Source organism: Methylomonas rosea (genome assembly GCF_024505055.1).
Taxonomy (GTDB): Bacteria; Pseudomonadota; Gammaproteobacteria; order Methylococcales; family Methylomonadaceae; genus Methylomonas; species Methylomonas rosea.
Genome location: NZ_JANIBL010000007.1, coordinates 1 through 102,058, shown reverse-complemented (window position 1 = coordinate 102,058; position 102,058 = coordinate 1). Strand labels below are relative to the sequence as shown.

The following is a 102,058-nucleotide window of genomic DNA, read 5'->3' as shown; positions in this document are numbered from 1 at the left end:
TTAAATACAGAACCATACGTACATGACGGGCGGTAATGCGGCGGGATTTTCCGTGAAATAACTCATGCACAAAGTTATTTGCCGCAACTTATCCTGGATATAAAAAACCTGATTGGCAAGAATCTTCAGTTAGACGTCATGCCCGCTATTATGCCCTTTGGCTATCTCAATGGGGATTACGGACATTTTTGGTTTAGCTGAAGCAAGCGGAAGAGGTCGAGCGCAACGGCGGATGCCAAAGCGTTTGCTTGCGCTCGTGGTAGGTGAATTGAAGTGTTGATGAAGTATGCTTGTGCAGCGATTCCTTAAATCAGCAAGCTTCAGTGTTTCATCGTTTGCGGCGAACCACCCAGCCAAGCCCGCCTAGTGCGGAAAAGAACAAGTAAAACGCGCCCGGTAAGGGTACCGGGGCGGATTGCAGCGGACTCATATGCCAGGCCAATGCGTAATCCCAACTGAACGAACTGGCTTCGCCGGACTTGACCCGCAATTCGTAGTGGTGACCGGTGACCAAACTAAGCCACAGGTTCTCGCTGTTGTCGACACTGCTTGCCGAGAATGCGGCGATGTTTTGCGCCGTGGCATCGAACAACTCCAGATTCAGATCGTGTAAGGTGGTTGTCAGATTGAGGTCGTTCGATACCCCAAGATTCCATACCAAAGACGCCTGCAAATTCAAATCCGCTGCGGCGGCGAACTTATACGTCGCCAGACTATTGCTAGCCAAGCCGCCGAATTCAGTATCGACATCAAAGCCGGCCAAGCCGATGCCGTTCGGGTTGCCGCCATCTTCCAGGCTATCTTGTTCGCCGCCGGCGATGATTTGGTAACTATGCAAAATATTCAGTTGGCCGGCGCCGAATCTATCGTCCAGGCCATTCAGGGTTTGATGCCCGCTGCTGCGGTAATCGACGATATTGTCTGTAGTTGAAGTATTCTGCGTCGCTCTGTCGGCACCCGCCAGCAACGCGGCTTTAACGGTTTCGCCGCGCTCGGCGTTATAAACCGTTCCGACGCCTTCAATATCAATATATCCCTGCGATAGATTGGCCGCGCCCTTGTGGCCGGTCTCGACCAATAACGCGGCAGCAGCGGCTACTATGGGAGTGGCTCCACTGGTGGTGGTTTGCGGTGCCACTACATCAGGACGCGCCCGTCCCGCTGTATATAAGGAATCCACCGCATCGGACCCTCTATCTTGTCTGCCATCCGTACGGCCCACCGCAATCGTGTTGTAAGCGCTACCCAATAAGGGCGAATCGCTAAGGCCATTATTCATACCGACCACCTGGATGAATTCGTTGCGCTGCACTTGCCGGTCCACAAAGCGCAAAATCATCGCCGTTTCCGACACGCTGTCGCCTTTGCCTATCCAGCTATGGTTCGCAACCCGGCTGGCGTTGACGGGAGCCAACGCGGTTGGACTAATCAGACTTTCGATCCAGGCGTTGGCATCATAACTGGCGATATTGTCTATGCCGTTAGCAATAGAATCCTTACCGTAAAATCTGGCACCGACGCTGTCAGCATGTGCCGATGGCGAGGTACTGGCTTTTTTTCCCGGAAAACTGAACGTCTTACCGGCAAATTGAGCTTTAAGAATATCCGGCGCGTAGATGGGATAATCAGGGTGATCTCTCGATTCGACTACTGACGCTTCGGCGTGCACCACATTGACACCGTCACCGGTCGGTACGTTTGCACCCAATTGAATTAGCAAGGCTTGATAACCAATATCGGTTTTGTAATCGGCAGCGGCGGCGGATGCCCAAAACAGCATCGGAAACAGATAAAACCCAGGCTTTGTAATCATTTTTATCACCTTATTAATCTCTTGAAGTGCGCTTAACTCTATCTAGCCGTTCCGAAAATTACCGCGCGGCAACCGGGAAAGAACCGATAGTCCGGATCGTGGCTGGCCCAGGATGGGGCGTTACTCTGAGCGCGTCTAACGTCCCAGCACTGTATCTGCCGCTTAATCGCAACTATAGACCAGATACCGAGTCTTGCCGGATGCTCGTCCATGGTTGAGTTTGGCGATTATGGAAGTCTTGAAGGGTTAAGGCGCTGAGGCATTCCCGCCAGCGAATCCCATGTAGGAATGGACTCCCGCCTGTGCGGGAGCGACGATATTTGAGGGCCAAGTTAAAAATAGACCAGGCAAACCGAAAAGTTTTGCGAATATTTTTAGAAAGCAATCATGCGGAGAACCTGGTTGCATTCAAAAGGCTTTCTAACTATGCAAACCTGGAGGTCTTGCGGCCCCTTGCAGTTTATTAGCACAGGGGCCCAGATAGGAAAAAACCTCGGGTGAAAACCGAGATTTAAGCGATCAATGAATGCGAATCAAATAGCCGTCGGTTTTTTCACAACCGGGTTTGCTGTGTGCGGTAATGCTCAACCGCGCGAAACCACCTTCTATAGGTCTATCCACTTTGCCCTTTATCTCCAAGCGGCCGCTGGGTTGTTGAGTAATTTGCAGTTGTTTAGAGGTGAAATGATATTTGGTTTCGCCGGCACTGACATTAACCACAACCGAAGTCGGCGTGGTGTTGGCGGAAGCCATCAACGAAAACTCGCTAAACGATTGCAGGTATTTATTGGTTGCCGGTTGAAACTCCGAAAACACCGGTTTATCGCAGTGCTGCGAACTCTGACTGCTGCCATACGCATGCGCAGCAGTGCCGCTCAAACTTAACAAAGTGGCGGCAGCAATTTTTAGTAGCGTGGTCATTATTTTCTCCGAGGCGTGGTTATAAGAATAGTTATCCCCTTAGCTTACCAATAAATCACGGAATTGCTGGCGATCAATTCAATCCAGCACGTGCCTTCGTACCAATTCTCACCGTTACGATTATGCATATTCAATTAAAAAGTGTGATGAAAAACACACAAGTAGTTCTGATGAAAACAATTTAAGTTCTAATAAGAACCATAATCTGATAGACTTTACCCACACTAACAATTGAAACGAAGCTCTCGAAACAAAAGTTCGTTTTGATCCTGAAGTGCCGCAGCCCAACGCTCTATCGATTTATTTTTTCTTGTTTACTGAGGCTAACATCATGACGTCATTTAAAAAATCCATATCTTTCTTCGTAGCAATCACCTTTATCAGTGCGCTGTGTTTTCCTGTCTCCGCGGCCACTTTTAGCCACGAAGAAGTAAGAGCCGCCCTGGAAAGCACCATTTCCAAAGTCAAAGCGTCCATCTCCGCAGTGGAAAACGGCGCGGACAAGGAAACCGTAACCGAGCTGGTCAGCAATGCCAAACAACAGCAAAAAGACATCGAGAACAACGATCTCGAAGTCAAACGCCAACATGCCGGCAAACGTCTGAATACCGCATGGAAAGCAGCGCGCGGCGGCGATTTGCAGTTGGCCGGCGAATCGTTGAAAGAAGCTTTGAGCCGCTACGAGGAAATGCACAATCTTTATGTTTCCAGCCATTAAGCCGTAAACACAGACCGGTTGAGCTATGTATCAACGGACCGCATCGGCGCACAAAATAGGGGCGTTTTGTGTGCATATTGGACATAAGGCTTGAACATTACAGGGTCCAAGCCTTGTGTAAATACTCCCTTTTACGACCTGCATTGTCGATAACACCGGCACATTTGATGCGCGTGTGCCGGCCTTGGACCTATGTTCCAAGCGTTTTCTTACCTCCGAAAAGAAAAACGCGACAGTTAACTTGTTCGCCAACTGGCGAAGCGGTGATGCGGGTCTTTTTATATCGAATTAATGGCGCAAAAATTGCTGATTTTCTTATGTCGAACCAGTGCGCTCTTCTCGCCTGGCTTGATGTGGAAAACGTCCGTGCACAAACCCAAGTCTTGCCCAAGCGTATCACTTGAACCTTGCATCCTAAACAGGAGATCGCAATCATGAAAAAGCTCTTAATCGCCCTGTCCGTAACGATTGGAATCGCTATCGCAATATTCGCGGCATTCAATCCCAGGCTATCTGCTTACAACTCGCAAAACGACATTTCCTATTCCGATTTCATCAAGGATGTGCGCAGCAAGTCCGTGGCCGAAGTGGTGATAGACGGCAAATCTATCGATGGCCGCCGCCATAACGGCACGCGCTTTGCCACATACAATCCTGGCGATGCGCGGATCATAGACGATCTATTGGAGTATGACGTCAAGATCAAAGTCGAAAGACCCGAAACCCAGTCAACCCTAACGCAACTCTTATTCTCTTGGGCTCCCACCTTGCTGTTGATCGGGGTATTAATCTATTTCATGCGTAAGCAGCAACAGGGTGCCGGCGCGCAAAACGGCTTTGGTAAAAGCCGGGCCAAATTAATGACCGAAGATCAGGTCAAGGTGCGTTTCAACGATGTGGCCGGTGCCGAGGAAGCCAAACAGGACGTCGCTGAAATGGTCGACTTCCTGAAAGATCCGGGCAAATACGAAGCCTTGGGCGGTAAAATTCCGCGCGGCGTGTTGATGGTGGGGCCTCCCGGTACCGGTAAAACGTTATTGGCGCGGGCCATTGCCGGAGAGGCCGGAGTGCCGTTCTTCTCGATCTCGGGTTCCGACTTTGTGGAAATGTTTGTCGGCGTGGGCGCCTCCAGGGTGCGCGATATGTTTGAACAAGCTAAAAAACGCGCGCCCTGCATTATCTTCATCGACGAAATCGACGCGGTCGGCCGCCAGCGCAGCAGCGGCGGCAATATCGGTGGCGGCGAAGAACGCGAACAAACCCTTAACCAATTATTGGTGGAAATGGACGGCTTTAGCGGCAACGAAGGCATCATTGTCATTGCGGCAACCAACCGCGTCGATGTACTGGACAAAGCTTTACTAAGACCGGGCCGCTTCGATCGCCAGGTGCAGATCGGCTTGCCGGACATTAAAGGCCGCGAGCAAATTCTCAAAGTCCACGCCACCCGCGTGCCCTTGGCCGACGATGTCAACATCACCGATCTGGCGCGCGGCACACCGGGTTTCTCCGGCGCAGAACTCGCCAATCTGATTAACGAAGGCGCCCTATTCGCTGCCCGCAACAATCAGCGGGAAGTGACGATGCACGACCTGGACAGCGCCCGTGACAAAGCCATCATGGGCGCCGAGAAACGCACCATGATCATGAGTCGCGAGGATTTGTTAATGACTGCTTACCATGAAGCCGGCCACGCCATCGTTGGCCGTTTGGTGCCGGAGCACGACCCGGTTTATAAAGTCAGTATCATGCCGCGCGGCGGCGCGCTGGGCATCACCATGTTTCTGCCGGAACACGACCAATACAGTGCCTGCAAAGATAAACTGGAGGGCCAGATTTCCAGCCTGTTCGGCGGACGGATTGCCGAAGCCTTAATTTACGGCAAAAACAAAGTCACCACCGGCGCCTCCAACGATATACAACGCGCTACTCAATTGGCGCGCAATATGGTCACCAAATGGGGCTTATCCGATCGTCTGGGCCCGATGGATTGCGGCGACAACGACAGCGGCTTTATGGGTTCGACCAAACCGATGTCCGAGCAAATGGCGCGCCTGATTGATCATGAAATAAGACAAACCTTGGCGAATAACTACCGGCGCGCCGAGGCCATTCTCAAAGCTCATATGGAGATTCTGCACAACATGGCGCAAGCCTTACTGGATTGGGAGACCCTGGATAAATATCAGATCGACGAGTTGATGCAAGGCCGCATGATAGCGCCGCCCAAGGCTGTCGAGCCGGCAAAACGGCACTACGACAACGGCAAATTGCCCAGGCCGACGGCTGAAACTGTACCTCCCATCGGCAAGATACCGGCTTTGTCCTAATCTAAAGGCCAGATATATCTCCCACACTGCAAATTTCGGCACATCCGTTCCCACGCCCTCCGGGTGAGGGAATCAAAAAACCGAAATTTGCCGTGCGATGACTGGATAAAACAGTCACCGCATGAATCAACTGTTGCTCGCAGGCCCCGAATAAATGATAGAGTTCGGGGCCGAAGAATAGATTAATGACTAGGGGATTTTTTCCAAATTCGAGTGATTCGACTACCCAATAAAAGCTTGAATAAATTTGTTTTATTAACCCGGCCCTTAAATTCCCTGGATTCGTCATTCCCGAGAAGGAGGGAATCCAGTATAGCCCCTGGACTCCCGCCTTCGCGGGAGCGACGATATTTACGGGCCGGGTTAATAACTTCGGCAGCATTGCCCTATTTGGTGCCAGCCTATCGTAGCGGGACGATTGCAGCATTGATATTGTTGACCGCCTGCACCGTGCCGAAACCTCTACCGCTTGCAGAACATACCACGCCAACCCCTGCCCGGTCGGCTGTGTCCTGGCACGCTTATCAAGCCCAAAACCGCCCCCCAGCGCCGGATACATCCAGTTCTCCAACTGAAGGTGCCGGAATCGATACCAAGCAAACCTACGATTTGCCGGCCTTGGTGGATTTGGCCCTGCACACGCATCCGGAAACCCGGGTTAGCTGGGAAGAAGCAAAAGCGGCCGCCGCTCGCCTGGAAAGAAATCGCAGCAGCTGGTATCCAACCCTGACGGCAATGGCATTCGGCCAGCATTTTACCAGTAGCTTTCCCATCCCCGGCAGCGCGCTGGTCAGCAACGGTTACGCGGCTCTCGCCAGTCTGGATTTGGCATGGACCTTATTCGATTTCGGCCGCCGGGAAGCGCTGGTCGATGCCGGCACACAGAGGCTGAGCGCCGCTAATTTTGCCTTCGACCGTAAACACCAGGAAATTGCCTATCGGGTGGCCAGCAGTTTTTTTGTTTATCAGGCCGCCTTGGCCAAGGTGACGGCGGCGCAGCAAACTTTTGAGTCGGCGAAAACCAACGCCGACTCGGTTCAAGCCAAACTCAAACAAGGCTTGGCAACCAAACCCGACTTGTTGCTGGCACTGCAAGAGCAGGCAAAATCCAGTTATGACCTGCAAGATGCGCGCGGCTCGGTCACGCAGACCCGTGCCGATCTGACGACGAGCCTGGGGATTTCACCGGCTTACAGCCTGCAACTGGTTGACCTGAACAAGCTACCGTTGCCTGCGGAACTGGCGCAATCGGTGGAAAAAATTGTCGATCAGGCCTTGGAGCAGCGCCCCGATTTACTGGCGCGCCTTGCTGAATTGCGTGCCCGCGAAGCGGACGTTAAAAAAGCCAGAGCGGAATTCTGGCCGAAAGTGTCGCTACGTGGCATGGTGGGTAATCAATACTGGGGCAATGTGCATACCAAACCATCGGGCGGCGAAAATTATTCAGCCAACGCCATGGTCGATACAGCCATGTTAAACGTGGAATGGACCTTGTTCGACGGCTTTGAACGCAGCAATGCCGTACGGGAAGCGGAGGCCAAAAGGTCGGCGTCCCAAGCCCAGCTGGAGGCATTGCGTCTGGAAATCATGCGCGACATCTGGAAAGCCTACGCCGACACCAAAACCGCGCTGGAAAAACGCGAGTTTGCCTTGGCGCTTTTAAAAGCCGCCGAGGAATCCTATGCCGCCACCCAAGAGTCTTACACACACGGCTTTTCGACGGTAATCGAGCTGTTATCGGCGCAGAAAGATCTGGCGCGTGCCCGCTTTACCGAAATCGATAGTCGGGCGACTTTATTACGCTCCGCCGCAACGCTGGTTTATGTGTCAGGCGAGCAAAATCCGGAAGTGTCGGATGATCATTAAATGACCGCCTTTCATGCCGGCCAGTCAGCATTTCTATTACAACACAGCCAATACCAGCCAACCGATTCACCAGGTTTTTCTTGAGCGTGAATAGGCTTATAGCTATTATCGAATTCTAATTAGAACAATTATTTTTACATTATGTCCTCCGACTCTACATTTCCAACAGTTTTGCGCCAGTTGCTCCGCACCCACCAGGCCTTTTTGTCTTATGCGGCCAGGCACGTGCACCGGCTCGAATTAACCTTGCCGCAATACGATGTGATCATTACGCTGGGCAAAACCGCCGGCATGCAGCCCAAAAAACTTGGCGAGGAAACCCTGATTACCAAAGGCACGCTCACCGGCGTTGTCAGCCGCTTGGAGGATAAGGGGCTGGTGGAAAGGTCGGCCTCAAAAAAAGACGGCCGCAGCCAGATCATCCGCTTGACCGAGGCGGGCCGCGCCGTTTACGAACAAACTTTCCCCGAGCATCTGACCCATATCGGCCGCCTGTTCGACGACTATGCACCCGAGGAAATCTCTAAGCTGGAGGCGGATTTACAGAGGTTGCATGAAGCGGTCATCACCGCGCGCGGCGATCATATTGAACAAGTCGATGATGAATTCTAACGAGTACCGAAATGTTCATACGTTTGAGATGAAGCGCACAATGATCACTGGGCGATTACTTAGGTGGGCCTCTAAAACTCCTTCTCCCCCCGGGAGAAGGTTGGGATGAGGGAATTAAAATCAATTACTTACCCCCCTCAGCCTAGCCCTCTCCCGGAGGGCGAGGGAATGTTTAGAGGTTCCCTTAAAACGTTTTTACTGGCGAGCCTCTCGATTTTCCTGACCGCTTGCGATCCGATGTTGAGCCTGGAAGGTTCGTTCTGGCCGGCCTGGATTATCTGCATCCTCAGCGGGCTGGCGGCCAGCATGCTGTTGATGTGGCAATTGGTGCATTACCGCCTAGCACCCCATTTGGGGCCACCGCTGCTGATCGCGCCCAGCCTGTGGGCCTTATGCACCTTTATCATCTGGCTGGTGTTTTATGCAGCGTAACAGCGGCGGTGCCTGATGGAAAATAGTCAAAACGATAGCCGAGGCTTAAGCCTGAAAAACCGGATATTGCTTGGCCGAGCCATAGGCATAGCCATCGTGCTGGGTGCGTTGGCGACCGGCTCTGCGGTGTGGCATATCAACTATCAAAATCCACGCACCAACGACGCGATGGTGCGGGCCAACATCGTCGGCATCGCCCCGGAAGTCAGCGGCCGCATCGTGGAACTGCATGTCGAAGACAATCAGTATGTCAAACAAGGTGATTTGCTGTACGTGATCGACCCTCGTCCTTATCAGGCCAGGTTGGACAAAGCCAAGGCTGAATTGCTGCTCGCGGAAAAAGATGTCGATTCCCGGCGCGCTTCCAGCGGTTCCGCCGAAATTGCCATCGAACGCCTGGAACACCAGCGTGCCGCCGCCAACGCCGAAGTGAAAAAAATCGAGGCGGAAGACGAGTATTTGCATAACTATCTGGAGCGCCTGGAACCCTTGGCGGATAAGCAATATGTCACCACCGATCAGCTGAAACAGGCGCGCTCGCGCTATGCGGCGTCGCGCGCCGAGTTGGCGGATGCGAAAGCTAAGGAGCTGTCGGCTCGCAGTGCCATAGAGGAAGCCAAAAGCGATAGCCGCCGGGCGGTATCGTTAATCGCCCAGGTCGGCGACGTCAACGCCCGCATCGAAGCGGCCAGAGCCATGGTCACCGCCGCCGAACTCGATCTGGAATACTGTTATGTGCGCGCGCCGTTTAATGCTTACGTCACTAATTTGAATACCCGCGAAGGCGAATATGCCAAGGCCGGCGCGCAAATGTTTGCCTTGGTGGACGACCGCCACTGGTATGTGATCGCCGACTTTAAGGAAACCTATTTGCGCTCGATTAAACCCGGCCAGGAGGCCGAAGTGTTTCTACTCGCTTATCCGGGCAAACGCTATCGCGGCGTGGTCACCGGTATCGGCTGGGCCAATTCGCCGGACAATATCAAGCAGCAAGGCGTGTTGCCGGAAGTCGAGCGCACGCTGAACTGGGTGATTCTGGCTTCGCGTTTTCCGGTGCGGATCGAGATCGCGGAGCGCGACCCCGCCCATCCGCTACGCATGGGCATGACCGCGTTTGTCACGGTGCGGGAAGCAAGTGCCGAGGGAGCCGGCAAAGCCCTGCCGCCGTCATGACCAGCGGCGACAGCCGGCCTGGTTCAAACTCGCTGCCAAAACCCGGCCGGCTTTGGTTTGGCAACAGCCTGGGGCAATTTCTCAAAGCAGAACTCAAAGACTCGCCGGCGCGTCGTGTGGCCGCCCTGCGCTTGTTCATCGTCACACTAACTATTGCGCTCGTCAGCCAAACCCTGCATATCCCACCCTTGGGAGCAATTTCCATATTGATTTGCTTAAGCTACGACGCTTACGCCAATGCCGGCCAATCCCTGGCGTTTGGAATGCGCCAGCTCGGCTATTTGATCGTCACGACCTTGGTATCGGTATTGGCGCTGATGTTGGCTGGTAACGACCCTTGGTTACTGCTGCCGCTGTCGTTCGTTATATTGGCTTTGTCCCTGTTTCACGCCCGCCTGATCGCCTGGCCCACGGGCATTGCTTTATGGTATTCGGTGGCGGTGCTGTACAGCCCCAGCACGCCCGATGAAAATATTTATCACGCTTTATGGAACATCCCGATCATAGGCGTACTCGCGCTGGGAACATGGACGGTGGTGCATCTGACCATCAAACCCCAAGATCCGCTGAAACTGTTAAAAACGGAGATCGCCACACAATTGGCGGCGGTGGAATACATTTTCAGTGCGCGTCTGGCCGATGCCGGTGCGTATAGCCCCAGGCCGGAAGCAGCCCTGCACGCCGCTGCCGGCAGCCTCGGCAAGTTGCTGGGATTGCTGGCCAACGCCGAATTGATCCATCCGGCGTTGCACGAGCGCCACCAGACTTATCGGGCGCTGCTGCTGGAAATAGACGGTTTGCGGCAGTTGGCGGACTGGCTCAATCAGGTACTAGCCGCGGAATATAGAGCCCAGCCGCTGACGCCGGAAAAACTGCATGTCTATCGGGCTTTACAAAGCGCCTGCGCCCAACTGCGGTATGGTCTGGCGGAATCGCGCGATGTGTCCGGGGAAATTACAAGCTTGTTACGCGACGATGTATTGCAAAACTATGCGCGGGAAACCAATCCCTCGCTATTAACCGCCCTGTGGCGGGCTCTGCAACGGATTGCCGGCTTGACGCATGATTTGCATCAACCGATAGCCGCCGCAGATAGTAAAAATATCAACGCTGAATCCGATGACAACCCGGACCATAGCTGGCTGCCGGCCTGGTTTGCTTACGAATTTTGGGCAACGCATGCCGACAGCGTGCAATTTGGCATCAAATTCTCCCTGGGCGCGATCCTGTGCATGCTGATTGTGGAAAGCCTGGGCTGGCCGGACATCAACACCGCCATTCCCACCTGTCTGGTCGCGGCACAAACCAGTCTCGGCGCCGACTATCGGCTTTCGTTATTGCGGGTGTCGGGGGCTGCCGTCGGTGGGATCTGCGCTTACTTTTATGTAATGGTCTTTCAATCTCAGCTCGATACCATCGTCGGCTTTGCGTTTGCAACAGCGCCATTCTGGGCGTTGGCGGCCTGGATTACCGCCGGTAGCGAACGCATCGCCTATCTGGGCCGGCAGCTTGGTTTTTCGTTTGCGCTGTTTGTACTGCATGATTTTGGCCAAGTCACCGACCTATATCTGCCGCGCGACCGGGTCATCGGTATTTTGCTCGGACTCATCGTGATGGGCGTTATCGATTACGCGCTGTGGCCGCGGCGCTCGATTGCACTGGCCCGCCACCACGGCGTAGCGGCGTTAAGCACCCTCGCGAATTTCACCAGCCGCTTACCCGATGTCAGCCACTTGCTGACTTACACCTTACCGCTGCGTTTGTCGGCGGAAAAAGAGCTGGCCGCCGCGCAAGACTTGTTGGCTCACGCGGTATTGGAACCCGATGCGCGCTTGGCCGAGAAAGTGCATGAACGGGCCGCGCTGAGGGCAGTTGTCAAGAATGCCAGCCATTTATCCGGCTTGCTGCAAGTCCGGAAGCGTTACCGCTTACTCAGCGGCCAACGCTTCAGTCATTTTCCCGATGAACTGCAACAACTCAGCCGGGCGTTCGATGCCGAGCTGGCAAACGCCCTGGAATATGCGGCAAGCCTTCTGCAAGGCGAACAAGCCGGCAACCGGAGCGAGCTTGCCAAGCACCAAGCGGATCTACAGCAAAGCTATAGCGATCATCATCGTATCGACAATCTGGCCGACGATCTGGCGGTGGAATGGGAACTACGCTTTATGCTGGACCAGCAAATCGTCGAGCTGATAGCTCACATCGAAAAAACAGCGCTGGCTGCCGTGTCATATCCTCAAAAATCCGCTCCGAATATTGAATAAAACAACTTTAACTCGGTTGAAGCAAGACCGGGTAATTCAAAAGATGTTCATCTGAAAATCCAGACTCCGTTCCGCTAACCAGACCAATGCCACGGTAACGATAGAAACGGAACCTGTTTTCATCACTAGTAGCGGATAATACCGGTAGCGGCTAAAGCCGACTATCAAAGGCAAAACCACGCCGACAATCGCCAACTGCCCAGCTTCCACACCCAAATTAAAGCCCAATAGCGGTAACATCCGCTGCGTGTCCGGCAAGCCCATGTCCAGCAACACGCTGGCGATGCCCATGCCGTGGATCAAGCCGAAAGCAAAGGCAAACCAGGTGCGGCGTTTTACCAAGACCGGATAAATATTATTCAGCGCCGCCAACACCACGGAAGCGGCGATAGCCGACTCCACCCAGCGAGACGGCAGTGAGATGTAGTGCAACACGGTCAGACTCAGGGTCAGCGAATGCGCCAGCGTAAAGGCTGTGACTACGCCCAGCACGTCGAAAAATACCGGCTTAAAGCCGGATTTTGGCTGCCACTCAGCGTTATTCCAGATTAAAGCCGCCGGCAACAACAGGCTTAGCAAAAATAGCATATGGTCAAAGCCTATCCAGATGTGCCAAATGCCTTCATAGGCAAAATCAGCCAGTGTCCGCCAAGACGATTGATCCTTGTTTAATGGAAAATAGTTTTGTTGGCGGTCTGGGCTAAAGATGAATGTTTCGGTAAGGCCTTGGTGGATAAGGCTTAACAGCCCGCGATGCTGCGGGTCGAGATCGAAAAATAAGCGGTAAGACATCGACAACGACGCGGAGCCAGGTGGGCAGCTGGCCTGAAAATTTAATACCGCGTAATGGCCGTCGCTGTGTTCGTCCACCAGTAAGTCCGCCGCTTGCAGCACGCAGACTTGTTTGCCCCTGGTCATTTCCAAACGACTCAGCGCATAGGCATAAACGACTTCCCGACTATTTCGCAATTCCGCCCAGGTGATATTGCCGTCGTCGTTTGCATCCAGGCCCAAAGCATAATCTAGGTCGCGCAAGGCAATATCCCATTGCCCGGTGATTTGCTGGTCGTCGGCACTTAAAGTCAAGTAGCTATCGCTGGGTTTATGAGCCAAGGTGTTAAAACTCGCCACCAGCAGCCAGATCGTTACTATCAGCCTTTTCATACCCTGCCCCTAATCTGTTCGAGTAAGATTTGCAACCGCGCATCCTGCAGTTTGGAGTGTGCTAAAAATGTCAGTAACGGCTGAAGTGCTTGTTGAGTTCTGCCGCTGGCCACCGCCGCTTCGAGCAATATGCGCGCGTCGCGCGGCTCGCGCTGCACGGCCCAATTGGTTTGCGCCAGCGCCAACGCCGGTTCCGGCTGGTTTAACAGATGCAGTAAAAAGCGCGCCTCGTCGCCTTGATGACTGGTATCGCCGCGCATGCGGCTGGCGGCAAACCGGGCTGACAGTGCGTCGATGTGCGCAGTGGCAGTTGGCAGCTGTAATGCTTTTTCGGCTAAAGTCAGACGCAGTAACAAGCCGTCGGCGCGTGTATCGTTAGCTAACAATTCCACCACGTCTTGGAAACGATTCCGGTCCAATAAATAATCGGTATAGGTAGCCAACAGATAACCGTTGCGGCGCTGCACTTGCAGCGCTTGCTGGTAATAGTGTTCGGCCGCATCAGTATTACCCATGCGCTCAGCCATTTCCGCCAGTGTCGTCAACGCCCATTGTTTGTCCGGCGGTGCAGCGCTTTGCGCGGCTGTTGTTGCTTGTGCCAACTGACGATAGGCCGCATCGAGCTGGCCGGAAACGCTCAGCGTCGAATTAACGCAAACTTGGCCGATCAGTGGCTCGGCTAATTTCAGCAGCGGTAAACAACTGTTAAGCGCGTCGGCGTATTGACCCTGCACTTCCAAAATCGCGGCTCGGGTCAACCAAGCTTGCGCCACGCGCGGCTGAAGAGCCAAGGCCCGGTTCAAATACGCCAAGGCCGAGGAAAATTCATGGCGATTTTGAAACAAGGTGGCTCGCAAAGTTAGCACCTCGGCACTCGGTTGCGCGAGCGCCAGCCAAGGTGTCAAAGCGGCTTCCGCGTAGCCGAAATAACGCGGGTCAGATTCGGCGCGGCCCAATTCGATATAACGCCTGACTAAAGCTAAAGCCGGTTCCACGTCATTGGGCTGAGCCGCGACTTGCTTGCGCAAGTAACGAACTTCCAGCCAACTCTCACCCCTGGCCGGCAGGACTTCCAAGACTTCATCATCGGTCTTAGGCAAATAAGGTTGCGCACCCACGTCACTAAATACTGCTACAGACATCAATAAACCTAAACTAAGCCAGCGCTTCATTGGCTCCTCCTTTGGATGTTTATCAGACAGGGGGCGAGCACAGCCGCCCCCTTCCCTCTTCTAATTATTCGGACAACTACCCACAGCCAAGGAAACAGCATCGAAGCAACCTGATTCGCCTGGATCGACATGGCGACTTTGCCGACCGCTATTGGCAAAAGCCACATACGGAAACACTTCCTGATAGGTTCTATCGTTAGCGTTGACGCCGTCGGCAACCCGGTTATTCGGGAAGCTGTTAAAGGCCGGATTCAAAACCCCAACCACCGCTTGCGCGGCTATATCGGTGACGTCGTCAGACACCCGCCGCCCATTAGGAAAACCGGCAGTATCGCCAGCCAGAAAAGCCATGCGTTTCCGCGCGCTTAAAGGCGTCGGGCCGATGCCGGTGTTTAAGCGCAGCAAATCCGCCACCGGCCCGCGCTGGGCGGGAGAACAGCCGGGACAAATCGGCGCTGCATAAAACACCAAGGGGCCTAGATCTAAACTGGGGTTAGCCGGATTCACGCGCGGCGGTGTCGGAATGGGTACCGCACCGCCGTAAGCGGCATTGATGACTCTAGCTAACAATGGATCCAGCACATAGCCGGCAAAATTGGCGTCGTCCTTGGGCTCGCTCATGCTGAACTTGTCTTTATCGCCGGTACCGATCAATACTTCATTGATCAACGGGTTACCCATGCGCTGAATCTGCACATAGGCGTTGGCGAGTTTAGGCTTGCCGCCGGGTCTGTCGGCATAGGCTTTGGTGCGTGGCCGCGAGGTGGTGGCGTAGGTACCGATTACCGCCAAAGCTTCGCCGGCGCTATGTTGCTTGCCGTCTTGGGTGAGCAGCGCAATCGGTAATTCGATGGCAATGGCATTGACGTTAAAGCCGGCCACATCGTCAGGCGCGAAGTTTTTGGTTTCCGCGACATGTTGATCCTCGGAAAATACCCCCGGCACACCAGCGCCGGACGCAGCAGCGCGAAAATTAAACGTATCGAAAGTGGCGCCTAAATCGATATAAAACGGATCGTCAACGGTACCGGCAAACACGCTAACCCCGCCGCCTAAGTCGTAAATGCCTTGACTGGCTAGACTCTGATAGTTGGGCATGGTGCGCGGCCCGACGTTAGAGGGCACCGCATAGAGCTTTTGCTGATTGGTCAGATCGATGACTTGCCGATTGGCGCCCTTACCTTTAATGAGCGTGACGGTATAACTCTGCCGCAATCCCAAGCCCTCCGAGCCGGGGCCATCCAGTGCGGTAATGGCCGGCGGCACGATCAAACTGCCTGGAGCTACTGGGCTAGGCGAATTGGCCGGTGCGACGATGCCAGTACCGGCGCCGACAAAGCCGGTAAACACGCCGGGCAAACGGTTTTCGGTTTTAAATCGAAACTGCAGGGTAATGTCTTCGTCGGCGTCGAAATTATTATCCACTTTCATTTCATACAAAATTTCCGGATCGAACGGAAAATAATTCGGGCCGTTGCTGGGTTCCAGAAGAGGATCGACATTCAGGATCATCGTCACTTTGCTGGGATCGTTGTAACTGACAAAGGCGTACCAATCGGTGATGTCGGCTTTGGTATCGAGTGCGGTTAAGGGCGCTTCGCGGTGGTTGGCGGCCTGAGCTGGTTGCATGGCTGTCAGCGCGATGCATAGCGCCAGCGGCCAGCGTGTGTGGTTAACTGGAGTTTTCATAGCTTTGCTTCCTATAAAAGATAAACGCGCAGTTCGGGTGACTGCATGGTTAATACGGGCTGAATAATTAAACGGATGTCAGACCGATACTTCTCGGGATACCGGTTTAGCTGTACTGGCGCGCGAGCAATGACCAATCAGCAAAAACAGGCCGGAAAGGCTCAGCAGCATCCAGGTTGGCGGTTCCGGTACGCTATTCACGCTGGCGCTATCGACGTTTAGAATATGTACGTCCCAGGCCGCGGTGCGATTCGGTTCGACGGGGTTATTGTTGCTATCAAATAGCGAGCCTTCGCAAAAACGGCCGTTGGAGCAAGCGAAGGCAGCCGTGAACACCGGGTCGGTGTCGCGCAAAAAGCCATCAGCCAAGAGTGTGCTGACCGAAAAGTTATCGTATTGCGTCAAGGTGGCGATGTAATTTCCCGCCGCCAGATTCATATTGATATAGCTGTCGAATTCGCCATAGTTGTAAGTCACACCATTCGACACCAACGCACCGCCCAAACTGCCATCATCCTGCTCCAGGATTTGATTTCCGCCGCCATCCCACAGCGTTAAGATGGGATCGAAACCGCCGCCCAGCCAAGACGAGGTGAACAAGGTCACCGCGCCGGGCAAGCCGAGGTTAAAGTCAAAACGCACGACATCGTTGTCTTGCGCAAAGCTGCCGTTAAAATCGAACGCTGCCGGCAGCGCCGGCCCGGGCAGCGCCGCAGCGCCCGCCAGTGCTGCTATTACTAGTATTTTTTTCATGTTGCATTCCTCCGATTGAGTTGAAACATCGGCAAGTGCCCTACCCTTTCATGCTCGGAATTGCTGAAACTTAGGCGCCTGCCATCACAGATACGCGGCAAACCGGCAATTGGATGAGTCGTTTGTAAAAAATATTGGCAACGAATACGGTTCGGCAGGATTCCGCACGGGTCAGTCAGTTGGACGTAGCTAATAACGTATTGAATAATCTGATATAAGCAAAAATTGCTGGTACTTGTTGCATCCAAACCTGTTAGTTTTTGCGTATAGCTAGCAAAGGGGTGGGCAACACCCTGAAAAAACCACAAGGATTAACACGAGAGCGCTGACTTGAATAAAGACTGGAACACCCTAGACGGTTTTCGCGCGGACGATGCCTCTTTGCAGGGTTGGATCGCTGCCGTAGTGGATCGCGATCAGGCCGCGCTGAGCTGTTTGTACGACGCACTGATTGCGCAGGTTTACGGCCTGGCGTTGCGGATTACCCGGCAAACCCAGTTAGCCGAAGAAGTGGCGCAGGATACTTTTTGGCAGGTTTGGCGGCAGGCGCCGAGATTTGATGCCAGCAGAGGCAACGCCAAAGCCTGGGTGATGACCATTGCCCGCAGCCGGGCGCTGGATGCGCTGCGCGCTTTGAATCCCGAGGAATGCGAGCTGGAGCCGGAGACTTTGGCTTTGATCCGGGCCGAAGACAGCGATATGCCGCCCAACCTGTTGATGGCGGTCGAGCAAGGTCATGAATTACACGCCGCACTGGCAACGCTGGATGCCACGCCGCGGCAATTATTGTCGTTGGCGTTCTTTCGCGGTTTGAGCCACGACGAAATTGCCGAATGTAGCGGTATGCCCTTGGGCACCGTTAAATCGCATATCCGCCGGGCGCTCTTAAGCTTGCAAGATATTTTGGCGGCAAACGTCGCCGAACCGCATTAATCCGATGAAGAACTGAATATGAATAAGGCCAACGACCCCGAACAAGACCAACTCAATCAGCTGCTGCTGGACAGCTTATCACCTATCGAGCTAAGCACCGGCCGACACGACATATTAAAGCAGGGTCTACTGGCGCGCGCAGCACAAAGCGTTGCCAAACAAACCGGTTTGTTGACTATACGAGCGAAGGACGGCGTATGGCAAACGCTTAAAACCGGCGTGCGCGTCAAACCACTCTGGAACGGCGGCCGGCAAGGTAACTCGGTACTGGTAGAATTCGCGCCCGGCGCGAGTCTGGTGCCGCATCGGCATAACTGTCTGGAGGAAGGCATTGTGTTGCGCGGTGATTTGCAAATGGGCGATTTGCGGCTCGGGCCACTGGATTACCATGCCTCGCCAGCCGGCAGCCGTCATGGCGGCATTAGTTCGAAGCATGGCGCACTGGCTTATCTGCGCGGTACCTCATTGGGCGACACCCGCGAGGTGTTTCGGGAGGTATTGGGCGGTTTGCTGCCGTTTGGCCAAGACCGGTCTTTGACGGTGTATGCCGACAATAAAAATGCTTGGCAGGAAATCATGCCGGGCGTCTGGAAAAAACCGCTCTGGCAAGATGAAACTAGGCAGTCGTATTTCTATAGGCTGGAAGCGGACGCCGGGTTTCCGGAACGCGTACACCCGGAGGAACAGGAATACATGATGCTGGACGGCGACTTATTTATCGACGATGTGTTGCTGCGCGCCGGCGATTACCAACTCGCGTCAGCCGACAGTAAGCACCTCGAGGTTTACACCGATGTCGGGGCTACGCTGTTCGTGCGCGGCGCGCGGGAGTATTAAACTGCCGTAACCAAACCCGGCAAATCGCTAAAAAGCCAGCCCCCTCTCCAGACGAAGAGGGCTGTTGCGCTTTTGAGTTGGATAGTTGCGAATTTCTTTAATCGGTCCAAGCTGGCCCAACAGCTTGCCTATCTTTAGCTAATATCCTGACTGTTCAAATAGTCTTCATAGTTACCGCTGAAATCGACGATACCGTTCGGCGTCAGTTCGATAATCCGGGTCGCCAGCGACGAGACGAACTCGCGGTCGTGGCTTACGAAAATCAACGTACCGGGGTAGTTTTCCAACGCTGCGTTCAACGACTCGATCGATTCCATATCCAAATGGTTGGTCGGCTCGTCCAACACCATTACATTGTTTTTTTGCAGAATCAATTTGCCGAACAACATCCGGCCTTGCTCCCCCCCGGAAATCACTTTCACGGATTTGTTGATCTCGTCATTGGAAAACAATAGGCGACCCAGCGTGCCGCGTATGGTTTGATCGTCGTCCGATTCCTTGCGCCATTGGCCCATCCATTCGATCAGCGGCATGTCTTCGGCAAAATCCTCGGCGTGATCCTGGGCAAAATAACCGACGTCTGCGTTTTCCGCCCACTTCACTTCGCCGCTGTCCGGCGTCAAATCGCCGACCAGGGTTTTTAACAAGGTGGATTTACCGATACCGTTGGGACCGATCACCGCCACCCGCTCACCGACCGCGATCATCATGTTCAAATTCTTGAATAATGGCTCCGCACCGTAGCCTTTAGCCAAATCTTTGGCTTCCACGGCTAAGCGATATAGCTTTTTAGCTTGATCGAAACGAATAAACGGATTGACCCGGCTGGACGGTTTGACCTCGTCGAGCTTGATTTTCTCCAACTGCCGAGCGCGTGACGTGGCTTGCTTGGCCTTGGAAGCGTTCGCAGAAAAGCGCGCCACGAAAGTTTGCAACTCAGCGATTTGGGCTTTTTTCTTGGCGTTGCCGGCCAGTAATTGTTCGCGCACCTGGGTCACGGCGGTCATGTAATCGTCGTAATTGCCCGGATAGACCCGCAATTCGCCGTAATCCAGGTCGGCCATATGGGTGCAGACACTGTTCAAGAAATGCCGGTCATGCGAAATGATCACCATCGTCGAGTTGCGCTCGTTCAGCACGTTTTCCAGCCAGCGGATGGTGTTGATGTCCAGGTTGTTGGTCGGTTCGTCGAGCAACATGATGTCGGGATTGGAGAACAGGGCTTGCGCCAGCAATACCCGCAATTTCCAGCCCGGCGCCACCGCGCTCATCGGGCCGTTGTGTTGTTCCAGCGGGATGTCCAGGCCAAGTAATAATTCGCCGGCCCGGGCTTCAGCGGTATAGCCGCCGAATTCGGCGAATACCGTTTCCAGATCGGCGGCGCGCATATAATCGTCTTCACTGGCTTCCATATTGGCATAGATGGCGTCGCGTTCCGACATGGCCGCCCACATCTCGGCATGGCCCATCATCACTACATCCAATACTCTTTGCTCTTCATACGCAAATTGGTTCTGGCGCAAGATACCCAAACGCTCGTTGGCATCAACGCTGACGTTGCCCGATGTCGGCTCCAGATCGCCGCTGAGGATTTTCATGAAGGTCGACTTGCCGCAGCCGTTGGCGCCGATCAGGCCGTAACGATTGCCGTTGCCGAACTTGACGGAAACGTTTTCAAACAGGGGCTTGGCCCCGAATTGCATGGTGATATTAGCGGTAGAAATCAAGAGAGTGTCCGAAGATTAGGAGTAAAAAGAGCGTTGGCGCCGCTTGGGGCGTGTGACGAAATAAATAGGTTGACGCAAAAATCAGTTATTTTACCAGACTTTAATCGACGATCATTTACAGTAATGTGTCACCGGCAATCCGGACGATATAGAACTGACATTCAATAAAAACCCCATATGCTTACGCCGCCCCCCACCACAGAACAGATTTACCCCATCTTGTACAGTTTCCGCCGCTGTCCGTATGCAATGCGGGCACGCTTGGCCATTGCCGTATCGGGGCTAAGCGTCGCGCTCAGAGAAATCGAGCTAAGCAATAAACCGGAAGCGATGCTGGCTATTTCGCCGAAAGGCACGGTGCCGGTGCTGCTGTTACCTATTGGCCAAGTCATCGAACAAAGCCTGGATATTATGCTGTGGGCCTTGGCACAACACGATCCGCAAGATTGGCTAGACCAATCACCGGAAGATGCGAAGCGATTAATTGAGTGGAACGACGGCGACTTCAAATACTTTTTGGATCGTTACAAATACGCAGATCGCTATCCGGAACAAACAGCACCTGATTACCGTCAACAAGGTGAGGTGTTTTTAGCCGCTCTGGAAACCCGTTTGCAGCGGACCCGCTTCTTATGCGGCGCCAACTTTGGCTTGGCCGATGCCGCCATTGCGCCGTTTATCCGCCAGTTTGCCGCAGTGGATAACGCTTGGTTTGCAAACTCGCCTTACCCGGCTTTGCAACAATGGCTGGACAATTTTTTAACATCCAATCTGTTTGCAGCGGTTATGCGAAAATACTTGCCCTGGAAAACTGACGACCCGTTAGTCCTTTTCGGGAGCGAGGCCGGCCTCGTACCAATTAAATAGGTGCCCGACATGTTAAAAGTTTACAAAAAAACCATCCGCATCGACAGCTCCGCTGCGCATCCCCGCCTTGAGTCACCGCCGCAAAGCAAGCTGTCCAATCTGCTGAGCATTCCGGCAATGATAGCCGGCGCGATATTGGGCACAGTGGTATTTTCGGCGTTTTTTGCCTTACTGCTGATTCCGCTGACAATAATCGGCATCAGAGGCTGGTGGTTGCTGCGAAAACTTAAAAATGCGCAGGCCGATGAGCAAAGTCTGGAAGCCGAATATACCGTGGTTTCGGATACTTCAAAAAAACCCGATTCCCACTGAGGGATAACGCCCCGTTAACGACAAAAAAAGCCTCCACCTTGAGCAGGATGGAGGCTGTGGAATGTGTAGCATTTACAACGAGGAGGTACTACGAAAACATTTAGATCCGAACCGGTTTCGCCACTTGGATATTACTGAACAGAGAAGCAGCGCCGAAAAACAGTGTGGAAAGAACGAACTGACCGGACAGGAAGCTAAAAATACCGGTTGCAAAAAACAATCCGGTGGCGATGTCTTTATACAGATTGCTTGACTTGTTCATTTTTCCGCCTTGACTGGGTTTCAGTCGATTCATTGGAGACGGTTTAACTATAAACCTTTGCAATTTATTTACAATAAGGCATTTATAAGATGATTTGTTTCATATTTTGAAACAAATATCATTAAACACCGCCGCTGCCAGCCAAGTTGGACCTCAAACCGGTTCAGACTTAAGCTAGCGAATTCATTCAGGAGGATGCAGCCATGAGCCACCATTTAAATCTGCTACGCGCGATATTCCAGGATCCGATTAGCGGCAACATCCATTGGCGGGAAATAGAATCGCTGTTGCATCATTTGGGTGCCGACCTGCAACCCAGCCATGGCGCCCGCTTTCACGTGACTTTGAACAACATCGAAGGCGTGTTGCATCATCCGCATCACAGCGGCATATGCAATAAACAAGAAATCAAACATCTGCGCGAATATCTGGCAAGCGCCGGCATCAGTCCGTCCGCATATGAAGAACAGCGAAATAAACCGCATTAGCTAAACGCCAGTGCTAAGGTGTTAAACCCTTAGCGCAGCCATTGCCAAGAGTAAGGATTGCACAGAACGCCCCATGAAATGGATTGCAAAAAGCTTGCTGCTTACAGTATTGCTATTACCTGTATTGTTTGGACTGACGCTATGGCTGGCAATTGACGATACTCCAAAATTACAAACCCGAGCCGACCTGACTCCGGAACAAATTGCCAGAGGCAAACTGATTTTTCGGCAAAACGATCCGCGCCGGCTGAAGTCCGGCGCAATCGCCAGAGTTGCACTGGATCAACAGGAACTGGATCTGGCGATCAATTATCTGGCCAATCAATACGCCAACGGCGTGGCGGGCTTACGGATCGACAAAGGCCGGGCTCACATCGACGCCACCCTGCGTTTGCCGCGTAATCCCGTGGGTCAATACCTGAATTTGACGCTGGAGCTCAAGCAATCCTCCACCCTACCGGACGTAAACCAACTGGCTGTGGGTAAACTACGACTGCCCGGCGTGCTGGCTAAACCCTTGCTGAGTTTGGCGCTCAATACCTTACAACCGGCGGCGGATCGGCAAGCCTTCGCCAACATTGTCAAACATGTGCTGTTTCAACCGCAGCGCCTGACGGTCACGTATCGTTGGCAAGCGGACTTACCCGGCAAATTGCGCGGTGCATTGCTAACGCCTAATGACCTGCAACGACTGGAAGCTTATCAGCAGCGTTTAGCAGAACTAAGCCAGACAGATAACAAAAGCGTCAGTCTCACTGATCTCAGCAAACCGCTATTTAAACTGGCATTACAAAGAAGCGCCAGCGGCGAGCCGATTGCGGAAAACCGGGCATTAATCTTGACACTGACGCTATACGTCAACCAACAGCGTCTAATCAAAATCGTCCCGGAATCACGGTTATGGCCACGCCCGATTTGGCGCCAGGTAACGCTGAACGGCCGCGACGATCTGACCAAGCATTATCTGGTTTCTGCGATGCTGGCCGCCTATTCCGGCACGCCTTTAGCCGATGCGGTAGGTTTGTTTAAGGAAATAGAAGATTCGCGCGGCGGCAGCGGCTTTTCGTTTAACGACATCGCCGCCGATCGGGCCGGCACGCGCATGGGCGAACAAGCCGTCGCCAGCCCGGCACTGGCGCGGAAAATCCAATCAATATTAGCCAGCGCCGATGAAAATCAAATGATGCCGGCCACCGCCGACTTACCGGAATCGCTAAGCGAAGCCGAGTTTATCCGCCGCTTCGGCGGCACCGAAGGCAAGGTATACCAGCAAATGATGCAAGACATTGAAAGCCGAATCACCACGTTGCCGGTTTACCGGAACTGATCGGCCTGATCGCGCACGACCAAGAATTGTTTAGCTATGCCTATAACTATGGAATATGCAGATACTCACTTTCGGCTGTTATCCAAAGCTATATTTGCGTCGACGATTGGCTAAGCAGACCACCCAGCCCATGAACCATGCAAGTGATCCCCTCACTCGGCTCTCCGATTAACGCCCTCCTCATCGGGATTTAAGCTCCCTGCTAACCGTTGATAGACTGCGTCAATAAAGCCGAAAACTGTTCGGCGGCCATCGGCTTACCGAACAAATAACCCTGCGCTTCGTCGCAGTCGTTTTGCAACAAATATTGCGCCTGTAATTCCGTCTCCACTCCTTCCGCTATGACCTTGAATTTCAGGATCTTGGCGATGGAGATAATCACCAGTACAATCGCGGCGGCATCGGCTTCGTGCGGGATGTTGGCGACGAAGGAGCGATCGATTTTCAGCTTGTCAAACGCGAACTGCTTGAGTTGATTGAGGCTGGAATAGCCGGTGCCGAAATCGTCGATCGAAATTTGCAAACCGGCCTCCCTGAGCTGGGCCAGGATATCGCGCTTGCGTTCCGGATTGCGGATGAACAAACTTTCCGTCAGTTCCAACTCCAGATATTCGGCGGGTAAGCCGGTTTCGTCGACGATGTCTATCACTTGCTCCACAAAGTCTTCCTGGTCCAACTGGCGCGCCGAAACATTGACCGCCATCGTGAACGGCGGATAGCCGCTTTGCCGCCAGACCTGATTCTGTCGGCAAGCCTCGCGCAGCACCCAGGCGCCTATCGCCTCGATCAGGCCGATTTCCTCGGCGACCGGAATGAATTGATCCGGCGGGATCAAGCCCAACTCGGGATGCTGCCAGCGTATCAACGCCTCGGCGCCGACGATCCGCCCGGAATCCAGGTCGATTTGCGGCTGATAGTGAAGAAAGAACTCGTCGCGTTGCAGCGCGCGGCGCAAATCGCTTTCCAAGCGCAGCTTGGTCGACACGGCAGATTCCATGCTGTCTTCGTAAAAGCAGTAACAATTACCCTGCTCCTTGGCACGGTACATAGCAGTATCGGCGTGTTTGATCAGCAAACCGCTGTCGGCGCCGTCGGCAGGATATAAGGAAATACCGATACTGGAGCTGATATAAAACTCCTGCCCCATCAGCCCGAACGGCTGGGCGATTGCAAGACGGATTTTATCAGCCACGGTAGCAGCGACTTGCGGGCTGGCGATGTTTTCCAACAATAAGGTAAATTCGTCGCCGCCAAACCGGGAGACCATATCTTCTCGCCGCACACAGCCTTGAATCCGTTCCGCCGCAGCTTTCAACAACTGGTCGCCGACATCGTGCCCCAAGGTGTCGTTAGTGAGTTTGAACCGATCCAAGTCCAGGAATAACACCGCATGCAGCGGGTTTTGCGCCGTGCCGCTCTCGATCAGCGAGTTCAGTCTTTGCATGAATTGCGTACGATTGGCCAGATTGGTCAAGGAATCGTAGAACGCCAACCGGTTCAGGGTGCGTTGCGTCTGGCTGGCTTCCAGCAAATGTGCGATACGCTTGCGCAACACCGCGAAATGAATCGGTTTGGGAATGTAGTCGTTGGCACCAATCGAGAATGCCAATTCCACCGATTGTTCGTTTTCCAAGGCCGTGATCATCAATATCGGCACGTCGGCGCCATGCGGCAAGGCCCTGATTTTGCGGCAAGCCTCGAAACCGTCCATTTCCGGCATCATCGCATCCATCAAAATCAAATCGGCCATCTGCCGCTCGCACAGCGTCACCGCCTGCCAACCGGTACCCGCCAAATCGACCCGATAGCCGTCTTTCTCCAGAACGTCTTGCAAGGCAAAACGCATGGCTCTATCGTCGTCAGCCACCAGTATCCTGGGACTAGCTTGCGGAACCGAGTCGGCAGCGATCTCCGCGCATATTTCCAAGTTCAGCAGTTGTGCGATGAACCGGTATTCGTCGCGCAACTGCTGCAGCAAGGCGTCTCCGTTTTCGATTTGGCCTTGAGCCGCTTGTTCTTCCAGTTGCCGGGCAATAGCCGCCAGCTTTTCCGCGCCCAGATTGCGGCTGGCGCCTTTCAGGCCATGAGCCAATTCGCGCAATTGCATGCGATTGTCCGCGGCCAGCGCCGAGCCGATTTGCTCGATTTGCGCCGGCGTATCTTCCAAATAATAACCGACCATCTTCACAAAACCCTGGCCGATTTCATCGCGTAATTGTCGCAAAACCGCATTGTCCAGCGTCTCGATCACCTGCTCTGGAGCTAGCGGCACGTCGGCAACATGCGGCCGCCCTTCGAACCAACTCAATAGTTTGTCCCGCAAGGGTTTCAGCTTGATAGGCTTGGCCAGATAATCGTCCATCCCGGCCGCCAAACATAAATCGCTGTCGCCCTGCTGGGCATTGGCGGTCATCGCCACAATGGGCACCCGGCCCAGCGGCTCCGGCAATAAACGGATACGCCGGGTGGCTTCGAAACCGTCCATATTTGGCATATGGCAATCCATCAGGATCAAATCGAAAGCCTGATGCGCCAGCCAAGTCAAGGCCTCTATGCCGGAGCCGGCGATTTCGTAACGGCAACCCAGCCGCTCCAGCATGCCCGCGGTCACCATTTGGCTGGCTCGGTTGTCTTCGACGATCAATACCCGCCGCCCGAGAGCGGCGGTTTGCTCCGCCTCGGTCGCCGAGCCGGATGCGGGCTCTTGATAATCTTGGCCGGCGGTCAATATGAAATCGTAGAGTTTGGACACTTGTACCGGCTTCGCCAACTGCGCGGCGACGTTCGGCAAGCGCGATAGACTGCCGGGATTGGCGGGGTCGGATAACAAGACGACTTTGACTGCGGCCAGCGCCGGGTCGCGAACGATCATATCTACCCAAGCGGTATCGCCGCTCTCTTTCAGATCGATGATGACGAATTGATAAGCCTGGTCCTGATCGCAGGCGGAACGCAACATATCCACGGCTTTGATGCCGTAGCCGCTATGCCGGTAATGGATTTGCCAGCGATCCAGACTTTGCGCCAAAAATTGCCGCATTTTGTCGTTTTCGGTGACGACCAATATCCGCAGATTGGCGAAATAGGCTTGTCTGGCCTCCGACAAACTCTGAGTACCGCGCGGCGGGCCGAAAGGCACGGTAAACCAGAACGAGCTACCTTGCCCTTCTCGACTATGGACGCCGATTTGCCCGCCCATCAGCTGCACCAATTGCCGGCAAATCGCCAAGCCCAAGCCGGCACCTTCGTAATGCCGGGTCCTGGAGCCGTCGGCCTGGACAAAGGCTTCGAAAATACTGGTTTGCGCCGCCTCGGGTATGCCCGTCCCGGTATCTGTCACGCAAAACCGCAGCTGAATAGCATCGCATTCCGCCAACTCGGCGCTCACTTCGATAGTAATGCTGCCTTGTTCGGTAAACTTCAGCGCGTTGCCGACCAGATTGATCAATACCTGCCGCACCCTGGAGGCTTCGCCGTTCAACACCAGCGGAATATCGTCGGCTATCGCATAAGCGAGTTGCAGATTTTTCCGGTGCGCTTGGCCGGACATCAACTCCACCACTTCGTCCAACGTTTCGTACAACACAAAATCGACCGGTTGCCGCTTCATCATCCCGGATTCGATGCGCGAGAAATCCAGAATATCTTCGATCAACTTCAACAAGGATTCGCCGGCGTTGCGGGCCACCATCGAATATTCCAACTGTTTCGGCGTCAAGCCCATGTCCTGCAACAGTTCCAGCATGCCCAGCACCGCATTCAACGGCGTGCGCAATTCGTGGCTGACGTTGGCGGCAAATTCGCCCTTCAGGCGCGCCGATTCCAGCGCAGTGTCGCGGGCGCGCTCCAGCTGCTTTTCCCGGGTTTCCAGCACCGCCATCATAGTGTTAAACGCTTCGCCCATTTCGGTAATATCGCGCGGCCCGCTCAACTTGGCCCGGACATTTTTCTCGCCGGCCGAGGCTTGACCCATCCTCAATGCCAACTGCTTTATCGGCAGCGTCAACCGCCGCGACATGGCCAATAAAAACAGCAAGAACAAGATAGCGGAGCCACTGGAAACTATCAAAGTAGAAAGGCGAATTTTGTCTTTCATGACGTTGAGCGATTGTTTACCCATCACTAAACGCACATAACCAACCAACTCAGGCGCCGGTATATCCGCTTCGAACGGCGAAGCCTCTTGCTCGCCGGCGTTGCGAGCGAATACCGGTGCGGCAAAATACCAAGCCAAATCGTTCTCTTGAACCAATTCCAAAGACCTTGGCCAGCGCGCCTCGCCTTCGGCGGCGGGAATGGTCGGTTCGCCGCGTGCGTACAATGGAATGTGGTCGCTGTTAAAAATAGCTACGCCATGCACATCGGGAAACGCCAGGAAACGCCGAGCGGGTTCCTCGGCGTTTTCCCGACTCGCATACAGTAAAGCCAGCGTACTCTGGACAGCGAAGGCTTCGGTTGTTTGCAGACCTTGAGCTATCCATTTATCACGAACGATATGATAAGACAGCGTGGAAATGCCAAATGCCGAGAGAACAGCGAGAACGACCAGACCAAAACAAAAGGTGATGGTTAACTGCTGTAAAAAGCTCGCCTTCTTAAACCGAGGCCATAACCAACGCTTCATTTCGACTTATGGCGCGGGGAAAACCATGGCGAACTCTCGCCGAGTCTGGCTGGAAAAGCGCAAACCCAAATGTTCAGCCGTGCGTAAATTGACGGCCACCAGCAAATCCTGCAACAGTTTGACCGATTCGAATTTGCCGCCTGCTTGTAGTTGTTGTACCGCCAGACCGGCCAAGCTGCGGCCCATGCCGAAATTATCCGGGTACAGCGAAAATAACGCGCCTTTCCGGACGTGGTCGAGGTTGCTGGAGAACACCACAAAGTTTTTCTCCCAGGCTTCGCGCAGCACTTCCGGCAACAAGGATTGCTCGTCCATCGCGGCGTTTTCGCGCGGCAGCCACAAGGCGATGGAATTATCTTTAATTTCCACCAAAATCTGCCGAAACAGGTCGGAAGAGTCGTGTAAATTGGCGGTCGGTTGCGCCACCAGCGTCAAACTGCGTTCGCGAGCGGCGCGCTCGGCATGCTCGATCTCCCAGGCTGTTTGCCGTGGATCGTAGATCACGGTCACTTTTTTCACCTCCGGCACCAGTTTTTTCAAATGGTCGAACATGGCTTCCGGGGCCGGCGTCAGGCTGATGCCGGCCAAGCCTTGCACCTCGTCCGGGCGGATCATCGTCGCCCCGATCACTACCGGAAACTCGGCGGACACCGATTTGGCGACCGCCAACCCGGCCCGGCCCAGCGTCACCACCACGTCGATCCTGTCGTTTTTCAGGTCGTTAATCAATTTTTCGGCCGAGTTATCGCGCCCGCTCAACAGGTAATGACCGACCGGCTTGCCCAGTTCCTGTTCCATGCCCCGCGCAATCTCCATGAAAACCGAACGGTAGGGTTCGCGCACATCGGGGTAAACGATGGCGACGGCGGGTGTTTGCGCCCAAACGCCGCCGCCAATCGGCCACAGCAAGCACAAAACCAACCCTAGTTGAAAAAATAATCGAGGGAACAAAATGACTCCTGAATGATTTGTATAAGCGAGATACGACTAGGCGTCCCGGTTAAAACTTAATACTAACTTCGCCGTAAAAACTGCGCGGCGCCAGCGGCAGATCGTTGGGGATGGCCGCCGGATTGCCCGCCAGGCTGGGTTCCCGCGCGCTGACATCGAACAGATTGCGTACCGAAAAGGCCACTTCCACATGCTTAGCCACGTTTTGCCGGCGTAGCGTCACATCCACCCAAGTATAATCCGCGACCGGCTTACGCGTATCTCCGACGCTACGGTCGCGGCCCACAATCCATTTCGCTTGCGGACTGAGGTGCCAGTCGGGCAGAAACTCCCAATTCAGCCGCAGGTAGACTTGATGATGGGGGGCGTAGCCGCTATCGCGATCCTGCGCTTGGTCCCGGCTACGTTGATAGGCGTAGTTGCCGACAATTTTCAAGGTGTCGGCGGCCTGCCATTCCGCTTCCAGTTCGGTGCCGTAGCCTTGCTGAGTCCCGGCATTTTGCGCCGTCGAGGTGGTGGTATTGGCATCCGGTACGAAACGGATAATGTCCTTCCACCAGAAATTAAAGAAATTCAAACCCAGGCGCAGACTATCCGTCGGCCGGTAGTCGAAACCCAGTTCGACATTTTCCATGGTTTCCGGGCGCAAAGCGGCGTTACCGAGTTGCGCCGGGTTGTTGATGATGTACATTTCCTGAAACGACGGCGCCCGAAACGCCGAGCCGTACATCAATTTGGCGGTCAAATCGTAGCGGGCTTCCCAAATCAATGCCGCGCGCGGATTGAAGGTATTGCCGAAATCAGAATAGCGGTCGTAGCGGGCGCCGGCCGTCAAACTCCAGTCGTTGGCGAAGTTCCACTGATCCTGCAAAAACAGATAGGCCACTTTCCGATCAACCTCGGGGATAAACGTCGAGGCGGTACCGGAAACGTCGGTCAACGGGATGCCCGGCAACGACGGTATCGGCGTGCCGGTGGCGGGATCGATGCCGAAATTCTGGCTGACCCGCGCCTTGAACAAGCTGTCGTAGTTAAAACCGATGCCACTACGTAAATGGTGTTGTTGAAAACCGTTGTAGGCGAAGGCCTGGCTGATGCGCACGTGCCGCTCCCACACCTCCGGATTGCCGATGTAACCGTTCGGAAACGTCACCGGCGCCCCAGGGCCGATCTGGCCATTGGCGCCAATCGGCAAGGTCGTGCCAGCCGGAAATAAGGTCAGATTGCGCTCGATTTCCTGGGACGTTTCGAAGTAACTGGCTTGCGAAGTCAGCTCCCAGTTTTCTATGTCGTTGTTGAAATAAGTGATATCCGCATTCCAGCGGTCGCTAGCGTAGCGGTTAACCGGATCCAAAGCTTGGGCGATGCCGGAACCGTTGCCAAAATCACTACGGTGCTGCAACCCACCGCGAAACCGCCAATGGCCTTTGGACAGATCGATACGAGCATCGAGATTATCCCGCGACATATTCAGCGGCCCCGGCGCCAGCGAGGCGCTGGTCCCCAGCAAGCGGTCGAACTGGCTTTGCAGGTCGGCATCGACGATGGAATCCTGACCGGCGGTCTTGTGATATTCAAAAGCCAACGCCACGTCGAAGCCGGCCCACTCGCCGCCATGCAAGCCCCAGCCGTCGTAAGTGTCGAAACTGCCGACCCGGCCGCCAAGCTCGGTACCTTCGATATCCTGTTTGGTTTTGGTGATGACATTGATCACGCCGGCGAAGGCGTCGGCGCCGTAGACCGCCGATCCCGGTCCGCGCACGACTTCGATGCGGGCGATGTCGCGGATCGGCATACCGCCCCAAACCTCGCTGCGGCTGCCGGTATAAGAATTGGTGATCGGAATGCCGTTGACCATCATCAGCACTTGCTGATTGAACTGCGAAAAAATGCCGCGAAAGGTATAGATAGGGTTGTAGCCGATGGTGTTGCGTTCGACATGCAAACCCGGCACGGTTTCCAGCACTTCGTCGATGTCGGTGGCGCCGATCTGCTTGATATCGGCGGCGGTAATCACCGTGGCGATGGACGGTGCCTTGGAAATCGGTTGTTTGTAACCGCTGGCGATACTGACCATTTCCTCGGTGCCGTAGATTTGCGAAAGGGCTCTTTCTTCTTCCTCCTGAGAGACCGGTTGCGCTTGAGCCGCGGCGCCTATCAGACAGCCGCAACAAGTAAGAAGCAACGGGCGGAACATCATGGCTAACTCCTGTTTCGAATTGTTGTTATAGGAGGATACGCATTAACCCTGCGGGCTAATCTTGCTAGAGAATAGCAAGCTGCGCGCAGTGTTTGTTAAATTTCAGCCCTTCATTTAACTCAGATCAAATCTTGCGGGTTTTCCGGGACAGTGCATAGGATAGCAGAGGCCAAAAAATCCGGGCTATCGTTACCGGTAAGGCGGGGCACTATCGCTTAAGCAACAAAATTGCGATAACGCCGGCCAATATGAAGGACACGCCTTTCCAGAACGCCGCCGGGTTGCGTTCCAGCAAAGCCGTCCCGGTCTTGGTTAAGAACGCCGGATTGGGATGGCGTAAATCGAAGATAAACTCGGACAAGTCTTCGTAGCGTTTTTGTGGATTGGGATGCGCAGCCTTGCGGATGGTGTCGTCGATCCAGCCCGGAATATCCCGGTTTCGGTACAAGGTGGCGTCGTAGCTGAGTTTGTTTTGCGCGGCCCTTGATTTGCATTTGGCCACTTCCGCGCCGTAAGGCAGTTTGCCGGTCAGCATTTGATAAGCAATCACCGCCAGGGAAAACTGCTCGGAACGCACCGAGCCCGGCTCGCCCAGAAAATACTCCGGCGCGGTATACTGCGCGGTGCCGAGAATTTGATCGTGACCGAGGGGAATACCCATTTCCATCACCCCCGCCACCCGAGTAGAACCGAAATCGATGATTTTCACCGTGCCGGTGCCGTCTATCATGATGTTGTCCGGCCGCAGATCTTGATGCAGCATTTCCAGACGATGGAAGCCCCGCAAGCCCTTGGCGATTTGCTCGACGATGCCGCGCACGGTTTCCAGATCCGGCTGCGGATGATCGATCATCCATTGTTTCAGAGTCTGGCCGTCGATGAATTCCGTGGCAACATACAGAAAATTGCGTTTGCGGGTCTGCGCGCACGGCTTTAACACATGGGGGTTGTTGATGCGCCGGGCAATCCAGTCTTCCATCAGAAAGCGTTCCAGGTATGCCGGATCGCCGCGCAAGTCGATGGACGGGGTTTTAATCACCACCTGCGCCTGGGTCTCGCTGTCCACCGCCAGATAAATATGGCTGCGGCTGCTGGCGTGTAACTGCCGGACAATCGTGTAACCGTCGAACGCCATCCTGGCTTCCAAAGCTGGCGGGAACGGCAAGTCGGTTAAGGACTGATACAGTTCGTTGGCGCTGGGGAGCGGCAGTTGGTCGACGCGCACAATTTGTATCGTCAGATTATCACCGCTGCCATTTGCGTACGCAGCGTCAACGATGACTTTGGCCGCACCCTCCAAGTCCTCACCGGCCTGACGGATGGTTTCGGTCACAAAGCGCGAGCTGACATACTCGTAAACCCCATCGGTTGCCAACACGAACATATCGCCTTGGCTGACGGTCAGCGCCTGATAGTCGATTTCCAGACGCGAATCCATGCCCATGGCGCGGCTAAGATAGCTGTTTTCCTGAGAAATCCATAAGCGATGGTCGTGGGTCAGTTGTTCCAGCTCGTCGCCGAGCACCCGGTAAATCCGCGTGTCGCCGACATGGAATAGATGCGCGGTGGTGGATTTAAGCACCAGCGCGCTCAAGGTGCACACATAGCCGCGATCCATGTCATAACAATCGCGGCTTTGCCGAGTTTGCGCGTACAACCAGGAATTGGTGGCGGTCAACACCCGTTGCACCGATTTCTTTACCGACCAGGCTTCCGAAGTGCAAAAATAATCCGCCAGAAAGCCGGTCACCGCCGCCTGGCTGGCAATGTGGCTGACCTCGCTGCTGCTGATGCCGTCGGCCAAGGCTATCGCGATACCTTTGGCGCTTAATTGCGGCTCCTTGGCAATATAAACGCCATGAAAATCCTGATTCAGCGCCTTGCGGCCCCTATCGGAGTATTGACCGACGGCAACACTTAATTGACCGGACATGGTCTACGGTAAATCCGCTTCAGTAACTCTTATAGGGCAGAAACTTCCCGCTCATCACAATTTTGACCCTATCACCTTTCGGATCGGCTTCGCGCTGCAAATCCATACTAAAGTCGATGGCGCTCATGATGCCGTCGCCGAATTCTTCATGTATCAAGGCCTTAAAAGTCGTGCCGTAGACATTTACCAGCTCGTAAAAACGGTAAATCAACGGATCGGTCGGTACAGCGCTAGGCAGCGAACCTTTGTAGGGCACCACTTGCAATTGGGCGATAGCCTCTGGCGGCAAATCCAGCAGCGCGCCGATGCTGGCCGCTTGTTCGGCGTTCAAGGTCATCTGCCCCAGCAGCGCGGCGGTGGTCCATTCCTTACTTAAGCCAATCGCCTCGGCTAGTTGCGTCCAGCTCAGCTGCTTAGCCAGTTTTTGCGTAACGACCAATTCGGTCACTTCGTTGCGTGTCATCTTTAACTCCTTTGCCCATTGAACAGCGAGAAAAAGGCCTCTGGCTTATAACAGCGGCGAGGCCGGATCGAATAAGGATTAGTTGAAAGAGCGTTTCGGTGCGGTTTTGACATGCGTGGAATACAGCGTCAAGCCGGTAAAAGCCAAGCCGCCGACCAAATTCCCCAACACGGTTGGAATCTCGTTCCAGACAAAATAATCCATAATCGAGAAGTTGCCGCCCATGATCAAGCCGGAGGGAAACAAAAACATGTTCACCACTGAGTGCTCGAATGTCATGCCAAAGAACAGCATGATCGGCATCCACATCGCGATTACCTTACCGCTGACCGAGGTGGAAATCATCGCCCCAACCACGCCGGTGGATACCATCCAGTTACACAGCATGCCGCGAATAAATATCGTAAACCAGCCGGCGATGCCGTATTTGGCGTAACCCAAGGTCCGGGCTTCGCCGATGCCGGCCAGTTTTTTGCCGACCGCGTCAGCTTCGACTGAAAAGCCATAGGTAAACACCACCGACATCATAAACGCCACCGTCAAGGCGCCGAGAAAATTGCCTAAAAACACCAAGCCCCAATTTCTGAGGATGCCTGACAAGGTCACCCCGGCGCGCTTGTCCAGCCAGGCCAACGGCGTTAATACGAACACGCCGGTCAGCAAATCAAACCCCAGTAAATACAGCATGCAAAAACCGACCGGAAACAAAATAGCGCCAAAAATCGGCGAGTTGGTTTGCACGGTAATCGATACCGCAAATACTGCCGCCAATGCCAAAATCGCCCCGGCCATATAGGCGCGGATTAAGGTATCGCGGGTTGACATGAAGATTTTGGATTCACCGGCATCGACCATCTTTGTGACGAATTCCGACGGGATCAGATAGGACATAACTCACCTTTTAAATGTAGGAACAAAATAAATATTGGTGTTTTACAAGCACCGCCATTCGCTTGATTAAGCCTGTGTGCGCAAGCTAAAGCTCCCCTGGAAACGGGCGTGTTACTCGTAAGCGAAGGTCCTGAAGGAATTAAAGGCAGGCACAACGGACGAATAAACCATGCTGCGGGTAAAAAACCAGCAACGTTTCAACGCCGTTGTTGAAGGGAACCGAGGGTGCGCCATTGCACCGCGTAAATTGCAGCACGGATTGTGCCAGCTATCCGAATGCAGCGCCGGCAAGCCCTGCGCCGCAGACCTAACGAACCAAGACCGTGATCACGCACCATAACGGATTGACTGCGCACCAAAACGGGCAAAGACGAACGGTTTAGCAGGATGCTTTTGCTGAATCTCTCACGCATTCTCAAAATCGTCATTTCGACAGGGAATGCCGAAATCCAGACTGCATGGATAGCCTGAAGCTTGCCATCCATGGCACTGGATGCCCTTTTCCCAACGGGCATGACGGGCATTTTGGCATAACTGAAACAGCTTATTGGGCACAAAGGCGAATCTAAAATACGCCTCTCAACAGCGATCCAGCCAACTTCGACTCCCGACTGCCGACAACAGCTCCGCACCCGCTATTTTCAGCAAAAACATCGAGTAGCGGCTATGCTTCGCCGACGTTTACCCAGCAACCGATTCTAACGTCATCGCCCTATGTAGCCGAGCCTATGCCATCGTCGTCGCTTAATAAAAAACTGGTCATTACTTACAGCTCTTGGAAAAAACTATTAGCTCTATTGGGATTAGCGCTAGCCTTGCTAATGGCCTGGGCCGGATTTCTGAGCAATTTTTTCATCCTCGAAGTTAGTTTTATTTTGTTAGGCGCTTATTGGGCTTGGGTGATTCTTGACACCGTATCGACTATATCGATTAGCTTTTATCCAAACAAAATCGTCAAACGCAGTTGGCTAGGCGAAACCACCATTCCAACCCATGCCTTGCTGGTAGCCGATAGTCTGGATCAGGATAGCGTGAAATCCTGGCGCTTTTTTCATGGCTCCAACAAAAACAGGCGCGAGTCTATTCGGGTGGCGGGCAATTTTTTGTCGTCAGAGTTGAGATTATGGCTGGATTCCTATCGCCGCAACATCTATCGGCTAGGCAATTTTTCCAGCCGTCCGTTGAGCAGCAACAGCGCCGTCTGCGTGGAGTTCGACAAAGCGGTGTCGTCTTTCCGTTTCATGGCCGTGCTGACCGGCGTATATCTGTTGATGTATGTGATTTATGCAACGATGCTGTACTGGCAATATCCGGTATTTGCCGGTTACGCGCCGCAGTTGCCAACGTGGTCGGTGCGCTTATTGTTTGTTGCCATTGCGTTGGCGGCGTATCCGCTATTGCGAGTGCTGACCAAGCCGCCCGCCAATGTGCCCAACTATTCCTTACGCGTTGCACAAGCCCAGAAGCAGGCTTTCCGTTCCGCGCTGATCGCCAACGGCGTGGCCTGGTTGGGCCTACCGCTGTTTCTGCTGTGCGGTAACAGACTGGATTTTTATCTGCTGTTGTCTATAGGCGCGATTTATCACTACGACTTTTATCCCCGACTATCCACCTGGGAAAGCTTGTTGCAAGCCGCCCCGGAAGCCCAGTCGGTCCAAACTGCGGTTCCCCGGCGTTCCATGCAGGTGTCCTTGGCTTTATTGGGCGGTTTATCGCTTGCCAGCTATGCCGGCAACCCGAACGATTTTCGGATACGTCAACAAGATTGCGTCGACGACAAAGGCAACCCGGTCGAATGCCAAAGCAGCGGCAGCCACGGCGGCGGTTCCGGTTCCAGTTATCGCGGCAATAGCGGCTCAGACAGCCATAGCTCGACAAGACGCGGCGGCTTCGGTTTCTTCGGCGGCTCCCACAGCTCCTTCGGCGGCTAAGCATGCAACGTATAGCGCTAACTCCCCGCACCGACTGGCAGCAGCGAGTGGAGGCCGTGGGGATGAATTATCACACCCTGGATAACGAAGCCTACTGGGACGAATCGGCCTGCTATCGCTTCACGACCCACCAGATCGATATTCTCGACGACGCCACTGCCGAACTACACGCGCTGTGTCTAAAAGCCGTCCAAGTCATCATCGACCGCAATCTGTTCAAGCAACTGCTGATTCCGGATTGGGCCGTGCCCTATATCGTCGACTCGTGGGAACGCCGCGAACCCAGCGTTTACGGCCGTTTCGATCTGGTCTGGGACGGCAGCGGCCAGCCCAAATTACTGGAATACAACGCCGATACGCCCACCGCCCTGCTGGAAGCTGCGGTGGTGCAATGGTTTTGGTTGCGAGATTGCTATCCGGACGCCGATCAATTTAATTCGATACACGAAAAACTGCTCGGCTTTTGGCAGCATTACCGGCAACACCAGCCCAGCCTGCATTTTGCCGGCGTGGACAGCAACGACGAGGACAGCGGTAACCTGGAATATCTGCGCGATACCGCCGTGCAAGCCGGCCTGCAAACCCAACGCCTGGCTATTGATCAAATCGGCTGGGACTCCAGCGGGCAACGCTTTGTTGATCTGCGCAATGACCCCATCCGCGCACTGTTCAAGCTTTATCCCTGGGAGTGGCTGTTGCACGAGGAGTTTGGCCCTTACCTGCCGCAAGCCCAGCCCGCGATGTTGGAACCACCCTGGAAACTGCTCCTCAGCAATAAAGGCATCCTGCCGATTTTGTGGGAATTGTTTCCCGACCATCCCAATCTGCTGCCGGCCAGTTTCGCCGACCAACCGTTGCTGGGCGACTATGTGCGCAAGCCGCTATATTCCCGCGAAGGCGCCAACATCCAGATTCGCCGGGGCGCCGGCGTCATTGAAACTGACGGCAGTTACGGCGGCGCAGCTTACATTTTTCAAAGGTACACGCCGCTGCCAAATTTTGCCGGCAATTTTCCGGTGATCGGCTCCTGGATCATCGCCGATCAACCCGCCGGCATCGGCATCCGCGAAGACAAAACCGAAATCACCGGCAACAATAGCCGCTTCATCCCGCATTATTTCGTCGAGAATTGACTATGGAATCGCTAGACCTCACTCACATCCTGGCCGGCGCCAACGGCTTTTTTCTGCACTTCGTCGCCGCTGCGGCACTGACCGGCTTGTTTGCTTTCTGTTATCTGTGGATTACGCCCTACGCCGAATTCAAGCTGATCCGCGAGGGCAAAACCGCGCCGGCAGTGGCGTTTAGCGCCGCACTGCTGGGCTTTGTGTTGGCGCTGTCCGGGGCCGTCGCCAACAGCGTGTCGTTCATCGACATGTTGATCTGGGCCGGCATCGCCTTATTTTTACAGGTGTTGGTGTTCGTTGGCCTGAGACTAGCCTTTGCGGACCTGTGCAAACGCATCGCCGACGACGAACTGGGACCAGCCATCGTGCTGGCCGGTTTTGCGCTGGCGGCGGGCTTATTAAGCGCGGCCTGCATGACCTATTAAAGCCGTGACTGCCGCGAAACGCATCTTAATCGTCGAAGACGAACCGGCGATTGCCGACACTTTGATTTACGTGCTGAACAGCAGTGGTTACCAAACCGAGCACGTCGGCCTGCTGCAAACCGCCCTGACCAAACTGCAAACTGACTCCTTCTCTCTGGCTATACTCGATGTAGGCCTGCCGGACGGTAACGGCTTTGACTTGTGCCGGCAGTTGCGGCGCTTCTCCGACATTCCGGTGATTTTTCTGACCGCGCACGGCGACGAAATCGACCGCATCGTCGGTTTGGAAATCGGCGCCGACGACTATGTGACCAAGCCGTTTAGTCCGCGTGAAGTGGCGGCCAGAGTTGGGGTAATCCTGCGCCGGCTCAATGCGGTCACCGGCACCGATCAAGCGCCGACGCTTGCCGAACAATTCGAACTGGATAGCCAAACCGGCCGCATCCGCTATTGCGGGCACTTGCTGGATTTGACCCGTTACGAATTTTTGTTGCTGAAACTGCTAATCGAGCATCCGGAACGGATTTTCTCCCGCGAACAACTGCTGGAAAGAATCTGGCAAGACCCCGGCGACGTGTTCGACCGCACCGTCGATACCCACATCAAAACCTTGCGCGCCAAACTGCGCTTGGCCGCCGCCGATCAAGACCCGATACGCACCCATCGCGGCCTGGGTTATAGCTTGCAAAGCCGATGAAGTTATCGGTACGGCTGTTTTTGGGTTATTTCCTGCTGGTGGCCGTGACCGGGCAACTGGTGCTGTTGCTGGTGGTAAAACAGATCGGCCCCGGCGTGCGCACCGCGCTGGAAGCCAGCCTGGTGGATACCGCCAACCTGCTGGCCGAATTGGCCGCGCCGGACTTGGTGCAAGGCGACATCGCCGACGGCCATTTCGCCCAAGCGGTCAAACGTTACAGCAAGCGGCCGGTATCGGCGACCATCTTCGGTTTTCCGAAACAAAGCCTGGATTACCGGGTATACGTCACCGACGCCGCCGGCATCGTCCGTTTCGACTCGGCAGGTTCGGCGCTTGGCGAAAACTATGCGCGCTGGAACGATGTGTATCTGACCCTGCAAGGCCAATACGGCGCCCGCTCCTCGCAAACCCATCCCGGCGATAAAACCAGCTCGACCATGCATGTCGCCGCGCCGGTGCGCAACGGCGAAAAGTTGATCGGCGTGGTCACCGTCGCCTACCCCACCGCCCTGCTGCAACCCATCGTCGACGCCAGCAAAAATGCCATACAACGCGGCGCCTTTTGGCTATTCGGCGGCGCTTTGCTATTCGGCGCGGTGTTCAACTGGCGCTTAACCCGCGCCATTGATTTATTGGTCGGTTACGCCCGCAACGTTGCGGCAGGCGGCAAAGCCAGTCCACCCAAATTGCGCAGCGTTGAACTGTCCACGCTGGCACAAGCCTTGGAAAGCATGCGCCGGGAATTGGAAGGCAAACAATACGTCGAACGTTATGTACAAACCCTGACCCACGAAATGAAAAGCCCACTGGCGGCCATCCGCGGCGCTGCGGAATTATTGGAAGAACCGCTACCGGATACCGACCGCCGCCGTTTTGCCGGCAACGCCAAAGACCAGGCCGAGCGCCTGGATCAATTGATAGAACGGCTGTTGGGACTTGCGGAATTAGAACAACGCCAGCAATTATCCGATCCACAGCTATTGGATTTGGCCGAACTGCTGAATAGCGTAATTGCCGAAAAGACTCCGCAAGTGCTGCAACTACATTTGCAAACCACCGTATCGCTAGACGAATCGCTAACAGTACTAGGAGAGGAGTTTTTATTGCGGCAGGCTGTTTCTAATCTATTGGATAACGCATTGGCCTTTGCACCCGCCGCTTCGGTGATCGAAATCGACGGCTGCCGCGATGGCAAGCAAGTTACCTTGCGCATCCGCGACCACGGCCCCGGTATCCCAGATTACGCGCAGGAACGTGTGTTCGAACGCTTCTACTCGCTGCCGCGCCCCAACAATGGCCGCAAGAGTACCGGTTTAGGTCTGGCCTTTGTTCGGGAAGTGGCTACGCTGCATGGCGGGGAGATACGGGTCGGTAATGCTTTGGATGGCGGGGCGGAGGCAGTGTTGAAGTTACCGACACGCAATTGAAAAACTGTACAATCGCGCTCGATGCGCTTCACTTAGTTCAGCGTATCTACGGCACTATCTTCGAGGCGGACATGACTAACTTAAAACTGGACCAAGAGGAGCGCAAGGCCGATTTGGCTGAGGCCGCCGAAGCCATCTTTAAAAAAGACAAGCGTATCAACATCAGAATATCCGTCAGGGATTTAGCGGCTTTACAACGCAGAGCCTTGCAGTAGGGTTTGCCTTATCAGACATTGGTTGCCAGCGTGTTGCATAAATATGCCTCGGGGAGTCTGCGGTACGTTATGGTGGAAAATATTCGGAGTTAGCAAGCATCCAGTATCCTCACTGGTGTTTCATGACATATTTGATATTCACGTATGCCGTCGATTGGCTTGCTGGTATACGTCATTTGTTAGCTTTTGAACTCCGGCGCATGACGTTTCGCTGATGCGCCCTACGCGGGCTGGGTTAACTTTTTAAACCGGGAGAGCTGATTGGAGAATTTCAGACTATAGCTGCATACGCTACGCCTTTTTATAACTGGAGTGTTCAAAATGGAAAAATATGTTTTTAGTGGTTTAAATGCCTCGATTTTGCCAATTTTGGTGTCGGTGTTATTGGCTATCGTGCCTCTTAAGATGGCTTCGGCTAGTGTGTTAGGACATTTTGATGTCAAGTCTTTGGGTGGCACGATAGGCCTAGTCGATTACTTATGGGTTACGGTCGATTTTGGTGGCAATCAGAATTTAGCCATGCCTACGACGGGTGGTGTTGCGATTGACATTATTTTGTCGGAAAGCGATGCAGGACGGACTTTTATTGTCAATTCAGGTGCTGAGTTTGACCAAGCGGTTGGCTATTTAAGCAACGGTATTAACGATAGCATTACGTCTTGGGTTATTGATGGTAGTGTTGGTGGTGGTGTTGGTAGTTTTGCCAATGAAGCTTATTTTTTCTTTGGCGATATCTCGGGTGCAAACGGAATCGATTTTGCTGGGTACTCGATAGATAGTATTAGTCTGGCAGTCACTGAGCTAAGTTTTACCCAATCCTCTGACTGGACTGATGTAATTTTTAAAGCATCTGTAGCTATAAATGGAAGTCCAGTGCCGATACCTGGTGGGACTTACTTATTTGCTTCTGGTTTAGTGTTTGTTTGGGGTTGTAGAAAAGGTCAGGGTGCGCGCTAGCGTTCCCTGACAACTTAGCTTCGAATTGTCACGTAGCCGCTCTCGCGCCAACGTGCCCTACGAAATCCGAGTTACTCAAAATTCAAAGCCTGTATGCTGTCGGCTGTTTGCTGAACGCCCCAACCCTTTGGATAGCGACCCTTGGCTTGGTGGGCCAAAAACGACGACCAAAGGTAATCCGCCGGATTGGACACCAACCGATGTTTGACCGGGTTGTAATGGACGTAGTCCATATGCCGGTGCAGGTCGTCGGTATCGCGGATCAGATGATCCCAAAATCGCCGTTGCCAAAGCATGACGGGTTGGTTGGCGTTATGTTCTCGCTTCCAACGATGAGTGAAACGCAGTTTTACTGATTGCACGATGCCGGAAAAACTGCCATCCGACTCCGGTAAGATTAGCCAATGGAAATGGTCTTCGAGAACGGCATAGGCTAGCATGCGGAATGGCTTATTTTCTTTGACTTCGCGCATCACGCTTAACAACAACGCCTTTTCGGCTGCGTCGGCGAGTATCGGTTTGCGCCGATAACAAACCGCCGTAATGAAAACCGGCCGGTTGTCTGCGGGGTATCTGCGAATTTTGGTCATCGGCGGTAATGAGTCGGTTTACAAGGAGTTGCCGGCAGTTTGTTTACTCTGAGGTTTGGGTGCGGGCGCTCCCTGACCTACATGTCTACACTTCACCACATTAAAAAATTAAAGACGACGGCTTTCAAGCCTGCAACAACCCGCTTTTTAACGTATATTTTCCGAATATTTGCAAAACCGATGATCACTATCGATGGAAAACGACTACGCGATTTTTACCCAGAAACAGATTGTCAATTACCTAACGGAAATCCAGCAACGTAATTGCATTTTGTCCGCTCGCTATGGGGCCGATAATCAAGCGTTTCTGACCGCGATTGTGCAAATCGACCCTAAGCGCAATATCTTGGCGATAGACGTGGCGCCTAAACAAGAATTGACGGATCGCTTGCTATTGAGCGACCGTGTGCATTTCTCCACGCAGGTCGATGGGATCGAGGCGGCATTTCATGGGGTGAACATCAAATTGGCGCAAGGCAAGCATGGTGCGGTGTTGACCATGCCTTTGCCGGATAGGCTGCATTGGCGGCAGCGGCGTAATTATTATCGGGTGAAAGTACCGCAATCGCATGTCGGCACGTATTGCCAATTCGGTTTTAACATGACCGATGCGAATGGCGAGCAAATATCCCTGGTTAAAATATTCAAGCTCATGGATATTGGCTTATGCGGGCTGGCTTTATGCAACCCGGACCATGATTTACAACAGAATTTGGCCTCTGTCGAAGCAGACAGTTGCACCTTATTCCTGCACGACCAAGAACATCACCACGCCGACGTCGGGCTGCGCGCCAAATACAGTATCGATGTCAAAACCAGCACGATAAGCACGGCGCATCGGATAGGTTTTCAATTTACCGCCATTTCTCCGGCTTTTGAGAGCAGCGTGCAGATCTATATGCAATCTATAGAACGGATGCTGAAAAATATCGATAGTCATTAGTTCAGCGTTAACACACCCTGTTTCTGTTAATCTCCAAGTCAGATGGGCTCAAACCAAAAACGCCTGATCACAGCGCAATGTCATCGTTAGCCATTGATGCCAGAGAACAATGCCTTTCTTACCACGAGGGCTTAGGTTTGCAATTCCACCCGTTTAGACAATAGGCAAGATATCGTGTCAGTCATCAGACTATTGCTACCCGCACCAGGGTTTGCAGAAATTAGCGTTAATCCGGAAGAGTTGGAGAAACACGGCATTGTCATCATAACAACCGAGCCACATACTGCGGAACCGATGAATTTCGCGACTATGGACATAGCCATGATCGATGGTGATGCGGCCTTGCAAGACAATCTGACCCTGATCGATCAAATAAAAGCCATCGCACCCTCCTGTAAACTTATAGTCTTGCTTCGCCATTCCAGCACCGATGCCGTGACTTATATGCAGGCAGGGGTGACGGGGCTGTTGAGATTGATTCCCGACACGATGAAATTGGCCGAGATCATCCGCAAGATTATGCAAGGTGAATATTACCTGGATCAAAACATCGCGCAGTTGTTGGCCATGCGGCAGATCAAAAAACAGCTGGAACCGTTCAGCGCGCTCAGCTCACGGGAATTCGATGTATTTTGTCTGTTAGCCGAAGACTGTTCACTGCAAGCGATAGCTTCGCAATTAGGCATCAGCAGTAAAACCGTGTCCAATTGCCAAACTCAAATCAAACTGAAACTGGCTATCGATAATCGAGGCTCGCTCAGAAAGTTCGCGGATTGCCATGGCTTGATTATCGATAACAGCGTATGATTCCCGTTATCCGGGAATTTTTCCTTTTATTTGCGAGGTAGCTTATGAAAAAGTCATTATTAACAGTATCTGTATTAGCCGGTTTCGGCATGTTGTCCGCTAACGCCGTAGCAGCCGATCAAGGCCTGGAAAACTGCATCCAAGCCGTGAAAAAAGAAAAGTCAGGCGAGTTGGTCAAACTGGAAAAGCTTAACGTAGCCGGCAAAGGGGCTTATGAACTGGAACTGCGCGACAGCAATCGCCAGGAATGGGAATTCATGTGCGATGCCGACAGCGGCAAGCTGACCGAAAAAGAATCCGAGGTGGCCGATTCTAATAGTCAGCCATTCAAAAAGAATGTCAAAGTCACCGAGGAAGATGCCGCGGCGATTGCGCTAAAAGCCAACCCCGGCAAGATTGAGGAAGTCGAATACGAAGTTGAGGAAAACGGCAGCTCGTCGTATGAATTCGACATCGTCAGCGACAAAGGCGTAGAAACCAAAATTGAAGTGGACGCCGCCAGCGGAAAAATCATCGAAACCGCTACCGAGGAATGGGAAATCGGCGAGGAAACTGACGAAAAACGTTAATTCCATCCCCTGATAAAAAGCCTTGTCAAAGGGACTCTCGCAACCAGAGTCCCCGCGGCAGTCAAACCGATTCGTTTATGCCAAACACCGTCATAAACCACTGTTAGCCGATATGGCTTATCCGCTATTCATACTTGGGTATTGATATCAAAGCCTATTGCCTGCCGATGTTTCTCCCAGGTGTTATCCAGCAATAGAAAATAACCGAATAACTGGTATTGGTAGTCCGCCGGATCGGTAGCCGAGTGAAACGGCACTAGCAAGGCGGTGGAATAAATCAGTTGGCCCAGGAACAAGCCTTCGGCAATTTCCACCAGCTCGTCCAGGCAGGTACCTATCGGCGCCGGACCGCCAATCAGCGGGTAGCGATAATGGAACTGGAACACTGTCTTGGGCTTATCCGGCCCATTGTTCATCGGCAAAATCGATTCCCTATCATCTACACCCAAGAAGCTATAACCCTGCCTGACGAACGGTGACGGTCCGGCATCGGCTAATTGTTGAATGGAAGGCAGCGGCGGGTGGTAATTCATATCCAATACCCGGAACAAGGCGTCAGTCGGCAGAATGCGCGAATCCTGGATGTTATTGCCAAATACCCAGTGTTCGGCGGCTTCCCGTTCCCAGTAGGCCTTGTCAGTTTTCGACATACCTCGGTCCCAACTGCCGCTGCTGAGATGTTCGGCGTAAACACCCGGCTGTTGCCAATAATGCTCACGATTTTTCTCGACCAAGGCGTAATGCGGAAAGCTGGCCGGATGGGCTTTTAGCTCGGCCACCCGCTCCGGATAGCGTTGCGCCAGATCGTCGCTTTCGTCCAGCAGCATACTCAATTTGCGACCGCTGATACGCTCGAAAGACTTGCCGGCCCACGGAAAAATAAAGCGGCCGATATTGGCCCATACCGCATTCAGCAAATTGGGTGCGCGCGGATCGTTTTGCAGCTTATCGGCCAGCGCGGCCGGAATCATACTGTGTTCCTGCAAGCTGCGGGCGATGTTGGCGATAAAGCTGTCGCCAAAGCCCCAATGCAAATTTAGCGTGGCACCGTGGTAATAATCAAAGCCGCTGCACGGATCGCTCTGCCCATACCAATCGCGCGCTTCCGGCGCATCGAAACGGGTGTTGTAGCCTCTGCCCTGACCTTGAAACACGCCATCGGCGATGTGTGGCGCAACGCCGCAGCGAAACAATCGATTCAACACTTCAAAATGCCGCAGGTGATCGTCGAAACCGCTGGCTGCGGAAATTTTGCCCTGCTGGCGTTGCAACATCTGCAAAATGGATTCGCCTGGCTGCAGTAACTCGCGCACATCGCCATCGGCATTTTTAGGCGACGCTTCCAAACAAAAGGTTGTGAATTTACGCTGCAACTCGGGATCATCGCGCCAACCAGTCACCCAATCCACGCCGTCCGCTACGGCGTCCGGTTGGGCGCGCCTAGGTTTGTCATAGCCCAGTTCCTTCCAGCCACTCTCGCCGGGCCGAGGCCGTAAATTGGGGAAGGCTTCGTCCGCAAACGCTTCCCTGGCGCGTGCGGTATCTATCATCAAAAAGAAGCCGTTATTTTGGTAGCCGTAATCGACCGAGTTATCGCCGGTATAGGCTTCGCCCAACTCCCACTCTGGCGGATGATCGCCAAACAACGGTAACTGCAACGTACCCAAGCTGTAATGATGGGTGGCCATGACCAATTGCCCCAGATAGACGCCATCCTCGATCTGTACCAACTCGTCGATTAAGCGGGTCATCGGGAACGCCGGATGCAAATCATGCCAACGATAATTGAGCTGATAAACGGCTTTACCGTACATGTCTGGAACCACGGACTTGCCAGGCAAGGACAGGAAAATTCCACCGGTTTTTACATACGGAATGGCTTTTTCTTTGGCCAAATTTTGCGTAAGCAATTGGCTATCGAAGCCCTGTGCCTTGGTATCCAACGGCCGGTCCCGCAGATTCCAGAACTGGGTGAGCACCGGCATGCCCAAGCTTTGAATGAAATTGGGATCATCCGGTTCGCGGAAAAAATTCCGGCCGATGCGAGCCGTTTCCGGATCGAAATTAAAGATCGCGACCGGATCGTGGCCGCATTTGGCGGCAAATACCTCTTTAGCCACCGGCTCAAAGGTCTTACCCATCCATAAACCGGTACTGGCGTAAGTGACATTCCACAGGGTTGCCATCCATTCCAGATGCGCGAGCATGGAGCGGTTCTCGCCGTGTTTCTTGGCGGCTTCCTTGAAATAATCGCTATCGCGGATGGACATCGACACACCTATCATCGGCCCGTCCAGCGGCGTACTGGTGCCGCACTTGAAAAGGGTCAGCAGTTTTTCGTGGATACCGTCCCACTCATCCCGGCGCAGGTTATCGCCCAAAATCTTGCGATAGCTGCCGAGCATAGGCAGTGCGCCGGCTTTGAGATCGTTGTTGATAATGGCGTCGAGAGCGCTTGCCAGTGCTTGCTGTTCTTGCGCGGACGCGGTTGGGAAATTGGCGACATTGAGATAGTTGTTCATGGTCCTTCCCCTGCACTTGTTATATTTTCTGCTTAGGCCGGACGGTTAAGCCCCGCTTAAAAGCCTTGTTGTTTTAGGTCTTTGACGATGTCGAGATACACTGCCGGTACATTGAAATGTGTCAGCAGCACGCCGCGATAGTCCACCAAGTCGCCATGCGACAAGCCGTGGTCCGGATTGCCCTCGCCTATCAGCCCGCGAAATCTACCCCATTGGCAGGATAGCGTGGAGACCATGCCGTCGTTGTCGCCTTCTGTGCGCTTCAGCAACACATGGGTGGCAGCAAAAACCGGGTCGTCGATAGCCCGGCGCATCAGGGTGCCGTAGCTTTGGTAGTAAACGCCCGGCATATCGGGTACCTGTTGATTAAATTCCGCCAGATACTTATGAGTCAGCTGTCGAATGGCCATACCCGCTTGCGGGCTTTTATCGCCGGTGATTCTGGCCAAGATGTCCATCGCCCCAAATCCCAAGCGCTGCATCAGGCGTTTGAAGAAATTTATGCTCAACAGGTTTTGGGTATCGGGAATGTCGCCAGCCACCAGATCCGCCACGGCCGAGCCATGATGAGGGGTGCAAACCGTAGTCAGACTTGCGACCTTATCGGCCATATCCAATTTGGAAATCAGATAGCGCGCTTCCAGGCCGCCTTTGGAATGAGCGATGATATTGACCTTTACCGAACCGGTCTCAGTAAGTACCTGTTCAATATTTGGCTTCAGCGCGAGCGCGCTGTTTTCATGACTATTCCAGGCATCCAGACCGCCCTGAAAAACCCGAGCACCGGCGGCCTCCAGGGTTTTAGAAATACGTCCCCAGGCGTTCAGCATCAACATATCGTCGCGGTAGCCGATGCCGTGTAACAAGACAATGGGGTATAGGGTACGGCAAGATAGATCGGCTTCGGTATTGGCGTTCATGAGTTGTCTCCTACTTATCGGCTTAGCCCGCGCAAATGCCGTACTTGGGCAAAATGTCGTGCAGCACCGTCAAGCGATGCAATTGCAAGGCGTCGTGGAATAACTTCCAATTACTGCTTAAAAATCCAGGCTTATAGGGGTGAACGCGCAGATCCCAACTGCTGCCCAAGGCTTTTTCCTTCCAGGACCCCACACCTTCCGCGACGTAACTAATCTCGGCGCTGCCGAAACTGAATTTTTCGCCGTTAAAGCCGTTTTTGACGATATCCAGCCATCTGGTATGACGCGTTTTATCTTCTTTAATTTTTAATTCCAGAAAAATTTTATTCAGTAAAGCCTTATCGGCGGCCGGTAAGCCGCTGGGGGTTTTATTCAGGTACTGCTGCATGACTTTACACATCGCATCCGCAGCCTTGCAAAAATCCGTAGGGTTATCGCGATCAATCCAAACACCGCGACCGTTCTTATACTGCCAATGCAAAAACGGTAGATCGGGAAACATCTTGGCGCGACCATGACCTAAGGGCGGAATGAAATCGTCCAGCCAATCTTCCAACATATGCTGGAGTTGCTTGGCATACATACCGGAGCTTTTGATTTCTCTGGCATGTTCCACTTCATTTATCTCGTGAATTACCCCGGCGAAGCCTTGGTGCGACCAGGTATCCGCATACACATGCAGCGCAATCCCCAGCCGATGCAGACTGTACGGTTTGCCCTTATCGTTTAACGCCGCCTGCACCATCTCCTTGGCCGGCGGGCTATCCGGCAGGCAGACAATTTTTTGGATAAACGTACCGTCCGGATCCTCGCCCGGCCCTTTGCCGCCGTTACCCGGCAGAAAATGGAACGGCAACCAGATCAGATGGTTGTAATCGTTGTTCAAATTGCCGACATCGGTGCTTTTATGCGAGGAATGAATCCGCGCATAAAACGCGTCGTTGTCGAAATGCACGACGCCTTCGCTGACGGCATCGTCAACGTATTGCGCCGAATAGGCAATGATGTCGGCTTGATCATGATCGAACCCGGCCGAGCGGGCGGTGACATAGGTGACGGCGTGATGGAAATCGGTTTGCATGATGACTCTCCTTGAATTCAACTGGCTTGCAAGCAATCGATACAGTGTTCGATCTCGGTATCGCTCATGAATGCGCTGTGCCGATACTCGACATCGATACCAAAGCACTGCAGCTTGTCCAGCCATAATGGGTTATAAGGCAGGGCGCTGACCTGCTTGATCCGGTGCTCCCGCAAAAATCGGGCTATGCCGCGCAGATTTTCATCGGTGGCGGTAATCTCGGGGATCAATGGAATGCGTATCTTGACCGGAATCTCGGCGCTCTCGGTCAGGCGCAGCAAATTGTCCAGAATGGGCCGATTGGAATGACCGGTGTGCTGAATGCTGGCGGCTTCGTCTATCAGTTTCAGATCGAAATAGATCAAATCCAGCCAGGGCAGCAGCAGGCGGGCAAAGCGCCCAAAATTGAACATGCCGTTGGTTTCGATGGCGGTTCGAATGCCGGCGGCTTTGAGTTTTTTGAAAAATTCGTGCAGAAAATTCATCTGCATGGTGCATTCGCCACCCGAGACCGTGACACCGCCGCCGGTGGCGTCGAAAAAGGGCTTGTCGATGGTCACCCGATAAAACAGCTCATCCACATTCAGCCATTTCCCGACTTTCTCCAAGGCATGCCGCGAGCACGCCGTTGCGCAGCGCCCGCAGCTGTCGCAAAGTTCTCGATCAAGTCGCAGTTGCCGGTCCTGCAGGGTTAAGGCTTTTAATTTACAAGCCTTGAGACAAGGCTGCTCGCAGTCGTGCGCATGACATAACTCGGCACGAAAAGACAGCGACGGCCCCGGAGCTATGCCTTCGGGATTTTGACACCAACTGCAACTCAGCGGACAGCCTTTGAAAAACACCGTAGTGCGGATACCCGGCCCGTCCTCACTGGTATTGCGTTTGATATCGAAGATGTAGGCTTTGCTGTCCATCTTCCTGCTCCATATTCAGGCCGCTTTGGGAAGATCCAGGGACAACTGGATATCCGTTGCAATAGCGCCCAGTTTAAACAGATGGCCGACGTGGCCGGTCAATTGCACCAGATTCTCCAGCAACAAACCGACAATATCGACACCGGAACGGCCCAGCAGGCCGATAATGGATTGCACGTCCTTGAAGCGCACGACCAGATCAACTTGGCTAGGGTCACTCTCAACCTGGTCAGCCTGGCTTTCGGTCAGCACTTGCGTATCGACCAGCGCCAGCGAGTTCAGCGCCTGTCCGAATGGGGTTTTGATATACAGTGCCTCGGGATTGGGGCAAAACCGCAGCAACACATTCATATCGTCGCCGCGCCGGCTGGTGCGGATCAGAAACTTGCCTTGGTAATAACGGCAGCCGTTCGGCGCGGCGGGATCGAGAATCACGAAATTCTCCTCGAAAAACGCATTGGCCTTGGCGGCTTGCGCCGCATCCAGATGGCAATCGCGCAATAAATAGCCAAATCCCAAACGTAGCGCGACAGCCATGCCTCCGGCCAGTAAACGGCCTTGGACCTTATCCAGCACCGCCGGCAATTCGCCGGCCTGGGTCGCGGCATTCGTACCCAACTTCAAGGTTTTTTGTAAATTCGGTAATAAACAGGGAAATCCGGCATGCATGACAGCTCTCCTTCTAAAGCGCGTTGAGCGTATGCTGCTCGGCGCCAGTATCCAAGCCGAAATTGGCTCTTTGAATAATCTCTTTGCGCATCTGCGGACTGAGCGTAACAAAGTACGCCGAATAACCCGCTACCCGTATCATCAGATCCTTGAACGGTTCCAGCGCTTTATGTTCGGCCTCGCCGGCGCCGGATTGCCCGGCGGCCGTGGCGGCGCGGTCGGCGGCGACCAAGTCGTTGATCGACGATACGCACATTTGCACCAGTACGCCGTTTTGGTCGGCAAAGGCCTTCATATAGCGCGAGAACAATTCGGTGTCCTCTTCGAAATGGCCGCGATCGCGGGTGGTTAGGCTGAGGTTGTAGGTATAGCCGTTCTGTACCGTATTGGCATTCACGGAAGTGACCGACAACATATGATCCAGCAAATTGACCGGCTCGCCGTTGGCTTTCACCACACCCGGACACGGCGTGATGCCGCTGGCGAAAGACTCGCCGCTACGCCGGCCATTGGGTGTGGCCTTGGTCAACATCCCAAAACCGGCATGATTGGTCATGCTCCAATAACCGGGCAGATAGCGCCCGCCGCGATGAGTGCGATATTGAGCAAACACCTCTTGCAACATTTCGGTCAGCAGATGCGTGTATTTAACAGCGGTGGCGTTGTTGTAAATACCGCCGGGGGTTTGGTCGACGCCAGCGCCGTATTTGGGGGCCTGGCGCACCATTTCCTTGATTTGTTTTAACCGCTCTTTACTCAGATTGGGCAAACTGAGCGGCGCATCTTCGGGATGCAACCAGTTTTGCACCCGCGCCAAAAATGCCGCCCAGGCACTTTTTGGCTGTAAGCTGTTTTCATCGAAATCGGCCTGCATCGCCGCCAGTAATTCGCCGGCCGAGATTTTGCCGCTAAATACCAGAGCATCCAACACACAGAACGAGTCGATCACGTCGGCCAAACCAATCACCGCGATACCGGCGGAATTGTATTTGGCGCCGCCGGCGGATACGTCACGAAAACTGGCACCATCACTGTCCGGCGTATTGGTGGGACCGGTGAACAGCCCGGACAAGAACGGCGACTGCCTGGATTGTTCGTAGAAACGGCCGAAGTAATTGTTGCATTGCACGACATGCCGGGCCATTTCGTTCAATTGAAACCTAAAGGCCTCGATAAAGGCTTGCATGCTGTCGATTTGGAGCAACGGCTGCGTAGTGTAGCGCTCGTCACCGTAGAACAGATTGGGCGATTTTGGCGCCACGCCATCACTGCGGTGCTTGCCGCCGTACAAAGCCAGTTCCAACACCGCCGGCAGTACCATCAGGGTGGAACCGGTGTTGCCGTAATGTTTATGCGCGGCATTTTCTTCGATGCAACCTATCGAGGTGTAATCATAAGCATCCGCCAAGGCTTCTTCCGCGCTAATACCGGCATGCGCCGCATAGTAATTGGCCATGGCCGGAACCACCGCCGCATCGCCATGCAGCGCCGGTGTGGCTCGGGTCAGGATATTCACCTGGCAAATGCGTCTTAAATACGGGTCCATCACTTCGACCGGCAGCGGCTTGCCTTGCGCGTCGCGGTGATGCACATCCCGGTGATAGCGGGCATGCACGTTCGGGTCACGAATCGACAAAATCTCCGTGGCTTTCAGAATGATATAGGTCATGTCATTGACTGCATCGACAACTTGGCCGTTTTCGTAGCGAGTGCCGCCCACGGTCAGAGCTTGATTGGAGCCGCTACCGGCAAACAAGGTTTCCGAACCTGACGTAGACAGCGGCACATGGTCGGAACAATGCAGAAAGAAATGGCTGACCAGTTCCACCGCCCGGCGGGTATAGCCGTCCTGCGCTTGGGGGCTATCCAGTTTCTGCCAATCGGCCAGATAGAACGGGTTGAGGATTTGATCCAGGCGGCCGATGGAAAATCCGAAATTGGTGTTTTCTTGCAGCAATAGGTGATAGCAAATCCAGACTACCGCCAGCGCTTCGTGCAAAGTTGCTGCGGGCTGTGCCGGGACCTTGCGACAGATTGCAGCTAGCGCCTGATTGCCAGCGCGGTCGGCGACTTCGGCCAAATGCTGCGCGTAAATTTTGGCGCCGTCGTATACCGCGATGACGCCTTCCAAAAATTCAATTTGCTGTGCCGTGGTCGCCGCGCCATTGGCGATATCCTGTCTGGCCCGTTCGATTAGACCATCGAAGCCGTATTTCAACACCCGTTCGAAATCCGGCACCGTATGCGAAACACAAGTGGCTTTATCAGATAGAAAGAAAGCCACGCGCTCCATTAATTCCTGGGCTTTCGGGGTTTGTCCGGCTTTTTTACGTAACGGTGGATCGATGGAGGGTGGGTAACTGCCGGCTACCCTGTCCCGATTTTCATATTCGGCGCTATCGTAATCGCTATAGCGGGCTAGTTCCTGGATTGGCTTCTGTTCCAACCAAAATGGAAATATCTCCCGATTCAGGCGGTCGGCCACTTCCGGGCGAATCTTGAACGGATTTTGGGCGCGGGTCGTGACGGTTTTCAGTTCCGGCCAGATGCAATAGCCTATCGTGTCGGCGTAAACCACCGGACCGACGAAGCTGGTGGTGGTTTGGCCAGGCAGCAAATCGTCGGCTTTCACGATCGCGGCTTTGTTGGCAAATATATGATGCAGCGCTTGGGCTCGCCGGGTATAAGGCGGCAAGGCCTGATTCTCGGGCTTGCGCAAGAACTCGGTCAGCAAGCGCGGCAACTCGTCGCAAATCTCCGGAGTCCCTTCCGGCGCGAACAACTTTTCGCGCCAGGCGCTTACGACCGGGAACTGTTCCAGCGTGATGTTGCGTAGCGCCAAATCCTTCAGCGTTTTAATTTTCTGGAAGTCTTGATTGGCGATGGGAAATAAATCGATTTTAGCGGAGCCGGAGTCCGGCAATGAGGAACTCTTGCCGAGTTCTACCGAAATACCGCCGTCGGCTGATGGATATAGAACAGACATGTTCAATCTCCTTTACAACAGAGCGATCCCTCGAAAGCGTATGCCGGCTGCTTGCGGCTTGATCGCCAGCTCCCTGCCCCGGCACATTTTTGTGATGTGCATCTAAATTATAGATCAATCCTTGCAATATGTAAGGAAATTATCTGGCGCTAATTACCGGTATGCCAGTGGCTATTTTGAAGTTTTAATGTTGCTGATTGTTAGCCGCAATCTACCGGACCAACACTTCAACAACCTAATAGGTTTAACGCCGGGTATAGCGATGTTTTACCCCGGCCGGAAAATATTGGGCATCCGCAAAACTATGTAAGCTGACTTGCGGCAGTTGTTTTTCAGCTGGCGTGTAATTGGCAAATTCGCTGTTCAAGCGCAGTAGTTGCGCCCGGATTGAGGCGGCTATCTTTGGCGCCAGCGCCGGTTCAGGCACCACACCCGGTAATAATTCCACGGCGATATGCAGATACTTGTCGCCCTCCGCGTTTTCCTGAGTTTGCAGCACAAATTTTCCGGTCACCCAAGCCATGATCTCCGGCTGTTCCAGTCCCACCGTGACGTTTTCCGGATAAATATTGGCGCCGTAATATGAGATAGTAAAATCCGCGCGGCCGAATACGTATACAAACGGCAGATTACGGGCTTGAAAGCCACCTTCCAGGCCTAAATCCTCGACCGACTGCACACCGTGCTGCCGCAAAAACTCCCAGAGCTGCCCGTAGCTCAATACCCCGCCCTTATCGGCAATGTGATAGCGCAACAAAGGTACGCTGTTCTCGCCGGAGACCACCAAAGTCCCCTCGTGTACTTCGAAGAAACGGCTATGCGGATCGTATTGCACCAGGGTCGGCAGCCGGGATTCGCCGAACAAAGCTCGTGCTACTGCCGGCCGTTGCGCCAGCCAGCGGCGAATGGCGATGCTGAGCGGCGTTTCATTACCCAATACGCCGCCGTCGGCAGTGCCGTACAAAGATGCCGAATCGAAACAAACCGACTCCGAACCGATACGCTCGGACAGCAAGCTGCGCCATTCCTCGCTAAACACCTCGCCGGCAAACACCAGTTTGGGTTTAAATTGTGCCCAGTCTATGCCCTCGGCGGCGCCGGCATCGATCACGTCTTTCACGAACGGCGGATACCCCAACAGCACGGTTTGCTCAAAATGCGGGGCCAGTTCGCGCACCACGCGAAATATTTCGGCTTTGTTATTGCCCGGCGTTGCCACCATCAATGGGTAGCCTTTACGTGCCAGATGCCAGCAACAGGAGGTGGTGAACAAGCCGCCCACCCAATTGCCCAGCGCAAAACACACCACCGCCAAGGTCGTGCGGTTATCGGCCTGAAAACTGTCCTTAAAAACCTGCTCGAAGCGCACCGCCACATCCAGCTCGTATGCCGCCGAACGCGGCCAAAATGTCGGCACGCCGGTGGAACCGGACGACACCGCCACCCGATCCGCGCCGCTCAGGCTGCCGCCGAAACAACGCGCCGGCAAGGGATAGGCCTGCATGTAGTTAGCTTTATTGATTAGGGGCAGATTTTGGAAATCCGGGTAAGTATTAATCTGCGCGGCATCGATTTGCTTGGCTTGCAAAAACTGCCGATAAGCGGGAACCTCTGCCGCACAACGCTGGAATAAATCCAGCATTTTTTGCTGCGGATTAAGCGCTGGATGTTCGGCAAGTAAGGTATCTAATGGCGTGGACAAAAAATGCTGAAATGCTGCCGCGGAAGACGTCGTCGGTAAATAGCTCATTGGAAACCACCTGAAAAATACTAAAGGTATATTCTTGCCCAGAATATTTGGTAAAAATAAATTTTCTAAAGCGCCCCACCCGCACAAATGCAAGCTCTGACATTAGACAAATTATTATCCTATCGCAACGATATTTCGATACCGGACGTAGCTGCCGGCGGAGCCTTAATCAAGCTGCGTCTGGCCGGCATCTGTGCCACCGACCTGGAGCTGGTGCAGGGCTATGCCGGTTTTTCCGGCATCCTCGGCCACGAATTTGTCGGTACGGTAATTGCCGTCAACGACGACAAACACCGCGACTGGCTGAACCGGCGCGTAGTGGGCTCTATCAATATCGGCTGCAATTCCTGCGAGGTGTGCCGAAGCGACGGCCCCGAGCACTGCCTGAATCGCAAAGTGTTGGGAATCCGCGGCAAAGACGGGGTATTTGCCGATTATTTCAGCCTGCCGGTTACCAATTTATACGCCGTTCCCGACGCCGTACCGGACCAAGCCGCGGTGTTTACCGAACCCTTGGCCGCGGCATTACGCGTCGTCAAGCAAATTGCCAGCCTGCCCATCACCGAGGTCGCCGTCGTGGGCCCCGGCCGCTTGGGTATGTTGATCGCCAAGGTACTTAGTCTGATCGGCTACCGGGTCACAGTGTTGGGCCGATCAACAAGCTCCTTGGCTTTACCCAAACAATGGCAACTGGCTACCGGCTTAACTACCGAGATTCCGGACAACTGTTTCGACTGCGTCGTCGATGCCAGCGGTCAGGCCGCCGGCTTTGCCCAGGCCCTGCGTATCGTCAAACCGCGCGGCACCCTGGTATTAAAAAGCACCTTCGCGGCCAACGCGGCGCTGGATTTAAGCAAGGTGGTAGTTTACGAAATCAACATCATCGGTTCGCGTTGCGGTCCGTTTGCAGACGCATTAACGCTGCTGGCGCAGAACAAACTGCCCGTGGAAACCATGATAGACGGCCAATACCCACTTAGTGAAGGACTTGCCGCATTCGCGCACGCCGCGCAAGCCGGCGTCAGAAAAATTCTGCTACAGTCCGCAAAACTGCCTGCCGATTGCCCGGTTGAGACCGGATGAATTACTTCCCAGGTCGATGTTTGCTGATTTTGCCAGCAAGCTCAGCTTGTCGGCTTGCCGCCCATATTTCTACTGGCTCATTATTTAGTCAGCGGCAAGCCGAATGCTGGCGTGATCGCATCGATTGCCTTATCCTGGCTGTCGACCTTACCCTGCGCGGCTGTCGATTCCGCCGCAATCTCACACTACCTTAGCGCCTATCTTCAATAATAAAAAATACGAGGCTTTTCATGACTACCAGTATCGAAATCAGCGAATCGGTTCGCCATTACTATGGTCAGGTACTGCAATCCAGCGATGACCTGAAAACCAGCGCCTGTTGCAGCATCGACGCGATGCCAAGCTATTTAAAAGTGCTACTGGCGGGATTGCATCCGGAAGTGCTGGAACGTTTCTACGGCTGCGGTTCACCGTTGCCGCCGGCCCTGGAAGGTAAGACCGTGCTGGATTTGGGCTGCGGCACCGGCCGCGACTGTTACCTGCTATCAAAACTGGTCGGACCAACAGGCCGGGTAATCGGCGTGGATATGACGCCCGAACAATTGGAAGTCGCTGTCCGTCACCGCGACTGGCATGCCGAACGCTTTGGGTTTGCCAACGTTGAGTTTTTACATGGTCACATCGAAAACCTGCACACCGTGGGTATCGCCGATAACAGTATCGACGTCGTGGTGTCCAACTGCGTGATCAATCTATCGCCGGAAAAACCTCGGGTGCTGGCGGAAATCTTCCGGGTGTTGAAACCGGGCGGCGAACTGTATTTCTCCGACGTATTTGCCGACCGCCGCATCCCGGTTGAATTGCGCCAGGACCCGGTATTGCTAGGCGAGTGTTTGGGCGGCGCCTTGTACTGGGAAGACTTCCGACGCATTTTGCAGGACTTGGGCTGCCCCGATGTCCGCAAGGTCAAGCAAAATGCTATCAGCATCGACGACCCCGAGGTGTTCGCCAAAATCGGCATGGTCAAGTTCGATTCGGTGACGGTGCGCGCCTTTAGAATGCCTCTGGAAGATCGTTGCGAAGACTTCGGCCAAGTCGCCGTCTATTTGGGCACTATCGACCTAAACCCGCACAGTTTCGATCTGGACGATCATCATCATTTCGAGACCGGCCGGCCACTAAGGGTGTGCGGCAACACCGCCGACATGCTGGCAGGCAGCCGCTATGGCGATCACTTCCAAGTGTTGGGCGACAAATCCCGGCATTTCGGACTGTTCGATTGTTCGCCCAGACCCGGCAGCGAATCGGCCAAGGCTGATAGTGCGTGTTGTTAAGCACCGAGATGAACTTATCCGATCACTTGAACGAAGGCCTGCTGGCCGAAGATTGGCGGCGTAACAGCCGTGAGGTCGTCTTCTCCGATTTCGATCAAATCGACAGCGACACTGATGAAGCCCATGAGGACACGTTTTAATGGGCAACGGCCCAACTACTTGGAAGGATTTGGACAACAGACTATGACAGTTCTTTTCTATCCCGCTTATGTTAGCGCCCGAAGGGCATTCGTAAAATTTCGCCTGTTGCTTTGCCTGGCGATTTTGCTGCCACAGCATGCGGTGGTTGCCGATAACAAATTGCCTATCGGCGAATTCAGCCGCAATAGTCTGGAGGGTTGGGAGCATAAAAGTTTCAAAGGCAACACCCAATACCGGTTGCAAGCTATGGATGACGTGACCGTGTTGACTGCCGATAGTCGTGCCGCCGGTTCCGGCTTGTTCAAGGAACAGCGTATCGACCTTACCCAGACGCCATTCCTGAACTGGTCGTGGCGCATCGGCAAGCGTTTGGCTGGCTTGAACGAACAAAGCAAGGCTGGCGACGATTACGCGGCGCGGGTGTATGTAGTGGTCAAAGGCGGGCTGGCGTTTTGGCAAACCAAGGCCATCAATTATGTCTGGGCCGGCAACACTAAACAGGACAGCGTCTGGCCCAATGCCTTTGCCGGGGAGCATGCGATGATGATGGCTTTGCGCGGGCCGGAAGCATCGTTGAACGTTTGGCAAACCGAAAAACGTAATATCCGGGCCGATTTCAAGAACCTATTCGGTGAAGACATCACCACTATCGATGCCGTCGCCATCATGACCGATACCGACAACAGCAATGGCTCGGTGTCTGCTGTTTACGGCGACATCTGGTTTTCCAAGGATTAAGCATGCACGACACCAAACCTCTGCTGATTAATAGTGACTTTCCGGCCCTATTCCGCAAGCCGCTGGAAGTGTTGCAAGTCAATCTCGGCTATTTGTGCAATTTGAGTTGCGTGCATTGCCATGTCAACGCCGGCCCTAAACGCACTGAGATGATGAGCCGGGAAACCATTGATCAGGTGCTGGCTTTGGCTGACGCCGCCAACATTCATACGCTGGATTTGACGGGCGGAGCACCGGAAATGCATGCCGATTTTCGGTATCTGGTGCGAGCCGCGCGTGATCGTGGCATTGAGGTAATTGACCGTTGCAATCTGACCATTCTGGAAGAACCGGCATACACCGATCTCGCGGAGTTTCTGGCCACGCAACAAGTCAACATCGTCGCCTCCCTTCCCTGTTATCTGGAAGAAAATGTCGACAAACAACGCGGCAAAGGCGTGTTCAAAGACAGCCTGGCGGCCTTGCAGCGTTTGAATCGGCTGGGTTATGGTCAGCCGGGCAGCGGGTTAGAGTTGAATTTGGTTTTCAACCCACAAGACGCCGTGTTGCCGCCCGATCAACGTCAACTGGAACAAGCATACAAACAGCACTTGCAGCAGCATTACGGCATCGTCTTCAACCGCCTGTTTGCCATCGCCAATATGCCAATTCAACGCTTCGGCAGCACCTTGATCAGTCATGGCCGCTTCGAAGCTTATCTGGCGTTATTAAAAAACAGCTTTCGCGCCGACAATCTTGAAAATCTGATGTGCCTGAATACCCTCAGCATCGACTGGCAAGGCTACGTCTACGATTGCGATTTCAATCAGATGCTGGATTTGCCGTTGGGTGCCGCAGCCAAGCCCAAACTACATATCAGCGAGTTGAGACTAGAACAACTGCAACACGCATCGATAGCCACCGCCGCCCATTGCTATGGCTGCACGGCTGGGCAAGGCAGCAGTTGCGGCGGAGCCTTGGCCTAATTTTCTCCGTATCCGCTCTTAAGTAACAATGCAAACACCTGAATTTTACAAAATATAACCTTAATGATATATTTTGAACAAACAGCGTGACTGAGCATTTGTGCCCCCAAGCAATTAATTGCATGGACTTATGCGCATTGATTTTCGCCATGCAGCGCGCTCCAAATCTGTATTTTTATAGAGGTTATCCTGGATGCTTAAGTGGATTGGTTGTATTGGCACAGTAGAAAATTGCTTTGCAACACTACTTGATCTGCATCGCACGGCCATCCGACTCGGCATATACCAGCGCTCCGGCAAGGTCGCCTTGGTGGTAGGCACCTTGTTGAATCTGATCAATCAACCGCAAGCCTTGTTCGGCCTGCTGTGTTTGGATTACCCGGCGATGCAAGGACTCGATATGGTCAAGGCGTTATTAACCTATAGCGTGCCTTTTTTGGTGGCTTCTTACGGCGCGTTAACCGCGACTGTTCAACAACGGACAGACTCGTAAAGCCCGCCATTCACTTGACTTAAGCCTCTGCATCAAATTCTCTTAACGCCATACAGGAACGCGAGATGTCCATACCCACTGAATCCATAGGCAGCATTCCCCGTCCGCCGCAATTGCTGGAAGCACTCCAGAAATTTCGTGAGGGCCGCCTATCTCAAGAACGACTGGATGCCTGCTACGACGAAGCGGTACGCGACACCTTGCAACGTTTTGCGGACACGGGTTCGCCGGTAATCTCCGACGGCGAACAGACCAAGTCCAGTTTCGCCACCTACCCGTTACAAGGTTTGCGCAACATCGCCGAGGACGGCATCGTGATTCCATTTGCCGACGGCCACACCCGGCAATTGCCCAGGCTAACTGCGGGACCATTTCGCTACGGCGTCTATGCCGGCTCGTTTGTGCAGGCCGCTAAACGTTACGCCACGCGCCCGCTCAAGCAGGCTGTGATTTCGGCTTCCGCCTTGAGTCTGCTTTATCCGCCGGAAGGCATAGCCGGCTACTCAAGGGAAGCGTTCATCGATGACTTGATCAAGGAAACGGTGGCGGATATTCGCGGTTGTTTGGAACAAGGCGCACACCATGTGCAAATCGATTTCACCGAAGGCCGCTTGTCGGTCAAGCTCGATCCATCCAAGCAATTACTGCGGCAGTTTATCGACCTGAACAACCGGGTATTGGCGCACTTTACCCCTGAACAACGCCAACGCATCGGTGTACATACTTGTCCGGGCGGCGACCATGATTCCACCCACAGCGCCGATGTCGATTACGCCGACCTGCTGCCGAGTTTGTTCCAGCTCCAAGCCGGTAATTTCTACATGCAGATGGCCAGCGAAAACAATCCGGAACAGGTATTAGCCATCATCAAGAACAATATTCGTCCCAACCAGCGGGTTTTCGTCGGCGTTATCGACGTGCTGAATCCCGACGTGGAAGAACCGGAACTGGTGCGGGATCGTGTATTGCGCGCCGCCGAGTACATCCCGGTGCATCAGCTCGGCACGACCGACGACTGCGGCTTTTCGCCTTTCGAAGACGACACATCAACCGGCCGGGACACGGCATTCGCCAAAATCAAGGCCCGCGTCATTGGTACGGAAATGGCAGCCAAGGTGTTGAATAGCTGAATACTCTCAGTCGGGTTACGGCTCTTTAGCCTCGCGTCCTAATCACCCAAGTCAATTTCGCCAATCATGAAAGTGACAGCCTTCCCGGAAAGAATCACACGATTGCCCTGTAGTTGGCATGAGAGTTTTCCGCCTCTAGGTGAAACCTGTCTCGCCTCGAAGGAAGTTTTCCCGAGACGCTGCGCCCAGTAAGGCGTCAGTTCGCAGTGGGCAGCCCCCGTCACCGGGTCCTCGGGTATGCCAATTTTGGGTGCGAAGAAACGGCTTACAAAATCAACATCGGTGCCCGGCGCGGTAACAATGACTCCGCGCCGGTCCAACTCCTGTAGTTTGGCGAAATCCGGACTGATAGAGCGTAAGGTGTCTTCATCCTCAAAAACAGCGATGTAATCGTTCGCCGCCCAGACTTCGAGAGGGGGGCGGCCTAGTCCGACAGCCAAAGCATCGGGAATGGGCTTCATCACCGGTGGTCGCGCAGGAAAATTCATCGCCAACAGTCCGTCTTTTGACTCGACAACCAGTTCTCCGCTCTTGGTTTGAAAAGTAATCTGCTTTCCGGTGTAACCAAGGATTTCAAAAAGAACATGTGCTGCGGCTAGTGTGGCGTGCCCGCAGAGGTCGACTTCAGCAACAGGTGTAAACCATCGAAGATGAAACCCCTTTTCGGAAGGGACGAAAAAAGCGGTTTCGGAAAGGTTATTCTCATTGGCAATTGCCTGGAGAAGGCTATCGTCTAGCCAATGATCCAGCGGACACACGGCTGCCGGGTTGCCCTCGAAAACACGTGTGGCAAATGCATCGACCTGATATTGCTTGAGTTTCATTGTTTAAATCCTGATTTACTGGCTAGCGAGGTAGTTTACAAACTCGGCCAGCCATTCTGCATCGTCAGATTTTGGGTGTAAAGCAATCCGGAGGGTACCGATGCTCAACTTGTGCATTGGGTCCTTGACGTTCACGGACAACTCGGGTCCCAAACCAGGCGACCTATGTTGGTCAAATCAACGTTTTTATTCACCGGACACTCCGGGCAATCCTGGCGATTGGGGCGATTTTGACAATTGCCGCATTGGCGGATCAGCATATCCGCCCGCTCCAGATCGCGATCCAGTTCCTCCAAATCATCCAGCAATCCCCGTATTCTGCTACGCAAATCTTGCAGGAGCGGCTGCATCGCGGCTGATGCGTCTTTGCCGGAAGCGCATTGCTGCCGGGTTTGGGCGAGCTTTTGCACCGATTCGAGTTCAATACCGACGCGACCAAGTTGCAACGCGACAGCCATGCGTTTCAAATCTTTCCGGGCGTAAAGACGCGTACCGCCCTCGGTACGGTCGGGGGCGATCAATCCGAGTTCTTCGTACAGACGAATCGTTCTCGGCGTAGTGTCGAGTTCGTCGGCCAATTCACCGATTTTGAGAACATCGCGCAGATGTTTGGGCGGCAGGCGCATAATGGGTTGCAAAATATAAGGGCGAGGTCACATAGTGTAGGTATTGGAGCAAGCGAATACAAATTTTAGCCCGCAGCGCTTATCTGCTCCCTGGCGACGATGATTATTAAGCCTGAGAAATTAGATTTACTGAGCTTTTTGTCAGGAATGACCGGCAAACACGACTAACAGGCAAGCCCAATAGTATTTAAGGAATACCGATGTTCAACCAGACAATATGCAAACACTCATTGCAGCCTCGCCCGCTCCGAGTCGGTAGGTCGGCATGAAAACCTCCAGAATCTGGTTAATGCTGGGGATTGCCGCATTGATGGCAACGTTTTTTGCCCTGGATTTACAACACTCTCTGACGCTGGAAAATTTAAAAGCCCAACAGACCGTTATCTCTGATTACCGTCAGTCTCAGCCATTGCTGGCGGCGGCACTGTATGCCACGTTGTATATAACAGTCACTGCTCTGTCATTACCGGGGGCGACGATATTGACGCTGGCCGGCGGCGCGGTGTTCGGGTTGTTATGGGGTACGCTGATCGTCTCGTTCGCTTCCAGTATCGGTGCAACCCTGGCGTTTCTGGCAGCGCGGTTTTTGTTGCGTGACTGGGTTCAATCTCGGTTTAGCCAGCGTTTACAGGCCATTGATGAAGGTGTAAGCCGCGACGGTGCGTTCTATTTGTTTAGCTTGCGTCTGGTGCCGTTGTTCCCGTTCTTCATGATCAATCTGGCGATGGGTTTGACGCCGATCAAGACCAGAACGTTTTACTGGGTCAGTCAGGTCGGCATGTTGGCCGGCACTCTGGTGTACGTCAATGCCGGCACCCAGTTGGCGAAAATCGATTCGCTCTCCGGCATCCTGTCGCCAGCTTTGCTGGGTTCGTTTGCCTTGCTCGGTGTGTTTCCTTTGTTGACCAAACAAATGCTCGAATTTATCAAGCAACGCAAAATTTACGCGAATTGGCCTAAACCCCACCGTTTCGATAACAATCTGATCGTCATCGGCGCCGGTGCTGGCGGTTTGGTGTCGGCCTATATTGCTGCCGCCGTGAAAGCCAAAGTAACCTTGATCGAAAAACACAAAATGGGCGGTGACTGCCTGAACACCGGCTGCGTGCCGTCCAAGGCACTGATTCGCTCCGCCAAGTTGCTGTCCCATATCAAACGCGCGCCCGAGTTCGGCATCGCCAAGGCTGATGCTGAATTCGATTTCTCCGCCGTGATGGAGCGGGTGCAACAGGTGATCAAAACCGTAGCACCGCACGATTCCGTGGAACGGTATACCGAGCTGGGCGTGGAAGTAATCGAAGGCTCGGCCAAAATCGTCTCGCCCTGGGCGGTGGAAGTCACGACAGTCGAAGGCGTCAAAACCCTCACCAGCCGGGCTATCGTCATCGCCGCCGGTGCCAGGCCTTTCGTGCCGCCGATTCCCGGACTGGAAAACATCGAATATCTGACTTCGGATAACATCTGGAACTTGCGCGAATTGCCCAAGCGCCTGTTGGTGCTGGGTGGCGGCCCGATAGGCTGCGAATTGACACAAACCTTCGCCCGCCTCGGCAGTCAGGTCACGCAGGTGGAAATGGCGCCGCGCCTTATGCTGCGGGAAGACCCGGATGTATCGGACATCGTCCAAGCCCGCTTTCAGGCGGAAGGCGTGGCGGTCAAAGTCAACCACACCGCCAGGGAATTCATCATCGAAAGCGGCGAACACATTCTGCTGGCAGAACACGAGGGGCAAATCGTCAAAATCGCCTTCGATAAAGTGTTGATCGCCATTGGCCGCGCCGCCAACGTGCAAGCTTATGGCGTCGAGGAACTAGGCATTGCCTTGTCGCCGCGCAACACGCTGGAAACCAACCCGTTCCAGCAAACCAACTTTCCGAATATCTTCGCCGTCGGCGACGTGGCGGGGCCGTATCAATTTACCCACACCGCCGCGCATCAGGCTTGGTATGCGGCGGTCAACGCCTTGTTTGGACATTTTAAAAAATTTCGTACCGATTACTCAGTGATTCCCTGGTCGACCTTTACCGATCCGGAAGTGGCGCGCGTGGGTTTGAACGAACTGGATGCGCAGGCGCAGAATATCGCTTATGAAGTCTCTACCTACGGCATCGACGATCTGGATAGGGCGATTGCCGACGGTGAAGCGCATGGCTTTGTCAAAGTGCTGACCGTGCCTGGCAGAGACAAGATTCTCGGCGCGACCATCGTCGGCGAACATGCCGGCGATTTGCTGGCGGAATTCGTGCTGGCGATGAAACACGGCATTGGTCTAAATAAGATTTTAGGCACCATTCACATCTATCCAACCCTGGCGGAAGCCAATAAATATGTAGCGGGCGTCTGGAAACGCAATCACGCTCCCACTGTCTTGCTGGAATGGCTGGGCCGTTACCATGCCTGGCGGCGCAAGGTTTAAGTCATGCAAACGCTCTTCCCCGACAGCGTGCTGCTGATTTTTTGCAAAGCGCCGATTCCCGGCCAAGTCAAAACCCGATTACAACCGGCCTTAAGCGCCGAACAAGCTGCCGCAGCACACCGGCAATTGACTTATATGACCCTGGACCGGGCCTTCCAACAGCCTTTGTGCGCTGTTGAACTGCACTGCGCGCCGGACACCGGTCATGACTTTTTTCAGGATTGCGCGCGCCATTATCCGCTGACGCTCAAGATGCAACACGGCGCCGATTTGGGCGAACGCATGCACCACGCCTTCGCTGATGCGCTGGGCCGATACCGACATGTATTGCTGATGGGTTGCGACTGTCCCAGTCTTTCCTGTGAAGACCTGCACTGGGCATTGACGGCCTTACACCAAGGTCACGATGCAGTCATCGCGCCGGCCAACGATGGCGGTTACGTCATGATCGGCTTAAACGAGCCACAACCGAGACTGTTCAGCAACATGAGTTGGAGTCATGACCAGGTGATGCCCATCACCCGCAGCCGAGCTAAGGACATCGGTTTGAACCTGTGCGAACTGGATAGCCAGTGGGATGTGGATACTTACCCCGACTGGCTGCGTTATTCGGCTATGTAAAAATTGCATGATTAGCAAAATCTTCAGCTATGCGTCATACCCGCAGGGCACAATAGCGGGTATCCAGTGCCATGGATGGTGGGCTCCGAATCATTCCTGAAGCCCGGATTCGCTTCGCGGTCTGACGGCTCCGGTAATCCCTGCCGGAATGACGATCTTTTAGGGGCTAGCTGAAATCAGGAAAAATTGTGAGCGGAACCCACCTTGATTCGCATGATTGCCGGACGGGATTTTTCGGCATTCAGGCATAGGCTCAGAGCAAGTTGCCGCTGAGTGGTGAGGTCGATTCAACAGCTATCGCATCGCCGCCAATGTAGTGTAGCAAAACCGACAATCGAACCTATACAGCCCTACTTCCTACTGATTTTAAAAGATTTTTTATTGGCATAACGCTTGCTTTTGAGCTTATAGACTTTGCCGGTCACGCCTCGGCTTTGCCGCAATCGCGGTCTTCCGTCGCTTGGGAAGAATCGGGAAACCGAAATTTGATCGGCTATGAACTTAAATTCAACTGCTAACTTCCGGGACAGACTATGCCAGCCACTTTTCAACTCAAAACCAACGCCGAAAATCAGTATTCCTTTTCTTTTTTAAATAGTAAGGGCGAGCTCATTCTGATGAGCGCCGATTACGACAACAAGGAAGAAGCTCTGCAAGCCATTAAGGAAGTGCGAACCGGCTCCTTAATGAGCAACCAGATTGCCGCCAGCAAGGTCCCCGAGGGCGACACTTTTTTTGTGATCAAGGATGCGACCGGCGCCATCATTGTCAAAAGCGTGTTATTTAATTCAAACATGGTCTTCGACAATGCGCTGCACATTGTTAAAGACAATGCCTGCGTTGCGGAAATCGTCGATCTGACTCAATAAACTGGGGCGCCACGCGCACCTCGATTTTTTCATTTAGCGAAAACAGGTAACGGCACTATGGGAGTCGAACTCAAAATTGTTCGGGAATTGGCCACGGTTTGCGTCACTGCGAGCGAGCTGGCGGCGATTGAAAATCTGATTAAAGGCGAACTGACCAAGCCGACATTCGTCGAGCAGTTCGACAAAATGGCGAACTCAATCAAGGAGTGTTATAGCGTAACTACCGAGAGTCTTCAGATTTGGCTGGCGATAACCACCGAAACCGAGTTTTGCGAAAAATTCGATGCTGCCTATACCAACCACAAAGCCACTTACCTCAGTATCACCAACCGGCCGCGGGTGGCATCCGAGCGGGCTTACCTAGACTACATGCTGCTCCGGGAATTTAAGGAAACTCAAACCGCTTATCCGCTGCTAAAACTGACCTTCGCGCGTTTGGATGAGTTTATCGACAAATGGATTACCAACGATGCCTGGCTGGCGATGTCCATCGAGAATTGCGTAAAAATGCTGTATCGGTTTCTAACCGAGGTCGCCGAGCTTAAACAAAAAGACCCGACCGATGCATTTACTATTTACCAAGCACTGATGGTCGCATTGCGTCCTTATTGCGCCTTGCTTGAAAACGACCGAAAAGTCCCGGATAAATCGGTTGTGACGACAGAAGCGGTGTAAAGCAGTTTCAGCAACACCGACATGCGGGAGGGATGACGCGAGTCCGGAGAGAACTGTTCAACGTTAGCTATCCTTGGCTTCCAGCGCGGCAATGCCGGCCCGAGAGGACGGTTTTTCACAGCCGGAAAACGCCCTTTAACTATTGCCGCGCGAATTGGCAAACAGCTTACGAATAGTCCATAGATTGATGCCCATCGCCACAGTCTCCGCCACAAACGCCGGCCAAGCCTGCCAAATATAATCGTTGCTTATCCAGGCCAGACTGGACGCCAGCAGCGCCACGCGCATGCGGCGATTATTCAGGTAAAACAAAGCCAGTGTGGTGTTAATCACCGCAAAGGCCGGCAACAAGGAGACCGGGCCTTGCCAGGAAAACAGCGTAAGCCCGCTAAACAAAGCCACGAAACCTGCCGCCACCCAATGCTTGTACAAACCGGTCGCCAATCGGCCGGACAGCATGGTGCGCAAGGCCGTGCTGGCCATGGTCAAGCCGGCGGTCCAGGCATCCAGCAACAAGTATTGCGCGGCCCACAACAACGCGCCGGCAGCGGACCAGCGCCGAAACGCCAAGCCGTCCGGCAGACAGTAAGCCCGCCATTCCACCAGGATGCCAACCCCGCCGATTAAATACGCCAGGCTTTCCGAATCCAATGCCAGTTGCAAACGCTGAACCTAGTGACGCTGATTTCTCGAAGACACCGAGTCAAATCAACTCGCTCAACTATCCGCCTATGCAGATGTCCCGGCATATTTGAAAGGCGCATACTCCGCTTTCCAGAGATTGGCTTTAACGTAGGCTTCCAGATCGACGCCCACTAAATCCTGCCGCGTCGCGGAGCCGTCTTCCAACGCTTTAGCCAATACGCGATTTGCGACAAATAAACTAACTTTCTTTAGATCGCCCACTGGTGGGAAGATCAGGCCGGCAGCCAAACAATTCTCTGCGATGTAATCGGCCAAGGCATATGCAGACTCCAAGACCATCGCGTCGCTAATCCGGCTGCACTCGCCCAACACTGCGGCAAAGCCCAAGCCCGGAAAAATAAAGGCATTGTTGCCCTGCCCTATCGGATAACGCCGGCCCTGATAGTCCACGTCGGCGAATGGGCTGCCGGTCGCGACCATAGCCGACCCTTGCGTCCACTCCAAAATGTCTTCCGGGGTGGCTTCGCAATTAGCGGTGGGGTTGGATAACGGGAAAATAATGGGCTGCGCGTGGTTTGCCGCCATGGTTTTAATCACGGTCTCTGTGAACAATCCCGGCACACCCGTTAGTCCCAGCAATACGGTCGGTTTGGCGTGGGTGACCACCTCCAGCAGGTTCGGTACCCTATCATCGGGAATATCCCAGTCGTGATAACTTTCCTGAGTATGCGACAACGGTAATTTGTAGGCCTCGGTAGTAGCTTCCTTGACCACCAGACCGTGGGCATCGACCACGAAAATCCGCTGCAGAATTTGCTCCATCGTTAAACCTTCGCGCAGCATGCCTTTCTTAATGGTACTGGCCACGCCAAAACCGCCGGCGCCGGCGCCCACCACCACCACGGTTTGTTCTGCGAGGGTTTCGCCTTTCTTATGGCAAGCCGACAGTAGGCCGGCCAAGGCCATCGCGCCGGTGCCCTGAATATCGTCGTTGAAACAGGGCAGCAGATCTTTGTATCTTGCCAACAAATCGAAGGCAACGTTTTTAGCAAAATCTTCCCATTGGATAATGGCTTTCGGCCAGACTTTGCGCACGGCTTGCACAAACTTATCCACCAATTCGAAATACGGCTGGTCGTGCAAGCGCTCGGTGTGTGCGCCTAAATAAAAAGGATCGTCCAGCAATTCGGCGCGGTTGGTGCCCACGTCCAGATTGACCGGCAAGGTTTGAAACGGACACATGCCGCCGCCGACTGTATACAGCCCAAGTTTGCCTATGCAAATCGCTAACCCGCCCATGCCTTGGTCGCCGATACCCAGAATCGACGAAGAATCGGTCACCACAATCATGCGAATATCGTGCAAGGGGTAGTTTTGCAAAATCGTTTCGGCCCGGTCGATATTGGCCGCCGAAAACGTTAAGCCGCGCGTGGTGGTAAAGTTGGAGCTGAACTGCTGTACCGCCAAGCCTATGGTTGGGGTGTAGACTATCGGCACCATTTCATCCAAATGCCGCTCCAACAACGCGTAAAACAAAACCTCGGTGCGGTCTTGCAGCGCCCGCAGAAATTGATACTTGGAAATATCATTCGCTTGTTTTTGATAATTGGCGTACAGCCGGTCGAGTTGATGTTCCATATCCGTGACTTGCGGCGGCAACAAACCGTCCAACCCCAGTTCGATACGTTCCTGCACGCTAAACGCGGTGCCTTTATTAGTTGCCGGTAGCCTGAGCAAGGTCACACCCCGAATCGAAACCTCTACATATTTATTACCGTCGGCATCTAGCCGGTAGTCGAAATAATCGCTTAGCGTTGTCATTAAGTTTCCTTGAAAATATTTAATCGAAATCCAGGGGCTAACCAAGAGCTCGAATAGCGCAAACTATGGCGCGTGTTCCCTTTATAACAGCCTAACCGGCGATGCGGTAGCCGAAAACACGCTGAATCTGCACTTTTTTTGTTGCTGATAGTTGCCGTGTTTCAAGGCGGTGCGTTTACTGGGGGATTACCTGAAAAATGCCCCAGATTGGCGCTTGTGAGATGATATTCAACAAGCTCTCCAAGGAAACTTAACCAGTCTTTTTCCCACGTGAATCAACAAAATCTATTTGGTCACCCCATCGGCTTGTTCGTGCTGTTTTTCACCGAAATGTGGGAGCGCTTTTCCTATTACGGCATGCGCGCCTTGCTGGTGTTGTACATGACCCAACATTTAATTCAGGCCGCGCAAACCGATACCATGGTGTTCGGATTTGCGACGCTACAGACGGGTTTGGAGGGATTGTTCGGGCCGTTGTCCACGCAAGCATTGGCCTCGCAGATTTACGGTTTGTATACCGGCCTGGTGTACTTCACCCCCTTGTTCGGCGGCATTTTGGCTGATCGGGTGCTGGGGCCGCGCAAATGCGTGATAGTGGGCAGCGTATTGATGGCTATCGGTCATTTCCTGATGGTCTCCGAAGCGTTCTTCCTGTTGGCGCTGTTGTTTTTGATTCTGGGCAATGGCTGTTTCAAACCCAATATTTCGACGCAGGTCGGTAGCTTATATCCGCCCGGCGATCTGCGCCGCGACGGCGCGTTTACGATTTTTTATATGGGTATCAATCTGGGCGCATTCTTCTCGCCATTGATCTGCGGCACCTTGGGGCAACGCTACGGCTGGCATTACGGCTTCGGCGCCGCCGGCGTTGGCATGTTGCTGGGCTTGCTGGTGTATTTGCTTGGGCAAAAGTATTTGAGCGGGGAGCAATTCGTTGAGCGCCAGGAAGACCTGCTCGTTTCCGCGCCGCTAACGCTTAAGGAATGGCAGGCTCTGGGCGGTTTAACGGCCTTAGCGGTACTGAATATCCTGTTCTGGGCGGTTTACGAGCAACAAGGCAACACGCTGCAACTGTTCGCCGAGCACAATACCGATTGGCATATCCTGGGTTGGGAAATGCCCTCCACCTGGTTTCAATCCCTGAATCCGGCTTTCATTTTCTTGCTGGTGCCGCTGATCGACCGAGTATCCCGGTATCGCGCCAGCCAAGGCCGGCAAAGTTCCAGTGTCGGCAAAATGGCATTCGGCTCGATTTTATTGGGCGCCTCGTTCTTGGTGCTGATTTTCGCGATTAGCGGTGTGCAATCCACCGAAAAAATCAGCTTCTTGTGGCTGGCGCTGTGTACCTTGATTTACACGCTGGGCGAACTTTATCTGTCGCCGGTTGGCTTATCGCTGGTCAGTAAAGTCTCGCCGCCGCGTTTGGTGGGCATGCTGATGGGCATGTGGTTTCTGTCGACCTTTTTCGGCAATTATTTGTCGGGTTATATCGGCAGTTTTTACGAGCAAATGCCGAAACAGGATTTCTTTCTGCTGCTGGCAACGATGGGTGCAGCTACCGGCTTGGCGATATTGGCATTTAAACCGCTGCTGAAAAAGGCGGTCGAGGCGGATTAACCATCACGGATCGGCATCTGGCCAAGGCGCGCCGCTACTGCAATTTTCGACAAATATTTGCTGGTTGCGACTGTCGTTGGGGATGTAGACCTGGTTTTCCGCTGACGGTGCATAGCTGAGACCATTTGCGCAATCCGCGCTTTGTCCCGGGCCTATCGCCACCCGCGTACCGACTTTGACAGTGCAGACAATCAGTCGGTCCAGGCCGCTCCATTCCGGGCAAATCGCTTCGGCTTGGCGGTAACTATCCCGCGAGCCAGCCGGATAATTCAGCGTCCACCAGTTTCCCCTAGCGCGGTCGGGCCACGCGCTATCCCAAATCCGATAAACCGAAACAGGCATTTGTACCAGGAATATTTTCGCCTTACACAGCTTGCCTTTACCCGGCTCGCCTTCGGCTGCTTGCCGCAACTCGGTATCCATGACTTCCACCAAACCGACGGGAGGCTGAATCACCTCACCGGCACACGCCGAAACATCCGTAGTGTTACCCAAATCTTGACTGATAGGGGCGCACGCCCCTAGAAACAAAAGCAACAGACAGGCATAACCGGATTTACAGCAGCGGCGCATCATAGCAACTCCTGCGGAATTAAATATCGACAAGCAAAAATCCTAGCCGAAAACCCTTAAACCACCAAGCTGCGTGCGGTATTTAGCCTTGCTTTGTTTACCGCTTTTAAAGGATAGTGAATTCAACTCCAACCATGCCAGACTCCCACTATCATACGAGCTAAGCGCTAAACCATGAACTTGAACAATCTCAGCACCCCGCTATCGTCAAAACCAGCCAACCCCTCCGCCCGGCTTTATCTGTGGGTGCTACTCGCCATCCTTACCGGCGGCCTGTTCGGTCACCTGGATGCCGAACACGCGGTGACGCTAAAACCCATCGGCGACGGCTTTATCAGCCTGATCAAGATGTTGATAGGGCCGGTGGTGTTTTGCACCATCGTGTTGGGTATCGCCGGTGCCGAGGATATGAAAAAAGCCGGGCGCGTCGGGGTAAAAGCCTTGCTGTATTTTGAGCTTGTCTCGACTTTCGCGTTGGCGCTAGGCGTGCTGGTAGCCAATCTGCTTAAACCCGGCCAAGGTTTCAACGTCGATCCGGCCACGCTGGATGCGCAAGCTGTTTCCGGCTACGTGAAACAAGCCAGCCAGCAAAGCACCGCCGATTTTCTGCTGCATATCATCCCCAAAACCTTTACCGACGCCTTCACCGGTTCCGGGGATTTGCTGCAAGTGTTGCTGGTAGCAGTGTTGTTTGGTTTTGCGCTGCAACAAATGGGTGGCGCCGGTAGATCGGTCTATGTGTTTATCGAAGAATGCTCGCATATCTTTTTTGCGATGATGAACGTCATCATGAAACTAGCGCCCTTCGGGGCCGGCGCGGCGATGGCGTTTACCATTGGCAAATACGGCGTCGCCGCGTTGAAGCCGCTGGCCGCGCTGATGGGCAGTTTTTATCTGACCTGCGGGTTGTTCATCGTCTTGGTACTGGGCAGCATAGCCGCGCTGACCGGCTTCAATATTTTTCGACTGCTGCGTTACATCAAGGAAGAAATGTTGCTGGTGCTGGGCACTTCGTCGTCGGAGTCGGCACTGGTACCGCTGATGAATAAGCTGGAAAAACTGGGCTGTTCGCGATCGGTGGTGGGCTTGGTGATCCCATCCGGCTACTCGTTCAATCTGGACGGCACCAATATCTACCTGACCATGGCCGCGCTGTTCGTCGCTCAGGCCTTAAATGTCGATTTGAGTTTGACCCAACAATTGACGCTGTTGTTGGTAGCGATGCTGACCAGCAAGGGTGCGTCAGGCGTCACCGGCGCCGGTTTTATCACTTTGGCGGCCACGCTGGCGGTAGTACCGGCTGTGCCGGTCGCAGCGCTGTCATTAATCCTGGGAATAGACCGTTTCATGTCCGAAGCACGGGCCTTGACCAATATCGTTGGCAACGCGGTAGCGACGATAGTAGTATCGCATTCCGAAGGCGAACTAGACCGGGAAAAAATGCAGGCGCAGTTACGTCCGGACTGGTCAATTCAAGGTTTCTAAACCCAGCAAGCGCAAGCCTTGACGCTGCCGATAGCCGATCACCGGCATGATGTTTTGCGCCAATAGATTATTCGCCTGCGCTTCGTTCAACGCCACTTCCGTAGCCGGTTGTAATACCTGTTCGCCATCCAGTTCGTAGCTAAACGCCGGCACATCGGCAAAAAAGAATTGCTCCGCTGTTGTTTGGTCCTGAGTAGCCCTGAGCAATACCCGTGCCGCCAAAAAGGCCGGATTCCCCCATAGCAATTCATTGGTCTGCGGAACAGTGCCGCATTCTTCAAACACAAAGGTTTCCAGCGGATCGCGTTTGCTACCGTAAGGCAAACGCATCAACACGCGCGGATAAGCCAGAATTACGCTGTCTGCCGCGATTTCTTGGCGATACGCCAGCCAGTCCGCCGCATTTTGCAAAGCCCCGACCACCAAAGCGTTCCCCGCGCCGGCCAGAAAACCCGCTGCGCATTGGGCGGCTAAATCGGCGCAAAAACCCAGCAAGGACTTGTCGTCTGCGGTATCGGAAAACACATAATCAGCCACGAACAAGACGTCCTGCTCGCCGTCGCCGGTTTGAATATGTTGCTGCAAACGCTGGACCACACTATCGCTACCCTTTTCCAGCTCTGCCAACAACTGAGCTTGGCTAATATCCAGTAAATAAATTTGTTGCGCATCGGCGGCTTCTTCATGCACCAAGCCATCCGTTGCTCGCCACAAAGCTTCCAGTGCTTGAAAGTCCTGCCGGTGCAATAAGGCTTTGACAAACTGCGCAGTCGCGGCGTCGATCAAATCGATTAAAGCCCGATGCTGCGGGTTGGCGTCCTTGGCGACATGCGGTTCCACCATCCGTTTCAGCAAACTATCCAGAGAATCGGACGGCGCGACGGCTGCTTCCGGCTTTTTGCCCAGCAGGCGCTCCAGCATATCGTCCTGGCTTTCCGTGGCGGCGGCCGGCGCGCTTGTTGCGTCGGCTGTAACCCCAGGAAAAAAGCCCTGAATTTTTGCGGCGGCCTGCGCGGCGGTATTGGGATTGCCGAGTTCGGATTTTAAAGTCCGCAAATCGGCCAACAGCTGGATTTTTCCCAGCCAGGCATCGGGATGAAAATCGTCCAGCGACGCAAATTGCAGCGTGGTGCCAGGACTGACTTCCAGCGTCGGCAGCATCTGCGCCATCACTTGCTCGAAGTTGTCGACATCGATTTTGCGGATTTTGCTTTGCTCCCAGGGAGCGGCGGCACCGGAAAAATTGCCGAACACATATATCCGGTAGCTGCTGTCACCGCTGCCTGCTTTGGCCGCTTTTCCCGCGTTAAAACCCATCGTAAAATCAATTCTGCCTGACATGTTTTCTCCTCGCGCATTAAACGCTTTACCGTCAACAGTAGCAGAGCAAACCCGGTCCAACAAGCCAGCCGGTTTTTCCGGATAGCGGTATGCTAATAGTTGTCTGTCCAAAAGGTGATAGCCATGAGCCACGCCAACCGTTTAGCCGAACTGCGCCAGCGCATCAATCAAGCATTTACCCAAGCAGAGCCGCAAGCAATCTACGGCCTGATAGCTACGTTGGGAGATTACGATAGCCAGGCAATCGGCGCATGTTCGCAGGCCCTGATAGCAGCGGTGCGCGCCGAGCATAAACAACCCGGCATTTTCGACGCCTTTTTGCATGAATACAGCCTGAATAGCGATGAAGGCATCGTGTTGATGAGCATCGCCGAAGCTCTGCTACGGATACCGGATAGCGATACGCAAAACCTGTTCTTGCACGATAAACTCGCCGACGCCGATTGGTCTAGCCACTGGCTGCACAGCGAGTCGGTGGCGGTCAATCTGGCTAGCGGCGGTTTGTGGATGAGCGGCAAAATGGAAGCACTGATTCGGCAGCGGGTTTTCGCCGGCTTGTTAAGTCGGCTGGGCGAGCCGCTGATCCGCACGGCGATCAAGCAGGCCATGCAGCAAATGGCCGAACATTTTGTCATCGCCGAAGATATAACAACGGCTGTCGAACAAGCCGGTCGCAATCCGGCCTACCGTTATTCCTTCGACATGCTCGGCGAAGCAGCGTTGACAGAAGACGATGCGGAACGCTATTTCGCGGCTTATCGCCATGCCATCGTAACGCTGGCCGAATCTGCTAACGCGGATTTATTTGCCAACCCCGGCATTTCCATCAAACTCTCGGCACTTTATCCGCGTTACGAACCCTTGCAGTATCGCTATGCGGTACCTGCAATCAGCAGCAAGCTATTGGCCTTAGCCAAGCAGGCCCGCGCCGCAAATATTTCCGTGACCGTGGATGCGGAAGAAGCCGAACGGCTGGACATGTCCTTGGATATTTTTGCGGCGGTGTATAACGATACTGCGCTGACCGGTTGGCCGGGTCTTGGTTTGGCGGTGCAGGCTTATCAAAAACGGGCGCTGGCGGTGATCGATTGGTTGGCGGCCTTGGCCGAAACCCAGCAGCGCAGCATTCCGATCCGCTTGGTGAAAGGCGCGTACTGGGATAGCGAAATCAAGCGCGCGCAGGAAAACGGCTGGGACGACTATCCGGTGTTTACCCGCAAAGCCGCCACCGACTTGTCTTATCTGGCCTGCGCCCGGCTGATTCTATCCCGCCCGGAGGCTTTTTATCCGCAATTTGCCACGCATAACGCCCATAGCGTGGCGGCGATTTGCGAATTTGGCAAAGGCCATCCCGGTTTTGAATTTCAGCGCCTGCATGGTATGGGCAGTGCTTTGTACGATGAGTTGCTTATTATTAACCCGGCCCCTAAATATCGTCGCTCCCGCGCAGGCGGGAGCCCAGCGGCTATCCTAGATTCCCGCCTTCACGGGAATGACGAGTCCAGGGAGTTTAAGGGCCGGGTTAATAAGCAAAAACAGACTCACTGCCGGATTTACGCACCGGTGGGCAGCTACCGGGATTTGTTGCCTTATCTGGTCCGGCGCTTACTGGAAAACGGCGCAAATACCTCGTTCATCAATCAAATTGAAAATCCGGCGATTAGCGCCGCCACGCTATCCGCCGATCCGTTGATCCAGTTAAACAACGTCGAATCTAAACCGCTGGCGGCTCCCGGCGACTTGTTCGGTAAGCAGCGGAAAAATGCGCGGGGACTGAATTTAAGCGATCCGGCAGTGTTACAACAGTTGCAAGAGGATTTGGCGGCAATGGCAGAGCGCACTTGGCAGGCCGCACCCATAGTCGCCGGCCAACAAATGCCGGGCGAGCGGCAGCCGATTTATAGTCCGCACGACCAACAGCACCTGGCCGGCGAACTGGTATGCAGTTCCCCAAGCGATATAGAACAAGCCCTGCGCCACGCATCCAATGCCTTCGAGGACTGGCGCTTATGCCCGGTGGAAATCCGCGCCGGCTATCTCAATAAAGCAGCAGACTTATTGGAGCAGCAGCGTACGGAATTGCTGGCTTTGTGCAGCCGCGAAGGCGGCCGAACCCTGCGCGACGCACTGGCGGAAGTGCGGGAAGCGGTCGATCTGTGCCGCTATTACGCGGCCTGCGCGGTCGAGCAGTTCGCAAGGCCACGGCGCTTGCCCGGCCCCACCGGGGAAGAGAATCTGTTGTATCAGTTGGGGCGCGGCGTATTTGTCTGTATCAGCCCTTGGAATTTTCCGATGGCGATTTTCATCGGCCAAATCGCCGCAGCATTGGTGGCCGGCAATACCGTGATCGCCAAACCGGCCTTGCAGACTTCTTTAACCGCCATGGCTTGCCTGCGCCTATTGCATCGCGCCGGCGTCCCGGAACAGGTATTGCAGTTTTTGCCGGGAGACGGCGCGGAGATTGGCCGGCAGCTGTTGAGCGACAAACGCGTCGCCGGCGTGGCATTCACCGGTTCCAGCGCCACCGCGCAGCTTATCAACCGGCAACTGGCCAATCGCAACGCTGCCATCGCCAGCTTGATTGCCGAAACCGGCGGCCAAAATGTGATGATCGCCGATAGCTCCGCGCACCAGGAACAACTGGTCGCGGACGCCTTGCACTCGGCGTTTAATAGCGCCGGCCAACGTTGCTCGGCCTTGCGGGTGTTATTCTTACCGGTAGAAACAGCGGATAGCATCATCGCCCGCTTGATCGGCGCAATGCGCTTGCTGCGGCTTGGTTCGCCGCTGGATATGGCTACCGATATAGGCCCTATCATTGATCGACGCGCGTTAAATGCTTTGCACCGGCATGTCGAGATACTTAAGCGCGAAGCCAAATTGCTGTATCAATTGCCCTTGCCAGACGGCCTGGCAAACGGCTGCTTTTTTCCGCCGACATTGGCGGAAATCCCTGCCCTATCATTGCTGGAGCACGAAGTGTTCGGACCCATCCTGCATATTGTCCGCTACCAAGCCAATGAGTTGGCAAAAGTAGTCGAGGCAATCAACACCACTGGCTACGGCCTGACGCTAGGCATACACAGCCGCATCGACGCCAATATGCGCTATATCCGGCAACACGCCCGCGTCGGCAACATCTACATCAACCGCAACATGATAGGCGCGGTGGTCGGCGTGCAACCTTTTGGAGGCATGGGTTTATCCGGCACCGGCCCGAAAGCCGGCGGCCCCAACTACTTGCAACGCTTTGCCAACGAACAAACCCTGACCACCAATCTGACCGCCATCGGCGGCAATCCTTGGTTGTTGCGAAAATAAATTGTAGGCTTAACGCATCACCCCCAATGGTTAGAAATTCATTGAAATTATCGACTAGCCGGCGTTACTATTTTTCCCAGATCGGCGAGAACGCCGATTATCCCGCCTCCCAGTTTCCTACCACCCAGAGAACCCAGTATGCTCGCAACCAAACGTTACGAATATCTACCCATCGACCAAATCGAATTTCATCACACGCTCACCAACCATAGAGAGCTGGACCGCGCCAAGGTCGCACACCTGGAAAAAGACATCGTGGTCAATGGCTTGTTCGAACCGCTGGTGGTTTGGGAGCGCAACAACCGCGAATATTATCTGGTCGGCGGCTTTCATCGCATGGAGGCCATTCAAGGCATTCGCCGCGCCAATCCCGGCTATTTCGATAGAGTGGACGTCAGAATCGTCACCGGCGATCCGGACGAAATAAAGGCGCTGAATCTGAAGCTGAATTCCGATCGCGTCGATACCCGCATCACCGATTATTTCCAGACCGTGATTTACTTGAACAATGCCAACTGGTCCAGGGAACGCATCGCCGAATTCTTCGACAAAAGCGTCAGCTGGATCGACGACATCGTTCGCTACGCGCCGCTGACCACGGAAGCGATGCGTGAAAAACTGGCGGGCGGCGAGTTGTCCTGGGCCAGGGCGCGCGACATCTTGCGTAAAGCCTTAAACGCACCGCCCGGCAACGAAAAAGAGATTATCGAAAGCGAACTGTCGCGTCCCGCGCAAGCAGTCGCCAAACCCCTGCCCTTCCACACCACCATTAAGCGCCTATCCAGTTCCGTTAAAACCGATCCCAAACGCACCTTTAAAGTCAGCACCCAGGATATTTATGCTTTGGTGCTGACCTTGCGCGGTAAAAACGTCGATCGGGAGGCCATCGAACGGGTACGCAAAGCCTTCCCTATATTATGGGACGATGAATAGTTCGATAATAGGAAACCAGCCATTCCTGAATTGTCATAAAGCCATTCGCCCGCGTCAGCTAAGATAAGTTTGACTGGAACAATCCCCCGCTTTGCGCATCTTACGCGGGGATATTTTGGGAAATTCAATACTGAAATAATGTGTTAGCGATGAACAATCTTGTTTTGAAAATAGTGAACGCTCGCAAACCGTATCGAAAACGCATGCCGCCGTTGGCCGGCGTATTATTGTTGCTCTCGTTGAGCGGCTGTATGCCGATGAGTTATCCGCCCGGCGCCAAAACCAACACCGCACAGCTGGGCGACAATTCTTTTCTAACCGAAGACGGTGCTAGTCTACCGCTGCGCCGCTGGCTACCGGATGCCGAACCCAATGCAGTGATCATCGCGCTGCATGGTTTTAACGATTACAGCCACTTTTTCGATGCGCCGGGCAATTATTTCAGTAAACTCGGCATCGCCTGTTTTGCTTACGACCAACGCGGTTTCGGCGCAGCCCCGCAGCGCGGTTTGTGGGCGGGCAGCGAGGCTTATGCGCAGGATTTAAAGCAGTTAACCCGGCTGCTGAAACAGCGCTACCCGAACAGACCCATTTACCTGCTGGGCGAAAGCATGGGCGGTGCGATTGTGATTACGGCTATGCAGCAGGAAGATATGCCGGATGTGGCCGGCATCATCCTCGCCGCACCGGCGCTATGGGCCAGATCGACCATGCCATGGTATCAAACAAGCTTGTTATGGACACTGGCGCACAGCATGCCCTGGCTGACCTTGACCGGCAGCGGGCTGGAGATTCTGCCTTCGGATAATATCGATATGCTGCGGGCGATGGGCCGCGATCCAATGGTGATTAAAGCCACCCGCGTGGAAACGGTATACGGCTTAACTAACCTGATGGACACTGCGTTCGACAGCGCCGGCTCGCTGCGGGCGCATACGCTGATGCTCTATGGCGAGAAAGACGAAGTCATCCCCAAGGAGCCGACTTATGCTTTCTTGCAGCAAATGCTGACCACCAATACAGCTGAAAAAACCGTGGCCATTTACCAAAACGGTTATCACATGCTGCTCCGCGATCTACAAGCCCCCACCGCCTGGCAAGACATCGTGGCCTGGATTAAATCCGGTCCGAACCAGCTGCCTTCCGGTGCGGATAGCCGGGCCCGGCAATTGTTAAGTAAAGGCTAAAAGCCTTTTCACAGGCAGACGCGCGCGGAATCTCGGTCAAGCGACCGTAAGCGCGGTTGGGGCGATGGCGTTTGCAACTGTTAAACTGTGACGTAATTATTAACCTGGCCCTTGAATATTGTCGCTCCCGCGCAGGCGGGAACCCAAAAATCCCAACCACTATCCATGCTCCGTATCATCTCCGCCAATCTAAACGGCATTCGTTCTGCAACCAGAAAAGGTTTTTACGACTGGTTAGACACCCAAAATCCAGACTTCGTCTGCCTACAAGAACTTAAAGCCCAAGCCGGCGATATGACAGCCGAGATGTTGACACCGAAAGGCCTGCACGGCTATTTTCATTATGCCGAAAAGAAGGGCTACAGTGGCGTAGGCGTCTACAGCAGACAGCCGGCCGATAAAGTAATTGAAGGTTTGGGGCATGCCGACATCGATAGCGAGGGCCGCTACCTGGAAGTGCAAGTCGGTAATCTATCGGTAATTTCCTTGTATCTGCCCTCCGGCTCCAGCAGCGAGGAGCGACAAACCGTCAAATACAGCGTGATGGAACGCTTCTATCCGCATCTTGCTGAACTGAAAGCCAGCGGCCGGGAAGTGGTGATTTGCGGCGACTGGAATATCGCCCATCAGGCAGCCGATTTGAAAAACTGGCGCGGCAACCAGAAAAACTCCGGTTTTTTACCGGCGGAACGAGCCTGGATGACGCAGGTATACGATGAGTTAGGCTGGGTGGACGTCTATCGCAGCCTACACCCAGATGCGACGGACGCCTGCTACACCTGGTGGAGTAACCGCGGTCAGGCTTGGGCCAAGAATGTCGGTTGGCGCATCGATTATCAAGTCGCCACACCCGGCATTGCTGGCACGGCGTGTGCCACCAGCATTTTTAAAGAGCAACGCTTTAGCGACCATGCGCCGTTGATCGTCGATTACGCTTACTAACCGCCAATCGACAAATGCACCGCATTAGCGGATATGCTGCTCGACTGACGCACCAGTCTGGTTACCCATCCAGCCAAGCGCACCAAATCAGATCAAAGTTTGTCATCGATAGGGAAATACCCGGTAAAAAAGCTCACGGTCCAAGACCGCCAGCCAGTTTATTAGCCTAATTGATGGGCGGGCGAATAGCAAAATGGGTCCGACTGAATCACTATCACAGCAAAACGTTGCCCTGCTTCACAGCAAACCAACTTGCACCAACATTGTGCGCACATTTAGCGCGTAGCAGAGTATCCGTGTTTACCGAAGGGATTTCCAAACTCCTTTGCGGCCATAATCGCTATCGATCTTACGGGAACGAATGAGGCTTAAAGCCAGGATAGCGATAAAAAACCCGCTTCGAGCCCACCAACGCACCAATACGAGACATCAATTCGGGCGAACGCACCATAATAGGTCAATGAAACTGTTTTTTACCAGGCAAATGGGGCAATAAGGCAATCTCAGGCTTGGCGTACAAATTGCTTATTCACTATAACCCTTAAAACTTAAATTAACCCGTGCACAAAAAGATACTGGATCATTTAAACGAAGCAATCCTGCTGTTCGACAAGGACTTGCGTCTGACCTATATCAACCCCGCCGGCGAGATGCTGCTTGCCGACAGCGCTAAACACTTGCTCGGCCAAACGGCGCACAAACTTTTCAAAACCGCGCATAACACCCTATTTAACGATTTGTTACCGCGCTTGTATTTGCTGGAGCCGCTGGTCGATAGAGAATTAATCCTAGAACGGCTTAGCCAATCGATTACGGTTAACCTCAGCGCCACGCCGTTGCTGGAGGATGGAAAATTAAGCGAAATCCTGATCGAACTGCAACAGGTAGACCGGCATTTACGCATTACCAAGGAAGAACAATTGCTGGCCCAGCAAAACACCAGCCGCATGCTGGTGCGTGGCTTGGCGCATGAAATCAAGAATCCGCTAGGCGGTCTGCGCGGCGCGGCGCAATTGCTGGACCTGGAATTGCAGGATCCTGAATTAAAGGAATATACGCAAATCATTATCGCCGAATCCGACCGTTTGCAGGATCTGATGGACAAAATGCTCGGCCCCAACAAACCCGCGCATAAAAGCCAATTGAATATACACGAAGTACTGGAACGCGTCCGGCATCTGGTCACGGTGGAAGCCGCCCACGGCATTATGCTGTATACCAATTACGACCCTAGCATCCCGGAGATTTTCGCCGACAAAAATCAGCTGATCCAAGCCATTCTGAATATCGTCCGTAATGCCGTGCAAGCCGTGCAGAATCACGGTGTGATTACCATGAAAACCCGTGTGCAACGGCATATGACCATAGGTCGCAAACGCTACAAGCTGACCGTCAAAATCGACATTATCGATAACGGTCCCGGCATAAAACCCGAGCTGATGGGACAGATTTTCTATCCGATGATCACCGGCCGCGCCGAGGGCACCGGACTTGGCCTGTCGATTGCTCAATCTTTGATCAACCAACACAATGGTCTGATCGAATGCGAGAGCGAGCCGGGCAATACCGTATTTTCCATCTACCTACCTTTGGAGACGAATCATGCAAATACCTGACAAGGTCTGGATTGTCGATGATGACAAATCCATCCGCTGGGTACTTGAAAAAGCCTTGCAAAAAGCCGGCGTGCATACGCAAAGCTTCGCCAGCGCCAACGAATTGCTGAAATCGCTGCCCGGCGGGCTACCGCAAGTGCTGATCACCGATATTCGGATGCCGGGCATGGACGGCTTCGAGTTGTTACGCAACATTCAAAACAGTTATCCGGATTTACCGGTGATCGTAATGACCGCACATTCCGACCTGGAAAGCGCGGTGTCGGCGTTTCACGGCGGGGCGTTCGAATATCTGCCCAAACCCTTCGACGTCACCGAAGTGGTCGAAACCGTGCAACGCGCCTGCGCGCACAGCAAACAACGGCAAAGCGACATTGTACAAGCCCCGCCGACTGTGGAGGAAACCCCGGAAATCATCGGCGAAGCGCCGGCCATGCAGGAAGTGTTTCGGGCAATAGGCCGGCTGGCGCGCTCGCACATCACCGTACTGATTAACGGCGAATCGGGCACCGGCAAGGAACTGGTCGCCAAAGCTCTGCATCGCCACAGTCCGCGAGCGGACCAGCCGTTCATAGCCCTGAACATGGCGGCCATCCCCAAGGACTTGATGGAATCGGAACTGTTCGGCCATGAAAAAGGTGCGTTTACCGGCGCGCAAGCCAGACGCATCGGCCGGTTTGAGCAAGCCAACAACGGCACGCTGTTTTTAGATGAAATCGGCGATATGCCGGCGGAACTGCAAACCCGCTTGCTACGGGTACTGGCAGACAACGAGTTTTATCCGGTGGGTGCACACACCTCGGTAAGAGTAAACGTGCGCATCATCGCCGCCACCCATCAGGATTTGGAAGCGCTGGTGGCGCAAGGCCGGTTTCGGGAAGATTTGTTTCACCGTCTGAACGTGATCCGGATTCATATCCCTCCCTTGCGCGAACGCCGCCAGGACATAGGTTTGTTGATGCGGCATTATCTGTATCAAAGCGCAAAGGAACTGAATACCGAGATCAAACTGTTAAAACCGGAAACCGAGGCATTTTTAAGCGGCTTGAAGTGGCCGGGCAACGTGCGGCAATTGGAGAATATTTGCCGCTGGCTGACGGTGATGGCCTCCGGCCGGGAAATTCATCTGGAAGACTTACCACCGGAACTAACCCACAACAGCGGCGATTCCGGATCCGGCGAAACGACACCGGGAGATTGGGAAAGCCAATTTAAAAACTGGGTCAAGCAACAATTAACGACCGGCAAAGTGGACATCGCCAAACAGGCCATCCCTACCTTGGAAACCCTGTTAATCGAGGCGGCCTTGAATCATACCCACGGCCGCAAACACGAAGCGGCACTGTTGTTGGGCTATGGCCGCAACACCTTGACCCGCAAAATCAAGGAGCTGGATATTAAAGAATAAACGCGGCCGCCGCTGCCGGAAAGCCGCCATTTCCTGCCCAAGCGGGGTGGCCGCGATAGCTGCTTGACGGGGCATCTTGGCCGGCAAAAACCGGCAGGTTTTTTTATCCGTTTAAATGCCATCGGTGTATACTCCCGCCGTCTGATTAACCTCAATAACAAGCAGAGAAGGTTTATATCTAATGGCGGATAAAACGGTAAGTAAACACCTGAGCAATCTTGAACGGCAGTTCGCGGCGAACGATCCGGTTTTGCAAAAAACCGCCAAGATATTTCAGGATCTCGATGAAATCGAGTTTGAACTGGGTTTGATCGATAACGACGAGACCACCGCGCGCAAAACCAGTTGGTGGCCAATCGTCAGCACCTTGGGCGGTTATTCGCCCGCCAAATCAGACTTTGTCAATCGTTACCTGGGCGTACAACTACACACCGCCCGCCATAAATTCACCGTCCTGCAATATACGCCGCAAACCAATACCGCTACCCTGCCCGGTACCGCATTGGACGCCGACCACCGCCTGCCGTTTTATCAAATCAGCCGCCAAATCGACTTGGTCGCCAACGGCGAAGGCAGCAAACTGAACGGTTATCTGGAACTGGTCACCGTCAATAGCGGCAAATTGAAAAACAAGCTGTTGATCGACACCCCGGTATTAAATCCGGCGGCGGAAAATCCGGTGTCCGGCCTACTGCGGAAATACGTCATAGGCATCTCCGATCTGGTACTGGTATTTAACGACTTATTCGAAGCCGATGCCGATCTGATCAAGGACACCCTGGCAGAGATCGTTGCTCACCAGGATGCCAACAAATTTATCTTCGTCATCGATCATTCCGAAATAACTATCGATGCGCTGAAAAGCCAGGAAATCGCCGCGTCCTGGCAACGCCGCCTGGCCGAACTGGGCATCCACACCGGCCAGTTCATCGTGTTATCGCAATCCGGCGATACCTCGTTGTTCGATCAGCGCTTCAACAACATTAATAATGATCGCTCATACCGCATACTCGGCACACTAGAAAACAGCATCCGCGCAATCGACGACACCATTTTCCCGGAAGTGGAAGAAGCCTTGACCACCTGGAAGGATAGATGCAACGCCTCCACCTTGATCGTGCTGGGCTTTGTGGTGATGTTGATGTTATTTGCGGAAATCGCGGTGGGCATCCTCGAATTACTGATCGATCCGCTGATAGGCCCTGCCATTCTCGCGGTGTTGATCGGCGTGTTGACGCCGCTACACATAATCGTCAGCCGGGTGCATGCGAAATTCCTGATCAAGCAACTACACAAGCGGCAAAAACAGTTAAATCTCAGCGAAGATTTGGCGGGGTTATTTGAAAAAAGCCTGAGCTTCTGGCGGATTTTAATGCCTATTACCGACCCGGTCGGTAAAACCAAGAAAAACCGCAAAAAGCTGAACGGTCTTATCGAGCAAAGCAAAGATCTGGTACAAGCTTTGAACGACCAGTTCAGTCATAGTCAGCAACCGGAATATCGCAGTCAATACGACGCATATTCTTATGCCGATTCAGAGGAAAACTGATTAAGTAGCGTGCATCGTGATGGACATCTTCAGACATTATTTCCCGCTGTGCTGGTTCAATGTCTCGGTCTTGGACCTGCCCAGATCGACGCGCTTTTTTAAAAACAATGCGATTTTTTATTTTATCGCCGTGTTTTTTATTCAGTTCAACATGTCGGATGACATTGACTCGATCTTCGAGGTGTTGCTGGAGACCTTGCTAACCCTGGGCTTTATTGCGCTGGTGTTAGTACTGAATAAAACCTTTTATACCTTCATACAAGTCGCGTCGGCCATTTTGTTTTGTGAAAATGTCGTCGCGATCTTTCTGATTCCTATCGTGTTTTGGGTGACCGTGGCCGAAGATACGCCCAGTTATGCAACCTTGGCGTTGTTTTTGATGTGGGACATGGCGATTATCGCGCGAATATTTAAAGACGTATTGCAGGTCAATACACCGGCCAGTCTGGTGGTGTCTTTATTTTATTTTCTAACCACTTACGGCGGCGCTTACGGCATCTACAGCTTAGTGGGCGGCTGAGGATTCCGGTTTAACCCCGTAATAATTGGACAGCACATCGTAAGCGCCTTGCACACCCGCAACCGCTGCGGCTTTCAAAGGTAAACAAGCCCCGCTCCATTGTTTGATTTTGCCGTCGAAATAAAAAGCCCATTCGCCCTGCCAGCAATTGCCTTTCTTGGCGATGCGACCGGCCATCACCGACGTTACTTCATAGCGGGCGGACACCGCCAACAAGTTACGGGAATCAGCACCCAGCACCTCGCTCAGCGAGATTTTTTGCTGTTCTTCCAAGTCCAGCATGGGAAATATCATCGGCACGCCTTTAATTTTTGAAGCAAACGCCAACGCACTTTCCAGTTCCGGCATGCTGTCGGCGTTGTAAAACCGCCGCCCCTCTTCGTCATCGACGACCAGCCACACCAGGGTTTCCGGCCGAATCTCACTCCAGATGCCCACCTGGCTTTTGCGCATGACTTCCATCAATTGGTCTTCATCAAACTGCACTCTCAGCAAACGCGCGTCGGTGTCGGGCAGTTCGTCCGCGGAAATCAAGGAAAATTGCGATTGTTTAACGTAGTTTTGCGCACTGGACAAAGCTTGCTGCACCACCGGGATTTTGGAAATATCCTCGGACACCAAGACCCGGCTCAACACTGCGTACATCGCTTGCTTGATCGCTTGCGTCCTATCCTCGGCGGACTGGCTGTTGGCGATCAGCTCGATCTCATACAAGCCTTTTACTTCGACGGCCTCCGCTAATGGGCAATTGCACAGCAATCCCCACAAACACAGCCTTAAAAACCCGGACTTACCCTTCATAACAACGTTGACCACAAGCCTACCCTGACAGTGCATTAATGGGAACTATAGTACAATATCGGTCGTTTCAACCTTAACTTTAACGAGAGACTGACATTGAGCGAACAACAACAAGACCGCCTGAATTATAAGAGCGCGGGCGTCGATATTGAAGCCGGCAACGCTTTAGTGGAACGCATCAAACCCATCGCGGCCAAAACCCGTAATGCGGGCGTGATGGCCGGCCTAGGCGGCTTCGGTTCGCTGTTCGAATTACCGCTGGATCGTTATAAGCAACCGGTGTTGGTTTCCGGCACCGACGGCGTCGGCACCAAATTGAAACTGGCGCTGGATTTAAACATCCACAACAGTGTCGGTATCGACCTGGTGGCCATGTGCGTTAACGACATCATCGTCCAAGGTGCTGAACCTTTGTTTTTCCTGGATTATTTCGCCACCGGCAAGCTGGAAGTCGATACCGCCGCCAGCGTGATCGAAGGCATTGGTAAAGGCTGCGAACAAGCCGGCGCGGCATTGGTCGGCGGTGAAACTGCGGAAATGCCCGGCATGTACGCCGACGGTGATTACGACTTGGCCGGCTTTTGCGTCGGTATCGTCGAAAAGGAACGCATCATCGACGGCAGCCAGGTTCAAGCCGGAGACAAACTCATCGCGCTGGCCTCTTCCGGTCCGCATTCCAACGGCTATTCGTTGGTCCGCAAAATCGTCGCTCGCAGCGGCCTGGCATGGACCGACAAGGTCAACGGCAAACCGCTCGGCGAAACACTGCTGACCCCAACCCGTATCTACGTCAAACCCTTGCTGGAATTGCTGAAAACCGTGCCTGTGCATGCGATGGCTCACATCACCGGCGGCGGCATCACCGAGAACCTGCCGCGCGTATTGCCTAACGGCCTGAACGCCAATGTCCAGTTATCCGCTTGGCAATTACCGGAGATTTTCGTCTGGCTGCAACAGCAAGGCAATGTCGAATTAGCCGACATGCTGGTGACCTTCAACTGCGGCATCGGCATGATCGTCTGCGTCGCGGCGGCAGACGAGGCCGCTACGCTGGAGATATTACAACAACAAGGCGAAACCGCGTTCAGCATCGGCGAGATTGTCGTCGGCGCCGGCAAACCGCAAGTCGTCTATTCCTGATTTTTTCCATAACACCACTATGTCTGTAAGCAGGCATGGTATTACCTCTAAAAAACCAAAGAAACCTTCCTCTTCCGGAGCAATCGTCTTAGAACAATCCCTTCTCCCTCAGGGAGAAGGCTAGGATGAGGGGATATAAACGAGTATCTATTCCCCTCACCCCAACCCTCTCCTTTATGCCCGGTGGGTACGCTAGGAGAGCGCTTTTACGACAACTTCGCCAGTGAAGAGGATTTTTAGAGGTCCCTTTATATCAACCAAGCTGTCTCGCAGCTTACCAAACCAACGGAACCACCATGAGCGACCTACCCAACTGCCCGAAATGCGGCTCGGAATACACTTATAACGACGGCAATATGAATATTTGCCCGGATTGCGCCCACGAATGGTCGGCCGATGCCGCCACTGACAGCGGCGACGATACTAAAGTCATCAAAGATGCCAACGGCAACCTGCTGCAAGATGGCGATACCGTCACGGTGATTAAAGACCTGAAAGTAAAAGGCTCGTCGCTGGTCGTGAAAGTCGGCACCCGGGTTAAAAACATCCGTTTGGTAGACGGCGACCACGACATCGACTGCAAAATCGACGGCATCGGCGCAATGAAATTAAAATCGGAGTTTGTGAAAAAGGCCTAATCTCCAAACCAAATGCAATGCAGTGGGCTTATTTAACCCGCTCCAAACGTTTCACCTTACCTCTCAGCATTGCCAAAACATTCAGGACGGCGTGTACACCCCGTCCTGCTCACGACCGAATTTATATGAAAAAGCCTAAGAAAAACAAAAATGCCGGATTGAACGAAGCCGAAATCGAAGTCGGTTATTTATATTTCACTACTGCGAACCAATACCGTGCGGTACTGGCAATGAAAGGTGAGTTTTTAATCTATGCGCCCAGTTCGGAAGGCCTTGAGCCATTAGCTGCGGATGCCGGAAAATTGCCATTTGAAAATTCGCCGTGGAAAAAATGCGCAATCGTTACCTTTGCAAAAAAGGACTACCAAGCGTTTACGTTTAATGGCGAAAACGCGATCAAACACCAATTGAATGCGGCGCAGATCGCGGAAGCAACTGCCCAGTGTAATGCCAAATCGGCCATCGCGGCGTTGTTAGCGGAATGAGACGTTAAACAGGAGAAACGCGCCAACATCCGGCACAGCTGCGATTAGAAAAGCGTAATCGCGGAAATCAGGAGTTTTTCCTATCATAGATACTTTGCCCTCGACTACGCTTCGCTACCCGAGGCACACGGATTGTTTTTAGAACTCCATTCTTTCAAAAATAAAGACCGACTAGCAACTTGCGCACGTCGCGCATTGCCGATCGAAAATAAGAATCCACAAAACTCAAACCGCCCCTATCAGTTCCAAGGGCCGCCCCTTTATTTCACTATCTTTCACGTTAGAGTACTGGGAATCCTCTCGCCTTACCAGCTTTATGCAATTTAGTTTTTGACATGCAAGATGGCATCTGAGGCCCTTAAAATGAAATCTCATTGGCATTGTATTGGTTATTTTTAGGTTTTATACTAGCAATCGATCCAGATGCCTGTAAATACTCGCCGGCGAGTCGGCATGGGGTCTACTACCCAATTAAGCGGCATTCATCCCACTGTCGCAACACAGCTTTAAAGCCATTTAAGGAGATGTGAGCAATGAAACTATGTGCAAACTATTTGACTGTATTGGGCACTTTTGGAGCGCGAATGACAGCCTATTTCACTCAAAAAACCGGTATGAGATGAGCGCAGAAATAACAACTACGAATAAAGACTGGTTCGGCAAGCCACAAGAGGCCTCCGCAACCTGCTTGAAGACAACCATTTAGGAGCAAGCAATGAAACGATTTTCAATATTCTGCGGTTGCCTGGTTTTGAGTTATTCATCGCTGAGTAGCGCTTCTTACACGACTTATGCTGAGGCTCAGGCGACTCTTGGCAATCAAAACCAATATTTATCTAACCCATTAAGTCCTTCGTTTGACCGCCACAAAGATACCAATATAGACAAAGATTCCTCCACATCTGCTTCGGTTGTCTATCAAAAGATTGACTCCTATGGCGTCTATGAATACCGGGTTCAGTCACTTGGCACTGCCAGCGCAGGAAAAGGCGTGTTGAAAGCCTATGCGGGAGCAGGTTGGACTGCCGGTGATGGTTACACGGTTTCGGCCAAGGCTGACGCCGGATTCACCGACCCATTCCGGATAAGAGGCCCCGCCGCCAGTAACAAGTTGGTGGATGTGCTGTTGACCTTGAACATGCATAGCGGCACCAGTGGCAACACTCAGGCGTCGGGTGAATTATGGGTCAATAATAACCGGTACATTTCATACCAACAATCGACCTTATCTCCTCCCAGTTTTTATTGTGCATGGCCTGTTAGCGGCGCATGTGACGGCAATATGATCGTTAAATTACCCGTAAATACCACCATGTCCTTATCCGCAGCAATTGCCGTCCAAGCTGCGGCTGCGTCCAATCAACCCAGCAGTACAGCCGACTACAGTCATACCGCGAGCATATGGTTGAGCGTATTAGACGCTAATTATCAATTGATAAGTGACAGCGGTTTCAGTTATGCCGCGCCAGTGCCTCTACCCGGCGCAGGCTGGTTATTCGGTAGTGTTTTATTCGCCGGGATTATGCGAGTCAGTCGCTTTAAAAACCGCAGCCGGGATTCGTTACTTGTTGCTTAAACCGCGTAGCCGCGATTAGCGAAGCGAAATCGCGGGAATGATGAATTTCACTCATGATTGATACTTTGTCCTCGGTTACGCTTCGCTAACCGAGGCTACACGGATTGCGCTGTAGAAATGGCAATCCAATCGTTCAAACATAAAGACCGACAAGCAACTTCCGGTCGAGCACTTTGCGGGTCCAAATCAAGAACAACAAACCTTAAACCGCGCCCCGCAGTTCAACCGGCCGGCCCATACAAAGCCTTAAATAGACTCGCGCTATCGCGATGCCATTGATTACGAAGGACACGGTAATCGGCGCCGCAAACCACGGATGTTGACTGCTGGCATGGGACAACAGCAAATCCTCACCCAAGAATGCCGGTGTGATTGGGAAGCCGACCAAGCCCAAAAAGCTCAAAAACAACATCAACGACCAGCCTGGGCGGGTTTCGGCGAAAGCGCGAAACACGAAAGGTTCATCGGCAAAATTGTAATGCCTCAGCAACATGCTCAACGCCAAGATACCCAAGGCCCAGGAGGGAATGATGCCGCTGAAGAACAAGGCCACATCGGGCCAGGCTGAAGGCACCATCAACCAAACCGCCACGCCGGCCAAGATGCTGCTTAAGGCCACGCTGTGCCAAACCTGGAACGGGCTGTGTTTGTTGCTGAACGCGCTCAACGATACCACCGCCATAGCCAGCGAAATCGGCATGGATAGATAGATTCTGGCCACGCTGCTGACGCCCGACGCGGCAATGGCAATGATCAATAACAGCGCCAGCCCCGCCAACAGCTTAATCCACAGGCTCACCCCGTTCAGTTGCCGACCCACGTTTTTCAATGGCTCCCACAAGACTTTTTTCACCAACAACTCCAACTGCCCTTCCTGCAAGGCAAACACGTACAAGGTGTTTTGCAACACGTCAGGCAAGGAGTCGCGAATCGATGTCGGCAAAAACGTAAGTTTGTCTTCGTTTTTAATGTAGAACTGGCTATCGACATTGCCTTCCACCCGCAGCAAATGCGCGACGATGGACGGCGACACCAGTAATTGGTAGCAGCGTAAAAACGCATTACCCATGAAGTGCAGTAACACCAAACCTTCCAGGCCCAAAGCCAGCTCGACGAACATAATCCCCACCTGAGCGATGGAAGCATAAGCCACTTGGCCTTTGATATTGGATTGGGTCTTTTCAGCCAACGTGGCGACAAACACCGTCAACACGCCGATACTGAGAACAATCAGACGCGGCAGATAGTGATAACTCCAGATCGGCATGGTCCGCAATAACAGAAACACGCCCAGATGTATCGATAAGGCGCCGTAAAAAATCGCGCTGGACGGTGTCGGCCCTTCCATGGCACGGGGCAGCCAGAAGCTAAACGGAAATTGCGCCGACTTGCCGGAGGCGGCCAAAATAATCAGCCAGGATAAAATCGACAAGGACGCATACCCGGCCGGCGGAATATTGTTGGGATCGAACATGGTCAACAACTGGCTAAAGCGCTGACTTTCGTGAAACAGCAAATGGCTCATCCAGGTACCAACCAGCAAACCCACATCGCAGAAGCGATAAATGGTGTAGGCGCGCAAGGCGTTACGCACCGGTTGCGGCCGATGCCGGTAAAAGGCGATCAGCAAAAAAGAAGAAATCCCGACGATTTCCCAACCGGCAAACAGCATATCGATACTGCCGGACAGCACGATCAGATTCAAGCCAAAAGCAAAGCCGAAAATGGCCTGAAAGAAGCGTTTGTAGCCTGCTTCCCGGTGCAGATAAACCCGACAATATTTAACAATCGCCGAGAACACCGCCCACACCACGAACAAATATGCCGCGCCGACCCTATCCAGAAAAAACAGCAAGGGGAACTGGTAATCGTCGTGTTGATATAACACCAGCCATTGATATTCAAAGTTGGCAAAACCCTGAGCAGCCCATGCCGCCAGCAGGCCCAACACCGCGACACCCTTGAGCCGAGTCATCCACAGACTGATCGCGGCGATTCTGTGCTCGTTGTCCGGGCTGAAAAAAATCAGCAAAAAGCCCATTAACGGCAACAACACGCATGCCAATAATAAAATACTCATCCCTGTCTCCTTTCCAATTCATGCACCGGAATGGTCCGGGTTTGTCCGACGATAATTTTTTCCGAACGGCTGGCAACCGGCAGCGGCCTGCCGGCGGCAGGTTCAGCCAGATCCCAGCCAGTGCTGCTGTATAAATACAAGGCGCGGCTCACCGGATCGCAAGCCACCAGGCGTATCCATTCGTTATCCAGCCATTCTCGCAAACTGCCCAGCATGGCAATCGCCTGATCGGCAATCGCGGTGGTTTGTTCCACCACCATTAACAAGCGGGCCGGCTCATGCACCTCGATCATTTGCGAGGGCAAGCCGGTGCGCAAATCGCCTTCCACGCCATTAGCCACACCCAACAAACCGATCACGTTATGCGGCAGCTTTGTGCCGGCGCCGTAGACCGAATTATCGATACGCGAAAACAGGTATTCCAGATTGATACCGCCGCATACCGGAATTACCGCCGACAATACTTTGACCAATATCGAGCCCTCGCTATCGCTGTTGGGGTCGTACGATTGCAAAAACGCCCGCCGGTCCATGAATAAATGCCGGGTTAAGCCGCGCCGCCCGACTACGCAATACAAATTATTGGAATGATTCAATTCCGGGCGCGGTTCGAAAATCGACGACGCCCGCGCCACCACATGCCTATGCGCTTCTTCATTTTTATGGGATTTTGGCCCCAACTCAAACCAACGGCAGCGTTCGCGCGCATTGCGCTGCAAGGCGTGTTGCATACTGTGTTGAAAACTGTAGAGCGCGTGGCGCGTGGCTTTGTCAAATGCCTGCTGATCGAAATAACTGATCTCATCCCGGCTGGTATTGTGCAAGGCCGGCACGAAATGCGTGTTCTCGGGAATGGCTATGCCGCGTTCGCGCAGAATTTCCCGCACCTGCGGATGATTGGCCATCCAGGCAAAGGCCCGCGCGTTGGGCGCACCGGGTTTGCCGGAGCAAGCACCGCAATCGTAAGCGGCAAAATGCGGATTGTTGACACTGCTGGAGCCGTGCGCGACCACCACGACTAAGGGTGCGAAGTGTTGTGTCAAGCCAATGTTGCGCAGCAAGCCACCCACCCTGTCAGCCATTTCCGCCAAGGAAAATCCCAACAAATAGCCATCTTCATTGAGTTCATCGCTCTCGCGCAACAGATGCAAATGACCATGCGCCTCCACTTCACTCAAACTTTGGATGCCAGGTAACTGGCCGCCGGGGCGCAATACGCTCCAACCCAGCCGTAAGGCGTAAGCTAAGCCCAAGGTTTGCGTATATAGCCAACCACGCAGCATGGAATGCGCGCCAAAATGCAGGGTCGACAGCGATTCGCCCTTATCGGATTTGTCGGGCTGCGGCGTATCGGTTGATTCCAGAATCAGATGCTTGGGTTTAATCACCACCGGGCATTGCGCCACCGGATACGAATCGTCCAAACCTTGGTAGAGAAAATCGATGCCAAAAAAGCCCGGCGCGCCGAAAGTTTCGATACCCGAATCTATCTCTTCCAAATAACGCCGCAGCGAACATTCTCTATCGTCGATGCAAAACAGCGCCTGCACTTTCGGCGCGTGTTCGCTTGCCTGATCACGGGGAGTTTGCTCGCGCAAGGCCAGCAAAAGTTCTGAATGCAGCGACCACTCCATCGCCTCGTGCCACACCCGCATTTTCAGCGGCACTTGCGGCTTCGTGGCATCGCGTTCCAATAAGGGAATGGCATGTAAATTCGGCAGTTGTGCGATCTGCAGAAAACGGTGCCCGTATTTTTTATCGATAAACGCCAGCTCGCAAGCCAGTTCCACCGCCAACAATTCTTTTAGCGAAATAGCCCGTGGCGCCAGCAACACATTGGGCTGAGTTTCGATAATCCGCACCATCCCGGACCAACCGGGATGCGCCAGCAATACCTCCAGCAAATATTGCCCGTACAAGGTTTCATCGCCGACAATTTTACCTAAGCAATTTAAAATCACCTGATCCGGACCGGCATCCAGCATTTGCCTTACCACGGGCTGATGAAACGGATACAAAGGCAACAGGCTGTTTTGCACCAGTCGCAACACGCAATCCCAAAAACGCTCATCCGGTTTCGGCATCACCCAACGGCTAATGCCTTGATCGAGAAAATTGCTCAGCAACCGGAACATCACCGGATGCACCATACCGTTCAAGTCGATTTCCAGGTGATTTAGCCAGGCGCTACGGATACCGTGGTTAGCCAGGGACTGCGGTGGATAATGACTGTGACCGTCGGGTTCGAACAACGACGCCCGCAAGGACTCCTCCTGATACACGCTGCAATCGGCCTGAGCAATCGCCCACTCCAGCGCCTGATCGCTAATGCGGCCCTCGTTATAGCGCTTCAGATAATCGGCCAGGGGCAGATAACTTTTAGCGCCATATACCTGAGCCGCCACCGCCACTCCGTCGTGAAACGGATAGTCCTGCACGGCATGCAAGGTATTGTGATGAATGAAATCTTTGATCGGGCCCTGGCTGGGTAGCCAATGGGCGATATGCGCTATCGCCAAATCCAAATCAAAGGCAGTGTTTTGGGCAGAATCGGACATTTGTAGCTTAAACCTCGCTAATAAAACCGCTTGAGACCATCTGTCTCTTAGCTACCGTTTTGCATAGCGCGTGCCAAAGCCGGAATCTCTGCCTTGCCAGCCCAAAAACCGGTCCACGACAGCGCGAGCGCGGTGCAAATCAACCACCGGATTGGTTGAATCTGGCTATTCAACCGTTCCAAGGCGACTGAATTTGCCTGCATTTGCACCGGAAAGTCTTGATATGCCTAAGCTGACGCGATAACTTTCAAAATGGCACACTTCTCGCTGCACTAAGGTTTTCCTGAGCTTCTTGAGAAAACCCCATGCCTACCTCATCTTCAAGCATTGTTCCCAAATCCGGGCTGCCGGGTCTTATTGAAAACTGGCGTAGCGACCTGCTTTCCGGCTTCTTAGTGTTTTTAATTGCTCTGCCGCTGTGCTTAGGCATTGCCATGGCATCGGGCTTTCCGCCGATGTCCGGCATCATTTCCGCGATAATCGGCGGTGTTTTGGTATCGCGACTGAGTGGTTCCTACGTGACCATTAATGGTCCCGCCGCCGGCTTGATCGTGGTGATCGTCGATGCGGTGCAATCCTTAGGACAAGGCGATGCAATGGCGGGTTATCGGTATACGCTGGCTGCCATCGTGATTGCCAGCGTCTTGCAGGTGCTGCTGGGTGTGTTCAAGGCCGGTAAGCTTAGCGCTTTTTTTCCCTCGTCCGTCGTACACGGCATGCTGGCGGCCATCGGTATTATCATCATGGCTAAGCAGATCCACACCTTACTCGGCGTTAAACCGGAAGCTAAATCCTTGTTGGGTACCATCGCCGAGATCCCGCACTCGCTGATGGAAATGAATCCGGAAGTATCGTTGATCGGCCTACTAGGCTTATTACTGCTGGTACTTTGGTCGGTGATCAAACATCCCACCTTGAAAATGATCCCTGCCCCATTATTGGTAGTCTTGCTGGGCTTGGCTTTGGGCCAGTATTTTGATTTGGACCATATTCACCAGTACTTGTTTTTGCCGGATGCGGAAATTTTGCCGCATCATGAATTCAGCGTCGGCCCGTCGTTTCTGGTGGCAGTGCCCGAACATTTTCTAGCCGGGTTCTATCTGCCTGACTTTGGCAAAATCGCCACCGGCGAATTCTGGCTGGCGGTGTTAACTATCTGGCTGGTCGGCAGTCTGGAAAGTTTGTTAAGCGCCTCCGCTGTCGATAAGCTAGACCCGTACAAACGCAGTTCCAACCTGAACCGCGACCTGACAGCGGTCGGCATCGGCAATATCGTTGCCGGCATGATAGGTGGCTTGCCGATGATCGCCGAAATCGTCCGTAGCTCCGCCAACATCAATAACGGCGCGAAAACCGGTTGGGCCAACTTCTTTCACGGCTTGTTTTTATTGATCTTCGTCGCGCTGTTTCCCAAGCTGATTCATGAAATACCTTTGTCGGCCTTGGCAGCACTCTTGGTTTTCACCGGTTTCCGCCTAGCCTCGCCGAAAGAGTTTGCGAAAACCCTGGCGGTAGGTCTCGACAATTTTGCGGTGTTCGTCATCACTATTCTCGGCGTCTTGGCTACCGATTTGCTGGTTGGCGTGGCGATAGGCATCGCGGTGGAACTGGCGATTCACGTCAGCCGTGGTTTAAAACTACGCAACGCATTTTCTATGGCTTTTAACGTGTTCCAAGCCGATGCAGACACCTATCACATTGAGGTATCCGGGGCGGCGGTATTCTCCAACTTCATCACCTTGAAAAGTTTATTGGCGGACTTTCCGGAACGCAAAATTGTCTTTTTCGATCTGACCGAAGCCAACTTGATCGACCACACCGTGATGGAATTCATTCACCATTTTGCCGAAGACTACAACCAAGCCGGTGGCCGTTGCGAGCTTGTCGGTTTGGACGATCACGAGAGTTACTCCGACCACCACCTCTCTGCTCGCCGCAAAATTGCGCTCTGACCGGGTAACACCGTCACTCCGACCGGTCGAACCGCCGGAGTGACGCTTTGCCATCCATAAGCTCTTTGTTTTAACCACACCAACAAAAGACTCTTATCTCCCGATAACGCCGGGAGACAAGCCGACTTTTGCTTAAATTTTGGGGAAACTTTATGCACAAGCTATCTGGAAAACTATTTTGTTTGCCGTTTATAGGCTGCCTATTACTAACCACAATGTCTAGCGGTGCAGTAGCCGATGACCTGACAGAGGACTCCGGAGCCTGGTTACAAGCCGTTGGCGAAGGCAGCATGAGTTTTATCGATCCAAGCTTGAAAGACGGGCGAATTTGGCTAGAAGGCCAATCCCGCTTCGATGGCGACTGGAGCCATTGGTACCAGGGCATGGTCCGCACGGCAGTAGGCTACTCCTTGACTGACCGCGCCACCATCTGGGCCGGTTATACCTGGCTACCAACCCAAAACATCGGCAAAGCTTATGTGTCCCAACAAGACATTTGGCCGGCATTCCGGTATGTGTTGCCAACCGAAATTGGCACGTTTATGTTCCGCACAATGTGGGAAACCAACTTTCTGAACGGCGACCAAGTGCGCGAACGCCCACGGCAAATGATCAGATTCCTGCACCCGTTCGAATTCGAACCACGCTTAAGCATGATCGCCTGGGATGAAGCCTTTTACCGAGTCAATTCCACCACCTTTGGCGGCAAATCCGGTTTCGATCAAAACCGAGCTTTTGCCGGTTTCGGCTGGAGCTTCAACAAAAACGTTAGAACCGAACTGGGTTACATGAACCAATATGTCGATAACGCCAATCACAGCGCGGCGACGATGCGGCATTTGGGCATGGCCTCTGTGTTTGTTAATTTCTGATCTGGCGATTTCAAGCCACCCCAGAATATCACCGCTCCCGACGGGCGGGAGCAATCGACACTGCAATGGTGACTCACCCTGACGGGCTGTCCCTTTTGGGTAAATTACGGTCGCCGCGGCTTTAAGGACCGAATCAGTACAATAGCTCTAAAACCTGTCTTTATCCTGCTGATACTGCGGATGATAAGGCCCGGCGGGCAAGCCTTTGGGCGGTTGAAAAGCCAACAGATTTGCCTGCCTCGCGAGCGGTAAATAATCGGTCATCAAGGCGTTGACGGCGGCTGAAACCGCCATGGATATTAAATCGCCGCCACCCGATTGCTGAACAAAGCCCTGATCGTTTTTCCATAACACCTGCCCGGTTTTGGTGTCCTTTAAAATATATTCCATCGACACCACGACCGATGACACCAGCCCCAGATATTTGGTGCTCCAGTCCTTGATTGTCACCAATAACACCGCGTCTGCGCCGAACAGCTCGTAAAAGCGTTCGGCGGGTAATTGGTGGACATGCCCGGCTTCAACCAGTCCGAAATCGCGCAGAATCATGTCTGTTAAGTACACCGGAAACACATAGTAGCCGCGCTCGGCCAAAGGCTGGGTGATGCTGGTAATAAATACCGAGTTCGCCGTCACTTCCGGCGACTCGTTCACCACCGGCACCACTAAAATCGAGCGCGGTTGGTGCGCGTAAAAGGCATCCAAATCAGTCCGGCGCGGTGCCGCACACGCTTGCATCAGGCAGGCCAGCAAAATGATCAGGAATACTCTCATTTTTGCGCTCCCGTGTTTGCTTGCTCCGCAGTTGGCGCGGGGGCGACTGTCGCCGCTTTGTCCTTCTGCTCAATCCGTTCAATCAACTTATTCATCAAAGCCTGCGACTCCGGATACAAAGCGCGCTCCTTTTGGAAGCTGGCAATGGCGCCGGCTTTATCACCCCGGGTATAAAGCAAAAACCCATAATCGGCATACACGCCCGGCGGCACCATTCTGTGTTGTCTTTCCGCCTCAAGCAGGGTTTGACTCAAATAAGCATCCGTCTGCTGAGGATTGTTTTGCACATAGCGCTCGAACAGACTGGTTTCATAATCGCCCCAATAAAACAGTCCGGAAGGCGCGCAACCGGTCAACATCCCGACTAACAGCAAAACCATGAAGCCAGTCGTCACTCGACCACGTGTTCTTAAGTACATATGCAGAGTCCTTTCAGCGTTTTGCTTACTGCGGCGCTTTACCGCGAGCATCCAGAGTGGACACCACGTTGTTGATCATATTGACGATGGCCGCATCGATTGCCTTACCTTCAAGTGTTGAATCGAAACCCGCCGTACCGCCAAAGCCCAAGGTGCTGGACGCTGAAATAGACGCCTCTCCAGAACCTTCCTGGCTGTAGAACACCGCCCCGGTTTTAGGATCGACGAGTCGCAACACCACCCTGGCGCGGGCGCGTTGAGTTTTTTCCTTGCCCACCAACCAAACCCCGCCGGTGGTATCGCGACCCAACTCCACCACCGAGCCCATCACCAAGGCATCCACGCCCATCAGGTTTTGCTTAAACTCGGCCTCGCTTTTGCCCATCAATTCGGCTTCCGATTTAAGCTTGTTAATGTCCTGGCGCTCAACCACATTGAAATGCTGAGTTGCCATCAAATGTCGAGACAATAGATCAGCGGCTTGCTTGCCGATCCTGTCACCTGATTGATCAGTAAACAGCCCGCTGCCATACACCGATTCGTTGGTAAATCGCGACACGGCAATCGTCATCCGACTGGCGGCCGGTAACGGCGAGAAAGTCACCTGCGGGCCGCGGTCTTGGACGTTCTCGTTAATTTCCCTGCTAACGCAACCGGGTAAAACCGCAGTCGAAACCATCAAAACCACCGCTAACGCAACTCTCATGTCTATTTTCCTTAAGTATTTAGAAAATGTTGGGCGTTCAGTCCCAATCGGCTTGAGGGACAAAGCTTAACCGGTCTAACAAAACTTGTCAGTAGTCACGCAGCAAATACGCCTAGGAAAACAGCTGGGCCCGTAAAACGATCACTCAACGACCGGCGGCACTTTAATCAAAGCCACTAGCACTGCCGTGTAATTGGTTTAAAGACATCCGCTTTTGCTAAGGTAAAATCAGTAGCTGAAAATAATTGATTAAACTAACCACTTTTATCGAACGACAGGATCTTCATGGGACTGCTAAACCAGCCGCAGCCAATGCGCAATATTCAGCTGGACTTTTTTAGGGGACTCGCGTTGATGGTCATATTCATCAACCATATGCCGGACAACCCCTGGTTTTGGTTTACGCCTTCTCAGTATGGACTTAGCGATGCCGCCGATGTCTTTGTGTTCCTATCGGGTTTTGCGTCCGCGTTGGCTTATGGTCGCTGCTTCGAGCGCGCGGGACTTGGATTAGGTTTGATCCGCATATTGCACCGCTGCGTGCAAATTTACAGCGCGCATCTGACTTCATTCGTGTTGCTGGCCTTGATTTGCGTCATCGGCAATCGATGGGTACCGGAAATGGACGACATTCAACGCCTGAATATCGCCTATTTTTTCGATTCCACCCAACAAGCGCTCTATGACCTGTTTACCTTGGCTTACGTGCCGAATTATTTCGATATTTTACCCATGTATCTAGTGATGATGGCTTGGCTGCCGATATTTTGGGTGCTATCGCGCTTGCACGTCGTCGCGGCCTTGAGTTGCTCGCTCGGCCTGTATTGGGCGACTTGGCAGTATGGCTGGGAATTCACCGCTGATCCGGCGACCGGCCGCCCCTGGTATTTCAACCCCATGTGCTGGCAATTGATGTTTTTTACCGGTTTTGCGTTCGGCGCCGGCTGGCTGAAAGTCAAGGTCCAATGCCGCTGGTTGACGGTCTTGTGCCTGACGCTGGTCTTATCATCCATTCCGTTGGGGCATGAAGCCACCTACGCGCAAATCCCATTCTGGGGTGAACTACGCGCAAAATTGGAGCCGTGGATGAACAAAAGCCACCTTGGCGTATTACGTTGGGTGCACTTACTGGCAGTGGCTTATCTGATGCGCCAACTATGTCACTGGCGCCCCGAATGGTTGAACGGCGCATTGCCCCGCGCCATCATCACCCTTGGACAACAATCGTTGCCCATTTTCCTCTGCTCCATGGTGTTGTCTTATGCCGGCGGTATCGTTCTGGACCGTCTGGGCCGAGAATTGACCGACGCTGTGGCCTTAGTCAATTTGAGCGGTTTGGCGTTGTTAATGATCGTCGGCCAAATCATGGCTTGGCTGGATACCAAACCCTGGAAGTTTTCTCCAGCTGAGGGGCTGACACTACGTGCTATTCCCGTTGACTTGGAACAGTCCGGCATCGCTTATCGCTGGAGTCGCCAAGCCTTGGCGCTGCCGTTTTTGATAGGTCTGGCGGCGCTACCAGCCGCATTAAGCCATCAACAACGCTTTGCGCCGATGGCTCCCGATGTCGTGGTACAGACAACCATGACAGATGCCGAGGCTATACAACCCGTCGAAATCCATTCGGAGGAAACCGACGCGGATAAACTGATCGATAGCCGGCAACAGCTTTGACTTCGTTGCCCGCTTTTGACAGTCAATCCGGTTAACCTCCCATTTATGTTTATCCCATTTATCCATCAAGGCCAGCTAAAAGGGGTCGTTCGTCACTGAGTCAGACCGACCCTAAGCGGAAGCTCGTGATCAATCCCGAATGTCCCATTGCGATATCATAGCCGACCTAAAATGAAAAAATGGCTTTGCTCAATTCAGTAGACAGGGTTATTTATAATAATGTAACGATTAAGTAAAATTTAAACCGGTGAGAGCTATGAGAGCCAAAAAGCGAATTGTATTCGGTGGGATTAGTGGCATGATTCGGATTCTTGCTTA

The 102,058-nt window shown here is 53.5% G+C and carries 85 protein-coding genes; 51 read left to right on the top strand and 34 right to left on the bottom strand.

The genetic code is table 11. The features are described from left to right. Nucleotides 1-328 precede the first annotated feature (328 nt). Nucleotides 329-1,813: a hypothetical protein gene (locus NP589_RS03865; protein ID WP_256605791.1), complete on the bottom strand. Its 1,485-nt coding sequence runs from the start codon at nt 1,811-1,813 to the stop codon at nt 329-331. Between the two features lie 519 nt (nt 1,814-2,332). Next, the gene (locus tag NP589_RS03860; protein ID WP_064007427.1) at nt 2,333-2,734 is read right to left on the bottom strand and encodes a hypothetical protein; all 402 of its coding nucleotides are present in this window, start codon (nt 2,732-2,734) and stop codon (nt 2,333-2,335) included. Nucleotides 2,735-3,065: 331 nt separating this feature from the next. Between NP589_RS03860 and NP589_RS03855 the strand changes: the two genes are divergently transcribed. The 7 genes from NP589_RS03855 (at nt 3,066) to NP589_RS03825 (ending at nt 12,129) form a co-directional block, all read left to right on the top strand. Then, nucleotides 3,066-3,452: a hypothetical protein gene (locus NP589_RS03855; protein ID WP_256605790.1), complete on the top strand. Its 387-nt coding sequence runs from the start codon at nt 3,066-3,068 to the stop codon at nt 3,450-3,452. Nucleotides 3,453-3,886: 434 nt separating this feature from the next. Then, nucleotides 3,887-5,782, top strand: coding sequence for an ATP-dependent zinc metalloprotease FtsH (gene ftsH / locus NP589_RS03850; protein WP_256605789.1), 1,896 nt, complete (start codon nt 3,887-3,889; stop codon nt 5,780-5,782). A gap of 381 nt (nt 5,783-6,163) precedes the next feature. Beyond that, nucleotides 6,164-7,648: a TolC family protein gene (locus NP589_RS03845; RefSeq protein WP_256605788.1), complete on the top strand. Its 1,485-nt coding sequence runs from the start codon at nt 6,164-6,166 to the stop codon at nt 7,646-7,648. A 141-nt stretch (nt 7,649-7,789) separates the two neighbouring features. Then, on the top strand, nt 7,790-8,260 hold the full coding sequence (locus tag NP589_RS03840; protein WP_256605787.1) for a MarR family winged helix-turn-helix transcriptional regulator: 471 nt from the start codon (nt 7,790-7,792) through the stop codon (nt 8,258-8,260). A gap of 168 nt (nt 8,261-8,428) precedes the next feature. Further along, the gene (locus NP589_RS03835) at nt 8,429-8,692 is read left to right on the top strand and encodes a YtcA family lipoprotein (RefSeq protein WP_064035306.1); all 264 of its coding nucleotides are present in this window, start codon (nt 8,429-8,431) and stop codon (nt 8,690-8,692) included. A 15-nt stretch (nt 8,693-8,707) separates the two neighbouring features. Further along, nucleotides 8,708-9,865, top strand: a complete 1,158-nt coding sequence (locus tag NP589_RS03830; RefSeq protein ID WP_256605786.1) for an HlyD family secretion protein — start codon at nt 8,708-8,710, stop codon at nt 9,863-9,865. Further along, complete coding sequence (locus NP589_RS03825; protein ID WP_256605785.1) at nt 9,862-12,129, top strand: FUSC family protein; 2,268 nt, start codon at nt 9,862-9,864, stop codon at nt 12,127-12,129. The genes NP589_RS03830 and NP589_RS03825 overlap by 4 nt, the downstream gene beginning before the upstream one ends. Before the next feature lie 36 nt (nt 12,130-12,165). On the opposite strand, the gene NP589_RS03820 is transcribed toward NP589_RS03825, so the two are convergent. The 4 genes from NP589_RS03820 to NP589_RS03805 all read right to left on the bottom strand — a co-directional run bounded on the left by NP589_RS03820 (nt 12,166) and on the right by NP589_RS03805 (nt 16,907). Beyond that, nucleotides 12,166-13,293, bottom strand: a complete 1,128-nt coding sequence (locus NP589_RS03820; protein ID WP_256605784.1) for a HupE/UreJ family protein — start codon at nt 13,291-13,293, stop codon at nt 12,166-12,168. Continuing rightward, nucleotides 13,290-14,465: a tetratricopeptide repeat protein gene (locus tag NP589_RS03815; protein WP_256605783.1), complete on the bottom strand. Its 1,176-nt coding sequence runs from the start codon at nt 14,463-14,465 to the stop codon at nt 13,290-13,292. Before NP589_RS03815 ends, NP589_RS03820 begins: the two co-directional genes overlap by 4 nt. A gap of 60 nt (nt 14,466-14,525) precedes the next feature. Continuing rightward, entirely contained in the window at nt 14,526-16,154 is a 1,629-nt protein-coding gene (locus NP589_RS03810; RefSeq protein ID WP_256605782.1) for a DUF4331 domain-containing protein, read from the bottom strand. A gap of 78 nt (nt 16,155-16,232) precedes the next feature. After that, complete coding sequence (locus tag NP589_RS03805) at nt 16,233-16,907, bottom strand: DVUA0089 family protein (protein ID WP_256605781.1); 675 nt, start codon at nt 16,905-16,907, stop codon at nt 16,233-16,235. A gap of 330 nt (nt 16,908-17,237) precedes the next feature. Between NP589_RS03805 and NP589_RS03800 the strand changes: the two genes are divergently transcribed. Together NP589_RS03800 and NP589_RS03795 are read left to right on the top strand one after the other, a co-directional pair. Next, complete coding sequence (locus NP589_RS03800) at nt 17,238-17,840, top strand: RNA polymerase sigma factor (protein ID WP_256605780.1); 603 nt, start codon at nt 17,238-17,240, stop codon at nt 17,838-17,840. An 18-nt stretch (nt 17,841-17,858) separates the two neighbouring features. Then, the gene (locus NP589_RS03795; protein WP_256605779.1) at nt 17,859-18,677 is read left to right on the top strand and encodes a cupin domain-containing protein; all 819 of its coding nucleotides are present in this window, start codon (nt 17,859-17,861) and stop codon (nt 18,675-18,677) included. 134 nt (nt 18,678-18,811) lie between these two features. Here the strand turns inward: NP589_RS03795 and NP589_RS03790 are convergent, their stop codons facing one another. Next, nucleotides 18,812-20,404, bottom strand: a complete 1,593-nt coding sequence (locus NP589_RS03790) for an ABC-F family ATPase (RefSeq protein WP_064035314.1) — start codon at nt 20,402-20,404, stop codon at nt 18,812-18,814. Nucleotides 20,405-20,581: 177 nt separating this feature from the next. Between NP589_RS03790 and NP589_RS03785 the strand changes: the two genes are divergently transcribed. Both NP589_RS03785 and NP589_RS03780 read left to right on the top strand, forming a co-directional pair. Beyond that, entirely contained in the window at nt 20,582-21,271 is a 690-nt protein-coding gene (locus NP589_RS03785) for a glutathione S-transferase (RefSeq protein WP_256605778.1), read from the top strand. A gap of 9 nt (nt 21,272-21,280) precedes the next feature. Beyond that, nucleotides 21,281-21,583: a DUF805 domain-containing protein gene (locus NP589_RS03780; protein WP_256605777.1), complete on the top strand. Its 303-nt coding sequence runs from the start codon at nt 21,281-21,283 to the stop codon at nt 21,581-21,583. A 100-nt stretch (nt 21,584-21,683) separates the two neighbouring features. On the opposite strand, the gene NP589_RS03775 is transcribed toward NP589_RS03780, so the two are convergent. Beyond that, nucleotides 21,684-21,845 carry a hypothetical protein gene (locus tag NP589_RS03775; protein ID WP_197492387.1) on the bottom strand — a complete coding sequence of 54 codons (162 nt, stop codon included), beginning with the start codon at nt 21,843-21,845 and terminating at the stop codon, nt 21,684-21,686. Nucleotides 21,846-22,048: 203 nt separating this feature from the next. Between NP589_RS03775 and NP589_RS03770 the strand changes: the two genes are divergently transcribed. After that, nucleotides 22,049-22,333: a type II toxin-antitoxin system HicA family toxin gene (locus tag NP589_RS03770; protein WP_256605776.1), complete on the top strand. Its 285-nt coding sequence runs from the start codon at nt 22,049-22,051 to the stop codon at nt 22,331-22,333. A gap of 73 nt (nt 22,334-22,406) precedes the next feature. Next, nucleotides 22,407-23,660 (top strand): YfiM family lipoprotein, encoded by a 1,254-nt coding sequence (locus NP589_RS03765; RefSeq protein ID WP_256605775.1) that lies wholly within the window; start codon nt 22,407-22,409, stop codon nt 23,658-23,660. A gap of 202 nt (nt 23,661-23,862) precedes the next feature. Here NP589_RS03765 and NP589_RS03760 read toward each other — a convergent pair whose 3' ends face one another. The 6 genes from NP589_RS03760 to NP589_RS03735 form a co-directional block, all read right to left on the bottom strand. Then, complete coding sequence (locus NP589_RS03760) at nt 23,863-28,284, bottom strand: EAL domain-containing protein (RefSeq protein ID WP_256605774.1); 4,422 nt, start codon at nt 28,282-28,284, stop codon at nt 23,863-23,865. Nucleotides 28,285-28,290: 6 nt separating this feature from the next. Beyond that, nucleotides 28,291-29,235 (bottom strand): ABC transporter substrate-binding protein, encoded by a 945-nt coding sequence (locus NP589_RS03755; RefSeq protein WP_256605773.1) that lies wholly within the window; start codon nt 29,233-29,235, stop codon nt 28,291-28,293. A 49-nt stretch (nt 29,236-29,284) separates the two neighbouring features. Continuing rightward, on the bottom strand, nt 29,285-31,435 hold the full coding sequence (locus NP589_RS03750; protein WP_256605772.1) for a TonB-dependent receptor plug domain-containing protein: 2,151 nt from the start codon (nt 31,433-31,435) through the stop codon (nt 29,285-29,287). Nucleotides 31,436-31,643: 208 nt separating this feature from the next. Further along, nucleotides 31,644-33,368, bottom strand: a complete 1,725-nt coding sequence (locus NP589_RS03745; RefSeq protein ID WP_256605771.1) for a bifunctional protein-serine/threonine kinase/phosphatase — start codon at nt 33,366-33,368, stop codon at nt 31,644-31,646. Between the two features lie 19 nt (nt 33,369-33,387). Further along, nucleotides 33,388-33,831: a cyanase gene (gene cynS / locus NP589_RS03740; RefSeq protein ID WP_256605770.1), complete on the bottom strand. Its 444-nt coding sequence runs from the start codon at nt 33,829-33,831 to the stop codon at nt 33,388-33,390. A gap of 78 nt (nt 33,832-33,909) precedes the next feature. Beyond that, nucleotides 33,910-34,722, bottom strand: coding sequence for a formate/nitrite transporter family protein (locus NP589_RS03735; protein ID WP_256605769.1), 813 nt, complete (start codon nt 34,720-34,722; stop codon nt 33,910-33,912). Nucleotides 34,723-35,450: 728 nt separating this feature from the next. Here NP589_RS03735 and NP589_RS03730 point away from each other — a divergent pair. From NP589_RS03730 to NP589_RS03700, 7 genes are all read left to right on the top strand, one after another. After that, nucleotides 35,451-36,653 (top strand): hypothetical protein, encoded by a 1,203-nt coding sequence (locus NP589_RS03730; protein WP_256605768.1) that lies wholly within the window; start codon nt 35,451-35,453, stop codon nt 36,651-36,653. A gap of 2 nt (nt 36,654-36,655) precedes the next feature. Beyond that, nucleotides 36,656-37,786: a glutathionylspermidine synthase family protein gene (locus NP589_RS03725; protein ID WP_256605767.1), complete on the top strand. Its 1,131-nt coding sequence runs from the start codon at nt 36,656-36,658 to the stop codon at nt 37,784-37,786. A 2-nt stretch (nt 37,787-37,788) separates the two neighbouring features. After that, nucleotides 37,789-38,205, top strand: a complete 417-nt coding sequence (locus NP589_RS03720; protein WP_256605766.1) for a DUF350 domain-containing protein — start codon at nt 37,789-37,791, stop codon at nt 38,203-38,205. Nucleotides 38,206-38,209: 4 nt separating this feature from the next. After that, on the top strand, nt 38,210-38,902 hold the full coding sequence (gene creB, locus NP589_RS03715) for a two-component system response regulator CreB (RefSeq protein WP_256605765.1): 693 nt from the start codon (nt 38,210-38,212) through the stop codon (nt 38,900-38,902). After that, on the top strand, nt 38,899-40,329 hold the full coding sequence (gene creC, locus NP589_RS03710) for a two-component system sensor histidine kinase CreC (RefSeq protein ID WP_256605764.1): 1,431 nt from the start codon (nt 38,899-38,901) through the stop codon (nt 40,327-40,329). Before creB ends, creC begins: the two co-directional genes overlap by 4 nt. 71 nt (nt 40,330-40,400) lie before the next feature. Further along, nucleotides 40,401-40,544, top strand: a complete 144-nt coding sequence (locus tag NP589_RS03705; RefSeq protein WP_256605763.1) for a hypothetical protein — start codon at nt 40,401-40,403, stop codon at nt 40,542-40,544. A gap of 321 nt (nt 40,545-40,865) precedes the next feature. Further along, nucleotides 40,866-41,501 (top strand): hypothetical protein, encoded by a 636-nt coding sequence (locus NP589_RS03700; RefSeq protein ID WP_256605762.1) that lies wholly within the window; start codon nt 40,866-40,868, stop codon nt 41,499-41,501. A 71-nt stretch (nt 41,502-41,572) separates the two neighbouring features. Here NP589_RS03700 and NP589_RS03695 read toward each other — a convergent pair whose 3' ends face one another. Continuing rightward, nucleotides 41,573-42,091, bottom strand: coding sequence for an REP-associated tyrosine transposase (locus NP589_RS03695; protein ID WP_256605761.1), 519 nt, complete (start codon nt 42,089-42,091; stop codon nt 41,573-41,575). 193 nt (nt 42,092-42,284) lie between these two features. Between NP589_RS03695 and NP589_RS03690 the strand changes: the two genes are divergently transcribed. The 3 genes from NP589_RS03690 (at nt 42,285) to NP589_RS03680 (ending at nt 44,410) form a co-directional block, all read left to right on the top strand. Further along, on the top strand, nt 42,285-43,034 hold the full coding sequence (locus NP589_RS03690) for a flagellar brake protein (protein WP_256605760.1): 750 nt from the start codon (nt 42,285-42,287) through the stop codon (nt 43,032-43,034). A 174-nt stretch (nt 43,035-43,208) separates the two neighbouring features. Next, entirely contained in the window at nt 43,209-43,841 is a 633-nt protein-coding gene (locus NP589_RS21715) for a LuxR C-terminal-related transcriptional regulator (protein ID WP_256605759.1), read from the top strand. Nucleotides 43,842-43,885: 44 nt separating this feature from the next. After that, nucleotides 43,886-44,410 carry a PepSY domain-containing protein gene (locus NP589_RS03680; protein ID WP_256605758.1) on the top strand — a complete coding sequence of 175 codons (525 nt, stop codon included), beginning with the start codon at nt 43,886-43,888 and terminating at the stop codon, nt 44,408-44,410. Between the two features lie 128 nt (nt 44,411-44,538). On the opposite strand, the gene NP589_RS03675 is transcribed toward NP589_RS03680, so the two are convergent. The 7 genes from NP589_RS03675 to NP589_RS03645 form a co-directional block, all read right to left on the bottom strand. Further along, the gene (locus tag NP589_RS03675; RefSeq protein WP_256605757.1) at nt 44,539-46,932 is read right to left on the bottom strand and encodes a hypothetical protein; all 2,394 of its coding nucleotides are present in this window, start codon (nt 46,930-46,932) and stop codon (nt 44,539-44,541) included. Nucleotides 46,933-46,988: 56 nt separating this feature from the next. After that, complete coding sequence (locus tag NP589_RS03670; RefSeq protein ID WP_256605756.1) at nt 46,989-47,852, bottom strand: esterase/lipase family protein; 864 nt, start codon at nt 47,850-47,852, stop codon at nt 46,989-46,991. Between the two features lie 22 nt (nt 47,853-47,874). Next, nucleotides 47,875-48,933: a DUF6765 family protein gene (locus NP589_RS03665; RefSeq protein WP_256605755.1), complete on the bottom strand. Its 1,059-nt coding sequence runs from the start codon at nt 48,931-48,933 to the stop codon at nt 47,875-47,877. A 17-nt stretch (nt 48,934-48,950) separates the two neighbouring features. Beyond that, on the bottom strand, nt 48,951-49,847 hold the full coding sequence (locus NP589_RS03660) for a glycyl-radical enzyme activating protein (RefSeq protein ID WP_256605754.1): 897 nt from the start codon (nt 49,845-49,847) through the stop codon (nt 48,951-48,953). 15 nt (nt 49,848-49,862) lie between these two features. Further along, entirely contained in the window at nt 49,863-50,516 is a 654-nt protein-coding gene (locus NP589_RS03655) for a hypothetical protein (protein WP_256605753.1), read from the bottom strand. Between the two features lie 13 nt (nt 50,517-50,529). Beyond that, on the bottom strand, nt 50,530-53,502 hold the full coding sequence (locus NP589_RS03650; RefSeq protein WP_256605752.1) for a pyruvate formate lyase family protein: 2,973 nt from the start codon (nt 53,500-53,502) through the stop codon (nt 50,530-50,532). 244 nt (nt 53,503-53,746) lie between these two features. Next, nucleotides 53,747-55,252 carry a phenylacetate--CoA ligase family protein gene (locus NP589_RS03645; RefSeq protein ID WP_256605751.1) on the bottom strand — a complete coding sequence of 502 codons (1,506 nt, stop codon included), beginning with the start codon at nt 55,250-55,252 and terminating at the stop codon, nt 53,747-53,749. A gap of 87 nt (nt 55,253-55,339) precedes the next feature. Here NP589_RS03645 and NP589_RS03640 point away from each other — a divergent pair, with 87 nt between their 5' ends. From NP589_RS03640 to NP589_RS03610, 7 genes are all read left to right on the top strand, one after another. Beyond that, nucleotides 55,340-56,335 carry an alcohol dehydrogenase catalytic domain-containing protein gene (locus tag NP589_RS03640; protein ID WP_256605750.1) on the top strand — a complete coding sequence of 332 codons (996 nt, stop codon included), beginning with the start codon at nt 55,340-55,342 and terminating at the stop codon, nt 56,333-56,335. Between the two features lie 230 nt (nt 56,336-56,565). After that, entirely contained in the window at nt 56,566-57,609 is a 1,044-nt protein-coding gene (locus NP589_RS03635; protein ID WP_256605749.1) for a methyltransferase domain-containing protein, read from the top strand. A gap of 8 nt (nt 57,610-57,617) precedes the next feature. Continuing rightward, nucleotides 57,618-57,749 (top strand): hypothetical protein, encoded by a 132-nt coding sequence (locus NP589_RS03630; protein WP_256605748.1) that lies wholly within the window; start codon nt 57,618-57,620, stop codon nt 57,747-57,749. 43 nt (nt 57,750-57,792) lie between these two features. Further along, nucleotides 57,793-58,488 carry a DUF3047 domain-containing protein gene (locus tag NP589_RS03625; protein WP_256605747.1) on the top strand — a complete coding sequence of 232 codons (696 nt, stop codon included), beginning with the start codon at nt 57,793-57,795 and terminating at the stop codon, nt 58,486-58,488. A 2-nt stretch (nt 58,489-58,490) separates the two neighbouring features. After that, nucleotides 58,491-59,453 (top strand): arsenosugar biosynthesis radical SAM (seleno)protein ArsS, encoded by a 963-nt coding sequence (gene arsS / locus NP589_RS03620; protein ID WP_256605746.1) that lies wholly within the window; start codon nt 58,491-58,493, stop codon nt 59,451-59,453. A 193-nt stretch (nt 59,454-59,646) separates the two neighbouring features. Further along, the gene (gene nrtS / locus NP589_RS03615) at nt 59,647-59,946 is read left to right on the top strand and encodes a nitrate/nitrite transporter NrtS (protein ID WP_256605745.1); all 300 of its coding nucleotides are present in this window, start codon (nt 59,647-59,649) and stop codon (nt 59,944-59,946) included. Nucleotides 59,947-60,011: 65 nt separating this feature from the next. Next, entirely contained in the window at nt 60,012-61,076 is a 1,065-nt protein-coding gene (locus NP589_RS03610) for a cobalamin-independent methionine synthase II family protein (protein ID WP_256605744.1), read from the top strand. 38 nt (nt 61,077-61,114) lie between these two features. On the opposite strand, the gene NP589_RS03605 is transcribed toward NP589_RS03610, so the two are convergent. Together NP589_RS03605 and NP589_RS03600 are read right to left on the bottom strand one after the other, a co-directional pair. Beyond that, on the bottom strand, nt 61,115-61,900 hold the full coding sequence (locus tag NP589_RS03605) for a PhzF family phenazine biosynthesis protein (protein ID WP_256605743.1): 786 nt from the start codon (nt 61,898-61,900) through the stop codon (nt 61,115-61,117). Nucleotides 61,901-62,031: 131 nt separating this feature from the next. Further along, complete coding sequence (locus NP589_RS03600) at nt 62,032-62,526, bottom strand: MerR family transcriptional regulator (protein ID WP_256605742.1); 495 nt, start codon at nt 62,524-62,526, stop codon at nt 62,032-62,034. Between the two features lie 265 nt (nt 62,527-62,791). On the opposite strand from NP589_RS03600, the gene NP589_RS03595 reads away from it, so the two are divergent. From NP589_RS03595 to NP589_RS03580, 4 genes are all read left to right on the top strand, one after another. Beyond that, on the top strand, nt 62,792-64,942 hold the full coding sequence (locus NP589_RS03595; protein WP_256605741.1) for a dihydrolipoyl dehydrogenase family protein: 2,151 nt from the start codon (nt 62,792-62,794) through the stop codon (nt 64,940-64,942). 3 nt (nt 64,943-64,945) lie between these two features. Next, entirely contained in the window at nt 64,946-65,563 is a 618-nt protein-coding gene (locus NP589_RS03590; protein WP_256605740.1) for a TIGR04282 family arsenosugar biosynthesis glycosyltransferase, read from the top strand. A gap of 533 nt (nt 65,564-66,096) precedes the next feature. Beyond that, the gene (locus tag NP589_RS03585; RefSeq protein ID WP_256605739.1) at nt 66,097-66,432 is read left to right on the top strand and encodes a DUF1508 domain-containing protein; all 336 of its coding nucleotides are present in this window, start codon (nt 66,097-66,099) and stop codon (nt 66,430-66,432) included. Nucleotides 66,433-66,489: 57 nt separating this feature from the next. Next, nucleotides 66,490-67,107: a hypothetical protein gene (locus NP589_RS03580; RefSeq protein WP_256605738.1), complete on the top strand. Its 618-nt coding sequence runs from the start codon at nt 66,490-66,492 to the stop codon at nt 67,105-67,107. Nucleotides 67,108-67,242: 135 nt separating this feature from the next. On the opposite strand, the gene NP589_RS03575 is transcribed toward NP589_RS03580, so the two are convergent. Both NP589_RS03575 and NP589_RS03570 read right to left on the bottom strand, forming a co-directional pair. Next, entirely contained in the window at nt 67,243-67,770 is a 528-nt protein-coding gene (locus NP589_RS03575; protein WP_256605737.1) for a YgjV family protein, read from the bottom strand. A gap of 66 nt (nt 67,771-67,836) precedes the next feature. Next, nucleotides 67,837-69,573, bottom strand: a complete 1,737-nt coding sequence (locus tag NP589_RS03570; RefSeq protein WP_256605736.1) for an NAD-dependent malic enzyme — start codon at nt 69,571-69,573, stop codon at nt 67,837-67,839. A gap of 270 nt (nt 69,574-69,843) precedes the next feature. Between NP589_RS03570 and NP589_RS03565 the strand changes: the two genes are divergently transcribed. Next, nucleotides 69,844-71,190, top strand: coding sequence for a peptide MFS transporter (locus tag NP589_RS03565; protein ID WP_256605735.1), 1,347 nt, complete (start codon nt 69,844-69,846; stop codon nt 71,188-71,190). A 3-nt stretch (nt 71,191-71,193) separates the two neighbouring features. On the opposite strand, the gene NP589_RS03560 is transcribed toward NP589_RS03565, so the two are convergent. Beyond that, on the bottom strand, nt 71,194-71,766 hold the full coding sequence (locus tag NP589_RS03560; protein WP_256605734.1) for a hypothetical protein: 573 nt from the start codon (nt 71,764-71,766) through the stop codon (nt 71,194-71,196). A gap of 171 nt (nt 71,767-71,937) precedes the next feature. Between NP589_RS03560 and dctA the strand changes: the two genes are divergently transcribed. Beyond that, entirely contained in the window at nt 71,938-73,248 is a 1,311-nt protein-coding gene (dctA, locus tag NP589_RS03555; RefSeq protein ID WP_256605733.1) for a C4-dicarboxylate transporter DctA, read from the top strand. On the opposite strand, the gene NP589_RS03550 is transcribed toward dctA, so the two are convergent. Next, nucleotides 73,231-74,589 (bottom strand): type VI secretion system contractile sheath domain-containing protein, encoded by a 1,359-nt coding sequence (locus tag NP589_RS03550; RefSeq protein ID WP_256605732.1) that lies wholly within the window; start codon nt 74,587-74,589, stop codon nt 73,231-73,233. The two genes, dctA and NP589_RS03550, sit on opposite strands and share 18 nt — an antisense overlap. Before the next feature lie 123 nt (nt 74,590-74,712). Here NP589_RS03550 and putA point away from each other — a divergent pair, with 123 nt between their 5' ends. The 8 genes from putA to NP589_RS03510 all read left to right on the top strand — a co-directional run bounded on the left by putA (nt 74,713) and on the right by NP589_RS03510 (nt 86,065). Further along, nucleotides 74,713-77,910: a bifunctional proline dehydrogenase/L-glutamate gamma-semialdehyde dehydrogenase PutA gene (gene putA, locus NP589_RS03545; RefSeq protein ID WP_256605731.1), complete on the top strand. Its 3,198-nt coding sequence runs from the start codon at nt 74,713-74,715 to the stop codon at nt 77,908-77,910. Between the two features lie 138 nt (nt 77,911-78,048). Next, nucleotides 78,049-78,843, top strand: coding sequence for a ParB/RepB/Spo0J family partition protein (locus NP589_RS03540; protein WP_256605730.1), 795 nt, complete (start codon nt 78,049-78,051; stop codon nt 78,841-78,843). A 149-nt stretch (nt 78,844-78,992) separates the two neighbouring features. After that, nucleotides 78,993-80,030 carry an alpha/beta hydrolase gene (locus tag NP589_RS03535; protein WP_256605729.1) on the top strand — a complete coding sequence of 346 codons (1,038 nt, stop codon included), beginning with the start codon at nt 78,993-78,995 and terminating at the stop codon, nt 80,028-80,030. Between the two features lie 165 nt (nt 80,031-80,195). Further along, complete coding sequence (locus tag NP589_RS03530; protein ID WP_256605728.1) at nt 80,196-80,972, top strand: exodeoxyribonuclease III; 777 nt, start codon at nt 80,196-80,198, stop codon at nt 80,970-80,972. A 560-nt stretch (nt 80,973-81,532) separates the two neighbouring features. Further along, nucleotides 81,533-82,588, top strand: a complete 1,056-nt coding sequence (gene glnL, locus NP589_RS03525) for a nitrogen regulation protein NR(II) (RefSeq protein ID WP_256605727.1) — start codon at nt 81,533-81,535, stop codon at nt 82,586-82,588. Beyond that, nucleotides 82,575-83,996 carry a nitrogen regulation protein NR(I) gene (gene ntrC, locus NP589_RS03520; RefSeq protein WP_064035358.1) on the top strand — a complete coding sequence of 474 codons (1,422 nt, stop codon included), beginning with the start codon at nt 82,575-82,577 and terminating at the stop codon, nt 83,994-83,996. The genes glnL and ntrC overlap by 14 nt, the downstream gene beginning before the upstream one ends. 181 nt (nt 83,997-84,177) lie before the next feature. Beyond that, nucleotides 84,178-85,545 carry a P-loop NTPase family protein gene (locus tag NP589_RS03515; RefSeq protein ID WP_256605725.1) on the top strand — a complete coding sequence of 456 codons (1,368 nt, stop codon included), beginning with the start codon at nt 84,178-84,180 and terminating at the stop codon, nt 85,543-85,545. Between the two features lie 19 nt (nt 85,546-85,564). Next, a complete protein-coding gene (locus tag NP589_RS03510) occupies nt 85,565-86,065 on the top strand; it encodes a hypothetical protein (RefSeq protein WP_256605724.1) in 501 nt (166 codons plus the stop codon). Here NP589_RS03510 and NP589_RS03505 read toward each other — a convergent pair. After that, on the bottom strand, nt 86,051-86,881 hold the full coding sequence (locus NP589_RS03505; RefSeq protein WP_256605723.1) for a DUF2066 domain-containing protein: 831 nt from the start codon (nt 86,879-86,881) through the stop codon (nt 86,051-86,053). The genes NP589_RS03510 and NP589_RS03505 overlap by 15 nt on opposite strands. An 81-nt stretch (nt 86,882-86,962) precedes the next feature. Between NP589_RS03505 and purM the strand changes: the two genes are divergently transcribed. The 4 genes from purM (at nt 86,963) to NP589_RS03485 (ending at nt 90,705) form a co-directional block, all read left to right on the top strand. Further along, a complete protein-coding gene (gene purM, locus NP589_RS03500) occupies nt 86,963-88,006 on the top strand; it encodes a phosphoribosylformylglycinamidine cyclo-ligase (protein WP_256605722.1) in 1,044 nt (347 codons plus the stop codon). 296 nt (nt 88,007-88,302) lie between these two features. Further along, nucleotides 88,303-88,644 carry a zinc ribbon domain-containing protein YjdM gene (locus tag NP589_RS03495; RefSeq protein WP_256605721.1) on the top strand — a complete coding sequence of 114 codons (342 nt, stop codon included), beginning with the start codon at nt 88,303-88,305 and terminating at the stop codon, nt 88,642-88,644. Between the two features lie 125 nt (nt 88,645-88,769). Continuing rightward, entirely contained in the window at nt 88,770-89,129 is a 360-nt protein-coding gene (locus NP589_RS03490; RefSeq protein ID WP_256605720.1) for a hypothetical protein, read from the top strand. A 715-nt stretch (nt 89,130-89,844) separates the two neighbouring features. Continuing rightward, nucleotides 89,845-90,705, top strand: coding sequence for a hypothetical protein (locus NP589_RS03485; protein WP_256605719.1), 861 nt, complete (start codon nt 89,845-89,847; stop codon nt 90,703-90,705). A gap of 202 nt (nt 90,706-90,907) precedes the next feature. Here the strand turns inward: NP589_RS03485 and NP589_RS03480 are convergent, their stop codons facing one another. Together NP589_RS03480 and NP589_RS03475 are read right to left on the bottom strand one after the other, a co-directional pair. After that, nucleotides 90,908-92,785 carry a proton-conducting transporter transmembrane domain-containing protein gene (locus NP589_RS03480; RefSeq protein WP_256605718.1) on the bottom strand — a complete coding sequence of 626 codons (1,878 nt, stop codon included), beginning with the start codon at nt 92,783-92,785 and terminating at the stop codon, nt 90,908-90,910. Then, on the bottom strand, nt 92,782-95,343 hold the full coding sequence (locus tag NP589_RS03475; RefSeq protein WP_256605717.1) for a YbcC family protein: 2,562 nt from the start codon (nt 95,341-95,343) through the stop codon (nt 92,782-92,784). The genes NP589_RS03480 and NP589_RS03475 overlap by 4 nt, the downstream gene beginning before the upstream one ends. Nucleotides 95,344-95,648: 305 nt before the next feature. Between NP589_RS03475 and NP589_RS03470 the strand changes: the two genes are divergently transcribed. Beyond that, on the top strand, nt 95,649-97,295 hold the full coding sequence (locus NP589_RS03470) for a SulP family inorganic anion transporter (protein ID WP_256605716.1): 1,647 nt from the start codon (nt 95,649-95,651) through the stop codon (nt 97,293-97,295). A gap of 215 nt (nt 97,296-97,510) precedes the next feature. Further along, nucleotides 97,511-98,167, top strand: coding sequence for a DUF2490 domain-containing protein (locus NP589_RS03465; RefSeq protein ID WP_256605715.1), 657 nt, complete (start codon nt 97,511-97,513; stop codon nt 98,165-98,167). Between the two features lie 147 nt (nt 98,168-98,314). Here the strand turns inward: NP589_RS03465 and NP589_RS03460 are convergent, their stop codons facing one another. From NP589_RS03460 to NP589_RS03450, 3 genes are read right to left on the bottom strand one after another with little or no spacing between them, the layout of a single operon-like run. Then, nucleotides 98,315-98,941, bottom strand: a complete 627-nt coding sequence (locus NP589_RS03460; RefSeq protein WP_256605714.1) for a DUF799 domain-containing protein — start codon at nt 98,939-98,941, stop codon at nt 98,315-98,317. Continuing rightward, nucleotides 98,938-99,360, bottom strand: coding sequence for a DUF4810 domain-containing protein (locus NP589_RS03455; RefSeq protein ID WP_256605713.1), 423 nt, complete (start codon nt 99,358-99,360; stop codon nt 98,938-98,940). Before NP589_RS03455 ends, NP589_RS03460 begins: the two co-directional genes overlap by 4 nt. Nucleotides 99,361-99,385: 25 nt before the next feature. Beyond that, entirely contained in the window at nt 99,386-100,066 is a 681-nt protein-coding gene (locus NP589_RS03450) for a CsgG/HfaB family protein (RefSeq protein WP_256605712.1), read from the bottom strand. A gap of 285 nt (nt 100,067-100,351) precedes the next feature. Here NP589_RS03450 and NP589_RS03445 point away from each other — a divergent pair, with 285 nt between their 5' ends. Further along, the gene (locus NP589_RS03445; RefSeq protein WP_256605711.1) at nt 100,352-101,740 is read left to right on the top strand and encodes an OpgC family protein; all 1,389 of its coding nucleotides are present in this window, start codon (nt 100,352-100,354) and stop codon (nt 101,738-101,740) included. Nucleotides 101,741-102,058: the final 318 nt, after the last annotated feature.

Bases quoted from the DNA above. Each gene is read 5' to 3' on its own strand.
- NP589_RS03590 (WP_256605740.1), top strand. From the start codon at position 64,946: ATGCAAACGCTCTTCCCCGACAGCGTGCTGCTGATTTTTTGCAAAGCG.
- arsS (WP_256605746.1), top strand. From the start codon at position 58,491: ATGCACGACACCAAACCTCTGCTGATTAATAGTGACTTTCCGGCCCTA.
- NP589_RS03460 (WP_256605714.1), bottom strand. From the start codon at position 98,941: ATGAGAGTATTCCTGATCATTTTGCTGGCCTGCCTGATGCAAGCGTGT.
- NP589_RS03835 (WP_064035306.1), top strand. From the start codon at position 8,429: ATGTTTAGAGGTTCCCTTAAAACGTTTTTACTGGCGAGCCTCTCGATT.
- NP589_RS03480 (WP_256605718.1), bottom strand. From the start codon at position 92,785: ATGAGTATTTTATTATTGGCATGCGTGTTGTTGCCGTTAATGGGCTTT.
- NP589_RS03625 (WP_256605747.1), top strand. From the start codon at position 57,793: ATGACAGTTCTTTTCTATCCCGCTTATGTTAGCGCCCGAAGGGCATTC.
- NP589_RS03515 (WP_256605725.1), top strand. From the start codon at position 84,178: ATGGCGGATAAAACGGTAAGTAAACACCTGAGCAATCTTGAACGGCAG.
- NP589_RS03665 (WP_256605755.1), bottom strand. From the start codon at position 48,933: ATGCAAACCGATTTCCATCACGCCGTCACCTATGTCACCGCCCGCTCG.
- NP589_RS03805 (WP_256605781.1), bottom strand. From the start codon at position 16,907: ATGAAAAAAATACTAGTAATAGCAGCACTGGCGGGCGCTGCGGCGCTG.
- NP589_RS03495 (WP_256605721.1), top strand. From the start codon at position 88,303: ATGAGCGACCTACCCAACTGCCCGAAATGCGGCTCGGAATACACTTAT.
- NP589_RS03705 (WP_256605763.1), top strand. From the start codon at position 40,401: ATGACTAACTTAAAACTGGACCAAGAGGAGCGCAAGGCCGATTTGGCT.
- cynS (WP_256605770.1), bottom strand. From the start codon at position 33,831: ATGACACGCAACGAAGTGACCGAATTGGTCGTTACGCAAAAACTGGCT.
- NP589_RS03810 (WP_256605782.1), bottom strand. From the start codon at position 16,154: ATGAAAACTCCAGTTAACCACACACGCTGGCCGCTGGCGCTATGCATC.
- NP589_RS03840 (WP_256605787.1), top strand. From the start codon at position 7,790: ATGTCCTCCGACTCTACATTTCCAACAGTTTTGCGCCAGTTGCTCCGC.
- NP589_RS03610 (WP_256605744.1), top strand. From the start codon at position 60,012: ATGTCCATACCCACTGAATCCATAGGCAGCATTCCCCGTCCGCCGCAA.
- nrtS (WP_256605745.1), top strand. From the start codon at position 59,647: ATGCTTAAGTGGATTGGTTGTATTGGCACAGTAGAAAATTGCTTTGCA.
- NP589_RS03825 (WP_256605785.1), top strand. From the start codon at position 9,862: ATGACCAGCGGCGACAGCCGGCCTGGTTCAAACTCGCTGCCAAAACCC.
- NP589_RS03580 (WP_256605738.1), top strand. From the start codon at position 66,490: ATGGGAGTCGAACTCAAAATTGTTCGGGAATTGGCCACGGTTTGCGTC.
- NP589_RS03775 (WP_197492387.1), bottom strand. From the start codon at position 21,845: ATGAACAAGTCAAGCAATCTGTATAAAGACATCGCCACCGGATTGTTT.
- NP589_RS03700 (WP_256605762.1), top strand. From the start codon at position 40,866: ATGGAAAAATATGTTTTTAGTGGTTTAAATGCCTCGATTTTGCCAATT.
- NP589_RS03765 (WP_256605775.1), top strand. From the start codon at position 22,407: ATGAAATGGATTGCAAAAAGCTTGCTGCTTACAGTATTGCTATTACCT.
- NP589_RS03855 (WP_256605790.1), top strand. From the start codon at position 3,066: ATGACGTCATTTAAAAAATCCATATCTTTCTTCGTAGCAATCACCTTT.
- ntrC (WP_064035358.1), top strand. From the start codon at position 82,575: ATGCAAATACCTGACAAGGTCTGGATTGTCGATGATGACAAATCCATC.
- NP589_RS03630 (WP_256605748.1), top strand. From the start codon at position 57,618: ATGAACTTATCCGATCACTTGAACGAAGGCCTGCTGGCCGAAGATTGG.
- NP589_RS03795 (WP_256605779.1), top strand. From the start codon at position 17,859: ATGAATAAGGCCAACGACCCCGAACAAGACCAACTCAATCAGCTGCTG.
- putA (WP_256605731.1), top strand. From the start codon at position 74,713: ATGAGCCACGCCAACCGTTTAGCCGAACTGCGCCAGCGCATCAATCAA.
- NP589_RS03445 (WP_256605711.1), top strand. From the start codon at position 100,352: ATGGGACTGCTAAACCAGCCGCAGCCAATGCGCAATATTCAGCTGGAC.
- NP589_RS03735 (WP_256605769.1), bottom strand. From the start codon at position 34,722: ATGTCCTATCTGATCCCGTCGGAATTCGTCACAAAGATGGTCGATGCC.
- NP589_RS03635 (WP_256605749.1), top strand. From the start codon at position 56,566: ATGACTACCAGTATCGAAATCAGCGAATCGGTTCGCCATTACTATGGT.
- dctA (WP_256605733.1), top strand. From the start codon at position 71,938: ATGAACTTGAACAATCTCAGCACCCCGCTATCGTCAAAACCAGCCAAC.
- NP589_RS03815 (WP_256605783.1), bottom strand. From the start codon at position 14,465: ATGAAGCGCTGGCTTAGTTTAGGTTTATTGATGTCTGTAGCAGTATTT.
- NP589_RS03720 (WP_256605766.1), top strand. From the start codon at position 37,789: ATGGAATCGCTAGACCTCACTCACATCCTGGCCGGCGCCAACGGCTTT.
- NP589_RS03535 (WP_256605729.1), top strand. From the start codon at position 78,993: ATGAACAATCTTGTTTTGAAAATAGTGAACGCTCGCAAACCGTATCGA.
- NP589_RS03570 (WP_256605736.1), bottom strand. From the start codon at position 69,573: ATGACAACGCTAAGCGATTATTTCGACTACCGGCTAGATGCCGACGGT.
- NP589_RS03865 (WP_256605791.1), bottom strand. From the start codon at position 1,813: ATGATTACAAAGCCTGGGTTTTATCTGTTTCCGATGCTGTTTTGGGCA.
- NP589_RS03860 (WP_064007427.1), bottom strand. From the start codon at position 2,734: ATGACCACGCTACTAAAAATTGCTGCCGCCACTTTGTTAAGTTTGAGC.
- NP589_RS03530 (WP_256605728.1), top strand. From the start codon at position 80,196: ATGCTCCGTATCATCTCCGCCAATCTAAACGGCATTCGTTCTGCAACC.
- NP589_RS03585 (WP_256605739.1), top strand. From the start codon at position 66,097: ATGCCAGCCACTTTTCAACTCAAAACCAACGCCGAAAATCAGTATTCC.
- NP589_RS03450 (WP_256605712.1), bottom strand. From the start codon at position 100,066: ATGAGAGTTGCGTTAGCGGTGGTTTTGATGGTTTCGACTGCGGTTTTA.
- NP589_RS03760 (WP_256605774.1), bottom strand. From the start codon at position 28,284: ATGAAGCGTTGGTTATGGCCTCGGTTTAAGAAGGCGAGCTTTTTACAG.
- NP589_RS03675 (WP_256605757.1), bottom strand. From the start codon at position 46,932: ATGAACAACTATCTCAATGTCGCCAATTTCCCAACCGCGTCCGCGCAA.
- NP589_RS03510 (WP_256605724.1), top strand. From the start codon at position 85,565: ATGGACATCTTCAGACATTATTTCCCGCTGTGCTGGTTCAATGTCTCG.
- NP589_RS03770 (WP_256605776.1), top strand. From the start codon at position 22,049: ATGAGCCACCATTTAAATCTGCTACGCGCGATATTCCAGGATCCGATT.
- NP589_RS03465 (WP_256605715.1), top strand. From the start codon at position 97,511: ATGTCTAGCGGTGCAGTAGCCGATGACCTGACAGAGGACTCCGGAGCC.
- NP589_RS03560 (WP_256605734.1), bottom strand. From the start codon at position 71,766: ATGATGCGCCGCTGCTGTAAATCCGGTTATGCCTGTCTGTTGCTTTTG.
- NP589_RS03650 (WP_256605752.1), bottom strand. From the start codon at position 53,502: ATGTCTGTTCTATATCCATCAGCCGACGGCGGTATTTCGGTAGAACTC.
- NP589_RS03550 (WP_256605732.1), bottom strand. From the start codon at position 74,589: ATGTCAGGCAGAATTGATTTTACGATGGGTTTTAACGCGGGAAAAGCG.
- NP589_RS03640 (WP_256605750.1), top strand. From the start codon at position 55,340: ATGCAAGCTCTGACATTAGACAAATTATTATCCTATCGCAACGATATT.
- NP589_RS03670 (WP_256605756.1), bottom strand. From the start codon at position 47,852: ATGAACGCCAATACCGAAGCCGATCTATCTTGCCGTACCCTATACCCC.
- NP589_RS03745 (WP_256605771.1), bottom strand. From the start codon at position 33,368: ATGTCCGGTCAATTAAGTGTTGCCGTCGGTCAATACTCCGATAGGGGC.
- NP589_RS03725 (WP_256605767.1), top strand. From the start codon at position 36,656: ATGCAACGTATAGCGCTAACTCCCCGCACCGACTGGCAGCAGCGAGTG.
- NP589_RS03485 (WP_256605719.1), top strand. From the start codon at position 89,845: ATGAAACGATTTTCAATATTCTGCGGTTGCCTGGTTTTGAGTTATTCA.
- NP589_RS03605 (WP_256605743.1), bottom strand. From the start codon at position 61,900: ATGAAACTCAAGCAATATCAGGTCGATGCATTTGCCACACGTGTTTTC.
- creC (WP_256605764.1), top strand. From the start codon at position 38,899: ATGAAGTTATCGGTACGGCTGTTTTTGGGTTATTTCCTGCTGGTGGCC.
- NP589_RS03780 (WP_256605777.1), top strand. From the start codon at position 21,281: ATGTTAAAAGTTTACAAAAAAACCATCCGCATCGACAGCTCCGCTGCG.
- NP589_RS03475 (WP_256605717.1), bottom strand. From the start codon at position 95,343: ATGTCCGATTCTGCCCAAAACACTGCCTTTGATTTGGATTTGGCGATA.
- NP589_RS03470 (WP_256605716.1), top strand. From the start codon at position 95,649: ATGCCTACCTCATCTTCAAGCATTGTTCCCAAATCCGGGCTGCCGGGT.
- NP589_RS03655 (WP_256605753.1), bottom strand. From the start codon at position 50,516: ATGCATGCCGGATTTCCCTGTTTATTACCGAATTTACAAAAAACCTTG.
- NP589_RS03595 (WP_256605741.1), top strand. From the start codon at position 62,792: ATGAAAACCTCCAGAATCTGGTTAATGCTGGGGATTGCCGCATTGATG.
- NP589_RS03830 (WP_256605786.1), top strand. From the start codon at position 8,708: ATGGAAAATAGTCAAAACGATAGCCGAGGCTTAAGCCTGAAAAACCGG.
- NP589_RS03785 (WP_256605778.1), top strand. From the start codon at position 20,582: ATGCTTACGCCGCCCCCCACCACAGAACAGATTTACCCCATCTTGTAC.
- NP589_RS03600 (WP_256605742.1), bottom strand. From the start codon at position 62,526: ATGCGCCTGCCGCCCAAACATCTGCGCGATGTTCTCAAAATCGGTGAA.
- NP589_RS03680 (WP_256605758.1), top strand. From the start codon at position 43,886: ATGAAAAAGTCATTATTAACAGTATCTGTATTAGCCGGTTTCGGCATG.
- NP589_RS03490 (WP_256605720.1), top strand. From the start codon at position 88,770: ATGAAAAAGCCTAAGAAAAACAAAAATGCCGGATTGAACGAAGCCGAA.
- NP589_RS03645 (WP_256605751.1), bottom strand. From the start codon at position 55,252: ATGAGCTATTTACCGACGACGTCTTCCGCGGCAGCATTTCAGCATTTT.
- NP589_RS03730 (WP_256605768.1), top strand. From the start codon at position 35,451: ATGCCATCGTCGTCGCTTAATAAAAAACTGGTCATTACTTACAGCTCT.
- NP589_RS03820 (WP_256605784.1), bottom strand. From the start codon at position 13,293: ATGAAAAGGCTGATAGTAACGATCTGGCTGCTGGTGGCGAGTTTTAAC.
- NP589_RS03750 (WP_256605772.1), bottom strand. From the start codon at position 31,435: ATGATGTTCCGCCCGTTGCTTCTTACTTGTTGCGGCTGTCTGATAGGC.
- NP589_RS03690 (WP_256605760.1), top strand. From the start codon at position 42,285: ATGGAAAACGACTACGCGATTTTTACCCAGAAACAGATTGTCAATTAC.
- NP589_RS03455 (WP_256605713.1), bottom strand. From the start codon at position 99,360: ATGTACTTAAGAACACGTGGTCGAGTGACGACTGGCTTCATGGTTTTG.
- NP589_RS03540 (WP_256605730.1), top strand. From the start codon at position 78,049: ATGCTCGCAACCAAACGTTACGAATATCTACCCATCGACCAAATCGAA.
- NP589_RS03660 (WP_256605754.1), bottom strand. From the start codon at position 49,847: ATGGACAGCAAAGCCTACATCTTCGATATCAAACGCAATACCAGTGAG.
- NP589_RS03695 (WP_256605761.1), bottom strand. From the start codon at position 42,091: ATGACCAAAATTCGCAGATACCCCGCAGACAACCGGCCGGTTTTCATT.
- ftsH (WP_256605789.1), top strand. From the start codon at position 3,887: ATGAAAAAGCTCTTAATCGCCCTGTCCGTAACGATTGGAATCGCTATC.